The 115,343-nt window shown below is 72.7% G+C and carries 96 protein-coding genes, 1 pseudogene and 1 riboswitch (1 of these 98 running past the window's edge); of the genes and pseudogenes, 24 read left to right on the forward strand and 73 right to left on the reverse strand.

What is annotated here, in order from left to right; all coding sequences use genetic code 11:
• Nucleotides 1-303: 303 nt before the first annotated feature.
• The 3 genes from IE096_RS10340 to thyX all read right to left on the reverse strand — a co-directional run bounded on the left by IE096_RS10340 (nt 304) and on the right by thyX (nt 3,985).
• Nucleotides 304-1,989, reverse strand: a complete 1,686-nt coding sequence (locus IE096_RS10340) for a ribonuclease J (protein ID WP_189451003.1) — start codon at nt 1,987-1,989, stop codon at nt 304-306.
• Between the two features lie 139 nt (nt 1,990-2,128).
• On the reverse strand, nt 2,129-3,028 hold the full coding sequence (gene dapA, locus IE096_RS10345; RefSeq protein WP_189451004.1) for a 4-hydroxy-tetrahydrodipicolinate synthase: 900 nt from the start codon (nt 3,026-3,028) through the stop codon (nt 2,129-2,131).
• A gap of 216 nt (nt 3,029-3,244) precedes the next feature.
• Nucleotides 3,245-3,985, reverse strand: coding sequence for an FAD-dependent thymidylate synthase (gene thyX / locus IE096_RS10350; RefSeq protein ID WP_189451005.1), 741 nt, complete (start codon nt 3,983-3,985; stop codon nt 3,245-3,247).
• Between the two features lie 244 nt (nt 3,986-4,229).
• Here thyX and IE096_RS10355 point away from each other — a divergent pair, with 244 nt between their 5' ends.
• Both IE096_RS10355 and IE096_RS10360 read left to right on the forward strand, forming a co-directional pair.
• Nucleotides 4,230-4,472: a hypothetical protein gene (locus tag IE096_RS10355; protein WP_189451006.1), complete on the forward strand. Its 243-nt coding sequence runs from the start codon at nt 4,230-4,232 to the stop codon at nt 4,470-4,472.
• 76 nt (nt 4,473-4,548) lie between these two features.
• A complete protein-coding gene (locus IE096_RS10360) occupies nt 4,549-5,172 on the forward strand; it encodes an SCO5741 family PH domain-containing membrane protein (RefSeq protein ID WP_373298110.1) in 624 nt (207 codons plus the stop codon).
• 91 nt (nt 5,173-5,263) lie between these two features.
• On the opposite strand, the gene IE096_RS10365 is transcribed toward IE096_RS10360, so the two are convergent.
• The 6 genes from IE096_RS10365 to eccD all read right to left on the reverse strand — a co-directional run bounded on the left by IE096_RS10365 (nt 5,264) and on the right by eccD (nt 12,335).
• The gene (locus IE096_RS10365) at nt 5,264-5,725 is read right to left on the reverse strand and encodes a hypothetical protein (protein ID WP_189451007.1); all 462 of its coding nucleotides are present in this window, start codon (nt 5,723-5,725) and stop codon (nt 5,264-5,266) included.
• Nucleotides 5,726-5,730: 5 nt separating this feature from the next.
• Nucleotides 5,731-6,483 carry a 4-hydroxy-tetrahydrodipicolinate reductase gene (gene dapB, locus IE096_RS10370; protein ID WP_126916373.1) on the reverse strand — a complete coding sequence of 251 codons (753 nt, stop codon included), beginning with the start codon at nt 6,481-6,483 and terminating at the stop codon, nt 5,731-5,733.
• Nucleotides 6,484-6,536: 53 nt separating this feature from the next.
• Nucleotides 6,537-7,916, reverse strand: coding sequence for a M16 family metallopeptidase (locus IE096_RS10375; RefSeq protein WP_189451008.1), 1,380 nt, complete (start codon nt 7,914-7,916; stop codon nt 6,537-6,539).
• Nucleotides 7,913-10,132 (reverse strand): polyribonucleotide nucleotidyltransferase, encoded by a 2,220-nt coding sequence (locus IE096_RS10380; protein ID WP_189451009.1) that lies wholly within the window; start codon nt 10,130-10,132, stop codon nt 7,913-7,915. The genes IE096_RS10375 and IE096_RS10380 overlap by 4 nt, the downstream gene beginning before the upstream one ends.
• A 256-nt stretch (nt 10,133-10,388) precedes the next feature.
• Nucleotides 10,389-10,676: a 30S ribosomal protein S15 gene (gene rpsO / locus IE096_RS10385; RefSeq protein ID WP_126916370.1), complete on the reverse strand. Its 288-nt coding sequence runs from the start codon at nt 10,674-10,676 to the stop codon at nt 10,389-10,391.
• Between the two features lie 216 nt (nt 10,677-10,892).
• A complete protein-coding gene (gene eccD, locus IE096_RS10390) occupies nt 10,893-12,335 on the reverse strand; it encodes a type VII secretion integral membrane protein EccD (RefSeq protein WP_189451010.1) in 1,443 nt (480 codons plus the stop codon).
• Nucleotides 12,336-12,530: 195 nt separating this feature from the next.
• On the opposite strand from eccD, the gene eccCa reads away from it, so the two are divergent.
• On the forward strand, nt 12,531-16,511 hold the full coding sequence (gene eccCa, locus IE096_RS10395; protein WP_189451011.1) for a type VII secretion protein EccCa: 3,981 nt from the start codon (nt 12,531-12,533) through the stop codon (nt 16,509-16,511).
• A gap of 63 nt (nt 16,512-16,574) precedes the next feature.
• On the opposite strand, the gene IE096_RS10400 is transcribed toward eccCa, so the two are convergent.
• Entirely contained in the window at nt 16,575-16,883 is a 309-nt protein-coding gene (locus tag IE096_RS10400) for a WXG100 family type VII secretion target (protein WP_189451012.1), read from the reverse strand.
• A gap of 60 nt (nt 16,884-16,943) precedes the next feature.
• On the reverse strand, nt 16,944-17,258 hold the full coding sequence (locus tag IE096_RS10405; protein ID WP_189451013.1) for a WXG100 family type VII secretion target: 315 nt from the start codon (nt 17,256-17,258) through the stop codon (nt 16,944-16,946).
• 251 nt (nt 17,259-17,509) lie between these two features.
• Here IE096_RS10405 and IE096_RS10410 point away from each other — a divergent pair, with 251 nt between their 5' ends.
• On the forward strand, nt 17,510-17,773 hold the full coding sequence (locus IE096_RS10410; RefSeq protein WP_189451014.1) for a DUF397 domain-containing protein: 264 nt from the start codon (nt 17,510-17,512) through the stop codon (nt 17,771-17,773).
• Nucleotides 17,774-17,817: 44 nt separating this feature from the next.
• Here the strand turns inward: IE096_RS10410 and IE096_RS10415 are convergent, their stop codons facing one another.
• From IE096_RS10415 to eccB, 4 genes are all read right to left on the reverse strand, one after another.
• Nucleotides 17,818-19,104: an outer membrane protein assembly factor BamB family protein gene (locus IE096_RS10415; RefSeq protein WP_189451016.1), complete on the reverse strand. Its 1,287-nt coding sequence runs from the start codon at nt 19,102-19,104 to the stop codon at nt 17,818-17,820.
• Nucleotides 19,105-19,347: 243 nt separating this feature from the next.
• Nucleotides 19,348-20,703 carry an outer membrane protein assembly factor BamB family protein gene (locus IE096_RS10420; protein ID WP_189451018.1) on the reverse strand — a complete coding sequence of 452 codons (1,356 nt, stop codon included), beginning with the start codon at nt 20,701-20,703 and terminating at the stop codon, nt 19,348-19,350.
• A 432-nt stretch (nt 20,704-21,135) separates the two neighbouring features.
• Nucleotides 21,136-22,401: a type VII secretion-associated serine protease mycosin gene (gene mycP, locus IE096_RS10425; protein ID WP_189451745.1), complete on the reverse strand. Its 1,266-nt coding sequence runs from the start codon at nt 22,399-22,401 to the stop codon at nt 21,136-21,138.
• A gap of 96 nt (nt 22,402-22,497) precedes the next feature.
• On the reverse strand, nt 22,498-24,060 hold the full coding sequence (gene eccB, locus IE096_RS10430) for a type VII secretion protein EccB (RefSeq protein WP_189451020.1): 1,563 nt from the start codon (nt 24,058-24,060) through the stop codon (nt 22,498-22,500).
• Between the two features lie 202 nt (nt 24,061-24,262).
• Between eccB and eccE the strand changes: the two genes are divergently transcribed.
• From eccE to IE096_RS10445, 3 genes are all read left to right on the forward strand, one after another.
• Nucleotides 24,263-25,570, forward strand: coding sequence for a type VII secretion protein EccE (gene eccE, locus IE096_RS10435; protein WP_189451746.1), 1,308 nt, complete (start codon nt 24,263-24,265; stop codon nt 25,568-25,570).
• The gene (locus IE096_RS10440) at nt 25,570-26,346 is read left to right on the forward strand and encodes a hypothetical protein (protein WP_373298075.1); all 777 of its coding nucleotides are present in this window, start codon (nt 25,570-25,572) and stop codon (nt 26,344-26,346) included. Before eccE ends, IE096_RS10440 begins: the two co-directional genes overlap by 1 nt.
• A gap of 275 nt (nt 26,347-26,621) precedes the next feature.
• The gene (locus IE096_RS10445; protein WP_189451022.1) at nt 26,622-29,402 is read left to right on the forward strand and encodes an SCO5717 family growth-regulating ATPase; all 2,781 of its coding nucleotides are present in this window, start codon (nt 26,622-26,624) and stop codon (nt 29,400-29,402) included.
• Between the two features lie 74 nt (nt 29,403-29,476).
• Here the strand turns inward: IE096_RS10445 and IE096_RS10450 are convergent, their stop codons facing one another.
• The 9 genes from IE096_RS10450 to rimP form a co-directional block, all read right to left on the reverse strand.
• Entirely contained in the window at nt 29,477-30,442 is a 966-nt protein-coding gene (locus IE096_RS10450) for a bifunctional riboflavin kinase/FAD synthetase (protein WP_189451024.1), read from the reverse strand.
• 52 nt (nt 30,443-30,494) lie between these two features.
• Nucleotides 30,495-35,537: a hypothetical protein gene (locus IE096_RS10455; RefSeq protein WP_189451026.1), complete on the reverse strand. Its 5,043-nt coding sequence runs from the start codon at nt 35,535-35,537 to the stop codon at nt 30,495-30,497.
• A 243-nt stretch (nt 35,538-35,780) separates the two neighbouring features.
• Nucleotides 35,781-36,683 carry a tRNA pseudouridine(55) synthase TruB gene (truB, locus tag IE096_RS10460; RefSeq protein WP_189451028.1) on the reverse strand — a complete coding sequence of 301 codons (903 nt, stop codon included), beginning with the start codon at nt 36,681-36,683 and terminating at the stop codon, nt 35,781-35,783.
• Nucleotides 36,683-37,147, reverse strand: a complete 465-nt coding sequence (gene rbfA / locus IE096_RS10465) for a 30S ribosome-binding factor RbfA (RefSeq protein WP_189451030.1) — start codon at nt 37,145-37,147, stop codon at nt 36,683-36,685. Before rbfA ends, truB begins: the two co-directional genes overlap by 1 nt.
• Before the next feature lie 54 nt (nt 37,148-37,201).
• The gene (locus tag IE096_RS10470) at nt 37,202-37,498 is read right to left on the reverse strand and encodes a DUF503 domain-containing protein (protein WP_126916345.1); all 297 of its coding nucleotides are present in this window, start codon (nt 37,496-37,498) and stop codon (nt 37,202-37,204) included.
• Between the two features lie 138 nt (nt 37,499-37,636).
• Complete coding sequence (gene infB / locus IE096_RS10475; RefSeq protein WP_189451032.1) at nt 37,637-40,702, reverse strand: translation initiation factor IF-2; 3,066 nt, start codon at nt 40,700-40,702, stop codon at nt 37,637-37,639.
• A 125-nt stretch (nt 40,703-40,827) separates the two neighbouring features.
• Complete coding sequence (locus tag IE096_RS10480) at nt 40,828-41,136, reverse strand: YlxR family protein (RefSeq protein WP_189451034.1); 309 nt, start codon at nt 41,134-41,136, stop codon at nt 40,828-40,830.
• Between the two features lie 211 nt (nt 41,137-41,347).
• Nucleotides 41,348-42,340 (reverse strand): transcription termination factor NusA, encoded by a 993-nt coding sequence (gene nusA / locus IE096_RS10485; protein ID WP_189451036.1) that lies wholly within the window; start codon nt 42,338-42,340, stop codon nt 41,348-41,350.
• Between the two features lie 2 nt (nt 42,341-42,342).
• Nucleotides 42,343-42,882 carry a ribosome maturation factor RimP gene (rimP, locus tag IE096_RS10490; RefSeq protein WP_189451038.1) on the reverse strand — a complete coding sequence of 180 codons (540 nt, stop codon included), beginning with the start codon at nt 42,880-42,882 and terminating at the stop codon, nt 42,343-42,345.
• 242 nt (nt 42,883-43,124) lie between these two features.
• Here rimP and IE096_RS10495 point away from each other — a divergent pair, with 242 nt between their 5' ends.
• The 3 genes from IE096_RS10495 to IE096_RS10505 all read left to right on the forward strand — a co-directional run bounded on the left by IE096_RS10495 (nt 43,125) and on the right by IE096_RS10505 (nt 45,146).
• Nucleotides 43,125-43,685 carry a hypothetical protein gene (locus tag IE096_RS10495; RefSeq protein WP_189451040.1) on the forward strand — a complete coding sequence of 187 codons (561 nt, stop codon included), beginning with the start codon at nt 43,125-43,127 and terminating at the stop codon, nt 43,683-43,685.
• Nucleotides 43,682-44,137: a DUF4439 domain-containing protein gene (locus tag IE096_RS10500; protein ID WP_189451042.1), complete on the forward strand. Its 456-nt coding sequence runs from the start codon at nt 43,682-43,684 to the stop codon at nt 44,135-44,137. Before IE096_RS10495 ends, IE096_RS10500 begins: the two co-directional genes overlap by 4 nt.
• A 70-nt stretch (nt 44,138-44,207) precedes the next feature.
• The gene (locus tag IE096_RS10505; RefSeq protein ID WP_189451044.1) at nt 44,208-45,146 is read left to right on the forward strand and encodes an aminoglycoside phosphotransferase family protein; all 939 of its coding nucleotides are present in this window, start codon (nt 44,208-44,210) and stop codon (nt 45,144-45,146) included.
• A gap of 121 nt (nt 45,147-45,267) precedes the next feature.
• Here IE096_RS10505 and IE096_RS10510 read toward each other — a convergent pair whose 3' ends face one another.
• From IE096_RS10510 to IE096_RS10550, 9 genes are all read right to left on the reverse strand, one after another.
• Nucleotides 45,268-45,801 (reverse strand): GNAT family N-acetyltransferase, encoded by a 534-nt coding sequence (locus tag IE096_RS10510; protein ID WP_126916339.1) that lies wholly within the window; start codon nt 45,799-45,801, stop codon nt 45,268-45,270.
• Between the two features lie 35 nt (nt 45,802-45,836).
• Nucleotides 45,837-46,682, reverse strand: coding sequence for a GNAT family N-acetyltransferase (locus tag IE096_RS10515; protein WP_189451045.1), 846 nt, complete (start codon nt 46,680-46,682; stop codon nt 45,837-45,839).
• 153 nt (nt 46,683-46,835) lie between these two features.
• Complete coding sequence (ispG, locus tag IE096_RS10520; protein WP_126916338.1) at nt 46,836-47,993, reverse strand: flavodoxin-dependent (E)-4-hydroxy-3-methylbut-2-enyl-diphosphate synthase; 1,158 nt, start codon at nt 47,991-47,993, stop codon at nt 46,836-46,838.
• Between the two features lie 125 nt (nt 47,994-48,118).
• Nucleotides 48,119-49,420: a M50 family metallopeptidase gene (locus tag IE096_RS10525; protein WP_189451048.1), complete on the reverse strand. Its 1,302-nt coding sequence runs from the start codon at nt 49,418-49,420 to the stop codon at nt 48,119-48,121.
• Nucleotides 49,417-50,691, reverse strand: a complete 1,275-nt coding sequence (gene dxr, locus IE096_RS10530; RefSeq protein ID WP_189451050.1) for a 1-deoxy-D-xylulose-5-phosphate reductoisomerase — start codon at nt 50,689-50,691, stop codon at nt 49,417-49,419. Before dxr ends, IE096_RS10525 begins: the two co-directional genes overlap by 4 nt.
• Before the next feature lie 76 nt (nt 50,692-50,767).
• Nucleotides 50,768-52,702 carry an acyl-CoA dehydrogenase family protein gene (locus IE096_RS10535; protein ID WP_189451052.1) on the reverse strand — a complete coding sequence of 645 codons (1,935 nt, stop codon included), beginning with the start codon at nt 52,700-52,702 and terminating at the stop codon, nt 50,768-50,770.
• A 164-nt stretch (nt 52,703-52,866) separates the two neighbouring features.
• Entirely contained in the window at nt 52,867-54,312 is a 1,446-nt protein-coding gene (locus tag IE096_RS10540) for an aldehyde dehydrogenase family protein (protein ID WP_189451054.1), read from the reverse strand.
• A 126-nt stretch (nt 54,313-54,438) separates the two neighbouring features.
• Complete coding sequence (locus IE096_RS10545) at nt 54,439-56,040, reverse strand: PucR family transcriptional regulator (RefSeq protein WP_189451056.1); 1,602 nt, start codon at nt 56,038-56,040, stop codon at nt 54,439-54,441.
• Nucleotides 56,041-56,142: 102 nt separating this feature from the next.
• Nucleotides 56,143-58,383: a type IV secretory system conjugative DNA transfer family protein gene (locus IE096_RS10550; RefSeq protein WP_189451057.1), complete on the reverse strand. Its 2,241-nt coding sequence runs from the start codon at nt 58,381-58,383 to the stop codon at nt 56,143-56,145.
• A 188-nt stretch (nt 58,384-58,571) separates the two neighbouring features.
• Here IE096_RS10550 and gabT point away from each other — a divergent pair, with 188 nt between their 5' ends.
• Together gabT and IE096_RS10560 are read left to right on the forward strand one after the other, a co-directional pair.
• On the forward strand, nt 58,572-59,924 hold the full coding sequence (gene gabT, locus IE096_RS10555; RefSeq protein WP_189451059.1) for a 4-aminobutyrate--2-oxoglutarate transaminase: 1,353 nt from the start codon (nt 58,572-58,574) through the stop codon (nt 59,922-59,924).
• Nucleotides 59,925-60,283: 359 nt separating this feature from the next.
• Nucleotides 60,284-60,859, forward strand: a complete 576-nt coding sequence (locus tag IE096_RS10560) for a phosphatase PAP2 family protein (protein ID WP_229820105.1) — start codon at nt 60,284-60,286, stop codon at nt 60,857-60,859.
• Between the two features lie 33 nt (nt 60,860-60,892).
• Here IE096_RS10560 and IE096_RS10565 read toward each other — a convergent pair whose 3' ends face one another.
• Genes IE096_RS10565 through IE096_RS10580 form a run of 4 tightly spaced genes read right to left on the reverse strand, consistent with a single transcriptional unit; the run spans nt 60,893 to nt 65,230 of the window.
• On the reverse strand, nt 60,893-62,287 hold the full coding sequence (locus IE096_RS10565) for an NAD(P)/FAD-dependent oxidoreductase (protein WP_189451748.1): 1,395 nt from the start codon (nt 62,285-62,287) through the stop codon (nt 60,893-60,895).
• A gap of 20 nt (nt 62,288-62,307) precedes the next feature.
• Complete coding sequence (locus IE096_RS10570; RefSeq protein WP_126916328.1) at nt 62,308-63,114, reverse strand: ABC transporter permease; 807 nt, start codon at nt 63,112-63,114, stop codon at nt 62,308-62,310.
• Nucleotides 63,114-64,043, reverse strand: a complete 930-nt coding sequence (locus IE096_RS10575) for an ABC transporter permease (RefSeq protein WP_189451749.1) — start codon at nt 64,041-64,043, stop codon at nt 63,114-63,116. The genes IE096_RS10570 and IE096_RS10575 overlap by 1 nt, the downstream gene beginning before the upstream one ends.
• Before the next feature lie 2 nt (nt 64,044-64,045).
• Nucleotides 64,046-65,230: an ABC transporter ATP-binding protein gene (locus IE096_RS10580; RefSeq protein WP_189451063.1), complete on the reverse strand. Its 1,185-nt coding sequence runs from the start codon at nt 65,228-65,230 to the stop codon at nt 64,046-64,048.
• Nucleotides 65,231-65,588: 358 nt separating this feature from the next.
• Between IE096_RS10580 and ybiA the strand changes: the two genes are divergently transcribed.
• Nucleotides 65,589-66,206 carry a riboflavin biosynthesis intermediates N-glycosidase gene (gene ybiA / locus IE096_RS10585; RefSeq protein ID WP_189451065.1) on the forward strand — a complete coding sequence of 206 codons (618 nt, stop codon included), beginning with the start codon at nt 65,589-65,591 and terminating at the stop codon, nt 66,204-66,206.
• Here ybiA and IE096_RS10590 read toward each other — a convergent pair.
• Nucleotides 66,149-67,009, reverse strand: coding sequence for a DUF4190 domain-containing protein (locus tag IE096_RS10590; RefSeq protein ID WP_189451067.1), 861 nt, complete (start codon nt 67,007-67,009; stop codon nt 66,149-66,151). The two genes, ybiA and IE096_RS10590, sit on opposite strands and share 58 nt — an antisense overlap.
• 128 nt (nt 67,010-67,137) lie before the next feature.
• On the opposite strand from IE096_RS10590, the gene IE096_RS10595 reads away from it, so the two are divergent.
• Nucleotides 67,138-68,160: an adenosine deaminase gene (locus tag IE096_RS10595; RefSeq protein ID WP_189451069.1), complete on the forward strand. Its 1,023-nt coding sequence runs from the start codon at nt 67,138-67,140 to the stop codon at nt 68,158-68,160.
• Between the two features lie 19 nt (nt 68,161-68,179).
• A complete protein-coding gene (locus IE096_RS10600) occupies nt 68,180-68,911 on the forward strand; it encodes a glycerophosphodiester phosphodiesterase (RefSeq protein ID WP_373298078.1) in 732 nt (243 codons plus the stop codon).
• Nucleotides 68,912-68,931: 20 nt separating this feature from the next.
• Here IE096_RS10600 and IE096_RS10605 read toward each other — a convergent pair whose 3' ends face one another.
• A complete protein-coding gene (locus IE096_RS10605; protein WP_189451750.1) occupies nt 68,932-70,095 on the reverse strand; it encodes a polyamine ABC transporter substrate-binding protein in 1,164 nt (387 codons plus the stop codon).
• A gap of 130 nt (nt 70,096-70,225) precedes the next feature.
• Nucleotides 70,226-71,677 carry a gamma-aminobutyraldehyde dehydrogenase gene (locus IE096_RS10610; protein WP_189451073.1) on the reverse strand — a complete coding sequence of 484 codons (1,452 nt, stop codon included), beginning with the start codon at nt 71,675-71,677 and terminating at the stop codon, nt 70,226-70,228.
• 166 nt (nt 71,678-71,843) lie between these two features.
• Between IE096_RS10610 and IE096_RS10615 the strand changes: the two genes are divergently transcribed.
• From IE096_RS10615 to IE096_RS10635, 5 genes are all read left to right on the forward strand, one after another.
• Nucleotides 71,844-72,347 carry an Lrp/AsnC family transcriptional regulator gene (locus tag IE096_RS10615; protein WP_126916321.1) on the forward strand — a complete coding sequence of 168 codons (504 nt, stop codon included), beginning with the start codon at nt 71,844-71,846 and terminating at the stop codon, nt 72,345-72,347.
• The gene (locus IE096_RS10620) at nt 72,332-73,711 is read left to right on the forward strand and encodes an aspartate aminotransferase family protein (RefSeq protein WP_189451075.1); all 1,380 of its coding nucleotides are present in this window, start codon (nt 72,332-72,334) and stop codon (nt 73,709-73,711) included. The genes IE096_RS10615 and IE096_RS10620 overlap by 16 nt, the downstream gene beginning before the upstream one ends.
• Before the next feature lie 222 nt (nt 73,712-73,933).
• Nucleotides 73,934-74,671, forward strand: a complete 738-nt coding sequence (locus IE096_RS10625) for an ABC transporter ATP-binding protein (protein WP_189451077.1) — start codon at nt 73,934-73,936, stop codon at nt 74,669-74,671.
• A complete protein-coding gene (locus IE096_RS10630) occupies nt 74,653-75,864 on the forward strand; it encodes a hypothetical protein (protein ID WP_189451079.1) in 1,212 nt (403 codons plus the stop codon). Before IE096_RS10625 ends, IE096_RS10630 begins: the two co-directional genes overlap by 19 nt.
• A 102-nt stretch (nt 75,865-75,966) precedes the next feature.
• A complete protein-coding gene (locus tag IE096_RS10635; protein ID WP_189451081.1) occupies nt 75,967-76,887 on the forward strand; it encodes a DMT family transporter in 921 nt (306 codons plus the stop codon).
• 75 nt (nt 76,888-76,962) lie between these two features.
• Here the strand turns inward: IE096_RS10635 and IE096_RS10640 are convergent, their stop codons facing one another.
• The 9 genes from IE096_RS10640 to rpsB all read right to left on the reverse strand — a co-directional run bounded on the left by IE096_RS10640 (nt 76,963) and on the right by rpsB (nt 86,834).
• Nucleotides 76,963-77,997: an ABC transporter ATP-binding protein gene (locus IE096_RS10640; protein WP_189451084.1), complete on the reverse strand. Its 1,035-nt coding sequence runs from the start codon at nt 77,995-77,997 to the stop codon at nt 76,963-76,965.
• Nucleotides 77,997-79,610 (reverse strand): ABC transporter permease, encoded by a 1,614-nt coding sequence (locus IE096_RS10645; protein WP_229820151.1) that lies wholly within the window; start codon nt 79,608-79,610, stop codon nt 77,997-77,999. Before IE096_RS10645 ends, IE096_RS10640 begins: the two co-directional genes overlap by 1 nt.
• A 107-nt stretch (nt 79,611-79,717) precedes the next feature.
• Entirely contained in the window at nt 79,718-80,809 is a 1,092-nt protein-coding gene (locus tag IE096_RS10650; protein WP_189451088.1) for a thiamine ABC transporter substrate-binding protein, read from the reverse strand.
• Nucleotides 80,805-80,910: riboswitch (TPP riboswitch) on the reverse strand. Its footprint overlaps the gene before it by 5 nt.
• Before the next feature lie 62 nt (nt 80,911-80,972).
• A complete protein-coding gene (gene rlmN / locus IE096_RS10655; protein WP_126916313.1) occupies nt 80,973-82,079 on the reverse strand; it encodes a dual-specificity RNA methyltransferase RlmN in 1,107 nt (368 codons plus the stop codon).
• A gap of 108 nt (nt 82,080-82,187) precedes the next feature.
• Complete coding sequence (locus IE096_RS10660) at nt 82,188-83,297, reverse strand: phosphatidate cytidylyltransferase (RefSeq protein WP_189451089.1); 1,110 nt, start codon at nt 83,295-83,297, stop codon at nt 82,188-82,190.
• A complete protein-coding gene (frr, locus tag IE096_RS10665) occupies nt 83,297-83,854 on the reverse strand; it encodes a ribosome recycling factor (protein ID WP_189451090.1) in 558 nt (185 codons plus the stop codon). Before frr ends, IE096_RS10660 begins: the two co-directional genes overlap by 1 nt.
• A 185-nt stretch (nt 83,855-84,039) precedes the next feature.
• Nucleotides 84,040-84,819: a UMP kinase gene (gene pyrH / locus IE096_RS10670; RefSeq protein ID WP_189451091.1), complete on the reverse strand. Its 780-nt coding sequence runs from the start codon at nt 84,817-84,819 to the stop codon at nt 84,040-84,042.
• Nucleotides 84,820-84,981: 162 nt separating this feature from the next.
• Nucleotides 84,982-85,818, reverse strand: coding sequence for a translation elongation factor Ts (gene tsf / locus IE096_RS10675; protein WP_189451092.1), 837 nt, complete (start codon nt 85,816-85,818; stop codon nt 84,982-84,984).
• 173 nt (nt 85,819-85,991) lie between these two features.
• Nucleotides 85,992-86,834 (reverse strand): 30S ribosomal protein S2, encoded by an 843-nt coding sequence (rpsB, locus tag IE096_RS10680; RefSeq protein WP_189451093.1) that lies wholly within the window; start codon nt 86,832-86,834, stop codon nt 85,992-85,994.
• A gap of 314 nt (nt 86,835-87,148) precedes the next feature.
• Here rpsB and IE096_RS10685 point away from each other — a divergent pair.
• A pseudogene (locus IE096_RS10685) lies at nt 87,149-87,592 on the forward strand (M23 family metallopeptidase); the annotation flags it as partial.
• A 138-nt stretch (nt 87,593-87,730) separates the two neighbouring features.
• On the opposite strand, the gene IE096_RS10690 reads toward IE096_RS10685, so the two are convergent.
• The 18 genes from IE096_RS10690 to proS form a co-directional block, all read right to left on the reverse strand.
• Nucleotides 87,731-88,288, reverse strand: coding sequence for a TetR/AcrR family transcriptional regulator (locus tag IE096_RS10690; RefSeq protein ID WP_189451751.1), 558 nt, complete (start codon nt 88,286-88,288; stop codon nt 87,731-87,733).
• 74 nt (nt 88,289-88,362) lie between these two features.
• On the reverse strand, nt 88,363-89,199 hold the full coding sequence (gene whiG / locus IE096_RS10695; protein WP_126916307.1) for an RNA polymerase sigma factor WhiG: 837 nt from the start codon (nt 89,197-89,199) through the stop codon (nt 88,363-88,365).
• 247 nt (nt 89,200-89,446) lie between these two features.
• A complete protein-coding gene (dprA, locus tag IE096_RS10700; RefSeq protein ID WP_189451095.1) occupies nt 89,447-90,628 on the reverse strand; it encodes a DNA-processing protein DprA in 1,182 nt (393 codons plus the stop codon).
• Entirely contained in the window at nt 90,625-92,232 is a 1,608-nt protein-coding gene (locus IE096_RS10705) for a YifB family Mg chelatase-like AAA ATPase (RefSeq protein ID WP_189451752.1), read from the reverse strand. The genes dprA and IE096_RS10705 overlap by 4 nt, the downstream gene beginning before the upstream one ends.
• On the reverse strand, nt 92,232-92,591 hold the full coding sequence (locus tag IE096_RS10710) for a YraN family protein (protein WP_189451097.1): 360 nt from the start codon (nt 92,589-92,591) through the stop codon (nt 92,232-92,234). The genes IE096_RS10705 and IE096_RS10710 overlap by 1 nt, the downstream gene beginning before the upstream one ends.
• Nucleotides 92,592-92,724: 133 nt before the next feature.
• On the reverse strand, nt 92,725-93,033 hold the full coding sequence (locus IE096_RS10715) for a DUF2469 domain-containing protein (protein ID WP_126916304.1): 309 nt from the start codon (nt 93,031-93,033) through the stop codon (nt 92,725-92,727).
• A 39-nt stretch (nt 93,034-93,072) separates the two neighbouring features.
• The gene (locus tag IE096_RS10720) at nt 93,073-93,600 is read right to left on the reverse strand and encodes an NUDIX hydrolase (RefSeq protein WP_189451099.1); all 528 of its coding nucleotides are present in this window, start codon (nt 93,598-93,600) and stop codon (nt 93,073-93,075) included.
• A complete protein-coding gene (gene lepB / locus IE096_RS10725; RefSeq protein ID WP_189451101.1) occupies nt 93,593-94,336 on the reverse strand; it encodes a signal peptidase I in 744 nt (247 codons plus the stop codon). Before lepB (IE096_RS10725) ends, IE096_RS10720 begins: the two co-directional genes overlap by 8 nt.
• A 111-nt stretch (nt 94,337-94,447) precedes the next feature.
• Nucleotides 94,448-95,506, reverse strand: a complete 1,059-nt coding sequence (gene lepB, locus IE096_RS10730; protein ID WP_189451753.1) for a signal peptidase I — start codon at nt 95,504-95,506, stop codon at nt 94,448-94,450.
• Entirely contained in the window at nt 95,445-96,494 is a 1,050-nt protein-coding gene (gene lepB, locus IE096_RS10735) for a signal peptidase I (protein ID WP_189451104.1), read from the reverse strand. Before lepB (IE096_RS10735) ends, lepB (IE096_RS10730) begins: the two co-directional genes overlap by 62 nt.
• The gene (lepB, locus tag IE096_RS10740; RefSeq protein WP_189451106.1) at nt 96,487-97,305 is read right to left on the reverse strand and encodes a signal peptidase I; all 819 of its coding nucleotides are present in this window, start codon (nt 97,303-97,305) and stop codon (nt 96,487-96,489) included. Before lepB (IE096_RS10740) ends, lepB (IE096_RS10735) begins: the two co-directional genes overlap by 8 nt.
• Before the next feature lie 45 nt (nt 97,306-97,350).
• A complete protein-coding gene (gene rplS, locus IE096_RS10745; RefSeq protein ID WP_189451107.1) occupies nt 97,351-97,701 on the reverse strand; it encodes a 50S ribosomal protein L19 in 351 nt (116 codons plus the stop codon).
• A 130-nt stretch (nt 97,702-97,831) separates the two neighbouring features.
• Nucleotides 97,832-98,647 carry a tRNA (guanosine(37)-N1)-methyltransferase TrmD gene (trmD, locus tag IE096_RS10750; protein WP_189451108.1) on the reverse strand — a complete coding sequence of 272 codons (816 nt, stop codon included), beginning with the start codon at nt 98,645-98,647 and terminating at the stop codon, nt 97,832-97,834.
• Nucleotides 98,647-99,204 (reverse strand): ribosome maturation factor RimM, encoded by a 558-nt coding sequence (gene rimM, locus IE096_RS10755; protein ID WP_189451109.1) that lies wholly within the window; start codon nt 99,202-99,204, stop codon nt 98,647-98,649. Before rimM ends, trmD begins: the two co-directional genes overlap by 1 nt.
• A gap of 90 nt (nt 99,205-99,294) precedes the next feature.
• Complete coding sequence (locus IE096_RS10760) at nt 99,295-99,534, reverse strand: RNA-binding protein (protein WP_189451110.1); 240 nt, start codon at nt 99,532-99,534, stop codon at nt 99,295-99,297.
• A gap of 2 nt (nt 99,535-99,536) precedes the next feature.
• A complete protein-coding gene (gene rpsP / locus IE096_RS10765; protein ID WP_126916296.1) occupies nt 99,537-99,974 on the reverse strand; it encodes a 30S ribosomal protein S16 in 438 nt (145 codons plus the stop codon).
• 174 nt (nt 99,975-100,148) lie between these two features.
• The gene (locus IE096_RS10770; RefSeq protein WP_189451111.1) at nt 100,149-100,742 is read right to left on the reverse strand and encodes a hypothetical protein; all 594 of its coding nucleotides are present in this window, start codon (nt 100,740-100,742) and stop codon (nt 100,149-100,151) included.
• Between the two features lie 265 nt (nt 100,743-101,007).
• Entirely contained in the window at nt 101,008-102,423 is a 1,416-nt protein-coding gene (proS, locus tag IE096_RS10775) for a proline--tRNA ligase (protein ID WP_189451113.1), read from the reverse strand.
• 318 nt (nt 102,424-102,741) lie between these two features.
• On the opposite strand from proS, the gene IE096_RS10780 reads away from it, so the two are divergent.
• Nucleotides 102,742-103,569, forward strand: a complete 828-nt coding sequence (locus tag IE096_RS10780; RefSeq protein ID WP_189451115.1) for a class I SAM-dependent methyltransferase — start codon at nt 102,742-102,744, stop codon at nt 103,567-103,569.
• A 63-nt stretch (nt 103,570-103,632) separates the two neighbouring features.
• Here IE096_RS10780 and ffh read toward each other — a convergent pair whose 3' ends face one another.
• From ffh to nsdA, 5 genes are all read right to left on the reverse strand, one after another.
• Nucleotides 103,633-105,177 carry a signal recognition particle protein gene (gene ffh, locus IE096_RS10785; RefSeq protein ID WP_189451116.1) on the reverse strand — a complete coding sequence of 515 codons (1,545 nt, stop codon included), beginning with the start codon at nt 105,175-105,177 and terminating at the stop codon, nt 103,633-103,635.
• Nucleotides 105,178-105,253: 76 nt separating this feature from the next.
• Nucleotides 105,254-107,686 carry a [protein-PII] uridylyltransferase gene (locus IE096_RS10790; RefSeq protein ID WP_189451118.1) on the reverse strand — a complete coding sequence of 811 codons (2,433 nt, stop codon included), beginning with the start codon at nt 107,684-107,686 and terminating at the stop codon, nt 105,254-105,256.
• A 33-nt stretch (nt 107,687-107,719) separates the two neighbouring features.
• On the reverse strand, nt 107,720-108,058 hold the full coding sequence (locus IE096_RS10795; RefSeq protein ID WP_126916290.1) for a P-II family nitrogen regulator: 339 nt from the start codon (nt 108,056-108,058) through the stop codon (nt 107,720-107,722).
• On the reverse strand, nt 108,055-109,344 hold the full coding sequence (locus tag IE096_RS10800; RefSeq protein WP_189451120.1) for an ammonium transporter: 1,290 nt from the start codon (nt 109,342-109,344) through the stop codon (nt 108,055-108,057). Before IE096_RS10800 ends, IE096_RS10795 begins: the two co-directional genes overlap by 4 nt.
• A gap of 327 nt (nt 109,345-109,671) precedes the next feature.
• Nucleotides 109,672-111,189 (reverse strand): transcriptional repressor NsdA, encoded by a 1,518-nt coding sequence (gene nsdA / locus IE096_RS10805; RefSeq protein ID WP_373298079.1) that lies wholly within the window; start codon nt 111,187-111,189, stop codon nt 109,672-109,674.
• A gap of 471 nt (nt 111,190-111,660) precedes the next feature.
• Between nsdA and IE096_RS10810 the strand changes: the two genes are divergently transcribed.
• A complete protein-coding gene (locus IE096_RS10810; protein WP_189451122.1) occupies nt 111,661-112,329 on the forward strand; it encodes a bifunctional DNA primase/polymerase in 669 nt (222 codons plus the stop codon).
• A 130-nt stretch (nt 112,330-112,459) separates the two neighbouring features.
• Here IE096_RS10810 and ftsY read toward each other — a convergent pair whose 3' ends face one another.
• The gene (ftsY, locus tag IE096_RS10815) at nt 112,460-113,707 is read right to left on the reverse strand and encodes a signal recognition particle-docking protein FtsY (protein WP_189451124.1); all 1,248 of its coding nucleotides are present in this window, start codon (nt 113,705-113,707) and stop codon (nt 112,460-112,462) included.
• A gap of 222 nt (nt 113,708-113,929) precedes the next feature.
• Between ftsY and IE096_RS10820 the strand changes: the two genes are divergently transcribed.
• Nucleotides 113,930-115,343 carry the 5' portion of a purine-cytosine permease family protein gene (locus IE096_RS10820; protein WP_189451126.1) on the forward strand. 71 nt of this gene lie beyond the right edge of the window, so 1,414 of the gene's 1,485 nt are visible here — the first part of the coding sequence; the start codon lies at nt 113,930-113,932; its stop codon lies beyond the right edge, outside the window.

The raw sequence follows: 115,343 nt of genomic DNA on the forward strand, positions 1-115,343 counted from the left end.
CCTCCGGGCTTCCCTTCGGTGTTTCCAACCTTACCAGATCCGTTTTCCGTTCCGTTCCCGGTCGGAATTCGTTTCCAGCGCCCTGTTGGAGCGGGCTTCCCGACTTTATCAGATTTCTCTGAGCCGGATTTCCACTCGCTTTCCGGGAGCCCCGCCCCGCACTCGAAGTGCTGCGGTGTTCCCTCTGCGGTGGAGCCGTAAACGTACTGGACGGCCGCGCCCGATGCAAATCGGCAGCGGGGGCGGCCGTCCATACGGCTGATGCCGCGTCAGGCCCCAGGCGGGCCAGACAGGTCAGACGGGTCAGACCTCGACGACGACCGGGAGGATCATCGGCCGGCGGCGGTAGCTGTCGGAGACCCACTTGCCCACCGAGCGGCGGACGAGCTGCTGGAGCTGGTGGGGCTCGGCGACGCCGTCCGCGGCGGCCCTGGCGATGGCCTCCTCGATCTTCGGGACGACGGCGTTGAACGCCGCGTCCTCGATGCCGGAACCGCGGGCCTGGATCTGCGGGCCGCTGACGACCTTGCCGGTCGTGCTGTCGACGACCACGAAGACGGAGATGATGCCCTCGTCCCCGAGGATGCGGCGGTCCTTCAGCGAGGCCTCGGTGACGTCGCCGACCGAGAGGCCGTCCACGTACACATAGCCGGCCTGCACCTTGCCGACGATCTTCGCCTGGCCGTCGACCAGGTCGACCACCACTCCGTCCTCGGCGATGACGATGTGGTTCTTGGGAATACCCGTCAGAGCGCCCAGTTCGGCGTTGGCACGCAGGTGGCGCCATTCGCCGTGGACCGGCATCAGGTTCTTCGGCTTGCAGATGTTGTAGAAGTACAGCAGCTCGCCGGCGGAGGCGTGGCCCGAGACGTGCACGCGGGCGTTGCCCTTGTGGACGACGTTGGCACCCCAGCGGGTGAGGCCGTTGATCACGCGGTAGACCGCGTTCTCGTTGCCCGGGATCAGGGACGACGCGAGGATCACGGTGTCGCCGCGGACGATCCGGATCTGGTGGTCGCGGTTGGCCATGCGCGAGAGCGCGGCCATCGGCTCGCCCTGGGAACCGGTGCAGACGAGCACGACCTCGTCGTCCGGCAGGTCGTCGAGGGTCTTGACGTCGACGACGAGACCGGCCGGGACCCGCAGATAGCCCAGGTCACGGGCGATGCCCATGTTGCGGACCATCGAGCGGCCGACGAAGGCGACCCGGCGCCCGTACTCGTGGGCGGCGTCGAGGATCTGCTGGATGCGGTGGACGTGGCTGGCGAAGCTGGCCACGATGATCCGCTTCTGCGCGCCCGCGAAGACCTGGCGCAGCACGCCCGAGATGTCGCGCTCGGGCGGGACGAAGCCGGGGACCTCCGCGTTGGTGGAGTCCACCAGCAGCAGGTCGATGCCCTCCTCGCCGAGCTTGGCGAAGGCCGGGAGGTCGGTGAGGCGGCCGTCCAGCGGGAGCTGGTCCATCTTGAAGTCGCCGGTGTGCACGGCCATGCCCGCGGGGGTGCGGATGGCGACGGCCAGGGCGTCCGGGATGGAGTGGTTGACCGCGACGAACTCGCAGTCGAAGGGGCCCAGGCGCTCGCGGTCGCCCTCGGCGACCTCGAGGGTGTACGGGCGGATGCGGTGCTCCTGGAGCTTCGCCTCGATCAGGGCGAGGGTCAGCTTGGAGCCGATCAGGGGAATGTCCGGCTTCTCGCGGAGCAGGAAGGGGACGCCGCCGATGTGGTCCTCGTGGCCGTGCGTGAGCACGATGCCCTCGACGTCGTCGAGGCGGTCCCGGATGGACGAGAAGTCGGGCAGGATCAGATCGACTCCGGGCTGCTCCTCCTCGGGGAAAAGCACTCCGCAGTCGACGATCAGCAGGCGGCCGTCGTACTCGAAGACCGTCATGTTGCGGCCGATCTCACCGAGACCGCCGAGCGGGGTGACGCGCAGGCCGCCCTTGGGAAGCTTCGGCGGCGCGCCGAGTTCAGGGTGCGGGTGGCTCAAAAGACTCTCCTCACCACGCGCGCCACATGCCCCTCCGGGCACATGGCGCGCATGACATTCGTGCACTTGCAATTGTTTTCGATCTTCAGTTTTGCTCGATCTTCAGTTGTTCTCGGTATTCGGTTGTGAAGTCTGGGTGCTAGAGCTGTACCCCGCCGGCGGCGAGATCGCTCTTGAGCTGCTCGGTCTGCTCGTCCGTGAGGCCGATGAGGGGCAGCCGCACCGGGCCCGCGGGCAGGCCCTGGAGCGCCAGGGCGGCCTTGGTGGTGATCAAGCCCTGGGTGCGGAACATACCGGTGTACACGGGCAGCAGGCGCCGGTGGATCTCGGCCGCCTTGTCGACGTCGCCGGATCGGTGTGCCTCGAGCATCGCGCGGAGCTCGGTGGTGACGAGGTGGCTGACGACGGAGACGTAACCCACGGCGCCGATGGACAGCAGCGGCAGGTTGAGCATGTCGTCGCCGGAGTACCAGGCGAGGCCCGAGCGGGCCATGGCCCAGCTCGCCGCGCCGAGGTCGCCCTTGGCGTCCTTGTTGGCGACGACGCGCGGGTGCTCGGCGATGCGGACCATCGTCTCGGTCTCGATCTCGACGCCGCTGCGGCCGGGGATGTCGTAGATCATCACGGGCAGGCCCGTGGCGTCGGCGATCGCCGTGAAGTGGCGGCGCAGGCCCTCCTGCGGGGGCTTGCTGTAGTAGGGCGTGACCGCGAGGAGGCCGTGGGCGCCCGCCTGCTCGGCGGCGCGGGCCAGCTCGATGCTGTGGTGGGTGTCGTTGGTGCCGGCTCCGGCGACGACGTGGGCGCGGTCGCCGACCGCTTCGACCACGGCGCGTACGAGCTGGGTTTTCTCCGCATCGCTGGTGGTCGGGGACTCACCGGTGGTGCCATTGACGACAAGGCCGTCGTTGCCTGCGTCCACGAGGTGGGCGGCGAGGCGCTGAGCGCCGTCGAGATCGAGGGCGCCGTCGGCGGTGAAGGGCGTGACCATGGCGGTCAGGACCCGCCCGAAGGGCGTCTGCGGTGTGGAGGTCGGAGCCATAGGGGCCACGCTACTCGTTGCTCACCGTGAGGTACCCCCTCGGGGAGTGCCTAAAGGGATCCCGGCACTGCCTGCTCGGGGGTTCAAGCAGTGCCGGGTCCGTTTTTTCAGCGTAGATGAAGGTGACGAAACGCCGCAATACGGACACCTCGCCCGCTGGTCCCGTAGCAGCGCGTCACCGCTGGTCGACGCGCCCTGCGGGGCGGGCGACGCGACCTACGGGGCGACGCGGCCGTTCTTGTTGAAGGCCTCGTAGGTGAGCGGCATGAGCTCGGCCCACGCCGCCTCCATCTTCTCGCCCACCATCTCGATCTCCCGCTGCGGGAACGAGGGGACCTTCGCCAGCTCGTGCTGGGTGCGCAGCCCCAGGAAGTGCATCAGGGAGCGGGCGTTGCACGTGGCGTACATCGAGGAGAAGAGGCCGACGGGAAGGACCGATCGGGCGACCTCTCGGGCGACACCGGCGGCCAGCATCTCCTGGTACGCCTCGTACGCCTGGCGGTAGCTGTCCTCCATGGCGCGGCCGGTCAGCTCGTGCTGCGCCTGGGTGCCCTCGACGAAGACGTACTTGCCCGGGCGGCCCTCCTGGACCAGCTTGCGGGACTCGCCCGGCACGTAGAAGACGGGCTCCAGCTCGCGGTAGCGGCCGGACTCCTCGTTGTACGACCAGCCGACGCGGTGCCGCATGAACTCGCGGAAGACGAAGATCGGGGCGCTGATGAAGAAGGTCATCGAGTTGTGCTCGAAGGGGCTGCCGTGGCGGTCGCGCATCAGGTAATTGATGAGCCCCTTGGACCGCTCGGGGTCCTTGGTGATCTCTTCGAGGGACTGCTCGCCGGCCGTGGAGACCCGGGCCGCCCACAGCACGTCCGAGTCGGCCGCGCTGTGCTTGACCAGCTCGACGGTCACATCGCTGCGGAACCTGGGCTTCAAGTCCTCGGTGGGGGTGTCGCTCACCGGCGGGGTCCTTCCTTGTGCTGTTGTGCTTGGCCGCCGCCAAGCCTAAGCGCCACCACTGACACCCGGCCGACACCGGCCCGCGGGCGGCCCCCGGTGGCCGCCCGGTTCCCGCTGCCACAGGAAGGCCCGGCACGCCAGTTGATATTTTTCACAGAAGTTATGGAGAATCGGGCACCTCTTGCCCGGTTCGCGCGTCTTCAGGTGTGACAGCACACTTTCGAGGTTCCTAGGAGAGCCCACCATGTTCCGCCGGCGAGAGCCCGTGCCGTTCGCCTTCGTCGCCGAGGCCGAGCGCTACCGCAGCAACGTCACCCCGCCGCCCCGAGGCGGTGCCAGTCGTTCGGAGATACTCGGCCGGACGCTGGTGGGGCTGACGGTGGCGGCAGGACTGATAGGCGCGCTGCTGTTCGGAATGCCGTCGCTGGAGACGGGTCAGCAGAACCCGGGCCACAGCCAGAAGTCCGAGGCCAACGCGGGCCGCTGATCATTGGCCCGGGGGCACCGGATACCCTCACCGCGCACAGTCGTTCGACTGTGGGTATGTGAGTGAGGAACCCGTCGTGCCCCTGCCCTTTCCGACAGCCGAACGCGACGGCGACATCGCGACCACGACCGACACGACCACGACCGTCGACCCGAACACGACCGTCAAGAAGAGCGCGACCGACACCATCGCCGCGCTCCTCGCCTCAGAGGACCTGTACGAGGACCACCGCCGTTGGCGGCGCCCGTACCACCCCGGTCCGCTGCGGGTGGGGGGCGCGGCGATGCTGCTCCTGCTGGCCGCGTACCTCCTGGTGTCCGGCGTGATCATCGCCGCGGCGGGGGCACTGCCCGGTGCGGGCGTCTGCTTCGCGATCGCCGCCGTGCTGATCACGATCGCGGTGCGGACGGTGCGCACGGGCATCTGGGTGAGCCCCCAGGGGCTGCGTCAGCAGCGGCTGCTGCGCGCCGTGACGCTGTCGTGGGCCGAGGTGGCCGAGGTGCGGACCGTGCAGCAGCCGGTGCGAGTGGTGGGGACGCCGCGGACCGCACAGGGGCAGGCGCTCGTGGTGCGGCGTACCGACGGCGGGACGCTGCCCGTGCTGGTGACCGACCGCAACGCCGATTTCGTGGGGCGGCCGCAGGCCTTCGCGGCGGCGGCGGACGCCCTCGAGGACCGGGTGGCCGAGTTCACGGCGTAGCCGGAGCGGATGACGAGCGGATGGCGGAAGGGCCGGGGCTTCGCGCCCCGGCCCTTCGTCGTCTCGTCGTCTCAGGCGTCGTCTCGTCGTCTCAGGCGCTCAGGGCGCTGATCTGCTTGCCGTCGTGGAGGGCGATCGCCCGCTGCATCGCCTTGCGGGCCCTGGGGGTGTCACGGGCGTCGTGGTAGGCGACCGCGAGGCGGAACCAGCAGCGCCAGTCGCCCGGGGCCTCTTCCGTCTCGGCCTTGCGGCGGGCGAAGACCTCGTCCGCCGAATCCCGGTCGATCCGGCCGCCGGGCGTCCGTACGAGCTCGTCGACCGGGAGGCCGCCCTCGGCCTCCAGCTCGCGGGCCAGCCGGTTGGCGTCGCGGGCGAACTTGGTGGTCCGGTAGAGGAACCAGGCCCCGATGAACGGCAGGATCATCACCGCCAGCCCGAAGGCGACGGTGACGACGGTGCCCTGCTGGATGAGCATCACGCCGCGGCTGCCGACCAGGACGAAGTAGACGACCAGGACGGCGGCCAGGGCGAAATAGACGATCTTGGCGCGCACGGTACTCAGCCCAGGTCCAGGAAGTTTTCCAGGCCGAACGTCAGGCCCGGCGTGGAGACGACGCGGCGGGCGCCCAGCAGGATGCCCGGCATGAAGCAGCTGTGGTGCAGCGAGTCGTGGCGGATGGTGAGGGTCTCACCGGTGTCGCCGAGCAGCACCTCCTGGTGGGCCAGGAGGCCGCGCAGCCGGACCGAGTGGACGGGCACGCCGTCGACGTCGGCGCCACGCGCGCCCTCCAGGGCCGTGGTGGTGGCGTCGGGCTGCGGGGCGCAGCCGGCCTCGCGCCGCGCGGCGGCGATGAGCTGCGCGGTGCGGGTGGCGGTGCCGGAGGGGGCGTCCGCCTTGTTGGGGTGGTGGAGCTCGACGACCTCGACGGACTCGAAGAAGCGGGCGGCCTGCTGGGCGAAGGCCATGGTGAGGACCGCGCCGATGGAGAAGTTCGGGGCGATGAGCACGCCGGTCCCGGGCGACGCCTCCAGCCAGGAGGTGAGCTTCGCGAGGCGGTCCTCGGTCCAGCCGGTGGTGCCGACGACGCCGTGGATGCCGTTGCGGACGCAGAACTCGAGGTTCTCCATCACCGAGTCCGGGTGCGTCAGCTCGACCACGACCTGGGCGCCGGCCTCGGTCAGGGTCTCCAGACGGTCGCCCCGGCCGAGCGCGGCCACCAGCTCCATGTCGTCGGCGGCTTCCACGGCCCGTACGGCTTCGGAGCCGATCCGGCCCTTGGCGCCGACGACCGCCACGCGCAGCTTGCTCATCGTCCCTGCTTCCCCTTGTGTGCCCGTCGGCGGTGCCGTCGGCGGGCGCGGTTTTACGAAACGGCCTCGTGCAGGCGGGCGGCCTGCTTGTCCTTCAGCGGGCCGATCACGGACAGCGAAGGACGCTGTCCCAGTACATCGCGGGCCACTTCGCGGATCTCGTCCGGGGTGACGGCGGCGATGCGGGCCAGCATGTCGGAGACCGACATCTGGTCGCCCCAGCACAGCTCGCTCTTGCCGATGCGGTTCATCAGCGCGCCCGTGTCCTCCAGGCCGAGCACCGTGGAGCCGGAGAGCTGACCGATGGCGCGGCCGATCTCCTCGTCCGTCAGGCCCTCGGTGGCGACCTTGTGGAGCTCGTCGCGGCAGATCCGCAGCACGTCGTGGACCTGGCTGGGGCGGCAGCCGGCGTAGACGCCGAAGAGGCCGCAGTCGGCGAAGCCCGAGGTGTAGGAGTAGACGGAGTATGCGAGGCCGCGCTTCTCCCGGACCTCCTGGAAGAGCCGCGAGCTCATGCCGCCGCCGAGGGCGGTGTTGAGCACGCCGAGGGCCCAGCGGCGCTCGTCGGTGCGGGAGAGGCCGGGCATACCGAGGACGACGTGCGCCTGCTCGGTCCGGCGGCCCAGCACCTCGACCCGGCCGGCGGTGCGGATCGCCTTGGTGCCGGTGCGGGGGGCCATCGGGACGGCGTCCGTGCGGCCCAGGGCGCCGGCCTTCTCGAAGGCGGCGCGGACCTGGCGGACGACCTTGGCGTGGTCGACGTTGCCCGCGGCGGCCACGACCAGGTGGGTCGGGTCGTAGTGCTTCTTGTAGAAGCGGCTGATCTGGTCCCTGGTCAGGGCGTTGATCGTGTCGACGGTGCCGAGGACCGGGCGGCCGAGGGGGGTGTCGCCCAGCATGGTGTGGGCGAACAGGTCGTGGACGCAGTCGCCGGGGTCGTCCTCGGTCATGGCGATCTCTTCGAGGATCACCCCGCGCTCGGCGTCGACGTCGGCCGGGTCGATCAGCGAGCCGGTGAGCATGTCGCAGACGACGTCTATGGCCAGCGGCAGATCGGTGTCGAGCACCCGCGCGTAGTAGCAGGTGTACTCCTTGGCCGTGAAGGCGTTCATCTCGCCGCCGACCGCGTCGATGGCGGCGGAGATGTCGAGGGCGCTGCGCTTGGCCGTGCCCTTGAAGAGGAGGTGCTCGAGGTAGTGGGTGGCGCCGTTGAGGGCCGGGGTCTCGTCGCGGGAGCCGACGTTGGCCCAGATGCCGAAGGTCGCGGAGCGGACGGACGGCAGGGTCTCGGTGACCACGCGCAGACCGCCCGGGAGGGTGGTCCGGCGGACGGTACCGATGCCGTTCTCGCCCTTGAGAAGCGTTTGGGTACGGGCGACGGCCCGCCCCTCCGAGGAGGGGCGGGCCGTCTTCCGTGTACTACGGGACGTCACTTGGCGGACTCGTCCTTAGCAGCCTCGTCGCCGTCCTCGCCCTCGATCACGGGGATCAGGGAGAGCTTGCCGCGCTGGTCGATCTCGGCGATCTCGACCTGGACCTTGGCACCGACGCCGAGGACGTCCTCGACGTTCTCCACGCGCTTGCCGCCGGCGAGCTTGCGGATCTGCGAGATGTGCAGCAGGCCGTCCTTGCCCGGGAGCAGGGAGACGAACGCGCCGAAGGTCGTGGTCTTGACGACCGTGCCCAGGTAGCGCTCGCCGACCTCCGGCATGGTCGGGTTGGCGATGCCGTTGATCGTGGCGCGGGCGGCCTCGGCGGCCGGGCCGTCGGCGGCACCGATGTAGATGGTGCCGTCGTCCTCGATCGTGATCTCGGCGCCGGTGTCCTCCTGGATCTGGTTGATCATCTTGCCCTTGGGGCCGATGACCTCACCGATCTTGTCCACGGGGATCTTGACGGTGATGATCCGCGGGGCGTTCGGGGACATCTCGTCCGGCGTGTCGATCGCTTCCATCATCACGTCGAGGATGTGGAGGCGGGCGTCGCGGGCCTGCTTGAGGGCCGCGGCCAGGACGGAGGCCGGGATGCCGTCCAGCTTGGTGTCGAGCTGGAGGGCGGTCACGAACTCCTTGGTGCCGGCGACCTTGAAGTCCATGTCGCCGAAGGCGTCCTCCGCACCGAGGATGTCGGTGAGGGCGACGTAGTGGATCTTGCCGTCGATCTCCTGGGAGATCAGGCCCATGGCGATGCCGGCGACGGGGGCCTTCAGCGGCACACCGGCGTTCAGCAGCGACATGGTGGAGGCGCAGACCGAGCCCATGGAGGTGGAGCCGTTGGAGCCGAGGGCCTCGGACACCTGGCGGATCGCGTAGGGGAACTCCTCGCGCGTCGGCAGGACCGGCACGATCGCGCGCTCGGCGAGCGCGCCGTGGCCGATCTCGCGGCGCTTGGGGGAGCCGACGCGGCCCGTCTCACCGACGGAGTACGGCGGGAAGTTGTAGTTGTGCATGTAGCGCTTGCGGGTCACCGGGGAGAGGGTGTCCAGCTGCTGCTCCATGCGGAGCATGTTGAGGGTGGTGACGCCCAGGATCTGGGTCTCGCCACGCTCGAACAGGGCGGAGCCGTGCACGCGCGGGATCGCCTCGACCTCGGCGGCCAGCGTACGGATGTCCGTGATGCCACGGCCGTCGATGCGGACCTTGTCCTTGATGACGCGCTCGCGCACCAGCGACTTGGTCAGCGAGCGGTACGCGGCGGAGATCTCCTTCTCGCGGCCCTCGAACTGCGGGAGCAGCTTCTCGGCGGCGAGCTCCTTGACGCGGTCCAGCTCGGCCTCGCGCTCCTGCTTGCCGGCGATGGTGAGCGCCTGGGACAGCTCGGTGCGGACGGCGGCGGTCAGGGCCTCCAGGACGTCGTCCTGGTAGTCGAGGAAGACCGGGAAGTCGGCGGTCGGCTTGGCGGCCTTCGAGGCGAGCTCGGCCTGGGCCTTGCAGAGCACCTTGATGAAGGGCTTCGCGGCCTCGAGACCGGCGGCGACGATCTCCTCGGTCGGGGCCTCGGCGCCGTCCTTGACGAGCTGGATGGTCTTCTCGGTGGCCTCGGCCTCGACCATCATGATCGCGACGTCGCCGTCCTCCAGGGTGCGGCCCGCGACCACCATGTCGAAGACGGCGTCCTCGAGCTCGGTGTGGGTCGGGAAGGCCACCCACTGGCCCTTGATCAGCGCGACGCGGACGCCGCCGATCGGGCCGGAGAAGGGCAGGCCGGCCAGCTGCGTGGAGCAGGAGGCGGCGTTGATCGCGATGACGTCGTACAGGTGGTCCGGGTTGAGGGCCATGACCGTGGCGACGACCTGGATCTCGTTGCGCAGGCCCTTCTTGAAGGACGGGCGCAGCGGGCGGTCGATCAGACGGCAGGTGAGGATCGCGTCCTCGGAGGGGCGGCCCTCACGGCGGAAGAAGGAGCCGGGAATCTTGCCGGCCGAGTACATCCGCTCCTCGACGTCCACCGTGAGGGGGAAGAAGTCGAGCTGGTCCTTGGGCTTCTTCGACGCGGTCGTGGCCGAGAGCACCATGGTGTCGTCGTCCAGGTAGGCCACGGCGGAGCCGGCGGCCTGACGGGCCAGGCGGCCGGTCTCGAAGCGGATGGTGCGGGTGCCGAAGGCGCCGTTGTCGATGACGGCCTCGGCGTAGTGGGTCTCGTTCTCCACCAGGGATATCTCCTCTTCTGCGTCGCCGCCCGTGTGGCGGTGACGGTGGCGGAGGGGCGTCTCGGCTGGCCGGTCTTCGATCGAAGCACCCGGATTTCCCTGATCCGGGGGCCACTACCGAGGACCGGCGGCGAGCGGAGCGCTCCTCCTCATACGGTTTCGCGTTGTGGGGTCCAGACTACAAAGCTTCTGCTTCCCACGAGATACGCAAAGGGAGCGGCCCCCAGAACGTGGGAACCGCTCCCTTCATGGCGTCTTACTTGGCGCCCGCGGCACCGCGGCGGATGCCGAGGCGCTCGACCAGGGCGCGGAAGCGCGTGATGTCCTTCTTGGCCAGGTACTGCAGGAGGCGGCGACGCTGGCCGACCAGGATCAGCAGACCACGACGGGAGTGGTGGTCGTGCTTGTGCATCTTGAGGTGCTCGGTCAGGTCCGAGATGCGGCGGGTGAGCAGCGCGACCTGGACCTCGGGGGAGCCGGTGTCGCCCTCCTTGGTGGCGAACTCGGCCATGATGGACTTCTTCGTGGCGGCGTCGAGCGACACGCGTACTCCTTATGAGTCTCGTTTTGGCCACCGAGTGCCCCTGGTCTCTGTCTCAGGGGAGCTTCCGTTACTCGGGAGGCGGGGTCCGCTGGGCGCTGTCCCCAGACGCCCTGGCGGGCGGTCCGGAGGCGCGTACGCAAACGGCCACTGGACACAGTAGCAGCCCGGGGGCCGGTTTCCGGCCTCCGGGGCGCGGCGGTGGGCGGGCCGGCGGCCTCAGCTGCCCGCGAGGCCGCGTGCTGTCGCGTACACGTCGAGAACGGCGAGGCAGAGGGGGACGAGGGCGAGCAGGAAGACGCTCTCCACTATGTCGGAGGCTCTCCCCCAGAAGGGTGACAGCCCCTTGCGGGGGATGATCAGCGCGATCGCGGTGAGCAGGGCCGCCACGGCGGCGACGGCCACGGTGAGCCAGACCGTGCGGATGTCGGAGGCGCCGCCGTGGCCGCCGGGGTGCGGGTGCAGGGCCAGGCCGAGGACGAGCAGGGCGAGCGCGGCCAGCCCCGCGCCGAGGACGGTGGCGACCTGCGAGGTGTAGCGGAAGAGCCGGGCGCGCAGGGTCATGGCGAGCCCGGCGGTGAGCGCGAGGGCCGGGGCCCAGGGGCCCGCGGAGAAGGCGAGGACGGCGGCGGAGGCGACGACGACGGCCGAGCAGCCGCCCACGAGGCCGAGCAGCAGCTCGTGGCCCCGGCGGGCCCGCGCGGCGACGCGCTCGGCGTCGACGGGCGCGGTGTCGGCGCCGGCCCGGGGCGCGTCCAGGTCGTCGCCCGTGCCGTGGGGCGCCGCGTAGCCGATGGGCAGCCGGGCGGCGCGGGCCGAGAGACCGGGCAGGAAGGCGAGCGCGCCGATCGCGGCGACGGCGCAGACGGCGGCCGCGGCGGAGGGCGCGGCGCCGGTGAGGATCATCCCGAAGGTGGCCAGGACGCCGGTGGCGGAGGTGACGATGGTGGCGACGAAGGGGGCGTCGCCACCGGGGGTGACGGCGACGAGGACGACGGAGGCGATCAGTACGGTCGCGCAGCCGAGCAGGAACTGGAGGCGTCCGGCGCCCTCGACCGCGGCGGGGCCGATGACGCCGGAGCCGGCGATGAGCAGGTGCGGCACGGCCGCCAGGCCCAGGGCGACGGCGGAGCCGCGGTCCCGGTAGACCCGGGCCCGTACGCCCGCGTAGGCGGTCAGGAGGACGGCGACGGCACCGGCGACGATGCCGGGCAGGCCGTGCGCGTCGTGGCGGGCGGGGTCGGCGTTCCAGAGGACGAGGCCCAGGAGGACGAGCAGCAGGGCGGCGCCGGTCAGGCCCGCGGCGCGCAGCATGCGGGTGTTCCACAGGGCGCGGTCGCCGGTGACGGCCGCGGCGACGGCGTCGGCGACGTCGTCGTGGACGGCGGGCGGCAGGGACTCGGCGAACGGGCGCAGGGTGAGGATCTCGCCGTCGAGGACGCGCTGGGCCGCGAGGGTGCGGGCGCCGTCGAGGACGGTGCCGTCGCGGCGGACGAGGTGGTAGCCGGTGGGCGTGCCCACGGGCTGGGTGCCTCCGGTCAGCCGGAGGATCTCGGGGTGGACGTCGGCGACGGGGAGGTCCTCGGGGAGGGCGACGTCGACGCGGCTGTCCGGCGCGACGACGGTCACCCGACAGAAGCCGGTCGTGGCGGACGTACTCACCCGGATTGCTCCCTGATGCTGTGTTTTTGAGGTTTGGCCGACGGGTGGTCACCAACGGTGGCACTCGCGGCTGGTCACCCTACCGGGGGCGAACTCCCGTACGCCGATAGGATCACCGTCTCGCGAGGGGCGGCCGGGGCCACAGGGGCGCCGGGCGGGAAACGGACCCTCGGTGCAGAGGGGTTGAGCCGTTCCGTGACCCAGGTCGTCGTCAAGCGCCAGCCTCGGGCGCTGCCGCCCGAGCCGCCGAGCGGGGAACTGCGGCTGGAGGCTCCTCCGGAGCTGCCGCGCGGCCGTCAGGAGGGCTTCCTGATGCAGCTGCTGCCCACACTGGGCATGGCCTCGTCGATGGTCTACTTCTTCATGCCGGGCTCCAACCCCATGATGAAGATCATGGGCGCCCTGATGATGGTGTCGACGCTCGGGATGACCGTCGCCATGGTCGTGCGGCACCGGCAGGGCTCGCAGGGGCAGATGGCGGACGCGCGCCGCGACTACCTCAGGTACCTCGCGCAGACCCGGCGCACCGTGCGGCGCACCGCACGGGCGCAGCGCGACGCGCAGTTCTATCTCCACCCCTCCCCCGACCAGTTGTGGTCGGTGGTCGCCGAGGGCTCCCGCGTGTGGGAGCGGCGGCCCTCCGACGACGACTTCGCGCAGGTGCGCGTCGGGCTGGGCGCGCAGGGGCTCGCGACCCCGCTGGTGGCGCCGGAGACGGCGCCCATAGACCAGCTGGAGCCGCTCACGGCGGGCGCGATGCAGCGTTTCCTGGCCGTGCACGGCTCGCTGGACGGCCTGCCCATGGCGGTGTCGCTGCGCGCCTTCTACCACGTCACCCTCTCGGGAGAGCCGGAGACGGTGCACGGCTGCGCGCGGGCGCTCGTCGCCCAGCTGGCCACGCTCCACTCCCCCGAGGACCTGGTCGTCGCCGTGGTGGCCGGGCGCGCCGCGGCGGCCCGCTGGGAGTGGACGAAATGGCTGCCGCACGTGCAGCTGCCGGGCACCGTCGACGGGGCGGGCGCGCGCCGGCTGATCGGTGACGACCTCGGCGAGCTGGAGGAGCTGCTGGCGCCGCGGCTGGAGGGGCGTCCCCGCTTCGGCCGCGACACCCGCCCCCTGGTGGAGCAGCCGCACGTGGTGCTGTTCCTGGAGGGCGCCGCGGTGCCGCCGGACTCGCTCCTCGCCTCGCCGGAGGGCCTGCAGGGCGTCACCGTCGTGGAGGTCGTGCCGGGCGAGCTGGACGAGCTGCGCGGCGGGCTGGCCATCGACGTGGCGCCGGGCGCGCTGCGGCTGCGGTCGCAGGTGGCGGCGTACGACGGGGTGCCGGACACGCTGTCCCCGGAGGCCGCCGAGGCGCTCGCGCGGCAGCTCGCGCCGCTGCGTCCGGGCAGTGGCGAGGAGGACGAGCCGCTGCTGGCCAACTGGGACTTCACGGAGCTGCTGGGGCTGGGCGACGCCGGCGCCGTGGACGTCGCCCGCACCTGGCGGCCGCGCACGCCCGCCGAGCGGCTGCGCGTGCCGATCGGCGTCGGCGAGGACGGCGCGCCCGTGATGCTCGACCTGAAGGAGGCCGCGCAGGACGGCATGGGCCCGCACGGCCTGTGCGTGGGCGCCACCGGTTCGGGCAAGTCCGAGCTGCTGCGCACGCTGGTGCTGGGCCTCGCGGTCACCCACTCCTCGGAGACGCTGAACTTCGTCCTCGCGGACTTCAAGGGCGGCGCGACGTTCGCGGGGATGTCCGGTCTGCCGCACGTCGCGGCCGTCATCACCAACCTCGCCGACGACCTGACGCTAGTGGACCGCATGCGCGACTCCATCACGGGCGAGCTCCAGCGCCGCCAGGAGCTGCTGAAGTCGGCGGGCAACTACGCCAACGTCCACGACTACGAGAAGGCGCGGGCCGCGGGCGCCGCGCTGGAGCCCCTGGCTTCACTCGTCCTGGTGATCGATGAGTTCAGCGAGCTGTTGACGGCCAAGCCGGACTTCATCGACATGTTCATCCAGATCGGCCGGATCGGCCGCTCTCTGGGCGTCCATCTGCTGCTGGCCTCGCAGCGTCTGGAGGAGGGCCGGCTGCGCGGGCTGGAGACGTATCTGTCGTACCGCGTCGGCCTGCGCACGTTCTCGGCCGCCGAGTCGCGTACGGCGCTGGGCGTGCCGGACGCCTACCACCTGCCGACGGTGCCGGGCTCGGGCTATCTGAAGTTCGGCACGGACGAGATGACCCGGTTCAAGGCCGCGTACGTCTCCGGCCCGTACCGGGCGGGCGGGGCGGCCGGCGCGGACGGCGCGGCACTGCCCGTCGAACGGCGCCCGGTGCTCTTCACGGCGGCGCCGGTGCCGGTGACGTACGCGGCGCCGGTCGTCCCGGATCCGGCTTCGGGGGGCGACGGGCACGCGGGGGACGCCGGGGACGCGGGGGGTGACGCCTTCGCCGACACCGTCCTCGACGTGGTCGTCCGGCGGCTGGAGGGCCAGGGCCCGCCGGCCCACCAGGTGTGGCTGCCGCCGCTGGACCGGGCGCCGTCCCTCGACCAGTTGCTGCCGCCGCTGGCGGAGGTGCCGGGCCGGGGCCTGACGGCCTCCGACCCCTCGCGCCAGGGCCGGCTCGTGGTGCCGCTGGGCGTCGTCGACAAACCCTTCGAACAGCGCCGCGACGTCCTGTACCGGGACTTCTCGGGGGCGGCGGGCCACATGCTCGTCGTCGGCGGCCCGCAGTCGGGCAAGTCGACGCTGCTGCGCACGCTGGTGACCTCCTTCGCGCTCACCCACACCCCCGCCGAGGTGCAGTTCTACGGGCTCGACTTCGGTGGCGGCGGCATGAGCTCCGTCGACGGCCTGCCGCACGTCGGCGGCGTCGCCTCCCGCCTCGACCCGGAGCGCGTACGCCGCACGGTCGCCGAGGTCGCGGGCATCCTGGCCCGCCGCGAGGAGTTCTTCCGCGCGCGGGGAATCGACTCCATCGCCACCTACCGGCGGCGCAGGGCGGCCGGCGACTTCGCCGACGAGGCCTGGGGGGACGTCTTCCTCCTCGTCGACGGATGGGGCAGCTTCAAGCAGGAGTACGAGCTGCTGGAAGGCGTCGTCACGGACATCGCGGCACGCGGCCTCGGCTACGGCGTGCACGTCGTGGTGACCGCCTCCCGCAACATGGAGGTCCGCCCGGCGCTCAAGGACCAGCTCCTCACCCGCCTGGAGCTGCGCCTCGGCGACACGATGGACTCGGAGTTCGACCGCAAGGTCGCCGCCAACGTCCCGGCCGGCGTCCCCGGGCGCGGCCAGCTCCCGGAGAAGCTCCACTTCATGGCCGGCCAGCCCCGGATCGACGGCGGCAGCGACCCGGCGACCATGACGGACGCGACGGCCGACCTGCTCACGGCGGTCGGCGCCGCCTGGTCCGGGCCGGGCGCCCCGCGCGTCCGGCTGCTGCCGCGCGCGCTGCGGGCGGACGAGCTGCCGAAGGGCACGGAGTTCCCGGAACGCGGCGTGGCCATCGGCCTCGACGAGACGAACCTGGAGCCCGTCTTCGTCGACTTCGAGACCGACCCCTTCTTCCTCGTCTTCGGCGAGAGCGAATCCGGCAAGACGGCGCTGCTCCGGCTGATCGCCAAGCAGCTCACCGAGCGCTACGGCCCGGACGAGGCGAAGATCGTCGTCGGCGACTACCGGCGCTCCCTGCTGGACGTCATCCCGGACACCCACCTCCTGGAGTACGCCCCGGTCGCCTCGTCCCTCACCGTCCACGCGAACGCCCTCAACGGCCTGATGGAACGCCGCGCGCCCCAGCCCGGCGTCACCCCGCGACAGCTCCGGGAGCGGAGCTGGTGGTCGGGCCCGCGCTTCTTCCTCATCGTCGACGACTACGAGCTCGTCGCGACGGGAGGCGGCGGGAACCCGCTGGCGGTGCTCACGGAGAACCTGCCGTTCGCGCGGGACGTGGGCGTCCACTTCATCGTCGCGCGGAACTCCGCGGGGGCGTCGCGCTCCATGTTCGAGCCCTTTATGCAGCGGGTGAAGGAGCTGGGCGCGCAGGGCGTGGTCCTGTCCGGCGACCCGGGCGAGGGCGACATCCTCGGCGGCGTCCGCCCGCGCCCGATGCCGCCGGGCCGCGGCTTCTTCGTCTCCCGGCGGCGGGGGACGCCGCTGGTGCAGGTGGGGTGGCTGCCGGAGGAGTAGGCACACGGAAGGGTGGGCGGCCGCCACGCGGCACGCCCACCCCGGTGCGCCACGGCTCGGCGCTCAGTAGCCCTCGGTGAAGAGCTGCGACGCCTTCACATCGGTGACGCGGTAGTGATCGGCGCCCTCCCGGATCTTCTTCGAGACCCGGTCGAGGATCTCCCCGATCGCGTTGGCCTTCTCCTGAAGCCGGTTCTGGGCGTCGACCATCGCCGCCTTGGCCTCGCCCTCCCAGCCCGCCGAGACATTGGCGACGGCCGACTTCATGGCCGAGATCTCGTTCTGGATCACGCCCGCCGCGCTGCCGATCTGCCCTGCGGTCTCGTGCAACGAGGCATACGTGACAAGGAGTTCGCCACCGTTTGTTGCCATTTTCCCACTCCCCATGTCGTATTCGGGCGCTCGGGCCCGGATGCTCTGAACCAGTTCCCGCTAGTACATGTCGATCGCGCTGGCGCTCTTGACGCTCGACGCGATCTCCTGGTCGGTGGCCCCGGTGAGAGTGTGCGTCTTCGCCACCGCCTCACGAACGTGGTCGATGAGGCGCCGCACGGCGTCGTGCTCCCTGTTCAGCTCCTCCTGAGCGGCCTTGAACACGGTGCTCGCCTCGCCCTTCCACGCGCCGTCGACGGTCGCGATGGCATTGGACAGCGTGCGCAGGTTGGCCGTGAACGCCTGGCTCGACTGGTCCATGGCGTTCTTGAAAGCGTTGAACGCGTCGTCATTGACTTTCTGCGTGCTCGACATGTTTCACCATCCCCCATGAGTTGATTGCGCCGTCACTGTAGTCACACCCTCCGACACTCCTCCAGCCGGATGAACGCCCGTCAGACAGGCATCAGGGCACGTCGCTCCGGCAGGTCTCCACGTTTTCGGGCAGGAAATCGATCGATGGACAGGTGGCCGAACTCCCGTCACCGCGACCCCTCCGGTTGCTAGCGTCGGCGGCGGTGCCTCGCACCCATACCGTCGGTTGATCGGAAGAGGAGTCCCGCGCAGTGGCCACTGAAGAAGAGAAGGAAGCGCTGTACGCCATGGACATCTCGGGCGCCGAGTGGCTCAGCGCCCCGGGTGACACTTCCGAGGTGCGTGTGGAGATCGCGTATCTGGAGGGAGGCGCTGTCGGCATGCGGGCCTCCAACGACCCCGACACAGTGCTGCGTTACACCGCGAGCGAGTGGGAGGCGTTCGTGCTCGGCGTGCGGGACGGAGAGTTCGACATCGACGTCGAGGACGGCGGCGGGGCCGACGGCAAGGAGTGAGCGGTGGTGGGGCGTGACGTGCGCGGCACGCCCCACCCGCGCGGTCACGCGTCCGGCGCGCTGATCGCGAGGATCACTCCGTCCTCGTCGCTCGCGACCCCTCCGTCGACGACCAGCAGGAGGCGCCCGTTCACCAGGCGGGGGAACGTCACCTTGGCCATCTTCGACTCGTTCTTGCGGTCCTCGTCGCGGTCGGAGTGTTCGACCACGCGCGCGACCTTGCCGTCGGTGGTGGACACGTAGTCGAGCCGGCCGCGGCGTTCGGCGGTCGCGGGGACGTACGTGGCCAGTTTGCCGTCGCGTACGGCTGTCGGCACGGTGACGCGGTTGGCGTCGCTCTTGTAGGTCCAGCGTTCCTTGCCGGTGGTGAGGTCGTAGGCCATGGTCACGCCTTGACCGGCGACGTACAGGCTGTTGCTGTCCTTGTCGGCCAGCGCTCCCGTGCAGCCCGAGGTGGAGAGGAAGCACGCGCCCAGTCGCCAGTAGCTGTTGTAGGCGACGCGCGTCTTCTCCTTGCCGGTCTCCGGGTCCAGTACGACGAAGTCGTACCGGTTGTCCTGCCCGCCCTTTCCGGGGGACTGGGAGAGGACCAGCGGGTCCGTCGAGATGACGGAGACGAAGCCGTCATTGCGCTTGAGGGACGAGCTCCACTTCGGCTTGTCCAGCTTCTTGGGGTCGAGGGAACGAAGCTTGATCTCGCTCTCCCCGCAATAGGTGATGGAGATCAGCCGCTTGCCGCCCGTCGTGTCGGCCCATTCGCAGGCGTCCTGCTTCCGCTGGTCCACGCGCTTTCCGTCGGAGAGGCGGCGGGTCTGCTCGCCGTCCTTCCACGTGGTGTAGACATGGCCGTCGTAAAGGGCGAGATGGGGGCCGGACTTGCCCCATTTCTTGGGGTCGAGATTGTCGCCCGCCTCCTTCTCCTCCATGAGGAGCTCGTCCCAGACGCGGTGGCCGTCGCGCAGGTCGATGGCCTTGAGGTTCATGCAGTGGCTACCGAACATGGCGGCGATGACCGCCACGTCCCCCTCGGATTCCCGGGAGGCGGCGCAGAGCGTGCCGGTGAGGAGAAAGGACCATTTCTTCTCGCCGGACTTGATGTCGTAGGCCGTGACGACATCCGGCTCGGCCTTCACCACGAGCGTCGAGGTGAACCAGGTGCCCAGGGCCTCCCGCATCCCCTCGTCGGGCTTCACGCGCGCCGCCGCCTGCCAGGCGACCGTACCCGCCGCGGAGGCGTGGGCGGCGTCGCCCGGCCCCTTCGGCTTCGACGAGCCGGCGCCCAGGAACGACCACAGTGCCCAGCCTCCCGCGGCGAGCAGAAGGGCGACCACCAGGCCGATGAGTACGGCCGGTCTGCGCCATGGGGGCCGGCGGGGGGTGAAGTTTCCGCCGAGGCTGGACACAGGTCGCGGGGCCGCGGGGGCGGACGGGACGGTCGGGGCGGGCACGGGTGATGGTGTCACCGGGGGAAGCGGTGCCGATGGCGGCTGCTGCGGATAGCCGTAGGAAGGTGGCTGCGTCACTGACTTGGCTCCTGGATTCCGTTTCTCGTTCTGGCACGCACTCGTCAGTGGTCAGTGGAACGACATCATCATCGTGCTGTGCATCAGGCCCTCGTTCACGACCAGGTAGAAGCGGCCGTCGTGGAAATAGGCGCTTCCACTGCGGGCGAGGCTGAATTCCTGTTCGTTGGATTCCTGGGGAAGCCGCATGAAGTCGGCGGCCTTGCCGTCGGCCGGGTCGAGGGAGAGCAGCTTTCCGCTCTCGTCCTTCGTCGCCTGCTGGTAGACGAGCAGGCGCCCCTCGTGCATGGCCACAGGGCGGTTGCCCCGGTTGCCGCCGAGGGGGGCGGTCCAGCGCTTCTTGCCCGTGGTCAGGTCGATCGCGACGATGGCGTTGACGTTGACGCCGTCGACGTTCATGTCGGCGCTCTTCGTGGGCAGGTAGACGGTGTCGCCGTCGACCACCGCGCCGCGGCAGCTCGTCAGGTCGGTCTTCCAGCAGTCGCTGAAGTCGTACGGTCCCGCCGAGATGGATATCAGGCTCCGAAGCCGGCCCTTCTCGTCCAGGCTCACGAGGTCCGAGGGGTCGGAGTCGTTCTCCCTGCCCACGACCAGCAGCGCGGGTTCGACGGAGAGGACGTTCTGCACGGTGAGCCCGTCCGGGACCTTCCAGATCCACTTCTCCAGGTCGGACTTGGGCTGCGTGGTCATGACGAATGTCCGCCCGAAGGGCTGGCACTGGGCGAGGACGAGCTGCCGCGAGCGGTCGGCGACCGCGCCGTACTCCCGGCATCCGTAGTTCGGGGGCTTCTTCCTCTCGCCGTTCGCGACGGCGAAGACCTTGGGATCACCACCGGTGTCCGCCACCGAGATCAGGCCCCGGTCGATGCTGATGCTGGACCCGTCGGAGGGGCTGCTGAGGCCCCTGTCGTTGGTGAGCTCCTTCGACCAGAGGGCCCGGCCGTGCTCCACGTCGACGGCCATCAGCATGTTGCAGTCGAACTGCTCCTTCCCATGGATGATCGCGACGATGCCGTCGACGACCTTCGGGGAGGTCTTGCAGGCGGAGCCGGGGATCGGGACGCTCCAGGCGGGCTTGCCCGTCTCGGCGTTGTACGCCGTCACCGCCTTGCTGGTGGTCATGACGGCGTTGCCCTTGGCGAACCACAGCGGGGCCATCTGCTTCAGCCCGTGCTCCTTGTCGGCGTCCGGCACCGGCGCCATCCAGTCGAGCTTGGCGTCGACGGCCTGGGCCGGGCCCTTCGACTTCTGGGCAGGATCGTTTCCGCCCCGGCCCCACAGGAGCCAGCCACCCGTCCCGGCACCGGCGACCAGCAGCAGCCCCAGCCCGATGGCCAGGGCCTTGCGGCGCTTGCCGCCCCCGTCACGGCCGGGCGGGCGGGCCGCGACCGTGTCCGCCGACGCCACGGCCGAGGCGGCCGCCGCAGCGGGCCCGAACGGCTGCGGCGCCGGCCCGAAGCCGGACGCGCCTGCCGGACCGCCGGTCGGTCCGCCTGCCGGACCAGCGGGCAGACCGGCTGCCGGACCTGCGGACGGACCAGCGGGCGGACCGCCCGGGGCACCACCCGTCGGCCCGGCCGACGGTACGGCTCCCCGTGGCGTCGGCGGAGTGCCCGGCGGGTCGACGCGGGTGTCCCAGACCTGTGGCAGGCGCTGCCCCGCCGGGTGCGGAGCGGGCTCCCCGCCCTGTGGCGGCAGCCCTCCGTCGTGCGGTGGAAGAGGAGGTGGTGGCTGAGTCATGGATTCCTATCTGCGGTGCACCGCCGGCCCCGCGCGGGGCGGACGGCATCGGGTGACCGGCCTCTGAGGCGGTGCCGCCCCCGGAGGCCGGGGCGGTGGTCAGGGTCCCGTACGGACGCGGCGGCGGTTGCGGTCCCGTACGACGACGGCGGAGCCGGCGATCGCGGCGACCAGCGCGGCGGTGCCGCCCAGGGCGTAGGTGGCCAGGCGGGCCTGTCGCTCCCGCGCGCTCTCGCCGAGGGAGAGGGCCGCGGGTTCGGGGGCGGCGACGGGGTGGGCCGGGCCGCCCGGGGCGGTGACGCGGTCGAGGGGGTGGTCGTCCTCGGTGAGGGCGCGCGCGGGGTCGACGACGCCCCAGCCGATGTAGCGGTCGCGGCCGGCGGACGGGCGTTCCGCTGTCTGCTCGATCTGGGCGACCACCTGGTGCTGTTTCCAGTCGGGGTGCTTGGCGCGGATGAGCGCGGCGACCCCGGCGACGTAGGGGGCGGAGAAGCTGGTGCCGTGGTCGACGCACTGTCCGCCGCCGGGGACGGTGGAGACCATGTCGACGCCGGGCGCGGCCACGCCGACGAAGTCGCCGGCCTGGGAGAAGTAGGCCCGTTCGTTGTTGCGGTCGGAGGCGCCGACGGCGAGGACGCCGGGGTAGGCGGCCGGGTACGTGGCCTTGGCCTGGCCGTCGGCGCCGTCGTTGCCGGCCGAGGCGATCACGACCACGTCGTGGGCGAGGGCGTACTGGACGGCCTGTTCCAGGTCGGAGTCGGGGCGCAGCGGGGTGGCGGTGTCCTGGGAGATGTTGATGACGCGGGCGCCGGCGTCGACGGCCTGCCGGATGCCGGTGGCGAGGGTGCGGGAGGTACCGGTGCCCTTCTCGTCGTTCTGCCGGATCGGGATGATGACCGATTCCGGGGCGATGCCGACGAACCCGCTCGCCGGGGAGGGGCGGGCGGCGATGATGCCGGCGACCTTGGTGCCATGGCCGACGGGGTCGACGGTGGGGCCCGCGGGTCCGGAGGCTCCGGCCGCGGGGGGCCGGCCCGGGTCCGTGGCGCCGGTAAGCAGGTCGGTGCCGCTCCTGGCGTCGACGGCGTCCTTGAGCTGCGGGTTGAGGTTGTCGACGCCGGTGTCGATGACGGCGACGCGGACGGGGTTGCCGTGGCCGTCCTTGCCGCGGGTGTCCTGCCAGAGCTGGTCGAGCAGGACGCGCTGGAGCGACCAGGGGGTGCCCTTGATGGGTTTGGCGGGGTAGGTGCACTGGCCGCTGCCGTCGAGGGCGACCGGTGCCGACGCCGGTGCCGGGGTGGCGGGGGCGGGTGCCGCCCCGGTGGTGAGGGCGGTCAGCAGGGTCGCGGAGAGGATGACCGGCATGCGCTTGCGGGCGGGCGTGTGCTGACGGGCGTCCGTGCGCTCATGGGCTTGGGGGCGGTGGGCGTGGGTGCGGTTCTGGGCGTTCACGGGTGTTCCTCACGAACCCTGTGGCTGCTTGGCGCTGTTGGTGTCCAGCCGTGGCCCGGTCGGCAGGAACTGGGACCAGTTCGCGGGGACGGGCACGGGGTTGACGTCCTTGTAGCCGAGCCGGACGCGTGCCTGGTCGGCCTCGGGCACGGCGGGCGGCTCACCGGGCCGGGCCTCGGCGGGCTCCTCGCCGATCCTCGACTTGCCGGTGGCGCTGTCGTTGTTGGACTGGACGGCGTAGCGCAGCCCGGTGTCGGTGACGAGGAAGACCGCGCCGCTGTCGGTCTGGCGCCCGGTGACCTGGCGGTAGAGGAGACCGGAGCCGGGGGTGACGTAGGCGCTGGTGGCGCCGTCGGGGATGGTCGCGGGGTAGTCCTTGCCCGTCCACACGCCGAGGTCGGGGGTGCCGGAGGCGTCGAGGCCGCCGAAGACGCTGCACACGGTGCCGCCGCCGGCGAGGGGGTCGCCGGCGGCCGCGAGGCGGGGCACCTGGGCGGGCCAGTGGTCGCCGCCGTGGAACTCCTCGGCGTCGGGGGTGAAGTCGGCGGCGCTCACCCGCTCGGGGGCGCCGGCCTGGCCGAGGGGGGCGAGGTCGCGGCTGCTGAGGAGGAGCTTGGCGACGAACTCCGAGACGCGGGCGACCTTGCCGGGCAGCACGACGTAGTGCTGGGTGGTGGCGCCCGTGGGGGCCTGGAGGATCGTGCCGACGCGGTTGGCCTTGGGCTTGAGGGTGGGGACGCCCGCGGGTTCGCCGACGCGGCCGCCGACGGCGGGGACGGTGATGGGCGTGCCCTCGCCGAGGGTGCCCAGCCACTCCTTGGTGACGCGCTGGGGCTGGGCGCCGTCGGGGAAGAGGGCGCGGAGGAGGACGCTGCGGTCGGCGGGGTCCTGGCGCTGCCAGTCGGGGCCGCCGATGAGGTAGCGGGTGCCCTTGGGGTCGACGAGGTAACGGGCGTCGTCGGGCCCCTGGACGTAGAGGGCCTGGGGGCCGCGCAGCCGTCCGGCGCCGGTGAGCGTCCTGGCCTTGGGGTCGTTCGCGGAGAAAAGGAAGACCGCTTTTTGCGTGGTTTTCCCGTTGCCGCCGGGTTGTTGGCAGACAGCCCACTGTTTCGGTTTGCCCGCTTGGGCCGCCGTGGGCATTCGGTCCGGTGCGTACGGAATGCCGAGAGTGGGGCCGCGCGGAATATGTCCGTCGTCGAGCTCGGATTCCCGGACCTTGATCACGCCGCCCTTGCCGGGGGCGAGGAGCAGCCGGGCGGAGGCGAGATTGAGGACGGGGTGGAGCTGCTTCCTGCCGTCCGTCTTGAGCACGACGTAGCGGGTGGTGGAGTCACTGCCGACGATGACGTGGGCGGCCACGTCGTCCCATCCCTTGGGCGCCACGGGCCGGAACACGCCCCAGGCGCCGAAGCCGGCGACGAGCAGGGCGCCGATGACGACGCCGGGCAGGACCGTGCGCAGCGGGCGCGGGGCGCCTTCTTCGGAACCGGTGGGCGAGGGCTGCAGAAAAGCGGCAACCGTCCGTTTCTTCGCGAAGGTGTAGGCGTTGAGTTCGTCCCGCCGTGATGCCATCTCGAGCTGTTTCTCCCCCGTTTTCGCCGCGGCTTCCCTCGGCCGCCCGGCGCTGCCCTATCGGACCCGGTGTCGTACCGAGCCTCTACTATGCCCGTAAGTGATCGACACCTGTCGCCGGGGGAGGGTTCCCGAGGCGGCATCCGATTTCCCGGCGGGGTATTCCGGGTTGTGCGAGGGGGCTTGACGGGTCGTGGCTGCCATGGCGCGCGTACGGGCCGGGCGGGGTCCGGAGTCCGGTGCGCGGAGGGCCGGTGCGCGGACCGCCGGCGCCGGGGGTGTCGTGCTCCGGCCGGCGCCGGGGCACGGGGCGCTGGGGCCGGTCCGGCTGCCGCAGTTGGTGCTGCTGGAGCTCGCGGCGGCCGTGGTGCTCGCCGGGTGGGCGGGCGGCCGGGTGGCGCTCGTCCCGGCCGTGGTGGTCGCGGCGGTGCTGGTGGCCCTGGCGTTCGTACGGCTCGGGCGGCGGCCCGTCGTGGAGTGGCTGACCGCCGTGGCGGCGCTGCGACGGCGGGCCCGGCGGACGGCGGCGCAGCCTGTGCCGCCGGGTACGGATCCGCGCCTGGCTCCCCTGGTGGAGTGCGAACCGGCGCTGTGGACGGAGTCGTTCACCGATCGCGACCGGCAGCCGGTCGGGCTGGTCGGCGACGGCACGTTCCTGACGGCGGTGCTGCGCGTGGACGCCGTGGACCGGCCGCTGCGGGCCGCGCGGACCGAGCGGGCGCTGCCGCTGGACCTGCTGCGGGACGCGATGGACGTGGACGGTGTCCTGCTGGAGTCGGTGCAGGTGGTGCAGAACACCCTGCCCGCCCCCGCCCCTCATCTGCCCGGCCAGGCGCTGCCCGCGCGGAACTACGCGCCGCTGCACGAGATGAGCGGCGCCCCCGCGGTGCGGCAGACCTGGGTGGCGCTGAAGTTCGACCCGGAGCTGTGCCCGGAGGCCGTGGCGGCGCGCGGCGGCGGCGCCGAGGGGGCGCGGCGCTGTGTGCTGCGCGCGGCGCGGCAGCTGGCCAGCCGGCTGCCGGGCGCCGGGTTCACGGCGACGCCGCTGTCCGAGGAGGAGCTGACGGCCGCCCTCGCGGCGGCGGCCGACCTCAATCCGGTGGCCACCGCGCGGGCGGGCCGCGCCGACGCGCCCGCGCGGCGCACGGCGGAGACCTCGCGCGCCTGGCGGTGCGACGACCGCTGGCACTCGGTGTACTGGGTGAGCCGATGGCCCCGGCTGGGGGCGGGCGGCGCCGGTCTGCCGCAACTGGCCGCGCTGCTCACGTCGCTGCCCGCGCTGTCGACGACGCTGAGCCTGACGCTCGGCCGGGGGCGGACGCTCGAAGGACGGCACGTGCCGACCCTGACGGGACATGTCCGTATATGCGGGCGCAGTGCGGATGAATTGGGCGGGGTGCGACGCGAGTTGGAGCGGGCGGCCCGGGCGGTGAAGGTCGGGCTGGTCCGGCTGGACCACGAGCAGGTGCCGGGCGTGCTCGCCACGCTGCCGCTGGGAGGGACGCGTTGATGGACACGTCGGTGACTTCGGTGGCTTCGGTGACTTCAGTGGTTTCGGTGACTCCTGTGACAGCGCCGGCCCGCCGGGCGCGGTTCGGCTTCGGGCTGCTCGGGCCACGCCGGGGGCGGCACGAGCTGTCGCACGAGGAGTTCGCGTCGCTGGCCCTGCCCGTGGGTGACGACGGGGTCGTCATCGGCTCCGACGAGCAGGGCGCGCCCGCCGTCCTGGGCCTCGGCCGGCCCGTTCCCTACGAGGTGGTCCTGGTCGGCGGCGCGTGGACGGCCCAGGTCGTCGCGCTCCGCGCGGTCGGCACGGGGGCGCGGGTCGCCGTCGAGACCGGACGGCGGCAGCTGTGGACGGCGCTCGCGCAGTCGGCGAACAGCGGGCAGCAGTGCGTCACGCTCCACGACGTCGGCCGGATGCCGCCGCAGGGGCCGTCCACGCACAGCCCCGTGCTCGTCGTCCGCGACTGCGGGGCGCGCCCGCCGCGCGGCCGGACGGGTCCGGCGCCCTGGCAGTCGGTGCTCACCCTGCTCCCCTACCCGAGCCCCACCACGCCGCGGCTGATGGCCCAGGCGGACCTGGTGGGCGTCCAGCGGGTCGCGCCCGACGAGGCGCGGCAGATCGGCCGGACGATGAACCTGCCGCCGGAGGACGTCGACAAACTGTCCACGCTCCCCGACGGGGTCACGCTTTGGTGCACGCGTTCGTCACGAATGTATGTCACCACCCGTCCGACGGAGCCCGAGACGGGCCTGCTGGGCGCGGCCCGGCGCGTGGAGTGACGCCCGGCTCCACCGGCGCGGGAGCGGTGTCGCCGCCTCCGCGCGGGGAAGCCTTGCCGCACCGAGGGGCGGACGGTGGGGCGGGGGCGGACCTGCCCCGGAGATGCGGATGACGATTAGTCTGTAAGAACGTACGCACGCACTGGAGAACCCGACGCCGGTCCTGTCCTGCGACAGATGGGGAAATCCGGGCGGTCGGGGCGACAGTAACGGTCGGCCCCGCCAGCTGAGTCCACCGAATCCATGGGCAGCCGACCACACCAGCAGGAGGCATTGTGAGCAGCGATCGGGACGAGATCCGAGCGGCCGGGAAGACAGCCGGCGAGGACCGGCCCGACGCCGAGCACCGGCCGGGGTTCGAACACGAGCCCGAGCACACGGGTGAGTTCACCATCGACTACACGCCGCCCGCGTGGTACACGCAGGGCGCTTCGGCGGCGCCGGCCACTCCGAGCGCCCCGGTCACTCCGGCCGCGCCGAGCGCTCCGATCGCACCGAGTGCGCCGGTCGCGCCCGTTCCGTCCGCTTCGGGCGGCGGGAGCGACGAGGCGCGGGCCGCGACGGCTCCGGCGCCCACGCCCGCCCCGGCACCGACACCTGCGCCCGCACCGGCCGAGGCTCCGGCGTCCGCCTGGACCCCGCCTTCCGCGCCCCAGACCTCCCTGCCGCCGCTGCCGCCCAACTTCCCGCCGGCGGCCCAGCAGACCCCTCCCCCGGCCGCCTGGCCGCCGCCCCCGCAGGCGCCGTACCCCGCCGTGCCCGGCCACGGGATGCCGCACCCCGAGGCGGACGCGCCGGCCGCGCCGCCGCAGGACGCCGCCCGCGCCGAGGCCCCGGCGGACGCCCCGGCGGCGGAGAGCGCCGCGCCCGCCGACGAGCAGCCCGCGCCGTCCGGCGCCCCGACCGGCCCTGACAGCGCGTCGGCCGCCGCTTCCACCGGTGACGGCGCTCCCGCTGCCCCCGCCACCCCGAGCGCGCCCACCGGGCTCGACGGCACGCCGGCCACGCCTCCGACCGAGGACGGCACCTCTTCTGCCGTCCCCGCCCCGACCGGCCTCGACGTCGCGCCCGCCGCCGCTCCGGCCGGCGATGGCGCCCCTGCCTTCCCGGGCGCCCCGGCCGTCCCCGGTGTCCCCGGCATGCCGAGCGCGCCCGCCGCCGCCCCGACGGGCGACGGCGCCCCTGACGCCCCCGCCGTCCCGGGCACTCCGCCCGCACCTACCGCCCCCGCGCCGACGGGCCTCGACGCCCCGTCCGCCGTCGCCCCGACCGGTGACGGCGCCCCGGTCGTCCCCGGCGCCCCCAGCACGTCGAGCACGCCCGGCGCCCCCGCGCCCTGGGGCGCGCCCGCCGCTCCCGCCCCGCACGGAGCACCGGGCGTGCCGCCCGTGCCCGTGGCGGAGGGGCCCGGCGCGGCCCTGCCGCAGCCGGTGCCGGGCGTGCCCGGCATGCCGGGTGCGTCCGTACCGCCCGGGATGCCCGTTCCCAACGCGGCTCCGTCGCAGGGCGGTTACGGCTACCCGCGTCCCGAGGGGGCGCCCGTGCCGCCGTCGTACGACGGATACGGCTACCCCCGCCCCGACGGCGCGGCCATGCCGCCCGCGACCGCCCCCCAGGCCGGCTACGGCTACCCGCAGCCGCCCGCGCCCGCGGAGCCCAACGGATACCCGGGCGCGCTGCCGCCCGCCGCCGCGCCCGGCGGCGCACCCGGGGCGTACGCACAACCCGGCGCGCCCCTGCCCGGTGCCCTCCCGCCGGCCATGGACCCGGCGGCACAGCCGGGCGCGCACCCGGGCGCGTACCCCGCCCAGGCGCCCGGCCAGGCCCCGGGTCAGGCCCCCGGCCACCCCGGTGTCCCCGAGGCCCCCCTCGACCCCCGGGCCGGTGGCTGGCCGACCGTGACGCCGGAGCAGCGGCAGCGGTCCGTGCACGGCGCTCCGCTCGGTTTCACGGCGGCGGTCGAGCTGTCCTCGGAGCGGCTGCTGAAGGCGAAGCAGAAGCCGAAGAAGCAGAACCCGGCGGCCCGCTTCAAGTTCGGTGCCAAGAAGGAGGAGGCCGAGCGGCAGCGCAAGCTGGAGCTGATCCGTACGCCCGTCCTGTCCTGCTACCGCATCGCCGTCATCAGCCTCAAGGGCGGCGTCGGCAAGACGACGACCACCACCGCCCTCGGGGCGACGCTGGCCACCGAGCGCCAGGACAAGATCCTCGCGATCGACGCCAACCCCGACGCCGGTACGCTCGGCCGCCGGGTGCGCCGGGAGACGGGCGCGACCATCCGCGACCTCGTCCAGGCCATCCCGCACCTCAACAGCTACATGGACATCCGCCGTTACACGTCGCAGGCGCCCTCCGGACTGGAGATCATCGCCAATGACGTGGACCCGGCCGTCTCCACGACCTTCAACGACGAGGACTACCGGCGCGCCATAGACGTGCTGGGCAAGCAGTACCCGATCATCCTCACCGACTCGGGCACCGGCCTCCTCTACAGCGCCATGCGCGGGGTCCTCGACCTCGCCGACCAGCTGATCATCATCTCCACGCCGTCCGTGGACGGCGCGAGCAGCGCCAGCACCACCCTCGACTGGCTCGCCGCGCACGGCTACGGCGAGCTGGTGTCGCGGAGCATCACCGTGATCTCCGGGGTCCGGGAGACCGGCAAGATGATCAAGGTCGAGGACATCGTGTCGCACTTCGAGACGCGCTGCCGGGGCGTCGTGGTCGTGCCGTTCGACGAGCACCTGGCCACCGGTGCCGAGGTCGACCTGGAGATGATGCGGCCGAAGACGCGGGAGGCGTACTTCCACCTGTCCGCCATGGTCGCCGAGGACTTCGTCCGCGCCCAGCAGCAACAGGGCCTGTACGCGGCGCCCCACCAGGCCCCGCCGATGCCGGGCGGCTACGCTCCCCAGCCCGCGCCCGAGGCGCAGTACAACCCCTACGGGCAGGGCATGCCCCAGGCCCAGCCGGGGAGCCCGTACGCCCAGCCCCAGCACCAGCCCCAGCAGCCGCAGCCGCCCCAGCAGGACGGCTGGGCCCTGCCGCCGCAGCAGTAAGCGGTAATACGGGACAGCGGAGGGCCCCGGGCACGAGGTACGTGCCCGGGGCCCTCCGCTGTCCCGTGTCCCGGCTAGCCCGCGACGACCGCGGCCTCGTGCGCGGCGACCAGGTCGCGCGCCTGCTTCACGTCCTCGGCCATGCGGTCCAGCAGCGCGTCGATGGACGCGAACTTCTCCATGCCGCGCAGATACGCGAGGAAGTCCACGGCCGCGTGCATCCCGTACAGGTCGAGGCCGACGCGGTCGATGGCGTAGGCCTCGACCGTCCGCTCGGTCGCGTCGAACTGCACGTTCGTGCCGACCGAGATGGCGGCGGGCATGGCCTCGCCCTCGACGGTCAGCCAGCCCGCGTACACGCCGTCGGCCGGGATCGCGGTGTGCGGCAGCGTCTCCACGTTGGCCGTGGGGAAGCCGAGCTCGCGGCCGCGCTGGGCACCGCGCACGACGACGCCCTCCACACGGTGCGGCCGGCCGAGGATCTCCATGGCGCCCGCCACGTCGCCCTCGGCGACCAGGCGCCGGGTCAGCGTCGAGGAGAACGGCAGCCCGCCTCCCGCCTCGCCCGAGACGTGGAGGTCGATGACCTCGACGTCGAAGTCGTAGGTGCCGCCGAGCTCCTGGAGGAAGTCGACGTTGCCCGCCGCCCGGTGGCCGAAGCGGAAGTTGGGGCCCTCGACGACGAGCTTGGCGTGCAGCTTGTCGACCAGCACCTTGACCACGAACTCGGCGGGCGACAGCTTCGAGAACTCCGCCGTGAACGGCAGGACCAGCACCGCGTCCACGCCCAGCTCGGCGATCAGCTCCGCGCGCCGGTGGTGGGGCGCCAGCAGCGGCGGGTGGCTGCCGGGGCGCACGACCTCGCTGGGGTGCGGGTCGAAGGTGACCACGACCGAGGGAACGCCCAGCGCCCTCGCCCGCTCCACCGCACGACCGATGATCAACTGGTGCCCGCGGTGCACGCCGTCGTACGAGCCGATGGTGACGACGCTGCGCCCCCAGTCCTGGGGGATGTCCTCCAAGCCACGCCAGCGCTGCACTGTCCCCGCTCCTCGCCCGAACCCGAACCTTTGTCTGTCTGATGACGCAGGTCTAAGAGTGCCATGCCGGTTGGCGGCGTCCCGCATCGGCCGGTGCGGTGCCGGTCACGTCGGCTGGGTGCGTGGGATCCGACGCGCCCCCCTGACCCCCTCCACCCCCCTTCTCACGCCCCGCGGTCAGGCGGATACGGGCGCTCGGGCCCACGACCACGGCCCATTGGGCCGGCGCGGATTTCAGCCAACCGCGAACCTGGGCGCCGAAGACCGGGATCTCCCGGGCGAGCTGGGTCAGTCTCCGGTCGAAGCAGGCGGCGCCCTCGGGCGTGCGGGCCATCAGCAGGCCGGTGCGGTGCACGAGGTCGCGCGTGCGGGCCTCGGTGCGCTCGGCCGCGCCCGCGGCCACCGCGCGCAGCAGGGTGTCGAGGACGGTCGCGTCGCGCTCGTACGGCCCGTACTCCTCGCGCTCCATCAGCACCTCCAGCAGCTCCTGGCGCAGCGGGCGCGACACGGGCGTGCCGGGGTCGGCGAGCACGGGCGCGAGGGCGCGGCGCACCTGGGGCGTCCCGGTGCGCAGCAGGTCCACGACGAGCGGGAAGAGCACGGAACGGGTGGCGGGGCCGCACTCCAGGCGGCGGTCGACGAATTCGGCGGCGTTGGCCGCGCCCTCGGGGCGGTGGTCGACGTGCTCGCGCACCAGCGTGGTGATCCGGCGGGCCAGGGTGGCGGGGGCGGAGATCCCGGCGAGGGTGCGCAGCACGGCCGCGGGCCGCTCCCCCGGCTCGTAGAGGCGTGCCCGGAAGACGTCGAGCACCTGGTCGGGATGGGTGTCGAGGGCGGGGGCGAGCAGGTCGGGCGGGAGGTCGGGGTCGCCCGTGGCGAAGGCCGCGAGGGCCTGCGGGAGGTGCTTGGCGCGGGTGTCGGGGTCGCGGACGAGCAGGGCGAGCGCGGTGCCGTGGAGGGTGCCCTCGTCGGGCCGCTCCAGGAGGGCGAGCGCGGCGTAGCGCAGCAGCTGCCGGTCGGCGGGCGTGACGACGTGCGGGGCGGTGCGCAGCGCGTACGCGGCGGCGGCGACGTGGCGTTCGACGCGGTCGTCGTGGGCCCAGCGGTCGACGGCTCGGCACAGCGCGGACGGCTCGTCCTCGGCCAGGGCGGCCAGCAGTTCGTCGGCCCGGGGGTGGGCGGCCTCCACCAGTGCCTCGGTCAGGTCGTCCACGGCCCGGCGGCGGTGGGTGTGGAGGAGGGCCTGGGCGGCGGTGGCGACGGTGAGGCGGACCCTGGCCCCGGCGGGGGTGATCTGCAGGGGGCGCTCGTCGGCGAACCAGCGGCACAGCAGGGGCTGCGCGGCGCAGGGGTCGGCGGTGAAGAGGGTGACGACGGCGGTCAGGAACCGGTCGGCGAGCGCCGCGTGGGCGTCGCCGCCGGACGCGCGCCGCCGGGCGGGCGGAGCGGCGCCCGCGCCGTCGCCCTGCCGGACGGGCTCCTCCGGCTCCGTCCTCGCCTCGGGGGCGACGGGTTCGGCCGTCTCGACCATCTCGGCCGTCTCGACGGGCCCGTCGGGGCCGTCGGGCTCCTGCGCGTCGGCGGAGCGGGTCCGGGCCCACGCGTCGGACCATCCCTCGCTGTACGGCACCCCGGGCTCATGGGGTTCATGGGGCTGATGGGGTTCGACGGACTCCGGGCGGGCGGAGGTGAAGGAGATGACGCGCTCGTCCTCCGGGACGACCTTCCGGGGTCGCCCCAGCACCGGGGGGCGCCCGGCGCCGTTCCGCGCCTCCCCCGCGCCCCTCCCCTGCCCGGGGACGTGTCCGGCCCCACCACCCCAGGGGGCGCGCGCGGTGGCGCCCGCGCCCTGCGCCGCGCCGCCACGGGCCCGGGCGCCGCCGGAGGCGCGGTCTCCCCGCCCGTCGGCCCAGTCGGACGCCTCCGGCTCGCCCCCGCCGCTCCCCGCGGCGTGCCACGCCGCACCGGCACAGGCCGCCGCCGGCCCCCCGCCCCGGCTTCCGGAACGGGACGCCGCCCCGGCGCCCCGGGGCGCTCCCGCCTCTTCGGCGGCCCGAGCCGCGGCGGCCCGAGCCGCGTCCGCGCCGCCGCGGTCGGCGGCACCGGCCGCCGTCGCGCCGACCCCTGTCCCGGACGCCCCACGAGCCTCGCCCGACTCACCGAGCCCGGCCCCGGCCCCGGTGGCCGCTCCGGCGTGCCCGGCACCACGGCCCCTGCCCGACGCCGCCGGGCCCCCCTGCCCGGGGACCCGCCGGGCCCCGTCGGCGCTGCCCGTCCCCCCGGGGGACCCGCTCCACGCGCCACCGGCCCCATGGGGCCCGTTCGCACCCTCCCGCTGTGCACCGGACCCGGGAGCGGCGGCGCGCGCCCCCGCGCCCCCCGCTCCGGCCCGCGCCTCACCACGCCCGTGCCCGCGCCCGCCGGAAGCGCGCGCCCCCTCCGCGTCCCCGCGCGACTGCGTCGGCACCGACGCCCGCGCCGGCCCGGCCGCCTGATCGTCCCCCGACCCGGCCGCCGAACCGGCCCCCGACCCGGCCGCCGATCCATCCGCCGAGCCGGCCGTCAAACCCTCCGCCGACGGAGAAGCCGACAACGCCGCCGCCTCCTGGGTCGCTCCCGGAGGCGGCCCGTCGGCCGGGATCAGGACGCGGAGGAGCTCCAGGCGGTCGGCCAGGCCGAGCGGCAGCCGGAGCCAGAACCAGGGGCCGAACTCCGCGAGGCCGCCCAGCGTGCGTCCGGCCTCGCTGTCGAAACCGCCGACGGCCAGGGAACGGGCCGTGACGCGCTCGGCGAGGAGGCGGAGCACGCCCAGGTACGGCGTGGCGTCGGGGACGCGCAGCAGGGTCTCGCCGAGGAGGTGGGCGGCCCACCAGGCGGGATCGCCGAGGCGGCGCCCGGCGCCCTCCTCCTTGGCCTCGGCCTCCGCCGCCCGCTGCCCGAGGGTCTCGATGGCGTGGACGAGGGCGCTGAGGCGGCGGGAGAGCTCCGTCGGGCCCGAGCGCCGGGCGAGCAGGAGCATGGCCGCCAGGACGGGCCCGATCCGGTGGCGCGGGACCGGCAGCGGGCGCGGCGGCTCGGCCGGGCCCCCGCCGCGTTTGCGGCGGCCCTTCGCGCCGCCCCGGGCGGCGCCGGAGCCGGGCGGCGGCGGCACGTGGCCGCCCGGCGTGGGCAGCGGGCCCTTGCCGCCCGAGCGGGAGGGCAGCCGCACGGCGGCCTCGGCGGGCGGGCCCGCCGGCTCGTACCAGCGGTGGACCAGCGCGTAGAGCGCGGCGTCGAGGTCCAGGTGGGAGCCCTGCACCCAGTCGGCGAACTCCTCGTGGGCGAAGCGGTAGCCGGAGCCGGCCGGGACGAGCAGGCCCTCCGTGAGGACGGCGGAGGCCCAGCCCGTGCGCCAGGGGAACAGCTCCTCGAACGCCTCCCGTTCCAGCTCCCCCTGCCCCGGGCCGAGGCAGCGCCGGGCGGCCTCGTGGACCTGCCCGGCCACCCTGGCCGCGAGGCGGCGGACGGCGGGTCCACGCAGCGGCGGGCGGCGGGACGCGGCGAGGCGCACGGCGATGCGCAGGCAGATCAGGTCCAGATAGGCGGAGAACACGCCCCACCGGTCGGGGGCGGCCTCCCCCGTGCCGCCGGCGCCGACCGTCCCGTCGGGCAGCGCCGCGCGGACCTCGGCGAGCAGTCGCAGGGCGAGGGGGTGGGCGGCGTCGGCGGGGTCGACGGCGCCCGGCGGGATGCCGTAGGACGCGCGGACCTCGGCGGCCTGCGCGGGGGTGAGCCCGGGCAGCCGGGAGCAGGGCGGCAGGGCCCGGGGGCCCGACGGCGGGGGCAGGGCGCAGGGGCCGCCGCCCGGGCGGTGGAGGACGCCGGACGGGAAGAGGGCGCCGGCGGTCTCCCAGTGCTCGGGGCGGCAGGCCACGATCAGCCGGGAGGAGGTCTCCTCCAGCCAGCGGACCGTCGCGGTGGTCCAGGCGGGCAGGGCGTGGGCGAGGACGGGCGGCATCTCCTCGGGCCCGTCCAGGAGGACGAGCAGGGGGTGCCCGACCCGGCGGGCGAGCCCGGCGACGGCCTCGGGCGTGGCGGCGGTGGTGTCCCCGATGGTGCCGGCGGGGCCCGCCGAGGCGGTGACGATGCGCCCGGCGGCCTTGAGAGCCCGGGCGATCGCGTCCCGGAGGCTCTCGTCGCCCACGCGCAGGTCCGCGCCGCGCAGCCAGAGGGTGGGCGCGGGCTGGGCGCCGCGCGCCCGGCGGCCGGCGAGCGCGCCGAGCTCGGTGGTCCGGCCCGTGCCGGGGTCGCCCACGAGGCCGAGCACCAGGGCGTGGCTCTCCGCGCCGGGCTCGCCGTCCAGGAAGCGGGCGAACTCCCGCTCGGTCTCCGGGCGCTCCACGGGGTCGCGCCAGACGCGGGGGGTGACGACCGAGCCCAGGGCGGTGGCGGTGAGCTGGAGGGCGCCGGCCAGGTTGAGGTCGGGGCCGAAGGCGGGGACGGTGGCGGAGTTGCGGTCGAGGAGCTCCGCGAGCGCCCCGCCCGGGCAGGACGCCGCGGCGGCCCGCAGCGGGATGGCGAATCCGGCGGCCCGGCGGTCGGCCTGGAGCGCGGTACCGAGGACGGCGACGACCGCCCCCGTGCGGGCGTCGAAGACGGGCCCTCCGGTGGCCTCCTCGCCGAGCCGCAGCCCGGAGCGGCCGGACAGGGACAGCTCCAGCGCGGCGCCGAGGAGGTGGAAGCGGTCGGTGGCGGTGTAGGTGACCGGGACGTCGCCGATGATCCGCGCGTCGTGCCAGCGCCCGGCGCGCAGCCGGACGTCCTTGCCGCCCTCGAAGCTCACGGCCGCGGCGACCGGCAGCGGGGGGACGCACAGGCCCTCGGTGCGCACGAGCGCCAGGTCGTACTCGGGCAGCGGCGTGACGTTCTCCGCGCCGACGACGCAGGTCAGATCGCCCGAGGCGTGGAGCACCAGCCGGGCCAGGCCGTCGACGGCCTCATGGCTGGTGATCAGGGTGCCGCGGTCGTCGGCGAGGAATCCCGTGCCGCGTTCGCGCCCCGCGAGGTCGCGAATGCGTACGAGCGAATCCTCGGCATCGGTCCGCCGACCGTTCATCTCCGTCGAACCTCCCCGGCGTGCTTGGTCCTCACGACGGTAGGCAGCGGATGATCGGCGAAACCAGATCACATCCTGAACGCGCCCCCTTCCACCCCCCTGGTTCACTCCGAGCGCCTGCCCGTTGGGGTGAATCACCCGTCTCGGATGGATAGAGACCAGTGGGAGGGGGATCGTGGGGCGGGGAAGGCGTCGGAACGACGCGCTCCCCGCCCCACGGTGGTGTCCGTGGGGACGGGCCCGCTAGGCGAAGACCGCCAGGCTCTTGGCCCGGCCGCCCTGGTTCTCCACGAGCACGAGGAAGCGGCCGTCCGGTCCGAAGACCGCGATCGGGCCGGTGGTGTCGAACAGCGGCACCTTGATCCGGACGCCGTTGCCCAGCAGCCGGGCCTGCTCCTCGTTCACGTCCCAGCGCTGGAAGGCGGCGGACGCGGCCTCGGCGACGGGCATCACGGTCAGCTCCTCCTGGAGCTGATCGAGCGTGCGGGCGTCGCCGATCCCGTAGGGGCCGACGCGGGTGCGCCGCAGTGCCGTGAGGTGGCCGCCGACGCCCGTGTCGGCGCCCAGGTCACGGGCGAGCGCCCGGACGTAGGTGCCGGAGGAGCAGACGACGGACACCAGCAGGTCCTGCACCGGGGTGCCGTCCTCCGCCTGCGCCGGGATCACGGCGTGGAGGGTGAACGACGAGACGGTCACCGGCCGGGCGGGGATCTCGAAGTCCTCGCCCTCGCGCGCCCGCTTGTACGAGCGCACGCCGTCTATCTTGATCGCGCTGACCTTGGACGGGACCTGCATGATCGCGCCGGTGAGCTTGGCGATGCCCGCGTCGATGGCCTCCCGGGTGACCCCGGAGGCGTCGGTGGTGGAGGTGATCTCCCCCTCCGCGTCGTCGGTCACCGTGTTCTGCCCGAGGCGGATGGTGGCCACGTACTCCTTCTCGGTCAGCGCGAGGTGACCGAGGAGCTTGGTGGCCCGCTCGACGCCGAGGACGAGCACACCGGTCGCCATCGGGTCGAGCGTCCCCGCGTGGCCGACGCGCCGGGTGCGGGCGATGCCCCGCATCTTGGCGACGACGTCGTGCGAGGTGAAGCCGGCCGGCTTGTCGACGATGATCAAACCGTCCGGACCGCTGTACTTCTCCTTCATCAGGCGCCGGCGCCCTTTTCGTCGGTCGTGTCCTCGTCGTCCTCGCCCGGCTTGCGGTACGGGTCCGCGTCACCGGCGTAGGTGGCGCCCGAGGACGCCTGGCGCACCTGGGCGTCCGAGGCACGGGCGCGGTCGAGGAGGTCCTCGATGGTCCGGGCGTTCTCGGGCAGGGCGTCCGCGACGAAGGTCAGCGTCGGCGTGAACTTGGTGCCCGCGGCCCGGCCGACCTCGGAGCGCAGGATGCCCTTGGCGCTCTCCAGTCCGGCCGCCGCGCTGGCACGCTCCTCGTCGTCGCCGTAGACCGTGTAGAAGACCGTAGCCTCCCGCAGGTCACCGGTGACCCGGGTGTCCGTGATGGTCACGTGCGAGCCGAGCCGCGGGTCCTTGATTCCGCGCTGCAGCTTCTGGGCGATGACCTCGCGGATGAGGTCCGCCAGCCTCTTCGCCCGCGCGTTGTCGGCCACTGGTCCGTCTCCTTCTCGTCTTCCTGCATTGTGCTCTCGGCGCCGCCGACGCGCTCAGTCGTCGTGCTCGCCGTGGAACCGCCGCCGTACCGACAGCAGCTCCACTTCGGGCCGTGCGGCGACCATGCGCTCGCAGCGGTCCAGTAGGTCCGTGAGGTGCCCCGGGTCCCCCGAGACCGCCGCCACACCGATGGTGGCCCTGCGGTGGAGGTCCTGGTCGCCGACCTCCGCCACGCTCACCGCGTACTTGCGGTGGAGCTCGGCGACGATCGGGCGGACGACGGAGCGCTTCTCCTTCAGCGACCGGACGTCACCGAGGAGGATGTCGAAGGACAGAGTCCCTACATACATGTGGTGCGGGTGAAGCCCACCCGGGAGGCGTGAGGTGTTCCCGTACACGGTGTACGGACTCTTCGAACCGTACACGCAACGGCCGGGGCCGATCGACGGATATTCTCCGCCGACCGGCCCCGGTGGACGCTACTGCGATCAGCCGCGCGGCTTCTCGCGCATCTCGTACGTCGCGATGACGTCGTCGACCTTGATGTCGTTGAAGTTTCCGAGGTTGATACCACCCTCGAAGCCTTCGCGGATCTCGGTGACGTCGTCCTTGAAGCGACGCAGACCGACGATGTTGAGCTCCTCCGCGATGACCTTGCCGTCGCGGATGAGGCGCGCCTTGGTGTTGCGCTTGACCTCGCCGGAGCGGATGAGAACACCCGCGATGTTGCCCAGCTTGGACGAGCGGAAGATCTCGCGGATCTCCGCCGTACCGAGCTCGACCTCTTCGTACTCCGGCTTCAGCATGCCCTTGAGGGCCGCCTCGATCTCCTCGATCGCCTGGTAGATGACCGAGTAGTACCGGACGTCGACGCCCTCGCGCTCGGCCATCTGCGTGGCACGGCCCTCGGCGCGGACGTTGAAGCCGATGACGATCGCGTCGGAGCCGGACGCCAGGTTGATGTCGGACTCGGTGACCGCACCCACGCCGCGGTGCAGCACGCGGATGTCGACCTCCTCGCCCACATCGAGCTGGAGCAGCGAGGACTCGAGAGCCTCGACCGAACCGGACGCGTCGCCCTTGATGATGAGGTTGAGCTGCTGGATCTCGCCGGCCTTGAGCACCTTGTCGAGGTCCTCGAGGGACACCCGGCGGGTGCGCTTGGCGAAGGCGGCGTTGCGCTCGCGCGCGGCGCGCTTCTCGGCGATCTGGCGGGCCGTACGGTCCTCGTCGACGACGAGGAAGTTGTCGCCGGCGCCCGGGACGTTGGTCAGACCCAGGACGAGGACCGGGGTCGACGGACCCGCCTCGTCCACGTTCTGGCCCTTGTCGTCGAGCATCGCGCGGACACGACCGTAGGCGTCACCGGCGACCATCGTGTCGCCGACGCGGAGGGTACCGCGCTGGACGAGGACGGTGGCCACGGCGCCGCGACCGCGGTCGAGGTGGGCCTCGATCGCGATGCCCTGCGCGTCCTGCTCCGCGTTGGCGCGCAGGTCGAGCGCGGCGTCGGCGGTGAGGACGACGGCCTCGAGCAGCTTGTCGATGTTCAGACCCTGCTTGGCGGAGATGTCGACGAACATCGTGTCGCCGCCGTACTCCTCGGCCACCAGACCGAACTCGGTCAGCTGACCGCGGACCTTGGTCGGGTCGGCACCCTCGACGTCGATCTTGTTGACCGCGACCACGATCGGCACGTCGGCCGCCTTGGCGTGGTTCAGGGCCTCGATCGTCTGCGGCATGACACCGTCGTTGGCCGCCACCACGAGGATCGCGATGTCGGTCGACTTCGCACCACGGGCACGCATGGCGGTGAACGCCTCGTGACCCGGGGTGTCGATGAAGGTGATCTTGCGCTCTTCGTCGTTGACCTCGGTCGCGACCTGGTAGGCACCGATGTGCTGGGTGATGCCACCGGCCTCGCCCGCGACCACGTTGGTCTTGCGGATCGCGTCGAGGAGTCGGGTCTTACCGTGGTCGACGTGACCCATGACGGTCACGACCGGCGGACGCGCGACGAGCATCTCCTCGCCGCCCTCGTTCTCACCGAACTCGATGTCGAACGACTCGAGGAGCTCACGGTCCTCCTCCTCGGGGCTGACGATCTGAACCGTGTAGTTCATCTCGCCGCCGAGGAGCTGCAGCGTCTCGTCGGAGACGGACTGCGTGGCCGTGACCATCTCGCCGAGGTTCATCATCACGGCGACGAGCGACGCCGGGTTGGCGCCGATCTTCTCCGCGAAGTCGGTGAGGGAGGCACCACGCGACAGGCGAATGGTGTCGCCGTTGCCGCGCGGCAGCATCACGCCGCCCACGGACGGGGCCTGCATGGCCTCGTACTCCTGGCGACGCTGGCGCTTGGACTTGCGGCCACGACGGGCCGGACCACCGGGACGGCCGAAGGCGCCCTGCGTGCCACCACGGGCACCCGGACCACCGGGACGACCGCCGAAGCCGCCACCCGGACGACCGCCGAAGCCGCCGCCACCGCCGCCGGGGCCACCGCCACCGGGACGACCGGCGAAGCCGCCGCCGCCACCGGGACGACCGCCGCCGCCGGGACCGGCCGGACGACCGGCGAAGCCGGGACGACCGGCACCGCCGCCGGGACGACCGGCACCGCCGCCGGGACCGCGACCGCCGCCACCGGGGCCCGGACGCGGGCCGGCAGCCGGACGCTGCGGCATCATGCCCGGGTTCGGGCGGTTACCGGCCGGAGCGCCACCGGGACGCGGGGCGCCACCGGGAGCCTGCGGACGGGGCATGCCACCCGGGGTCGGACGCGGAGCGCCGCCCTGGGGACGCGGGGCACCGCCGGGACCGCCCTGCGGGCGCGGGGCACCGGGGCCGCCGGCACCCGGACGCGGGGCGCCACCCGGACGGGGGGCCTGCGGACGGGCCATACCGGTGGAGCCACCGGAGGTGAAGGGGTTGTTGCCCGGACGGGGACCGGCCGGACGGGCGCCACCGGGACGCGGGGCACGCTCGCCGGGACCGCCCTGCGGGCGCGGGGCGCGCTCGGGACGGCCGCCGTCACGCTGGCCGGCGGGACCACCCGGACGGGCGCCGGGGCGCGGGCCGGGAGCACCGGGACGCGGCGCGGCGGGACGCTCGGACGGCGTGGCCGGGGCCGGCGCGGAGAACTCCGCGGCGGGCACCGGGGTGACCGGCTTGGCCGGGGCGGCCGGGGCCGGCTTGGGGCCCGGACGCGGACCCGGCGTCGGCGCGGGGCCGGCGGCCGGCGTCGCCGGGGCGGGCTTGGGGGCCGCGGCCGGCTTCGGGGCCGGGGCGGCGGGACGGGGGGCCTGCGCACCCGGAGTGGGGGCAGCAGGCTTCGCGGGCGCGGCCTTGCGCGGCGCCGCGGGCTTCGCAGCGGACTTGCCGGCGCTGCCGCCGGGCCCCTGCAATGCGTCAGTCAACTTACGGACGACCGGCGCCTCGATGGTCGAGGACGCCGAACGGACGAATTCACCAAGTTCTTGGAGCTTGGCCATGACGACCTTGCTCTCCACTCCGAACTCCTTGGCGAGTTCGTATACCCGGACCTTAGCCACTTCGCTCCTTCTAGGTCCGGGTGTCCGCCGGACCGTCGCTACTTCATGGGCGTACTCATCGCGTACTCATCGAGTGCTCATCGCAATCTCGACCTACTTCCAACTCGCGAGGTACCTGACGTGGGTCATCCCCGCGTGACCGCGGGGCCGATCTCCTGCTGATCGGTCTGTTCGACGTACCGGCGGAGCTCCACCGTGTCGAGCGGCCCCGGGACCTTGAAGGCCCGGGGAAACGCCCGGCGGCGCACCGCCAGATCGAGGCAGACCAGTGTGGGATGCACGGAGGCACCCCGGCCGGGCAGCGTACCGCGAGGGTCGGGGACGCACGATCCCTCGATCATCACGATCCGCAGCAGTTCACCCTTGGCCGCTCGCTCCCGGCACCCCACACAGGTGCGCTCAGGGCATGCGCGGGCATGCGTCCGGCCAGACACTGGTTAAGTCTACCTCCCCGCGCGGACCTCACCCCTTCGGGGCACTGGTCGCGCACGTATGCGTTTCAGCCATGATCTGCTGGTTCAACGGGCCGCTTTCCAGCTCCGCCAAGGGCGGAAGCGGCCCGGCACGGTCGCTTTACGGACCATTCCGGGCCGCTCGGGGCGCCGTACGCGCGCCCCCCGTCGCTTCAGGGCGCCGGTGCGCGCCTCAGTCGCGCTCGGACGGCTGCTCGGTGTCCGGCCGGATGTCGATCCGCCAGCCGGTCAGCCGGGCCGCGAGCCGGGCGTTCTGCCCCTCCTTGCCGATGGCGAGGGAGAGCTGGTAGTCCGGGACGGTCACCCGGGCGGAGCGGGCGGCGAGGTCGACGACCTCCACCTTGCTCACCCGAGCGGGGGACAGCGCGTGCGCCACCAGCTCGGCCGGGTCGTCCGACCAGTCCACGATGTCGATCTTCTCGCCGTGCAGCTCGGCCATGACCGCGCGCACCCGGCCGCCCATCGGGCCGATGCAGGCGCCCTTGGCGTTGAGTCCGGAGCGGGTCGAGCGCACCGCGATCTTGGTGCGGTGACCGGCCTCGCGGGCGATGGCGGCGATCTCCACCGAGCCGTCCGCGATCTCCGGGACCTCCATGGCGAAGAGCTTCTTCACCAGGTTGGGGTGGGTGCGCGAGAGGGTCACGGACGGGCCGCGGACGCCCTTGGCCACGCGGACGACATACGTCCGCAGGCGGGTGCCGTGCTTGTACTCCTCGCCCGGGACCTGCTCCTGGACCGGCAGGATGGCTTCCAGCTTGCCGATGTCGACCAGGACGTTCTTGGGGTCCTTGCCCTGCTGCACGACGCCCGCGACGACGTCGCCCTCACGGCCGGCGAACTCACCGAAAGTGATCTCGTCCTCGGCGTCGCGCAGACGCTGGAGGATGACCTGCTTCGCGGTGGTCGCGGCGATCCGGCCGAAGCCGGAGGGGGTGTCGTCGAACTCGCGGGGCTCCTCGCCCTCGGCGAGGTCCTGCGGGTCCTCCTTGGCCCAGACCGTCACGTGCCCGGTCGACCGGTCCAGCTCCACGCGGGCGCGGCGGCGGCTTCCCTCGGTGCGGTGGTAGGCGATGAGGAGGGCCGACTCGATCGCCTCGACCAGCAGGTCGAAGGAGATCTCCTTCTCTCGCACCAGACCCCGCAGGGCACTCATGTCGATGTCCACGGCTACGCCTCCTCTTGAATCTCGTCGGATTCGTCTGCTTCTGCCGCGGCGTCGTCGCCCGCGGCCGACTTACGGTTGAACTCGATCTCCACACGCGCCTTCGCGATCTCGGCGAAGGTCAGGCGGCGGGCGGTGGGCTTGCGGCCCTTGACGCCCGGCACCTCCAGGTCGAGCCCCTCGTCGTCCACGGCGACGATCCGCGCGACGAGCTCGCCGCCCTCGACGAGCTGCGCCTTGATCAGCCGGCCCGTGGCCCGGACGTAGTGCCGGTGCTGGCTCAGGGGACGGTCGGCACCCGGAGAGGTGACCTCGAGAACGTAGGGGGCTCCGCCCATCACATCGGTCTCGTCGAGCTTCGCGGAGATGTCGCGGCTCAGGTCCGCGCACGCGTCCAGCTGGACGCCCTCGTCGGAATCGACCACGATGCGCAGCACACGCCGCTTTCCGGCCGGCGTCACCTCGACCTCTTCCAGCTCCAGCTCCCGCGCGCTGACGAGAGGGGCCAGCAGCTCGCGCAGCCGCTCGCTCTGGGTGGTGCTCATCCGGGTGACTCCTCGGCCGCGTGTGCTGTTGTGGGAAAGACGCGTGTCAGGTCAAAGCCTATCTGTTCCGGCAGCCGACTGACGATTCGGTGCCCGGTCCACGGTCACCGGGTGCCGCGCCGGTACGCTCGCGTGCGGCGATCACTCGGGGCCGGACCCCTTCGAACGCCCGCCCCACCAGGACCCCGACGGGCCGGCACGCCCGGCGCGCCGCACCGAGCCCACAAGGCGGAAAGAGGATCGTGCCGCTCACGACGACGACGCGGGGCGCGAACGGCCCGCGCAGACGCAGGGTACTGGCGGGCGGTGCCGCCGCCCTGCTGGCCGGTGGCGCCGGCGCGCTGCTCTCCGCTTGTTCCTCCGCTTCCTCCGGCGACCCGGACGCCGCCGAACGCTCCCCCGGCGCGGCGCGGCTGAGGGAGCGTGCGGCGCGGGACACCGCCGTGCTGCTGGAGCGGTACGACGCCACGCTCGCCGCGCACACCGCCCTGGCGGGCCGGCTGCGGCCGCTGCGGGCCGAAGTCGCCCGGCACGCCGAGGCGTTCGCCGCCCCCGGGCCGAAGTCCCCGTCGGCTTCCGCTTCCGCTTCTGCTTCCGCGCCGCCCGCCGCGCCGGCGGCGCGCGTCGAGGTGCCCGAGGAGGAGAAGGCGGCGCTGGCCGCGCTCGCGGACGCCGAGCGGCGCACCGCCGATGCCCGGACCGCCACCCTCGGCTCCGCGCCGCCCGAGCTCGCCCGGCTCCTCGCCTCGGTGGCGGCGGCGGGCGCGGCACACGCCTACCTGCTGACGGAGGGCGGCTCATGACGGCGCCTCGGACCGGGCGCGCCCGGCGGGAGACGGTGGCCGCGACACAGGCGGCGCAGGCGGCACTCGCGGCCGAGCACGCGGCGGTCTACGGCTACGGGATCGTCGGCGGCCGCGTCGACGACACGAGGGCGGGCGAGGCCCGTGAGGCCCACGACGCCCACCGGGCCCGTCGGGACGCGATGAGCCGCGCGGTACGGGCGCTGGGCGCCGAGCCGGAGGCGGCCGCCGCCGCGTACGCCCTGCCCTTCCCCGTGGCGGACGGCGAGGCGGCGGTGCGGCTCGCGGCGGAGCTGGAGCGGCGGCTGACGGCGGTCTACGCCGATCTCGTCCGGGCCGCCACGGGGAGCCTGCGCGCCGAGGCGGCGGCCGGGCTGCGGGAGGCGGCGGTCCGCGCGGTGCGCTGGAGCGGCGGCAGCGTAGCCTTCCCTGGGCTCGCCGATCGGGTCTGATCGGGGGAAAAGGTCCGGTCAGGGACCGCGTCAGGCCCGGAAGAGAAGCCAGGAAAGGGAACGCTCAGGGATGGCCATCACCAACGACCGCCTCGAACCGCCGCAGCGGCTGGTTCGGACCCTGAGCGCGGACCCCGCCGCCGACGAGGCCGCCCGCCGGTGGCTCATGGACCTCCCGGACATCGCCCGGGAGTGGCTGACGCGCTGGGAGCTGACACCCGAACGGGTGCAGTGTCCCGGCGGGCGCACCAGCATGGTGGTCCTCGTCCGGCAGGCCGACGGCACCCCCGCCGCGCTCAAGCTCTCCCCGCCCGGCGGCACGACCGCCGCCGAGCACACCGCGCTCGCTCACTGGGACGGCCGCTCGGCCGTCCGCCCGCTGCGCGTGGACGCCGAGGGCGGGGCGCTGCTCCTGGAGCGGCTGCACGCCGACGTCAGCCTGCGCTCGCTGGCGGAGCAGAAGGCGCAGCTGGAGGCGGCGGCGACGCTCCAGCGGCTGTGGGTGGCACCGCCCGCCGAGGGGCACCCCCTCCCCACCGTGACCGACCACTCGGCGGCGCTGGCCGAGGGGCTGCGCGCGTGGCGCGAGCTGCCGTGGGCGGCGGACGCCCGGGAGCTGCTCGACGAGGCCGTCGGGCTGCGGGACGGCCTGACGGCCGACGCCCCGGCGGAGCCGCCGGTGCTGCTGCACGGCGAGTTCCACCAGGGCAACGTCCTGGCCGCCGACCGCGTGCCGTGGCTGGCGATCGCGCCCCGCCCGCTGGTGGGCGAGCGGGCGTACGACCTGGCGTGGCTGGTGCGCGACCGGCTCGACACGCTGCTGGCGGCGCCGGGCGCGGCGGCCGCGGCGCGGCGGCGGGTGACGAAGCTGGCGGATTCCCTGGAGGTCGACGCGGACCGGCTGCGCGGGTGGACGGTGTTCCGGGCGACGGCCGCCGGGATGCGGGAGCTGTCGCTGGGCGCGCGGGGGCAGGGCGAACTCCTCCTGGAGTTCGCGGACTTGCTGTAACCCGGCCGGCCCGTCGCTACCCCAGCAACGGCAGCGGCGCCCCCATCACCGCGTAAGGGCTCGCCGCGCTCGGACTGTGCCCACCCGGGGGCAACCCCCGGACCCCCGGCCGGTTCCGTCGCTACCCCAACAGGGGCAATGGAGCCCCCATCACCGCGTACGGACTCGCCGCGCTGGGGAAGGCCACGTGGCGGGCCAGGTCGCGGTAGCCGAGCTTGCGGTAGAGGGCCCGGGCGGGGCTCTCCTTGTCGATGGCGGAGAGGATGGAGCGGGGCTCCTCCGCGTCGGCCGTGATCGCCGTGATCAGCGTCCGGCCGATCCGCCGGTTCTGGTAGGCGGGGTGGACGTGCAGCTCGGTGATGACGAAGGCGTCGTCCAGCCAGCCGTCCAGTCCGTTGGCACGCAGATACGGCTCCACGACCGTGGACCACCAGTGCGTCCGGTCGTTGGGCATGCCGTAGACGAAGCCCACCAGCCGGTCCTCGGGGGTGGTGGCGCCCAGGGCGCGGGCGCCGGGGCAGGTGAGGTGCCGGAGCACGATGTGGCGCCGGACGTCGACCTCCTCGGGCGTCAGCCCGAAGGCGAGGGCCTGGACGGCCAGCGCCTCGTCCACCCGGGAGGCCAGGTCGAGCGGGCCGACCACGATGTCATCCATGCCCGGAGGCTACCCGTACGGGGTTCCGCCGCTCATCAGAACAGCACGCTCATGAACGCGCCGACTTCCTCGAAGCCCACGCGGCGGTAGGTGGCGCGCGCGGCGGTGTTGTAGTCGTTGACGTAGAGGCTCACCACGGGGGCGACCTCGCGCAGCGCGTAGCCGAGCACGGCGGCCATGCCGGTCACGGAGAGCCCCTTGCCGCGGTGTTCGGGGGCGACCCAGACGCCCTGGATCTGGCAGGCGAGGTCCGTGGCGGCGCCGATCTCGGCCTTGAAGACGACGCGGCCGTTCTCCACGCGGGCGAAGGAGCGCCCGGAGCCGACGAGCTCGGCGACGCGTGCCTGGTAGAGCAGGCCGCCGTCGCCGGCGAGCGGGGAGACGCCGACCTCCTCGGTGAACATGGCCACGCACGCGGGCATGATCGTCTCCATCTCGTCCTTGCGGACGCGGCGGACGAGGGGGTCGGGCGTGATCCCGGCGGGCATGGACCGGGTGACCATGAGCGGCTGGTGGGAGCGGACCTCGCGGGCGGGGCCCCAGTGGGGCTCCAGCAGGCTCCACAGCTCGGCCGTGGCCGGGGCGGGGCCGACGATGGAGGAGCAACGGCGGCCGGACCGGCGGGCGCGGTCGGCGAAGGCCCGTACGGCCTCCGGGCCAGCGCCGATGGGGACGAGGTTGGCGCCCGCGTAGCAGAGGGACGCGAGGCGGCCGTCCGCGTACCAGCCCCACATCTCGCCGCCGAGCCGCCAGGGGTCGAGCCCGGCGACCTTGACGCGGGCGGCGACGAAGGCGTTGGCGACGGGGTCGCGGTCGAGGACGGCGAGGGCGGCGGCGAGGTCGCCGGGCTCCAGGACCCTGGTGGTGGTCGTCGTCAGCACGTGTCGCAATGCCTCACCGTCGCGGGCACGGGGCCGGGGGAATCAGGTCCTGGCACTGTACCTCCCGGTCCCGCCGCGTACCCGCCATGCCGCCGATATGGCGCCGCCCCGCCCGGTGTGCGGGCGGGGCGGGGCGGGGCGGAACGCGGGCGGTCAGCCCGCGACGCTGATGGTGGGCTCGCCGGAGGCGACGCCGTCCTTCTCCATCTGCTCGGCGATCTTCATCGCCTCCTCGATGAGGGTCTCCACGATCTTCGACTCGGGGACGGTCTTGATGACCTCGCCCTTCACGAAGATCTGGCCCTTGCCGTTGCCGGAGGCGACGCCGAGGTCGGCCTCGCGGGCCTCGCCGGGGCCGTTGACGACGCAGCCCATGACGGCGACGCGCAGGGGCACCTCCATGCCCTCCAGGCCCGCGGTGACCTCCTCGGCCAGCTTGTAGACGTCGACCTGGGCGCGGCCGCAGGACGGGCAGGAGACGATCTCCAGGCGGCGCTGGCGGAGGTTGAGGGACTCCAGGATCTGGATGCCGACCTTGATCTCCTCGGCCGGCGGGGCGGAGAGGGAGACGCGGATGGTGTCGCCGATGCCCTCGGAGAGCAGGGCGCCGAAGGCGACGGCGGACTTGATCGTGCCCTGGAACGCCGGGCCGGCCTCGGTGACGCCCAGGTGCAGCGGGTAGTCGCACTGGGCGGCCAGCTGGCGGTAGGCGTTGACCATGACGACCGGGTCGTTGTGCTTGACCGAGATCTTGATGTCACGGAAGCCGTGCTCCTCGAAGAGGGACGCCTCCCAGAGGGCGGACTCGACCAGCGCCTCGGGGGTGGCCTTGCCGTACTTCTGGAGCAGGCGGCGGTCCAGCGAGCCGGCGTTCACGCCGATGCGGATCGGGGTCCCGGCGTCGCCGGCGGCCTTGGCGATCTCCTTGACCTTGTCGTCGAACTGCTTGATGTTGCCGGGGTTGACGCGGACGGCGGCGCAGCCGGCGTCGATGGCGGCGAAGACGTACTTCGGCTGGAAATGGATGTCCGCGATGACCGGGATCTGCGACTTCTTCGCGATGACGGCGAGCGCGTCGGCGTCGTCCTGGGTCGGGCAGGCGACGCGGACGATCTGGCAGCCGGAGGCGGTCAGCTCGGCGATCTGCTGGAGGGTGGCGCCGATGTCGGAGGTGCGGGTCGTCGTCATGGACTGGACCGAGACGGGGGCGTCGCCGCCGACGGCCACGGAGCCGACCTGGATCTTGCGGCTGACCCGGCGGTCGGCGAGCTTGGTCGGAACGGACGGCATTCCAAGCGAAATCGCTGTCATCTGGCGAGCAACCCCAAGTTTTGAATCACGGTCCCGAGATCGGCGGGCTCCGCCTCCGAGATTACGGCACGCGATCCCTTCGGGGCACATCACCGGGGCCCGGGGCGACGCCCCGGGCCCGGTGCCTAGGTCAGCCGAACCGGATTCACCACGTCCGCGATCAGCACCAGCAGCGTGAAGCAGACGAAGATGCCCGCCACCACGTACGCCACCGGCATCAGCTTCGCCACGTCGAACGGGCCCGGGTCGGGGCGCCGGAAGACCTTGGCGACGTTCCGCCGGACCGACTCCCACAGCGCGCCCGCGATGTGCCCGCCGTCCAGCGGGAGCAGCGGCAGCATGTTGAAGAGGAACAGGGAGAGGTTGAAGCCGGCGACCAGGAAGAGCATGGTCGCGATCTGCTGCGACGGCGGGATGTCGAGGTTGAACACCTCGCCGCCCACCCGTGCGGCGCCCACCACGCCCATCGGCGAGTCCGCCTTGCGCTCGCCGCCGTCGAAGGCCGCGTTCCACAGGTCCGGGATCTTGCCGGGCAGGGCGATCAGCGACTCCACGCCGGACTGGACCATGTCGCCCATGCGGTCGACGGACTGGCCGAAGGACTGCTGGACGACGCCCGTGGCCGGGGTGAAGCCGAGGAAGCCGGCGGTGACGTACTCGCCCTTGACGGGCGCGCCCTTGCCGTCGTACTTCTGCACCTGGTTGGAGATGAGGTTCGCGCTGAGGGTCTTCTCGGCGCCGTCGCGGACGACGGTGATCGTGGCCGGTCCGGTGGTCTTGCGGATCTCCTTCTGGAGGGTGGTCCAGTCACCGATCCGGTGGCCGTCGAAGGCGACGATCCGGTCCTTGGGCTGGAGGCCGGCCGCCTTGGCCGGGGAGTCCTTGGCGCCCTTGGGGCACTTGTCGGTGGCGGCGCTGGCGGAGACCACGCAGTCCGAGACGGCCGAGACGGTGGTCGTCTGGGTGTTGACGCCGAAGGACATCATCACGCCGAGGAAGATCGCGACGGCCAGGACCAGGTTCATGAACGGTCCGGCGAACATCACGATCACGCGCTTCCAGGGCTTGCGCGTGTAGAACATCCGGGTCTCGTCGCCCGGCTGGAGCTCCTCGTACGCCGCCGAGCGGGCGTCCTCGATCATGCCGCGCCACGGGGAGGTGGAGCGGGCGCTGATCCGGCCGTCCTCGCCGGGCGGGAACATGCCGATCATGCGGATGTAGCCGCCGAGCGGGATGGCCTTGACCCCGTACTCGGTCTCGCCCTTCTTCCGCGACCACAGCGTCGGCCCGAAGCCGACCATGTACTGCGGCACCCGGATGCCGAACATCTTCGCCGTGGACAGGTGCCCCAGCTCGTGCCAGGCGATGGAGAAGAGCAGACCCACCACGAAGACGACTATCCCGAGGATCGTCATCAGTGTCGTCATGCGCGGGCCTCCGAGGTCGCTTTCGCCGTACGGCCGCCCGTGCGGGCCGCCAGTTCACGGGCCCGGGCGCGGGCCCAGGTCTCCGCCTCCAGGACGTCCGAGAGGGTCAGGCGAGTTCCCACGGCGGGGGTGCCGTGCTCGGCGACCACCTCGGCGACGGTGTCCACGATCCCATTGAACGGCAGATGTCCGCTCAGGAACGCGTCGACGCACTCCTCGTTCGCGGCGTTGAAGACGGCCGGGGCCGTCCCGCCGAGCGTCCCCACGTGCCGGGCCAGGCCCACGGACGGGAAGGCCTCGTCGTCGAGCGGGAAGAACTCCCAGGTGGAGGCCTTGGACCAGTCGAAGGCGGGGGCCGCGTCGGGCACCCGTTCGGGCCAGCCCAGGCCGATGGCGATGGGGCCGCGCATGTCCGGCGGGGTCGCCTGGGCGAGGGTGGAGCCGTCGGTGAACTCCACCATCGAGTGGACGTACGACTGCGGGTGGACGACGACCTCGATGCGCTCGAACGGGATGTCGTAGAGCAGGTGCGCCTCGATGACCTCCAGGCCCTTGTTGACCAGGGTGGCGGAGTTGATCGTGATCACCGGGCCCATGGACCAGGTGGGGTGGGCCAGGGCGTCCTTCGGGGTGACGGCGGCCAGCTCGGCCTTCGTCCGGCCGCGGAAGGGGCCGCCGGAGGCCGTGACGACCAGCTTGCGGACCTCGGCGCGGGTGCCGCCGAGGAGGGCCTGGAAGAGCGCGGCGTGCTCGGAGTCGACCGGGATGATCTGGCCGGGCTTGGCGAGGGCCTTCACCAGCGGGCCGCCGACGATCAGCGACTCCTTGTTGGCCAGGGCCAGGGTGCGGCCCGCCTCCAGGGCGGCGAGGGTGGGGGCCAGGCCGATGGAGCCGGTGATGCCGTTGAGGACCGTGTGGCACTCGCTCCGGGCCACCTCGGTGGCCGCGTCCGGGCCCGCCAGGATCTCCGGCAGCGGCTCGGTGCCGTAGCGGGCGGCCAGCGCCTCGCGCAGCGCGGGCGCCTTGTCCGCCCGTGCGACGGCCACCGTGCGGACCCGCAGTCTGTGCGCCTGCTCCGCCAGGAGGTCCACCCGCCCGCCGGCGGCGGACAGCGCGGTCACGGTGAACCGCTCGGGGTTGCGCAGCACCAGGTCGATGGCCTGGGTGCCGATCGAGCCGGTCGAGCCGAGGATCACGATCTCGCGCGGGCCGTCGTGATCGCGGCCGGGGGCGGAGTAACGCAGGTGGGGGTCAGCGAGGCAGTCCGTCATCCCCCCATTGTGGCCGTACCGCCGGTGCGCTCCGACAGGGGCGTCCGGCGGTACGGCGTAATCGGCCCGGTGCCCGTCAGCGGATCGGGCGGTGGACGTTCTCCGCCTTGGAGGGGCCGGGGGTGGCGTCGGCGATCCAGGGGCCCTCGCCGCTGGGGTCGACGATGCCGCTCTCCAGCCACTCGTACGAGCCCGCCAGCACCCCGGAGACGACCTTGCGGTCGAGGTCGTCGGTGTTGGTCCACAGCCGCCGGAAGAGCTCCTCCACACGGATGCGGGACTGCCGGCAGAAGGCGTCGGCGAGCTGGTACGCCTCGCCGCCGTGCTCGCCGCGCAGCCGCAGGTGCTCGGCGCGGACGCAGGCGGCGCTCATCGCGAAGAGCTCGGCGCCGATGTCGACGATCCGGCCGAGGAAGCCCTGCTTGGTCTCCATGCGGCCCTGCCAGCGGGACATGGCGTAGAAGGTGGAGCGGGCGAGCTTGCGCGAGGACCGCTCGACGTACCGCAGATGGCCCGAGAGGTCGCGGTGGCCGGCCGGGTGGAACTCGGAGTACGTGCGCGGCAGCGCTCCCGGGCCCGCGACGAGCTTGGGCAGCCAGCGGGCGTAGAAGCCGCCGGCGCGGGCGCCGGCCCGGGCCTTGTCGCCCAGGGACTTGTCCGGGTCGATGAGGTCGCCGGCCACGGACAGGTGGGCGTCGACGGCCTCGCGGGCGATCAGCAGGTGCATGATCTCCGTGGAGCCCTCGAAGATCCGGTTGATGCGCGAGTCGCGCAGCATCTGCTCGGCGGGGACGGCGCGCTCGCCCCGGGCGGCGAGCGAATCGGCGCTCTCGTAGCCCCGGCCGCCGCGGATCTGGACCAGCTCGTCCGTCATCAGCCAGGCCATCTCGCTGGCGTAGAGCTTGGCGAGGGCGGCCTCGATACGGATGTCGTTGCGCTCCTCGTCGGCCATCTGGCCGGACAGGTCGACGATCGCCTCCAGGGCGAAGGTGGTCGCCGCGATGAAGGAGATCTTCGAGCCGACGGCCTCGTGCTTGGCGATGGGCTTGCCCCACTGCTCCCGGGCCGAGGACCACTCGCGGGCGATCTTCAGCGCCCACTTGCCGCTGGACGCGCACATGGCCGGGATGGACAGCCGGCCCGTGTTGAGGGTGGTCAGCGCGATCTTCAGGCCGGCGCCCTCGGGGCCGATCCGGTTCGCGGCGGGCACCCGCACCTGGTGGAAGCGGGTGACGCCGTTCTCGATGCCGCGCAGGCCCATGAAGGCGTTGCGGTTCTCCACGGTGACGCCCTCGGCGGCCGCCTCGACGACGAAGGCGGTGATGCCGCCCCGGTGGCCCTCGCTCTTCGGCACCCGCGCCATCACGACGAGCAGGTCGGCGACGACGCCATTGGTCGTCCACAGCTTCACGCCGTCGAGGACGTAGTCGTCGCCGTCGGGCACGGCGCTCGTGGCCAGCCGGGCCGGGTCGGAGCCCACGTCCGGCTCGGTCAGCAGGAAGGCGGTGATGTCCGTGCGCGCGCAGCGCGGCAGGAACTTCTCCTTCTGCTCCTGCGTGCCGAACAGCTTCAGCGGCTGGGGCACGCCGATCGACTGGTGCGCGGAGAGCAGCGCGCCGACGACGGGGCTCGCGGAGCCCACGAGGGCCAGGGCCTTGTTGTAGTAGACGTGGTTGAGCCCGAGGCCGCCGTACTTGACGTCGATCTTCATGCCGAAGGCGCCGAGCTCCTTGAGCCCGCCCACCGTCTCGTCGGGGATCTTCGCCTCGCGCTCGATGCGCGCGCCGTCGATCCGCGTCTCGCAGAATTCCCGGAGCTTGCCGAGGAACTCCTCGCCCCGCCGGACGTCGTCCGGCGCGGGGGTGGGATGCGGATGGATCAGATCGAGCCGGAACCGGCCGAGGAAGAGCTCCTTGGCGAAGCTGGGCTTCTTCCAGTCCTGCTCGCGCGCCGCTTCGGCGACCTGGCGCGCCTCGCGCTCGGAGACCGGTCGTACGGATGGTGCGGTCATCTGGCACCTCACCGCGTGAGTCGGGTCGAAAAGTCCGGTCGACTACCGACCGGTGCTACTCGTCCGTATGTACCTACCCGATCCGGCCCCGCTCTACCAGCCCCCGCGCAAGACGGTGGGCCGTCCCCCGGACGGGGGACGGCCCACCTGTTCTTCTCAGGGCCTCAGAGGTCGAGACCGGTGAGCACGAGGACCCGCTCGTAGGTGTAGTCGTCCATCGCGTACCGCACGCCCTCGCGGCCGACGCCGGACTGCTTGGCGCCGCCGTACGGCATCTGGTCGGCGCGGTAGGACGGCACGTCGCCGATGACCACACCGCCGACCTCCAGCGCGCGGTGGGCGCGGAAGGCGGTCTGCAGGTCGTGGGTGAACACACCGGCCTGGAGGCCGTACGGCGAGTCGTTGACGGCCGCGAAGGCCGCGTCCTCGCCCTCGGCCTTCGAGATGGTCAGGACCGGGCCGAAGACCTCCTCGCAGGCGATCGTGACGCCGGCGGGGACGTCGGCGAGCACGGTCGGGGCGTAGGTCGCGCCGTCGCGCTTGCCACCGGTGAGCAGCGTGGCGCCCGCCGCGACGGCCTCGTCCACCCAGGACTCGACGCGCTTGGCGGCGTCCTCGCTGACCAGCGGGCCGACGTCGGTGGACGCGTCGGACGGGTCGCCCGTCACCTGCGCCTCGACGGCCGCGACGACCTTCGGCAGCAGCCGCTCGTACAGCGAGGCGTCGGCGATGACGCGCTGCACGGAGATGCAGGACTGGCCGCCCTGGTAGTTGGAGAAGGTGGCGACGCGCTGCGCCGCCCAGTCCAGGTCGGCCTCGGACGACCAGTCGGCGAGGACGACGGCCGCGCCGTTGCCGCCCAGCTCCAGGGTGACGTGCTTGCGGGGCACGGAGTCGAGGATCGACCAGCCGACCGGGCCGGAGCCGGTGAAGGAGATGACGGGCAGGCGCTCGTCCTTCACGAGGGCGGGCATCCGGTCGTTCGGGACCGGCAGGACGCTCCAGGAGCCGGCGGGGAGGTCCGTCTCGGCCAGGATCTCGCCCAGGACGAGGGAGGAGATCGGGGTGGCCGGGGCGGGCTTGAGGATGATCGGGGCGCCGACGGCGATGGCCGGGGCGACCTTGTGGGCGCTCAGGTTGAGCGGGAAGTTGAAGGGCGCGATGCCGAGGACCGTGCCGCGCGGGACGCGGCGGGTCAGGGCGAGGCGGCCGGTGCCGCCGGCGTCGGTGTCCAGGCGCTGGGCCTCGCCGGCGTTGAAGCGGCGGGCCTCCTCGGCGGCCCAGCGGAACACGGAGACGGCACGGCCGACCTCGCCGCGGGCCCACTTGATGGGCTTGCCGTTCTCGGCGGAGATCAGCTGGGCGATCTCCTCGGTGCGCTCGGCGAGCCGCTTGGCGACGTGGTCGAGGGCGGCGGTGCGGACGTGCGCGGGCGTGGCCGCGAACTCGTCGCGCACGGCGTGCGCGGCGGCCACGGCCTCCTCGACCTGCGCCTCGGTCGGCACGCTCACGGTGCCGACGAGACGGCCGTCCCAGGAGTTCGTGACGTCGAAGGTCTCCTCGCCGGTGGCCTCACGGCCGGCCAGCCAGAACGCGATGGGAGCGGTCACGGGTTTCCTCCGGGGGTGCGGATGACTTGGGGCTCCCTCACCGTAGGCGCGCGGCACGCGCTGGTCGTTTGTCCGTGGTGGAGCGCGGGGGGATGGCGGTGCGCCACTGTGGCGGGGTGGGTTCGGCTAGTGCGACGGCCCCGTCGTCGCCTTCAGCGCCAGCCAGAGCTCCATCCGCACGTCCGGATCGTCCAGCGACCGCCCCAGGATCTCCTCCACCCGCCGCATCCGGTAGCGCAGCGTGTGCCGGTGGACGCCCAGGTCGGCGGCGGCCGCGTCCCACTGGCCGTGGCGGGCGAGCCAGGCGCGCAGGGAGGCGACCAGGTCGCCGCGTCCCGTGGCGTCGTGCTCGTGGAGGGCGCGCAGCAGCCCGTCCGCGAAGGCCCGCACCGCGTCGTCGGCGAGCAGTGGCACGACCGAGCCGGTCGCGACCTCCTCGTGCTCGACGAGGGCGCGACCCCGGCGGCGGGCGACGGACAGGGCCTGTTCCGCCTGGTGGAAGGCGGTCCCGGCGCCCGTCGGCCCGGTGGGCGCCGAGAGGCCGACGGCCACGCCGGGCTCCGCGCCCCCCTCCCGCTCCGCGGCGGCTCCCCGCCGCGCCTCGACCGTCCGCGCGTACGCGACGCACGCCGCCACGGCCGCCCCGCCGTCCCGGGCGAGGACGACGACGCGCTCGCCCTCCGGTACGACGAGCACCGGCTCGGCCGCCCGGCTCGCCGCGGTCTCGGCGGTGTCGGCGAGCGCGCCGAGCTCGCCCTCCGGGCCGGTGTCGGCGGCCTCCGCCACCAGCATTCGGAAGGGCTCGTCCAGCAGCGCCCCGTACAGCTCCCCCGCGACCGCCCGCGCGTGGCCCGGCTCGTCGGCGAGCAGCATCCGCAGCACCGCCGCGCCCAGCCGCGCCTCCGCGTCCTGCAGGGCGCGCGAGCGCTCGGTGGTCAGGGTGAGGAGGGCGACGGCGGAGTTGACGGCGTAGCGCCCGGCGGTGCCCAGCGGCGCGTCGGTGCCCACGGCGAGGACGCCGCGCGTGCGGCGGCCGGAGCCGAGGGACTGGAGCTCGACGCGGTCGCCGCCCTCCGCCCCGGCGGCGTCCGGGCCGAGGACGGCGCTGGCGGGCGCGGGCCGCTCCCGCAGCCGTTTCACATCGGGGCCGAGCCGGGCCGCGCGGCGGGCCGCCCAGGGGGGCGCGGCGGCGACGACGGCGCCGGAGGCGTCATAGAGCGCGGCCCACCCGCCGAGGTGGGCGGCGAGCCGGGCGAGGAGGGCGGCGGGGCCCTCGGGGGCGAGGGCGGCGCGGGTCAGCTCGCGCTGGGCCTCGAAGCCCGCCGTGACCGCGTGGTACTGGTCGGCGGCGGCGGCCGCGGAGACGGCCTTGGTGATGGCGAGGAAGGGGGTGCGGCGGGGCACCTCCAGCAGTGGCAGGCCCTCCTCGGCGGCCGCCTCGACGAGGGCGCCGGGCACCTCGTCGTAGTTCACCCCGACGGCGAAGCCGAGCCCCACGACCCCGGCGCGGACCAGGCGGCGCACGTACCGCCGCATCTCCTCCCGGTCCGCCGCGTCGATCTTCATCGCCGTGATCAGCAGCAGTTCCCCGCCGTCCATCCACGGCACGGGGTCCGCGAGCTCGCTGACGTGCGCCCAGCGGACGGGCGTGTCCAGCCGCTCCGCCCCGGCGAGCACGGTGAGCCTGAGTGCGGAGTGGTTGACCAGAGAGGCGAGCGTGAGGGGCATGGAACCTTCGGACGGGCGGTGCGGGCAGGTGCCGTCCCGTATGAACGGCCCTGACCGATTCTGCCTCAGTGGAGCATTGCGCAGAAAGCGGGAAGCCGCCGGTCAGCGCTCCAGGTCGATCAGGACGGGGGGCGCGCTGCCGCCCCGCACCGACGTCACGGACAGCACCGCGTGCCCGGCGGGCACGCCGTGGGCCAGCTCGGAGGCGGACCAGCGCTCCCGCTCCACCTTGCGGACGGTCACGGACTGGGCGGTGACGGCCCGGCCCGTGATCACCCGGCGGACGAGATGGGTGACGCGCGTGAGCGGCTCGTGGGCGATGACCTGCCGGTCGGTGATGTCGCGGGTCTCCACCCACTCCTTGCCCCAGACCTCCGCGAAACGCGCCCCGTCCCAGGTGGTCACCCCGGAGAAGGCCATCCGGCAGCCGACGGAGCCCAGCAGGGCGCTGCGCAGCGCCTCGGGGACGTCGTCGAGGGTGCGCAGGGTGAGCACGGCCCCGGCGTGGGCGGAGCGCAGCCGCGCCAGGCCGCGCACGGACTCGGGGGTGACGGTGTGGGTGGCGTCGTCGAGGACGAGGCAGGCGAACAGCGAGCGGTCGGCGCGGCCGGTGGCGCACTCGGTGAACTGGGCCAGGATCAGCCGGGCGAGCATCCGGGACGCCTCGGCGTGGCCGCGCTCGGGCAGGTCGATCCGGACGCGCAGCGGGTGTTCGAGCGTCCGCAGGGAGAAGGCCCGCCCGCTGCGGGTGGTGTCGAAGAAGCCGGCGAAGGCGGGCCGGTCGAGGAGGGCCAGCCGGTCGGAGAGGAGCGGTCCGGGGTCGCCGGGCCGTCCCGCCTGGCGCTCGCGGGCGTCCAGTTCGCGGGCGAGCGCGTCCTGTCCGCGTGCCGTGAGGGCGGTGCGCAGCGCGCCGGTCGCGGCGGCGGAGCCGTCGAGGAGGTCGCGCAGTTCGGGGACGGCCGGGAAGCGGCCGTGGGCGGCCCGGAACGGGCCGAGGAGCTGGGCGAGGGCGGTGGCGGCCCGGCGGCCGTCGCCGCCGGGGAGACCGGCGACGATGTCGCCGACGAGGCCCTCGGCGAGGACGGCGGCGGCCTCGTCGGGGTCGTCCGTGCCGCCGTACAGGTCGAGGTCGTAGGCGGAGTCGGGGCGGCCGATCCGGACCACGACGTCGAAGGCGTCGTCGGGGGCGAGCCCGGCTCCCGCCGCCGCGACGGCGACGACCGCCGTGCGCCCGGCGAGCGCCTGGAGGCACAGCGATTCGAGGACGGGCCGCACGAGCCGCGCGGACTTGCCGCAGCCGGGCGGCCCGACGGCGAGCAGGGAGGTGCCCAGCAGCGTGGGGTCGAGGGCCGCGCCGGCGCCCCGGTGGTCGTAGGGGTTGCGCTCGTCGTCGGTGGCGGCGCCGACGCGGACCTGGCGGGTGACGAGGTCGTGGACGGCGGCGCGTGCGGGCAGGTCGCGGGCCCCGGAGGGGTGGGCGCAGGCGGCGGCGCCGTGCTTGACGACGGCGTCGGTGAAGGCGGCCAGCCGGTCGGGCCGGGCGCGCGAGGTCTCCCAGGCGCGCCCGATGCGGGCGTGGTCGACGTCGTTCATCAGCCCGGCCCTGGCCTCCGCCGCGAGCCGGTCGGCGGCGGCGCCCGCCCCCGAGGCGCGCAGCCGGGGCCATTCGGCGGGGTCCTCGCCCGGCGCGGCGGGAGCGGTGGGCGCCGCGTCGCCGGAGTCGTCCCACAGGCGGCGCAGGGCGGGCACGGCCCAGCGGCGCCACACCTGGGGCCAGCGGCCGAGGCGGCCGAAGACCACGAGGAGGACGAGACCGACCAGCGTGTAGTAGCCGTAGACGACCCAGACGGCGAGCATGCCCTCCTCCCGCCAGGAGTCGGGCGTCAGCGCGAACAGCGGCCAGATCCAGTAGTGGCCGAGGTAGCCGTTCCACAGCAGGGACCACAGCAGCCAGCCGCACAGCAGGGAGATCACCGCGCTGCTGAGCAGCTGCCGGCCGGGAATCCGGTCGGGCTCCTCCGGCGGCCTGGGCCGGTGGCCGAACCTCCACACGCCGGGCGCGGCGTCCGGGCGCGGGGTGCGCAGCCAGGACAGGAACGGGGCGCCCGCGCCGCCGTCGGCCCGGGGCTCGGCGTCCGGTCGCGGCGGCACGGCCGACGGCGCGGGGGGCGGCCCGGCCGACTCGACGGGCGGCGGCACGGGCGGCCCGGCGGGCGGCGGCGCGTCCGCCCCCGGCGGCGGCGCCGGCGGTTGCCCGGGCGGGCCCGCCTGGCGTGGCGGACGGCCCCCCCGCGCGCCGGGCGTCCCGCGCCCGCCTCCCGTGGTCTCCTCGGTGTCCCTCACTGCCCCTCGCCCCCAGCCGGCCGTCGCGCCGCGCGTGCCTGAAGTCTCCGACCGGCCCAATCTAGTGGGACACCATGTCCGATACGGACAACCGGACGCGCGCACTTCTCCCGATCGGAACATGCCGCGCTCCGGCCGCCGCACCTAGCCTGCGACCAAAAGCCCGTACTTTCCCCCTGGAGCTCGTCATGACCGAACTGTCCGGAGGCGCCGCCCTCCCCCAGGAGCGCCGCGTCGTCACCGCGATCCCCGGCCCCAAGTCGCTCGAGCTCCAGGCCCGCCGCCTCGACGCGGTCGCGGGCGGTGTGGGCTCCGTCCTGCCGGTGTTCACCGCGCGCGCGGGCGGCGGCGTCATCGAGGACGTCGACGGCAACCGCCTGATCGACTTCGGCTCCGGCATCGCCGTGACCTCGGTCGGCGCCAGCGCCGAGGCCGTGGTGCGCCGCGCCGCCGCGCAGCTCGCCGACTTCACCCACACCTGTTTCATGGTGACCCCCTACGAGGGTTACGTGGAGGTCTGCGAGCAGCTCGCCGAGCTGACCCCGGGCGACCACGCCAAGAAGTCCGCGCTGTTCAACTCGGGGGCCGAGGCCGTCGAGAACGCCGTCAAGATCGCCCGTGCGTACACCAAGCGCCAGGCCGTCGTCGTCTTCGACCACGGCTACCACGGCCGCACCAACCTGACGATGGCGCTCACCGCCAAGAACATGCCGTACAAGCACGGCTTCGGCCCGTTCGCGCCCGAGGTCTACCGCGTGCCGGTGGCGTACGGCTACCGCTGGCCGACCGGCCCGGAGAACTGCGGCCCCGAGGCCGCCGCCCAGGCCATCGACCAGATCACCAAGCAGATCGGCGCCGAGAACGTCGCCGCGATCATCATCGAGCCGGTGCTGGGCGAGGGCGGCTTCATCGAGCCGGCCAAGGGCTTCCTCCCGGCGATCGTGAAGTTCGCCAACGACAACGGCATCGTCTTCGTCGCCGACGAGATCCAGTCCGGCTTCTGCCGCACCGGCCAGTGGTTCGCCTGTGAGGACGAGGGCATCGTCCCGGACCTGATCACCACCGCCAAGGGCATCGCGGGCGGTCTGCCGCTGGCCGCCGTCACCGGCCGCGCCGAGATCATGGACGCGCCGCACGCGGGCGGCCTGGGCGGCACCTACGGCGGCAACCCGGTGGCCTGCGCCGGTGCCCTGGGTGCCATCGAGACCATGCGCGAGCTGGACCTCAACGGGAAGGCCAAGCGCATCGAGGAGGTCATGAAGGGCCGCCTCACCGCCATGCAGGAGAAGTTCCCGGTCATCGGCGACATCCGCGGCCGCGGCGCGATGATCGCGATCGAGCTGGTCAAGGACCCGGCGACCAAGGAGCCGAACCCGGCGGCCGCCGGCGCGCTCGCCAAGGCCTGCCACGCCGAGGGCCTGCTGGTCCTCACCTGCGGCACCTACGGCAACGTGCTGCGCTTCCTGCCGCCGCTGGTCATCGGCGAGGACCTGCTCAACGAGGGCCTCGACATCATCGAGGGCGCGTTCGCGGGTCTGTGACCCGGCTGTGAGCCCGCCGTGGGCTCCCTGCGAGCCGGTTGTGAGCCGGTGAAGAACCTGTGCGGGGCGGGTGGTGGACGGGTGATCCGACTATCGGATCGCCCATCCCTGCCGTACGGTTTCTTCAGATGAGTGAAACACCCCGTTCGCAGGGGACTGCGGACGACGCCGTACCGTCGCTTCCCCAGCGTCGGCCCGGCCGTGCCTTCGCGCACAGCACCGGAGCCCTCGGCTCCGGACATCCTCACCGATCGGACGGTCGCCCGCCCCATACCCCCCGGGGCGCGCGGTCCACCGGACGGACCGGCGGCCCTGGAACTTCCCCCCCTGTTCCGGGGCCGTCGGCATACGCGCTCCCGGTGGTGTGCGTCCTCCTGTTCGCCCTCGTCACCTGGCAGGTCGCCGCGCACGGGCCGCTGCGCGTTCTCGACGAGCGGCTGGGGCACACGGTCGTGGGCGCCGGCGCCGTGCCGTCCGGGCTCGCCGAGTTGCTGGCCGATCTGGGCAACACGGTGGTGGCGGTGCCGATGCTCCTGGCAGCCGTCGTCTTCTCCGCCGTGCGCGGGCGGCGGTGGCGGCCGCCGGTGGCCGCCGCCCTGGCGATGGTGGCGGTGCCCGCTCTTGTCGTCCCCCTGAAGTGGTGGATCGGGCGGGCGGGACCGCCGGCGATGGGGGCCGGGCCGCACGACGGGTTCTTCCCGTCGGGGCACGCGGCGACGGCGGCGGTCGCCTATGGGGCGGCGGCGCTCCTTCTGTTCCGTACGTGGTGGTGGGTGGCGCCTTATGTGCTGCTCAACGTCGGGGTGGGCCTCGGGTTGGTGCGGCAGGGGTACCACTGGCCGCTGGACGTGGTCGGGGCGTGGTGCCTGGCCGGTGTCGTGCTGTGGGCGCAGGCGCCCCGAAGGGGCGCGGGGAACTGCGCGACCAGCCACTGACGGCCCGCAGTCGCATGACCGCGAGCAGAGCGCTCAGCTGTCGAAGCCCAGGCCCAGCCTGTCCATCGCCCGCAGCCAGACGTTGCGGCGGCCGTCGCGGTCGGCCCGCGTCATCGCCCACTGCGTGATGCCGATCCCCACCGACCGCACCGGCTCCGGCGGGAACGGCAGCGGTCTGCTGCGGACCATCTCCAGCTCCGTGCGCTCGGTGCGCGCCCCGGAGAGCAGGTCCAGCATGACGTCCGCGCCGAAGCGCGTCGCGCCGACGCCGAGGCCCGTGAACCCCAGCGCGTAGGCGACGCGACCACCGTGCGCGGTGCCGAAGAAGGCGGAGAAACGCGAGCACGTGTCGATGGCACCGCCCCAGGCGTGCGAGAAGCGCACCCCCTCCAGCTGCGGGAAGCAGCGGAAGAAGTGCTCGGCGAGGCGCCGGTAGGTGGCCGGGTGGTGGTCGTACTCGGCCCGCACGCCGCCGCCGTAGCGGTAGACGATGTCGTAGCCGCCCCACAGCACGCGGTTGTCCGCCGTCAGCCGGAAGTAGTGGAAGTGGTTGGCGCTGTCGCTGAGCCCCTGGCGGCGGCGCCAGCCGACGGAGGCCAGTTGCTCCTCGGTGAGCGGCTCGGTCATCAGCGCGTAGTCGTAGACGGGGGCGATGTACGGGCGGAGCCGTCTGACCAGCGAGGGGAAGGCGTTGGTGCCGAGCGCGGCGTGGCGGGCGAAGACCCGGCCGTAGGGGGTGCGGACGGCCAGGCCGGCGCGGCGGGAGGACAGCTCGGTGCCGGGGGTGTGCTCGTAGATCCGCACGCCGAGGCCGAGGCAGGCGCGCCGGAGGCCCCAGACGAGCCTGGCGGGGTGGAGCATGGCGACGCCGGTGCGGTTCCACAGGCCGGCGAGGAAGGTCGGGGAGTCGGCCTCGGCGCGCACGGCGTCACGGTCGAGGAAGGTGTGGCCGGTGACGCCGAGGGCCGCCGCCCGCCCGGCGGCCTCGCGGAGCTCCTGGACCTGGTGGGGTGCGGTGGCCACGTCGATCTCGCCGGTGCGCTCGAAGTCGCAGTCGATGCCGTGGCGGGCGAGGGTGGCCTCGATGCCGTCGAGGTTGCGGTGGCCGAGCTCCTCCAGCGTGCGGAGCTCGGCGGGCCAGCGGGCGTGGCCGTTGGCCCAGCCGTGGGTGAGGGAGGCGGCGCAGAAGCCGCCGTTGCGTCCGGAGGCGGCCCAGCCGGTCCGCTCGGCCTCGATGAGGACGACGTCCCGGCCGGGGTCGCGCTCCTTGGCCAGGAGCGCGGTCCACAGGCCGGAGTAGCCGCCGCCGACGACGAGCAGGTCGCAGTGCTCGTCGCCGACGAGCGCGGGGAGCGCCTCCGGCCGGGAGGGGTCGTCGAGCCAGTAGGGACGGGGGGTTGCGTCGGAGAGCGCTTTCGTGGGGTTCATGGCGGCGACGGCCACGGTTCTCAGCTCCTTCGCGGGCGTCTCCCGACGAGCTGGCCGACGAGGACGCACAGCACGGCGATGGCGAACATCGCCGTTCCGATGACATTGATCTGGACGGGTGTGCCCCGTTGTGCGGATCCCCAGACGTACATGGGGAAGGTGACGGTCGAACCGGCGTTGAAGTTGGTGATGATGAAGTCGTCGAACGAGAGCGCGAAGGAGAGCAGCGCTCCGGCGACGATGCCGGGGGCGGCGATGGGCAGGGTGACCTTGCGGAAGGTCTGCCAGGGGGTGGCGTAGAGGTCCTGGGCGGCCTGTTCGAGGCGCGGGTCCATGCTCATCACGCGGGCCTTGACGGCGGTGACCACGAAGCTCAGGCAGAACGTGATGTGGGCGATGAGGATGGTCCAGAAGCCGAAGCTGACGCCCATGTTGAGGAAGAGGGTCGCCAGGGAGGCGGCCATGACGACCTCGGGCATGGCCATCGGCAGGAAGACGAGGGTGCCGGCCGAGGAGCGGGCCCGGAAGCGGTAGCGGGCGAGCGCGAAGGCGATGGCGGTGCCCAGGAGGGTGGCGCCGACGGTGGCCCACAGGGCGATCCACAGGCTCAGCGAGAGCGAGCCGCAGAGGTCGGCGACGCCGCAGGGGTGGGTCCAGGCGTCGGTGGAGAAGTGCTGCCACTGGTAGTTGAAGCGGCCGTTCGGCTTGTTGAACGAGAAGACCGTCACCACGACGTTGGGCAGCATCAGGAAGGCGAGGGTGGCCAGCCCGGCGATCACGACCAGGTTGCGGCGCAGTCCGCGCGCGAGGCGGTTCAGAAGTGCCATCAGACCAGTTCCTCCGTCCCGGACTTGCGGATGTAGACGGTGACCATGGCGAGGATCACGGCCATGAGGAGGAACGACAGGGCGGCGGCCGTCGGGTAGTCGAGGACGCGCAGGAACTGGGACTGGATGACGTTGCCGATCATCTTCTGGTCGGTGGAGCCCAGCAGTTCGGCGTTGATGTAGTCGCCCGTGGCGGGGATGAACGTCAGCAGGGTGCCGGCGACGACGCCCGGCATGGACAGCGGGAGGGTCACCTTGCGGAAGGTGGTGAGCGGCCGGGCGTAGAGGTCGCCGGCGGCCTCGTGGAGGCGGCTGTCGATGCGTTCGAGCGAGGTGTAGAGCGGCAGGATCATGAACGGCAGGAAGTTGTAGGTCAGCCCGCAGACCACGGCGAGCGGGGTGGCGAGCACGCGGTGGCCCTCGGTCACGCCCAGCGCGTCGGTGACGGCGAGGACGTGCAGCGCGTCGAGGGCGCGGACGACGGGGCCACCGTCGGACAGGATCGTCTTCCAGGCGAGGGTGCGGATCAGGAAGCTGGTGAAGAACGGCGCGATGACGAGCACCATCAGGACGTGGCGCCAGCGGCCCGCGCGGAAGGCGATGAGGTAGGCGAGCGGGTAGCCCAGCAGGAGGCAGAGCGCGGTGGCGGTCGCGGAGTAGGCGACGGAGCGCAGGAACTGCGGGTAGTACTCGGTCAGCGCGTTCCAGTAGGTGGCGAAGTGCCAGGTGACCTTGAAGCCCTCTTCGAGGGAACCGGTCTGTACGGAGGTCGATGCCTGGTAGACCAGGGGGGCCGCGAAGAAGACGAGCAGCCAGAGGACTCCGGGGAGCAGCAGCCAGTAGGGGACGCGCTTCCTGCGGAGGACGGCCTTGTGGAGGGCGCCGTCGGCCGGGGGTGCGGGAGGGTGGTCGGTGGCGGTCGTCGTCATCGTCACGTGCCCGCCTCTCGCGCGTCGGTGCCGAGCTCGACGACGTCCGTGCCGGCGTCGATGCTCTGGGCGGCGTCCAGGCCGAAGCCGTGGTCGGGGTTCCAGTGCAGGACGACGTCGGCGCCGGGGACGAGGCGCGCGTCGCGCTCGATGTTCTGCTCGTAGACGGACAGGCCGGGCGCGGCCGGGCTGTCGACCAGGTACTGGGTGGAGACTCCGATGAAGCTGGACTGGGCGATGCGCCCGGTGAGGCGGTTACGGCCGTCGGGGATGGTGCCGGCGTCGTCGGCGTGGGTGAGCGTGATCTTCTCCGGCCGTATGCCGACCAGCAGCTTCCCGCCCACGCGGGCGTCGGCTGTACATCGTGTCCCCGGAAGGGTGAGTTTGGTATCGGAGACCCGCAGAAGGACGTCGTCGCTCGCGGTGCCGACGACGTCGGCGGTGATGAGGTTGGACGTGCCGAGGAAGTTGGCGACGAAGGTGGTGCGCGGGGTCTCGTAGAGCTCGGCGGGGGCGCCCATCTGCTCGACGCGTCCGGCGTTCATGACGGCGACCGTGTCGGCCATGGTCATGGCCTCCTCCTGGTCGTGCGTGACGTGGACGAACGTGATGCCGACCTCGGTCTGGATGCGCTTGAGCTCCAGCTGCATCTGGCGGCGCAGCTTGAGGTCGAGGGCGCCGAGGGGCTCGTCGAGGAGGAGGACGTCCGGGTGGTTGATCAGCGCGCGGGCGACGGCGACGCGCTGCTGCTGGCCACCGGAGAGCTGCTGGGGCTTGCGGCGGGCGTAGTCGCCGAGCTGGACGAGGTCGAGCATCTCGTCGACCTGTTTGCGGACGGACTTCACGCCGCGCCGGCGCAGGCCGAAGGCGACGTTCTCGTAGATGTCCAGGTGGGGGAAGAGCGCGTAGCTCTGGAAGACCGTGTTGACGGGCCGCTTGTACGGGGGCAGCGCGGTGACGTCCCGGCCGCCGAGCTCGACGGTGCCGGTGGTGGGCTCCTCCAGGCCGGCGATCATGCGCAGCGTGGTGGTCTTGCCGCAGCCGGAAGCACCGAGCAGGGCGAAGAAGGAGCCCGCGGGCACGGAGAGGTCGAGCGGGTGCACGGCGGTGACGTCGCCGTACGCCTTGCTGATGCCGGTGAGGCGGACGTCGGTGCCGTTGCTGCCTGTCGTGGCGAAAGCCGTCATGGTCGTGGGTCCAGGGGGGTCGTGGGGAGGACGCAGAACACGTAACAGTGACACACGATGCGGTGTGGTCTCATACGGGCCATGCCGTGCGCGGGCTCTCGACGGGCTCTCGCGGTGCCGGATCGTCGGTCCATCACGCACTCCTCACCGGGCCCGGACGCCGGGGCGGGTGTGGTTCCCACGGGATAGCTTGCCGATCCTGGCAGATCAATCGGCTTGCGACAAGGGATTCCGTCGCCATGATTTGACGGGACGACGGATTCGGTGCGGCCCTCGGAGTGGCCGCCCTGCCCCGCGCGGGGCCGTTGTCAGTGGCCGTCGCCACACTGGTACGGGCAAGGAACGGGGAGGAAACAACATGATCACGTCAGGTGCGGGGGTCGCCGACGGGCCGCGCTCGGTCGAGGAGCTGACGGCGGCCGTGGCTCGCGGTGAGCGGCCGAAGTACGTCTATTTCTGGGGGCACCGGCCGCGCCGGGACGGCTCGGTGGGGCCCGGCTGCTTCAGCCAGTGGTGGCCGTCGCCGTTCACGGTGGACGGGACGGTCTACGCGACGGCCGAGCACTGGATGATGGCCGGCAAGGCGCGGCTGTTCGGTGACGCGGAGGCCGAGGCCCGGGCGCTCGCGGCGGGCCATCCCAAGCAGGCCAAGGACGCGGGGCGGGCGGTGCGCGGCTTCGACGAGGAGGTGTGGCGCCGCCACCGCTTCGCCCTGGTCGTCGAGGGCAGCGTGCACAAGTTCGGGCAGCACCCGGAGCTGAGGGAGTATCTGCTGGGCACCAGGGGCCGGGTGCTGGTGGAGGCGAGCCCGCTCGACCGGGTGTGGGGCATCGGCCTGGCCGCCGACGACGAGCGGGCCGGGGATCCGGCCCGCTGGGACGGGCTCAACCTGCTGGGCTTCGCCCTGATGGAGGCGCGTCAGCGGCTGGCGGCGGGCACCAGCGGCCCCACCGGGCCGGGCGGCACCGGCATATAGGCGCCGTAGGTGGCGTCGTCGGGGTTGTCGTCCCCGGCCGGGTCGGTACCCCCGCGCACCCCGAGCGTGATGAAGACGACGAGCATCACCGCCGTCAACAGCAGCGCCACCCCGCCCAGGATCAGCCCGGCCAGGGCCTGGCCGCCGTTGTTCGCCTCACCGGTGTTGGCCTTGGCCCGGCCGATCGCCCCGAAGACGATCGCCATCACTCCGATGACGACGCCGAAGACGATGGTCCAGCACGTCAGTACGCCGAGGATGCCGAGCACGAGGGAGGCGACGCCGAGGCCGTTGTTGGGCACCCGCCCCGCGTGCGGCCAGCCCTGCCCGTAGCCCGGTGCGCCCCAGCCGTAGTGGCCGGTGCCGTAGGCGGTCTGCCCGTAGGGGCCCTGGACGTACGGCCCGGCCGCGCCCGGCACGCCATAGGGCGCCCCCGGCTGCGGCGGGACACCGCCCTGCGGGTAGCCGTACGGCCCCGGCGGATACGCCCCCGGTGTGCCCGGCCCGGTAGGCGCGAGCGGCACGGGCGGCACCCCCGCCTCCGGCGACGCGAACGGCCCGGAGCCCGGCTCCGGGGCGGCCGGTGCCACCGGCGGCATGGGCGACGCGACCGGTGCCGCGGGGAACCCGTCGGCAGGCTGGTCAACAGACGGGCCGGGAACGGTCTCTCCGGGAACGGGCCCCGCGGGCGGCGGCACCGGCGGGGTGCCGGGCTTGTCGAGCGGCACTCGCCGCTCCGGCGGAGCCCAGGGGTCACCCTCCCGGTGCTCCCGCTGCGCCTGCGCGTCGTCCTTCTCGGGCATGGCCCTCCCCACTCGATACCCCGTCATGCTAAGGCCTGAGCACAGCCGCGGCGGCATCCGTGCATACGATGATCGGCACGCCGTTGACCCGGACGGACCGAACGACCCGAGCAGCCCTGGAGGCCCGCATGTCCCCACTCGACTCGTTCATCGCAGGGCTCCCCAAAGCGGAGTTGCACGTCCACCACGTGGGGTCGGCCTCCCCGCGCATCGTCGCCGAGCTGGCGGCCCGGCACCCCGACTCCCCCGTGCCCACGGACCCCGAGGCGCTCGCCGACTTCTTCACCTTCCGTGACTTCGCACACTTCATCCAGGTCTACCTCTCCGTCGTCGACCTGATCCGCGACGCCGAGGACGTCCGGCTGCTGACCTTCGAGGTGGCCCGTGACATGGCCCGGCAGAACATCCGCTACGCCGAACTGACCGTCACCCCCTACAGCTCCACCAAGCGCGGCATCCCCGACGTCGCCTTCCTGGAGGCCATCGAGGACGCCCGCAAGGCCGCCGAGTCGGAGCTGGGCGTGGTGCTGCGCTGGTGCTTCGACATCCCCGGCGAGGCGGGCCTGGAGGCGGCCGAGGAGACCGCCCGGATCGCCTGCGACCTGGGCGCCGACGGCCTGGTCTCGTTCGGTCTCGGCGGGCCCGAGATCGGCGTGCCCCGGCCGCAGTTCAAGCCCTACTTCGACCGGGCGATCGCCGCCGGCCTCCACAGCGTGCCGCACGCCGGCGAGACCACCGGGCCCCAAACGATCTGGGACGCCCTCACCGAGCTGCGCGCCGAGCGCGTCGGCCACGGCACCAGCGCCACCCAGGACCCGAGGCTGCTGGCCCACCTGGCCGAGCACCGCATCCCGCTGGAGGTCTGCCCCACCTCCAACCTGGCCACCCGCGCGGTGACCGACCTGGAGCGGCACCCCGTCAAGGAGATGGTCGCGGCCGGCGTGCTGGTGACGATCAACAGCGACGACCCGCCCATGTTCGGCACGGACCTCAACACCGAGTACGCGGTCGCCGCCCGGCTGCTGGACCTGGACGCCCGGGGCGTCGCGGCGCTCGCCAGGAACGCCGTGGAGGCGTCCTTCATGGACCCGGCGGGCAAGGCCGCGCTGGCCGCCGAGATCGACGCGTACACCGCCGCCTGGCGCGGCTGACGCACCCGGCACCGGCACAATGAGGCCCATGGTCTCCACGGACTCCGCCGCCCCGCGCACCCCGGCCGCCTGCGTCGCCGTCGCCCACCGCGGCGATCCGTACGTCCACCGCGAGAACACCCTGCCCTCGATCCGCTCGGCGCTGGCGGCGGGCGCGGCCGCCGTGGAGATCGACGTCCGGCTGACCGCCGACGGGGTGCCGGTCCTGCTGCACGACGCGACGCTGGGCCGGCTGTGGGGCCGCGAGCGGGCGCTGGGCGCGCTGTCGGCGGCCGAGCTGCGCGGGCTGACCGGGGGCGGGGTGCCGACGCTCGCCGAGGCGCTCGACGCGACGGCGCGGGACCACGGGGCGCGGCTGTTCGTCGATCTGCCGGACCCGTCGGCCGCGGGCGCGGCCGTCGCCGAGGTCCGCTCCGCCGGCGCCCGGGACCGGGTCTACTACTGCGGTTCCCCCACCGCCATGCTCGCCGTGCGGCGGGCGGACGCGGACGCCGAGATCGCGATGACGTGGACCACGCTCGCCCCGCCGCGCCCGGCGCTGCTCGCCGAGGTGCGCCCGCACTGGCTCAACTACCGCTTCGGGCTGGTCAGCGAGGAGCTCGTGGCCCGCGACCACGCGGCGGGCTTCCGGGTCTCGGCCTGGACCGCCGACACCCGGTGGGCCATGCGCCGGCTGCTGCGCGCGGGCGTGGACTCGATCACCACCAACCGCGTGCGCGCCCTGCGCTCGCTGCTCCCGTCGCCGGCCTGAAGGCCCGGAAGCTCAGCGGCTCAGAGCCCGACGATCTCGTTCCACTCCTTGGTGAAGGCGGGGCGCTCCTTGGGCGCCATGTCGCGGGCGGTCGAGAGCCGCCCGCGCATGTCCTCGGTGGGGAAGACCAGCGGGTTCTCGGCGAGCTCGGCGAGCTCCTTCTCCTTGGAGGAGGCGAGGACCTCGCGTGCGGCGGGCACCGGGCAGACGTAGTTGACGGCGACGGCCAGCCGGGCCGCGACCTCGGGCTGGTAGTAGTAGTCGATGAGCCGTTCCGCGTTGCGCTTGTGGTCGGCGAGGTTGGGGATCATCAGGCTCTCGGCCCACAGCTCGGCGCCCTCCTGGGGGACGACGAACTCGATGTCGGGGTTGTCGGCCTTGAGCTGGATGATGTCGCCGGAGTAGGCCTGGCAGGCCAGGACGTCCCCGGAGGAGAGGTCCTTGATGTAGTCGTTGCCGGTGAAGCGGCGGATGTGGCGCTTGCGGACCAGGGTGCGCAGCTGGTCGGTCATCCGGTGGAAGTCGTCGGCGGTCCAGCGGGTGACGTCGGCGCCGTTGCCCAGCATCAGCAGCGCGAACGCCTCGTCCATGCCGGCGAGCAGGGTGACCTTGCCGCGCAGGTCGTCGGCCCACAGGTCGGAGGTGTGGCGGATCTCGCGGCCGAGCTTCTTGCGGTTGTAGGCGATGCCGGTGATCCCGGACTGCCAGGGGACGGTGTGCAGCCGGCCGGGGTCGAAGGAGGGCTTGCGCAGCAGCGGGTCGAGCTCGCGGGCGACGTGGGGCTGCGCCGCGCGGTCCATCGTCTGGACCCAGCCCAGGCGGACGTAGCGGGAGGCCATCCAGTCGCTGACGACGATGATGTCCCGCCCGGTCCGCTGGTGGTTCATCAGGGCCGGGCTGATCTTGCCGAAGAACTCGTCGTTGTCGTTGATCTCCTCGGTGTACTTCACCGAGATGCCGGTGCTCTTCTCGAAGTCGTCGAGGGTGGGACGCCGCTCCGGGCGCTTCTCGTCGGTGTCGATGTAGAGCGGCCAGTTGGCGAAGGAGAGCCGGTGGTCGCGCTCGGAGCGGTCCGGGGCGGACCGGTCGCGGGGGGCGACGTAGGCGGCGGGGACCCCGCATCCGGCGAGCGCTGCGGCCCCGGCGCCGGCGCCCAGCGCGCGCAGCAGGGTACGGCGGGACAGGGGCTTCACGGGCGTCTCGCATTCAAGGGACGTGCGGGGCGGGTGGGGGGCCGGTCGGCCGGGCGTCGATGATACGCGCACACGCGTACGGAACGTACGCGTGTGCGCGACCCCGCCCCGCGGGCCGGGCTCAGCCCAGCGACGTCATGACGTGCTTGATGCGGGTGTAGTCCTCGAAGCCGTAGGAGGAGAGGTCCTTGCCGTAGCCGGACTTCTTGAAGCCGCCGTGGGGCATCTCGGCGACCAGCGGGATGTGGGTGTTGATCCACACGCAGCCGAAGTCGAGGGCCTTGGACATCCGCATGGCGCGGCCGTGGTCCTTGGTCCACACCGAGGAGGCCAGGGCGTACTCGACGCCGTTGGCGTAGGAGACGGCCTGCTCCTCGTCCGTGAAGGACTGGACGGTGATCACGGGGCCGAAGACCTCGTGCTGGATGATCTCGTCGTCCTGCTTGAGGCCGGAGACGACGGTCGGGGCGTAGAAGTAGCCCTTCTCGCCGACCCGGTGGCCGCCGGCCTCGACCTTGGCGTGGGCGGGGAGCCGCTCGATGAAGCCGGTCACCTGCTTGAGCTGGTTGGCGTTGTTGAGCGGGCCGTAGAGGACGTCCTCGTCGTCGGGCTGCCCGGTCTTGGTGTCGGCGGCGGCCTTGGCGAGGGCGGTGACGAACTCGTCGTGGACGGACTCGTGGACCAGGACGCGGGTGGCGGCCGTACAGTCCTGGCCGGCGTTGAAGTAGCCGGCGACGGCGATCTCCTCGACGGCCTTGGCGATGTCGGCGTCCTCGAAGACCACGACGGGGGCCTTGCCGCCGAGCTCCAGGTGGACGCGCTTGAGGTCCTTGGAGGCGGACTCGGCGACCTGCATGCCCGCGCGGACGGAGCCGGTGATGGAGGCCATGGCGGGCACCTTGTGCTCGACCATCAGCCGGCCGGTCTCGCGGTCGCCGCAGATGACGTTGAAGACGCCCTTGGGGTGGCCCAGCTCCTCCAGGACCCCGCCGATGATCTCGGCCATCAGGACGGTGGAGGCGGGGGTGGTGTCGGAGGGCTTGAGGACGACGGTGTTGCCCGCGGCGAGCGCCGGGGCGAACTTCCACACGGCCATCATCATCGGGTAGTTCCACGGCGCGACCTGGGCGCAGACGCCGACGGGCTCGCGGCGGATGATGGAGGTCATCCCCTCCATGTACTCACCGGCGGAGCGGCCCTCCAGCATCCGCGCGGCGCCCGCGAAGAACCGGATCTGGTCGACCATCGGGGGGAGCTCTTCGCTGCGGGTGAGACCCAGCGGCTTGCCCGTGTTCTCGGACTCGGCGGCGATCAGCTCCTCGGCGCGCGCCTCGAAGGCGTCGGCGATCTTGAGCAGGACCTTCTGGCGCTCACCGGGCACCAGGTCGCGCCAGGCGGGGAAGGCCGCCTCGGCGGCGGCCATGGCGGCGTCGACGTCGGCCGCGCCGGACAGCGGGGCGGTGGCGTAGGCCTCTCCCGTGGCCGGATTGACGACCTCGGTGGTCCGCCCGTCGGCGGCGTCACGGAACTCGCCGGCGATGTAGTTGCGCAGGCGGCGCGGCTCGGTGGTCACGATGTGCCACCCCTTCTGTCGGATGTCCAGTCGCTGAGACGCCCAGCCTAGTCACTGAGGTGACGCTTTCGGCAGACCCATCACGCATGAACGACGGAATCAGTGTTTCCAGCGATCTCTGCCAACGGATTCCATCGTCCAGGGGTTGCCTCGCCACCGAGTCCTCATGCACAGTGGGGATGTGGCCACTCGTAACCCCGATTCCAAGAGCGCGGCCGGCGCACAGCCGGTCGACGCCGTCTCCCTGGCGATCATCGAGCAGCTCCAGGAGGACGGACGCCGCCCCTACGCCGCGATCGGCAAGGCGGTGGGGCTGTCCGAGGCGGCGGTCCGCCAGCGCGTGCAGAAGCTGCTCGACCAGGGCGTGATGCAGATCGTCGCCGTCACCGACCCGCTCACCGTGGGGCTCCGGCGCCAGGCCATGATCGGCATCAATGTCGAGGGGGACCTCGACCCGGTCGCGGACGCCCTGACCGCGATGGACGAAGTGGAGTACGTGGTCGTCACCGCGGGCTCCTTCGACCTCCTCATCGAGATCGTCTGCGAGGACGACGACCACCTCCTCGAAACGATCAACAAGCGGGTGCGGACCCTGCCCGGGGTCCGCTCCACGGAGAGCTTCGTCTATCTCAAGCTCCGCAAACAGACCTACACATGGGGAACCCGATAGCCGTGAGCAAGGACCTCAGCAGGACGGCGTACGACCACCTGTGGATGCACTTCACCCGCATGTCGTCGTACGAGAACGCCCCCGTGCCCACCATCGTGCGCGGCGAGGGCACCTACATCTACGACGACAAGGGCAAGCGCTACCTCGACGGTCTCGCCGGACTGTTCGTGGTCCAGGCCGGCCACGGCCGCGCCGAGCTCGCCGAGGCGGCGAGCAAGCAGGCGCAGGAGCTGGCCTTCTTCCCGGTGTGGAGCTACGCCCACCCCAAGGCGATCGAGCTGGCCGAGCGGCTCGCCCACCTGGCCCCCGGGGACCTCAACAAGGTCTTCTTCACCACCGGCGGCGGCGAGGCCGTGGAGACCGCCTGGAAGCTGGCGAAGCAGTACCACAAGCTCACCGGCAACCACGGCAAGTACAAGGTGATATCGCGGAACGTCGCCTACCACGGCACGCCGCAGGGCGCCCTGTCCATCACCGGGCTGCCCGCCCTGAAGGCGCCCTTCGAGCCGCTGGTGCCCGGCGCCCACAAGGTCCCCAACACCAACATCTACCGGGCGCCCGTCCACGGCGACGACCCGGAGGCCTTCGGCCGCTGGGCCGCCGGCCAGATCGAGCAGCAGATCCTCTTCGAGGGCCCGGAAACCGTCGCCGCCGTCTTCCTGGAGCCCGTGCAGAACGCGGGCGGCTGCTTCCCGCCCCCGCCCGGCTACTTCCGGCGGGTCCGCGAGATCTGCGACGAGTACGACGTGCTGCTCGTCTCCGACGAGGTCATCTGCGCCTTCGGCCGGCTGGGCACGATGTTCGGCTGCGAGAAGTTCGGCTACGTGCCGGACATCATCACCTGCGCCAAGGGCATGACGTCGGGCTACTCCCCCATCGGCGCGGCGATCGTCTCCGACCGGATCGCGGAGCCGTTCTTCAAGGGGTCCGACACCTTCCTCCACGGCTACACCTTCGGCGGCCACCCGGTCTCCGCGGCCGTGGCGCTGGCCAACCTCGACATCTTCGAACGCGAGGGCCTCAACCAGCACGTGCTGGACCACGAGAGCGCCTTCCACGGGACCCTGTCCAAGCTCCGGGACCTGCCGATCGTCGGCGACGTGCGCGGCAACGGCTTCTTCTACGGCATCGAGCTGGTGAAGGACAAGGCCACCAAGGAGACCTTCAGCGGCGAGGAGTGCGAGCGCCTGCTGTACGGCTTCGTCTCGAAGAAGCTCTTCGAGAACGGCCTGTACTGCCGGGCCGACGACCGCGGCGACCCGGTCGTCCAGCTGGCGCCGCCGCTGATCTCCGACCAGTCGACGTTCGACGAGATCGAGCAGATCCTGCGGGGCGTCCTCACGGAGGCATGGACGAAGATCTGACACCAACGCGCGGGGAGGCGGCCGGCCTCCCCGCGCGTTAACCGTGTTGCCGCCGCGCAAACCTCGTCGCATGAGCCCGATGGGAGGAAAGTGAGGCACTAAAGCGCCGAGCCTGGACGGAGGCTAGGATCCCGGTTCCGTACGGTGCCAGTGACCCAATGGCCTCCGGTTCGTTCACCCGGACAGGGGAACGGACCCTCTCAGCGACCCGAGGTGCTCGATATGGTGGCCCCGCCGGACAACGACGTGCTCTGGGCACGCGGCCTGCACTACTCCTACAGCGGTTCCCCCGCCCTCGCCGGGGTGTCCATCGGGGTCCGGGAGGGCGAGATCCTCGCCGTGACCGGGCCTCGCGGCTCCGGCAAGACCACGCTCCTCAAATGCCTGTCGGGCCAGCTCCTGGCCGACCCCGGCGAGGTGTGGTTCAACAGCGCCCCCGTGCACACCCTCTCCCGCTCCGCCCGCGAGCGGCTGCGCCGCGACCGCTTCGGCTGGATCGACAGCGAACCCCACCTGGTCCCGGAGCTGACGGGCTGGGAGAACGCCGCCCTGCCGCTGCTGGTGCGCGGCACCGGCCACCGCACCGCCAAGCAGACCGCCACGGAGTGGCTCGAACGCCTCGACGTGGGCGACTGCGCCCGCAAACGCCCCGGGGCGCTCACCCAGGCCCAGCGCCAGCGGATCGCCATCGCCCGCGCCCTGGCCGCCGAACCCACCGTGGTCTTCGCCGACGAGCCGACCGCCCCGCTGCACGCCACCGACCGTGCCCAGGTGCTGCGCACCCTCACCACGGCCGCCCGTTCCCACCAGATCACCGTCGTCCTGGCCACCCTCGACGACGAGAGCGCGGCCCTCGCCGACCGCACCGTCGTCCTCGCCGACGGCCGCCGGGGCGGCGCCATCCCGGCACCCGAGGCGACCGAAGGGGAGGGCAGGGCCGCGTGCTCAGTCTCCGCCTAGCGCGCGGCGCCCACCCGCTCGTCCTCCTGCGACGGCTGCTCGTCGCCGTCGCCTCCTCCGGCGCCGGTTTCCTGCTGCTGTGCTCCCTGGGCTACGCGGTGGCCCACCCCGACGCCACGGAACAGTCGCTGGTGCGGCTGCTGTGGTGCGCGGTGCCCGTGGCCGCCGTCACCCAGTTCGCCGTCACCGTGGCCCGCAGCGACCCGGCGACCCGCCCGCGCGACGGGCTCGACGCCATCGGTTTCGGCCCCGTCCGCCTCTCCCTGCTCGCCGCCACCTCGACGGCCCTGTCCTGCGGGCTCGGCAGCGCCGCCGCCCTGCTGGTCTACCTCGAACTCCGCGGCGACCTCGGCGGCACCCCGCTGAGCGGCACGGCCTCGGGACTGCTCGACGGGGACGCGGCCCTGCCCTGGGCCGCGACGCTCACGCTGCTCGGGCTGCTGCCCGCGCTGGCGGCGGGCGCGTGCGCCATCGCACTGCGCCCGCGCAAGGAGCGCGCCGGAGGCGCGTCCAAGACCGTTTCCAGGGCGACGCCGCCCGACACCGCCAAGGAGGACCGCCGGGGCTACGCGGGCCTCCCCTGGGGCGTGGCGGTCATCGCCTGCGGCCTCGCCCTGGAGGCGTACGTGGGCCACGCCCCGGCCCCCGCCCCGGACAGCCTGCTGACGCTGCCGGGCCAGGACGGCGGCACCTCCCCCGGGCTGATGGGCGGCTGGCTGCTCGCCTCCCTGGGCCTGGTGCTGGCCGGCCCCGGCCTCACCCACTGGAGCGGCACCCTGCTGTCGGCCGGGCGGCCCGGCCCGACGCGGCTGCTCGCCGGCCGCATACTGCAGGACACGGCGAACCGGCTCGGGCGGCCCCTCGGGGTGCTGTGCGCGGTGGCGGCGGGCGCGCTCGCGGCCGTCGAGCTGTACGGCGCGGCCTGGGAACGGTCGGGCCCCCGCCCGTTCGGGCCGCTCACGGGGCTGGGCGCGGCCGTGGTGATGGCCTGTGTGACGGCCACCGCCATCACCGCCGCCATCGACACCCGGCACTGCCGCGCCGAGACCACCGCCGCGCTGCTACGGCTGGGCATCCCCGCCTCCCTGCTGCGCGGTGCGGCGGCCGTCCGCACGGGCGTCCTGCTGATCGTGCTGGCCCCGCTGACCTGGGTCATCGCCGAACTCGCCGCACTGCCGCTCACCCGGTCTTGACCAATTCTTGACCGAAGGCAACTCCGACGCCGAAATCCACGTCTGCTCAGAAGTACGTCTGCTTCCTGAGCACGACGGCTTATCAGGCGAACGGAGCTACTGGTGATCATCGGCCTTGTCACGGCTGTCGCGGCCTCTGCGTGTTACGGCACAGGATCGGTCCTACAGGCCGTGGGGTCCCGGAAATCGGCCCAGCGGGAGGCCGCGACGGCGTCCTCCACGGCCACCACCCAGCATGGCGGGCCCAGCCTGTCCTCCACCGCGAAGGCCGCCGTGACCTGGGAGTTCATGGTCGGCACGGTTCTGGACTTCATAGGCTTCGCCCTCGGCGCCCTCGCCGCCCGGATGCTGCCGCTGTTCCTCTCCCAGACCGTCATCAGCGCCAACCTGATCGTCACCGCGCTGCTGAGCATCAAGCTCCTCGGCATCAAGCTCAACCGCAGGGAGTGGATGTCGATCGGCGTCGTCTGCTCCGCCCTGGTGCTGCTGGCGACCGCCGCGGGCCACGAGGGCAACGGCGACGCCGCGCGCTCCACGCACTGGTGGCTGCTGATCATCTCGGTCGTCCTGATGGGCGGCGGCTGGACCGCCGTCCACTTCCTGGGCTCCCGGGCCGCGATCCTCGCCGGCCTGCTCTCCGGCCTCGGCTTCGGCGCGATCGGCGTGGGCGTCCGCATCCTCGACGGCATCGACCCCTTCGACCTGCCCACCCTCCTCGCCGACCCGGCCCTCTACGCCATCCTCATCTCCGGCTCCGTCGGCATGTACCTCCACACCGTCGCCCTCCAGATCGGCTCCGTGAACGGCGCCACGGCCGCCCTCGTCGTCGGCGAGACGGTCCTCCCCGGCATCATCGGCGTCCTCTGGCTGGGCGACGCGTCCCGCGAGGGCTTCGCGTGGATGGCCGTCCTCGGCTTCCTCCTGGCCGTGGCGGGCGCGGTGGCGGTGGCCTGGTTCGGCGAACCCGACAGCCACGGGGCGGCGGCGCCGCAACCGGCGGAGAAGGAACCGACAGCCGTATAGCCGAACGCCGGACGGGCTGACAAAGTCAGCCCGTCCGGCGTTTGAGGACCGGGGTCCGGGGGCGGAGCCCCCCGGTTACGGGAAGGGGCGGGACTGGGGCAAAACCACGACGTCGTCCACCCGGAACGAGACCCCCACCCGCTCCCCCACCCCCGGCGCCGCGCCAAGCGGACACGACGCCTCAAGCTCCGGCCCGCCCTCGGGCAGCAGCCGCACCACCACCCGCTCTCCCCGGAACGTCCGGGAAACCACCTCGCACGCCAGCCCGCCCGGAACGGGGCCCAGCCGAACGCCCCCCGGCCGCACCAGCACCACGCACTCCCCCGGCTCCGTCCCCGACGGCACGGGGAGCGAACCCCACACCGTCTCCGCCCGCCCTCCCGTGACCGTCGCCGCAACGACGTTCTCGAAGCCCAGGAACCGGGCCACGAACTCCGACGCCGGCCGCCGCCAGACCTCCATCGGCGTGCCCACCTGCGCGATCCGCCCGTCGCGCATCACCACCACCCGGTCGGCGAGCGCGAACGCCTCGCCCTGGTCGTGGGTGACGGCCAGCACGGTCGTCCCCAGCCGCCCGAACAGCCCGCGGAGCTCCTCCACGAGCCGCTCGCGCAGGCCCCGGTCGAGCTGCCCCAGCGGCTCGTCGAGCATCAGCAGCCGCGGCTCGGGGGCCAGCGCCCGCGCCAGCGCGACGCGCTGCTGCTCACCGCCCGACAACGCCCCCACGGCCCGCTTCTGCGCGCCCGGCAGCCCCACCAGGTCGAGCAGCTCGGCCACCCGGCGCTCGATCTCGGCCCGCCCGGTCCCCCGGACGCGCAGCCCGAAGGAGACGTTCCCGGCGACGTCCCGCTGGGGGAAGAGCTGGTGGTCCTGGAACATCAGGCCCACCCCGCGCCGGTGCGGGGGCACCCCGCCCTGGTCGCGCCCGCCCAGCAGCACCCGTCCGGCGTGGGCCGGCTGGAGGCCGGCCACCACGCGCAGCAGCGTCGACTTGCCGCTGCCGCTCGGGCCGAGCACGCACACGGTCTCGTGGTCGGCGACGTCGAGGTCGACCGCGTCCAGCACGGCGCGCCCGCCGAAGCGGACGGTCACGCCTTCGAGGCGAAGCATCAGAACTCTCCCGTACGGTCGGTGCGCACACGCTCCAGCACCAGCAGCGCCGCCGCGCACACCAGCATCAGGATCGTGCTGAGGGCCATCGCCTGCCCGTAGTTGAGTTCGCCGGGGCGCCCCAGCAGCCGGGCCACGGCCACCGGCAGGGTGGGGTTGTCGGGGCGGGCGATGAAGACGGTCGCGCCGAACTCGCCCAGCGACACCGCGAACGCGAAGCCCGCCGCGATGCCCAGGGCCCGGCCCACCAGCGGCAGGTCCACTTCCCGCCAGGCCCGCAGCGGGGAGGCGCCGAGCACCGCGGCCGCCTCCCGCAGCCGGGTGTCCACCGCGCGCAGCACGGGCAGCACGGTGCGGACGACGAAGGGCACGCCCACCAGCGCCTGGGCCAGCGGCACCAGGATCCACGAGGTGCGCAGGTCCAGCGGCGGCTCGTCCAGGGCGATCAGGAAGCCGAAGCCGACGGTCACGGCGGAGGTGCCCAGCGGCAGCATCAGCAGCGCGTCGAAGCCGCGGACGAGCCGGCCCTCGCGCCGGGTGAGGGCCGCCGCCGCGAGGCCGCCGACGACGACCGCGATGGCGGTGGCGGCGAGCGCGTACGTCAGCGAGTTGCCGATGGTGTCGAGCGCGGCGACGGTGAACGTGCCGCCGCCCGCGCCCGCCGAGGCGAGGGCGCGGTAGGAGGCGAGGCCGTAGCCGTCGGGCCCCTCGAAGGAGCGCAGGACGAGGACCGCGAGCGGCAGCACCACCAGCAGCGCGACGACGGCGAGGACGGACGCCAGCAGCGCCCACTGGCCGGCGCCGCGCGGGCGGCGGGCGGTGCGGGAGGCGTCCACGAGCCGCAGCGTCGCCTCACGGCGCCGTACGGTCCGGGCGTGCACGGCCAGCAGCGCGGCCACGACGACGAACTGGAGCAGGGTGAGGACCGCGGCGGTGGGCAGGTCGAGGAGCTGCGCCGTCCGCTGGTAGATCTCCACCTCCAGCGTGGCGTAGCGGGGTCCGCCGAGGATCTGGACGACGCCGAAGGAGGTGAAGGTGAAGAGGAAGACCATGAGGGCGGCGGCGGCCACGGCGGGGCCGAGCGCGGGCAGGGTCACCCGGCGCCAGGCGGCGAGGCGGCCGGCGCCGAGGACGCGGGCCGCCTCCTCCTGGCGGGGGTCGAGCTGGGCCCACAGCCCGCCGACGGTGCGGACGACCACGGCGTAGTTGAAGAAGACGTGGGCGAGGAGGATCGCCCAGACCGTGGTGTCCAGGCGGACGCCCCACAGCTCGTCCAGCAGCCCGCCCCGGCCCACGAGCGCCAGGAACGCCGAGCCGGCGACGACGGTCGGCAGCACGAACGGGACCGTGACGACGGCTCTGAGCAGCCGTTTGCCGGGGAAGTCGAGGCGTGCGAAGACGTAGGCGCCGGGGAGGGCGAGCAGGAGGGTCAGGGCGGTGGAGGCGGCCGCCTGCCAGAGCGTGAACCACAGGACGTCGCGGATGCCCGGGTCGGTGAGCACCTCGCCCACGCGGGCGAGCTGCCACCGGCCGCCGTCCGTGAGGCCGCGGGTGACGATCGAGGCGACGGGGTAGGCGAAGAAGACGCCGAAGAAGGCGAGCGGCACGGCCATCAGGCCGAGTCGCGTCGCCGCCCGGCGGGCGCCCGGCGCCCGCTCGGCGGCCTGCCTTGCGGCGGGCGCGCCGGTCACGTCGGGCGCGCCGGCCGCCTCGGCTTCGGTTACTTCAGGACGAGCGAGGACCATTCCTTGACCCACTGGTCGCGGTTCTTGGCGATCTTCTCCGGGGCGAGCGTCTGCGGGTCGGTGACCTGCGCGCCGTACCGGGTGAAGACCTCGGGCAGCTTGGCGTCCTGGCTGACCGGCTTGACGTACATCTGGAGGGGCATGTCCTCCTGGAACGTCCTGCTCAGCATGAAGTCGACGAGGGCCTTGCCGCCCTCGGTGTTCTTCGCGCCCTTGAGCAGGCCGGCGAATTCGGTCTGCCGGAAGCAGGTGCCGGTCGCGACGCCGATCGGGCCCTCCTTCGGCAGCGGCTTGGCGCCGACGACCTCGGCGGGCGGGCTGGAGGCGTAGGAGACGACGAGGGGCTTGTCGCCCTTGGCCTTCTTCCCGCCGGCGGAGCCGGAGAAGCGCTCGTTGTAGGCCTGCTCCCAGCCGTCGACGACCTCGACGCCGTTGGCCTTGAGCTTGGTCCAGTAATCCTTCCAGCCGTCGTCGCCGTACTTGGCGGCGGTGGCGAGCTGGAAGGCGAGGCCGGGCGAGGAGGTGGCGGCGTTCTCGGTGACAAGGAGGCCCTTGTACTCCGGCTTGATCAGGTCGTCGAACGTCTTCGGCGGGTCCAGCTTGTGGTCGGCGAAGTACGCGCGGTCGTAGTTGACGCAGATCTCGCCGGTGTCGACGGGCGTGACGCGGTGCCCGGCCGCGTCGGCCTGGAACTCCTTGGGGACCCGGTCCAGGCCCTTGGCCTCGTAGGGGGTGAAGATGCCGTTGTCGAGGGCCCGGGAGAGCAGGGTGTTGTCGACGCCGAAGAAGACGTCGCCCTGCGGGTGGCTCTTGGAGAGGATCGCCTGGTTGACGGCCTGGCCGGCGTCGCCGCCCTTGACGACCTTGACCTTGTAGCCGGTCTGCCGGGTGAACTCCTGGAGCACGGAGTCCGAGGCGACGAACGAGTCGTGGGAGACGAGGGTGACGGTCTTGCCGCCCGACGCCTCACCGCCCTTGTCGCCGGAGCCGCCGCAGGCGGCGAGCGCCGGAAGGCCGAGGGTGGCGACGGCCGTCGCCACGACGGCACGCCGAAGGCTGGTGTTCATGGTGGTGCTGACTCCCTACGCCGGTACTAACCGGATCAGGTCCGAGGGTCTGCGGGCCGTGCCGCACTCTCAGCGCCCTGGGCGCTCCCCTGTCGGATTGTTCATTTGTACGAAAGGCACCGTATCAGTGCCGACCGGTCTCCCCGGCCGGCACCGATACGGCTCAGCGCTCGGTGGCGGCCAGCTGACCGCAGGCGCCGTCGATCTCCTGGCCGCGGGTGTCCCGTACGGTCACGGGCACGCCGTGGGCGGCGATGGCCTGGACGAAGGCGCGCTCGTCCTCCGGACGGGACGCCGTCCACTTGGAGCCGGGGGTGGGGTTGAGCGGGATCAGGTTGACGTGCACCCGCTTGCCCTTGAGGAGCCGGCCGAGCAGGTCGCCGCGCCAGGCCTGGTCGTTGATGTCGCGGATCAGGGCGTACTCGATGGAGATCCGGCGGCCGGACTTCTCCGCGTACTCCCAGGCGGCGTCGAGGACCTCACGGACCTTCCAGCGGGTGTTGACCGGCACCAGGGTGTCGCGCAGCTCGTCGTCGGGCGCGTGGAGCGAGACCGCGAGACGGCACTTGAAGCCCTCGTCGGCGAACCGGTGCATGGCCGGGACCAGGCCGACCGTGGAGACGGTGATGCCGCGCTGGGACAGGCCCAGGCCGTCCGGCTCGGGGTCGGTCAGCCGGCGGATGGCGCCGACGACGCGCTTGTAGTTGGCCAGCGGCTCGCCCATGCCCATGAAGACGATGTTGGACAGCCGCGCCGGACCGCCGGGCACCTCGCCGTCGCGCAGGGCGCGCATGCCGTCGACGATCTGGTGGACGATCTCGGCGGTGGACAGGTTGCGGTCCAGCCCGGCCTGGCCGGTGGCGCAGAACGGGCAGTTCATGCCGCAGCCCGCCTGGGAGCTGATGCACATGGTGACCCGGTCCGGGTAGCGCATCAGGACGGACTCGACGAGCTTGCCGTCGTGGAGCCGCCAGAGGGTCTTGCGGGTGGTGTCGTCGTCGCACGAGATGTGCCGCACCACGCTCATCAGGTCCGGCAGCAGCTCACCGGCGAGCTTCTCGCGGGCCGCCGCCGGGATGTCCGTCCACTGCGCCGGGTCGTGGGCGTAGCGGGCGAAGTAGTGCTGGGACAGCTGCTTGGCGCGGAACGGCTTCTCGCCGATCGCGGCGACGGCCTCGCGGCGCTCGGCGGGGCTGAGGTCGGCGAGGTGCCGCGGGGGCAGCTTGGCTCCGCGGGGGGCGACGAAAGTGAGTTCTCCGGGTGCAGGCATGGTCCCACCAGTGTCGCAGACATACGGAGGGGGCCCGCCGTCCTGTGGACGACGGACCCCTCACGTATCGAACACCTTCCGAAAAGCCCAGGTCAGGGCCGTTCGGCATCAGGAGCCGACGAAGGCCACCATCAGCAGCCACACCACCGGCGCGGTCGGCAGGAGCGAGTCCAGCCGGTCCATGATGCCGCCGTGGCCGGGGAGCAGGGCGCCCATGTCCTTGATCCCCAGATCCCGCTTGATCATGGATTCGCCGAGATCGCCGAGCGTGGCGCTGACCGCCACCGCGAGGCCCAGCAGCAGGCCCTGCCACCACACCCCGTCGTCGATCAGCAGCTGCATGCACAGCGCGCCCGCCACCATCGCGAACAGCACCGCGCCGATCAGGCCCTCGCGGGTCTTGCCGGGGCTGATGCGCGGCGCGAGCTTGTGCCGGCCGAACCGCCAGCCCACCGCGTACGCCCCGGTGTCGCTGACGACCGTCAGGATCAGGAACGTCAGCACCCGCCAGGCGCCGTCGTCGGCGGCCAGCATCAGCGCCACGAACGTGGCGAGGAAGGGCACGTAGAACGCCGCGAAGATGCCGGCCGTGACGTCCTTGAGGTAGTCGTCCGGCGGCTCCGTCATCCGCCAGACGAGCACGGCGAGCGCGGTGAAGGCCATGGCCACCCACGCGCCCTCGGCGCCGTTGACGTAACCGGCGACGGTCATGGCGGCGCCGCCGATGGCCAGCGGCACCAAGGGGGCCTTGATGTTCTTCCGCTCGGCGAGGCGGGAGGTCAGCTCCCACAGCCCGACCACCACGGCGATCACGATCACGCCGAGGAAGACGGGCTTGTAGACGAACAGGGAGGCGAGGATCACCGCACCGAGGCCGACCCCCACCCCTATCGCGGCACGCAGATCGCGACCCGCGCTCTTCTTCGCCGGAGGCCCCTGTGGGGCGGCGGGCTCCTGCGGCCGGATGTCGGGCTCCTGTTCATCGCGGAACAGGGGGCCACCGATGTGGGCGGCCCCCTGGTCACGGTCGGCTCCGTCGTCCTGGTATCCGCCTGATCCGGGCACAATGGGCATGGGCCGAGTCTGCGCCGCGTCGCCCGCGACGTGCAGAGGACCCGCCGAGAGGGGCACCTCCCGGCCGTAGCCGGGGCTGGTTCCCTGGCCGGTGGACCCCCAGTGACCGGCGTGCGGCGGGGCTCCCCAGGATGCGTCGTTCATCAGACCTCGAGCAGCTCGGCTTCCTTGTGCTTGAGCAGCTCGTCCACCTGCGCGACGTACTTCGCGGTGGTGTCGTCGAGCTCCTTCTCCGCGCGGCGCACGTCGTCCTCGCCGGATTCCTTGTCCTTGACCAGCTTGTCCAGGGAGTCCTTGGCCTTGCGGCGGATGGAACGGATCGAGACCTTGGCGTCCTCCGCCTTGGTCTTGGCGACCTTGACGAACTCGCGGCGGCGCTGCTCGGTCAGCTCGGGGAAGTTCACGCGGATGATGCTGCCGTCGTTGCTCGGGTTGACGCCCAGGTCCGAGTCGCGGATGGCCTGCTCGATGTTGCGCAGCGCGCTCTTGTCGAACGGGGTGACCACGGCCATGCGCGGCTCGGGCACCGAGAACGACGCCAGCTGATTGATGGGCGTCAGCGCGCCGTAGTAGTCGGCCACGATCTTGTTGAACATCGCCGGGTGCGCACGCCCGGTGCGGATCGCCGCGAAGTCCTCCTTGGCGACCACAACGGCCTTCTCCATCTTCTCCTCGGCCTCGAGGAGGATCTCTTCGATCACCACTTGCTCCTGGTGTTATCAGTAAGCAGAGCCTCGCCCCTGCGCGCGTCTTCTCCTGCACGGTGTCCGACCGGCAGGCAGTTGTCCATCCCCGTGCCGAGGTCTTCCCCCGGCGCGGTGTTGCCGTCCGTCGCGGGGGCGGCCGATTCCTCGGCCGCCCGGCGCGGGCGGCGTAACGGGCCTTGTCAGTCCCGAGTGCCCTGGTCGCTCACGAGCGTGCCGATCTTCTCACCCTTGACCGCACGGGCGATGTTGCCCGCCGCGAGCAGCTCGAAGACGAGGATCGGCAGCTTGTTGTCCATGCACAGGCTGATCGCGGTGGCGTCGGCGACCTTGAGGCCGCGGGCCAGCACCTCGCCGTACTCGAGGGCGTCGAACTTCACCGCGTCGGGGTTCTTCTTGGGGTCGGAGTCGTAGACCCCGTCGACGCCGTTCTTGCCCATGAGGATCGCCTCGGCGTGGATCTCCAGGGCGCGCTGGGCGGCGGTGGTGTCGGTGGAGAAGTAGGGCATGCCCATACCCGCGCCGAAGATCACGACGCGGCCCTTCTCCAGGTGGCGCACGGCGCGCAGCGGGATGAACGGCTCGGCGACCTGGCCCATGGTGATACCGGTCTGGACCCGGGTCTCGACGCCTTCCTTGGCCAGGAAGTCCTGGAGGGCGAGGCTGTTCATCACGGTGCCGAGCATGCCCATGTAGTCCGAGCGGGCGCGGTCCATGCCGCGCTGCTGGAGCTCGGCGCCGCGGAAGAAGTTCCCGCCGCCGATGACCACGGCGATCTCGTAGCCCTCGCGGACCACGGCCGCGATCTCGCGGGCGATGGCGTGCACGACATCGGGGTCGACGCCGAGTCCACCGCCGCCGGCGAAGGCCTCACCTGACAGTTTCAGCAGGAACCGACGGCGTTTGCCCTGGTCGGTGCCGGTGTCACCGGCGGCCTGCGTGGCGTCCGCGCCCTGATTCATTGGAGTTCTCCTCGTGCACATACGAAGAAGGCCACTGCCGGATGGATCCTTTCGGTTCCCTCTGCGGCAATGGCCTCCTCGTCACATCAGCGGCCGGCCGGTGAGCGGCCGACTGCGTACGACCCTAGCGGGTCGCGGGTCATTCGCTGCCCTGCGGGCGGCTCAGGCGCCGACGCGGATGCGGGCGAAGCGCTTCAGCGTGACGCCGGCCTCGTCCAGGATCTTCTGGACGGTCTTCTTGTTGTCCTTGGCGAAGGGCTGGTCCAGCAGGACCTGCTCCTTGAAGAAGCCGGTGACGCGACCCTCGACGATCTTCGGCAGGGCGGCCTCGGGCTTGCCCTCCTCGCGAGCGGTGGCCTCGGCGACGCGACGCTCGTTCTCCACGACCTCGGCCGGGATGGCGTCACGGTTGAGGAACTTCGGCGCGAAGGCGGCGATGTGCTGCGCGACGTCCTTGGCGACCTCGGCGTTGTCCTTGTCCAGCTCGACCAGGACACCGACCTGCGGGGGCAGGTCAGCGGCGGTGCGGTGCATGTAGGCGTAGACCTTGCCGTCGGCGAAGTGCGCGAAGCGGTCCACGACGATCTTCTCGCCGAGGGTGGCGTTGGCCTCGTCCACGAACGCCTGGACGGTCTTGCCGGCCTCGATCTCGGAGGCCATGAGGGCCTCGACGTCGGCCGGGGCGGCCTTGGCGATGTGGGCGGCCAGGGCGTCGGCGACGGTGATGAACTTCTCGCCCTTGGCGACGAAGTCCGTCTCGCACTTCAGCTCGACGATGACACCGGAGGTGTTGTCCTCGGCGATGAGGGAGGCGACGGCGCCGTTCTCGGTGGTGCGGCTCTCGCGCTTGGCCACACCCTTCAGGCCCTTGACGCGGACGATCTCGACGGCCTTCTCGAGGTTGCCCTCGGCCTCGTCGAGCGCCTTCTTGCAGTCCATCATGCCGGCGCCGGTCTGCTCACGGAGCTTCTTGACGTCAGCGGCGGTGTAGTTCGCCATCCTTCAATCCTTCTCGTCACTGCGCCCCGCCGTGCCACCCGGGCATCCGGCAGGGCTGGTCCGTCTTGAGGTCACCACACCTGTCGGCTCCCGTCCCGCTGACGGGGTCCGACAGTGGATCCGCCGGGCGACGGCGGGGGCACCGGGCCCCCGCCGTCGTCCGGTACGGGGCGTCAGGCCTGCTCGGCGTCCGCGGCCGGCTTCTCAGCCTCGGCCTCGGCGGCCGGAGCCTCGTCCTTCTTGTCGCCCTCGAGCAGGTCGCGCTCCCACTCGGCCAGCGGCTCGCCGGCGGCCTTGTCGGCCTTCACGTCACCGGTGGCGGCACCGGAACGGGCGATGAGGCCCTCGGCGACGGCGTCGGCGATCACGCGGGTGAGCAGGGTGACGGAGCGGATGGCGTCGTCGTTGCCCGGGATCTTGTAGTCGACCTCGTCGGGGTCGCAGTTGGTGTCGAGGATGGCGACGACCGGGATGCGGAGCTTGCGCGCCTCACCGACGGCGATGTGCTCCTTCTTGGTGTCCACGACCCAGACGGCGCTCGGCACCTTCTGCATCTCGCGGATACCACCGAGGGTCTTCTCCAGCTTGGCCTTCTCGCGGGAGAGGACCAGGAGCTCCTTCTTGGTGAGGCCGGAGGCGGCCACGTCCTCGAAGTCGATGAGCTCGAGCTCCTTCAGGCGCTGGAGGCGCTTGTAGACGGTCGAGAAGTTGGTGAGCATGCCGCCCAGCCAGCGCTGGTTGACGTAGGGCATGCCGACGCGCGTCGCCTGCTCGGCGATGGCCTCCTGGGCCTGCTTCTTCGTACCGACGAACATGATGGAACCGCCGTGCGCGACGGTCTCCTTCACGAACTCGTAGGCGCGGTCGATGTACGACAGCGACTGGAGCAGGTCGATGATGTAGATGCCGTTGCGCTCCGTGAAGATGAAACGCTTCATCTTCGGGTTCCAACGACGGGTCTGGTGACCGAAGTGGACGCCGCTCTCCAGCAGCTCCCGCATCGTGACGACGGCCATGGCCGCGCTCCTTGAAATACTCGGTTCCACGACGGCCGGGCGGCCGCCGCTCCTGACGCCCCGACGCGCCTGCCGCGAACGAATCCCTTGCGAGGAGCCGTTTCACGGACCGAGAGACACGGCCACCGTGCTGCCCGAGAGGGTCTGACGCGTCAGTGGCGGGGCGTGCGAAGTCGACCCGGTGACCCGGATCGCCATGAGAAGTGTACGGGACCGGAGAACCCCCGGGTGACGGCGTTGTCCACAACCCACGAGTAGTCCACAGATCCGGATCAAGATCCCCACGATTCACCGGCCCCGGCCATGGTTACTCCATGCGACGACTCCGCGCGCTCACGGCCCTGATCCTGTTCCTGACCTTGCTGTCCCTGACCTGCGCGAGGGCCGCCTCGGGCCCCGCTCCCCCGGCCCCCGGTCCACCCGGGGCATCGGGCGGCCCCGGCGGCGACCGGTCCTGGCCCGTCGCGGGCGCCCGGGGCGCCCGGCCCCTGGTCCTGCGGGCCTGGGAACCGCCCCCGGCCCGCTGGGCGGCGGGCCACCGGGGCGTCGACCTCGCGGCCGGCCCCGGCCGGCCGGTCCGGGCCGCCACCCCGGGCCGGATCTCCTTCGCGGGCCGGATCGCGGGGCGGGGCGTGGTGGCGGTGGAGCTCGCCCCCGCCCTGCGGACGACATACGAACCCGTACGGGCGACGGTGCGCGAGGGCGACCACGTCGACGCCGGTCAGATCATCGGCCTCCTGGAGGCCGACTCGGCCCACTGCCCGGGCCACGGTTGCCTCCACTGGGGCCTGCGCCGCGGGGAGGACTACCTCGACCCGCTGACGCTCCTGCCGCCGTGGATGCTGCGCCGCGCCCCCTCCCGGCTGTGGCCGGTGGGCCCGAGCGCTCGGGCGCCGCTAGCCGCAGACGCCTCGCAGGGCCATGGTGACGGCCGCCTCGGTGATCCGGTCCGGCTCCTCCGCCGCGCCGAGCTCGATGCGGCGTACCGCGGCGTCGACGACTCCCTGGAGGAGCATGGCCGCCAGGCGGGGCTGGTCGTGGCCGAGGGCGTCCAGCGCTTCGACGACCATGGCGACGAGGCCGCCGTGGGCGGCACGGATCTTCTCGCGGGCGCCGGAGTCGAGCTCGCCCGCGGAGATGGCGACGACGGCCCGGTGGCGGCGGTCGCCGACGAGCGACAGCTGCTGCCGCACATATGCCTCGATCTTCCCCCCTGGCGTGTCGGCGCGCTCCATGGCGGCCTCGACCTCGGCCGCCCAGACGGGGAAGTCCACGGCGCACAGTTCTTCGACGACGGCGGCGCGGGAGCGGAAGTACTCGTAGACCGAGGACCGCGCGAGCCCGGTGCGCTCGGCGAGGGCGGGGAAGGTCAGGGCCTCCGTTCCGCCTTCGGACAGCAAGGAGCGCGCGGCGTCCAGGAGGGCGCCGCGCTGCATCGTCCGGTGCTCGGCCACTGAGGCCGCTCGAATCCTGGGCACGGTCCCACTTTACGGACACACCGCGTCGGGGACGACGCTGGAGGGACGATTCAGCGTCCGACGTCCGCCAGCTTGGCCCGCAACTGGAGGACGGACTTGGTGTGGATCTGGCTGACCCTGCTCTCCGTGACCCCGAGCACGTGGCCGATCTCGGCGAGGGTGAGGCCCTCGTAGTAGTAGAGGGTGACCACGGTCTTCTCCCGCTCGGGGAGGGTGTTGATGGCCCGGGCCAGCAGCCGGCGCAGTTCGTGGTCCTCGGCCACCTCGACGGGGTCGTCGGCGGCGGTGTCCTCCAGGGTGTCCATCAGGCTGAGCCGGTCGCCGCCCTCGCCGCCGACGTGCAGCAGCTCTTCCAGGGCCACGACGTTGGCCAGCGACAACTGACTGAAGACGGAGTGGAGTTCCTCCAGGGAGATGTCCATCTCGGCCGCGACCTCCGCTTCGGAGGGGGTGCGGCGCAGGGCGGCTTCGAGGGTGGCGTAGGCGCGCTCGACGGCACGGGCCTTCTGCCGGACCGAACGGGGGATCCAGTCCAGGGCCCGCAGTTCGTCGATCATGGCGCCCCGGATGCGGGTGATGGCGTAGGTCTCGAACTTGATGGAGCGGGTGGGGTCGAACTTCTCGATGGCGTCGATCAGGCCGAAGATCCCGGAGGAGACGAAGTCGGCCTGCTCGACGTTGGGCGGCAGCCCGACGCTGACGCGGCCCGCCACGTACTTCACCAGGGGCGAGTAGTGGAGGATCAGTTGCTCCCGCAGCCGTTCGTCGCCCGAGGCCTTGTACGACCGCCACAGCTCGTCGAGCGTCGAGGGTGCGGGAGGGCGCACGGCGCCGCGCGCTGCGGGCGGTGCCGCCGCGCGGTCGGACCCGGAGGTGTGCTGGGGCATTCGTCGTTTTGAGCCGTTCTGCTGTGACTTGGACCGGGTGGTACGAATGGATGGATTCCGTGAGCGTAGCGTGACCGTGGCGCTGCGGTGAGCGATGAGGCCCCTTCGGTCTTCACGGAGGGGCGCGGATGTCCTCCGCAGGTCCGCGTTCCGCGGCGGCGGCCGTCGGGACGCCCGGGGCCGCGCAGAGCCCGCCGTATCGGCCGGCTCGGCCCACCCCTTAACCCTTTCACCCGATCACCCCAGGTCAAGCACCGCCTCGCCGCACACCGGGGCGCCGTCCGAGGGGCTTGGGGGTCCCGGACGTTGACGTCGCGTCAGCCAATTGCCACTGATCGCCCAGTCGTTCCACGAACCCCAGCGCCTGGAGTTCGTACAGGCTGCCGAGCGTCCGGTCCCGGCCCATCCCGGCGTTACGGGCGATGAGCGCGAGCTCGGCGCCGCCTTTGCCGGGGACGGCTTCCAGTGTTCTGGCGGCCGCTTCGGGCAGCAGATCCCTGGCCAGGACGGGGCCCCTGCGCTCGGGGGCCAGCTCGCCCATGTCGCCGATCAGCTCAGTGATCTCGTCGGCGTCGGTCACCAGACAGGCTCCTTCGCGCAGGAGTTCGTGGACCCCGGCGGAGAGCCCCGACGTCACCGGCCCGGGCACCCCCATGGTGTGCCGCCCCAGTTCCCGCGCGCGGCGCGCGGTGACCAGCGAGCCGCTGCGGTATTCGGCCTCCACCACCACGGTTCCCCGGGTGAGCGCGGCGATCACGCGGTTGCGCAGGACGAAGCGGCTGCGCGTGGGGTGTCCGCCGGGTGGTAACTCGGCCAGGACGAGACCCTGTTCCGCGATCCGGTCGAGCAACTCGGCGTGTCCGCGCGGGTAGGGCACGTCGATCCCCGAGGCCAGCACCGCCATGGTGGCCCCGCCGGCGGCCAGCGCGCCCCTGTGGGCGGCCCCGTCGACGCCGAAGGCGGCCCCGGAGACGACCACCCAGCCGCGCTCCGCGAGCCCCGAGCCGAGGATCGCCGCCACATAGGAGCCGTAGTCGGTGCAGGCGCGGGCCCCGACGACGGCGACCGACCGCAGCGCCCACAGTCGTACGTTCGGACTGCCGTGGACCCAGAGGCCGATGGGGCGGGCGTCGCCCAGATCGTCGAGCTGTCCGGGCCATTCGGCATCCCCCGGGCAGATGAAGCGTCCGCCCATCCGTTCGGCGGTGGCCAGGTCGCGGGCCGGGTCGCGGTGCGCGGCGCGGGCTCGGCAGCCTTCCAGCCGGTCCGGGCGGACTCCCTTCGGTGGCGGCCCCTTGCCGGTCAGGCCGTGCACCAGGGTCTCGGGGCCCAGCTCCCTGAGCCAGCGGCCCACGAGTTCGTCCCCCGGTTCCGTCAGGCCGGTGAGCGCGGCCCGTGCCAGCCGCTCCCCCGGCCCGGGCCCGCTCATGCCCAGCCCCCGGCGGTCACCGCGCCGCGCCGCACGCCCGTGCGCAGCTCCAGCGCCTGGGCCACGTCCCCGACGTCCGGCCGGGCGTGGCCGGCGAGGTCCGCGATCGTCCAGGCGACCCGGAGGACCCGGTCCAGCCCTCGCGCCGTCAGCAGGCCGCGCTCCATGTCCCGTTCGGCCTCGGCGAGGGCGCCCGGGGGCACACACCAGCGGGTGCGCAGCTCATGGCCCGGCACTTCACTGTTGGTGCGCCAGGGTGTGCCGGTGTACCGGGCGGCGGCCCGTTCGCGGGCGAGGCGGACGCGCGCGGCGACGTCGGCCGTGGACTCCGCCGGGGGGCCGGTGAGCTCCGAGCGGGCCACGGGCTCGACGGCCACTCTGAGATCCACCCGGTCCATCAGCGGCCCGGACAGCCGCCCCAGATAGCGTTTGACCGCCCGGGGCGGGCAGTCGCAGCCGTCGCCGGTCATGCCACGCCGGCCGCAGGGGCAGGGGTTGGCCGCGAGGACGAGCAGGAAGGCGGCGGGGAGACGCATCACTCCGCCGGTGCGGGCGACGACGACGTGTCCGGACTCGAGTGGCTGCCGCAGGGCGTCGAGCACCCTGCCCGAGAATTCAGGGGATTCGTCGAGAAAAAGTACGCCGTTGTGTGCGAGGGAGACGGCTCCCGGCCGGGGCAGTCCCGAACCGCCGCCGATCAGCGCGGGCATGGACGCCGAGTGGTGGGGCGCGCAGTAGGGGGCCCGGTCGATCAGGGGCTGTCCGGCAGGCAGGGTCCCGGCGACGGAGTGGACCGCCGTGACTTCGAGCGACTCCTGCGGGGTGAGGGGCGGGAGCAGCCCGGGCAGGCGTTCGGCCAGCATGGTCTTGCCGGCGCCCGGGCTGCCCACGAAGAGGAGATGGTGCCGCCCGGCGGCGGCCACCTCCAGCGCCCGGCGGGCCCTGGCCTGCCCCGCGACCTCGGCGAGGTCGGGCGGACGCTCGCCGGGCCGCGCCCCGAGCGCGCCGCCGGCGCCCGGTACGACCAGCCCCGCGAGCATGGGGTCGGGCCGGCCCTCCCCCGGCGGCTCCTCGTCCTCCTCGGGGACGGGCTCGTCGGCCAGCACCGCGATCAGCTGGCGCAGGCTGCGGACGCCCAGCACTGCCACTCCGGGCACCAGGGCGGCCTCGGTCGCCGTCCGTTCGGGGACGACGACCTGCCGGTATCCGGCGTCGGCGGCGGCCAGGACGGCGGGGAGGATGCCCCGCACGGGGCGGACCCGGCCGTCGAGGCCCAGCTCGCCGATCATCATGAGGTCGGCGATCGCCCGGGGATCGATCCGCTCGGCCGCGCCCAGTACCGCACACGCGACGGCGAGATCGAAACCGCTGCCGCCCTTGGGCACGGAGGCCGGGCTGAGCCCGACGGTGAGCTTCTTCTGCGGCCAGTCCGCGCCCGAGTTCACCACGGCGGCCCTGACCCTGTCGCGGCTCTCGCTGAGGGATTTGTCCGGCAGGCCGACGAGGGTGAAGGCGGCCACTCCCGGCTCCAGGTCGGCCTGGACCTCGACCACCACGCCGTCCACCCCGGCCAGGGCGACCGAGCACGTCCGCGCGAAGCCCATCACGCCACCCCCTTGGCGTGCTCGACGAGCGGCGCGCCCCGGTCCGGGACGACCACGCCCACGAGATCGATGCGCACCCCGCCCGGCGGGGCTCCGCCGTGCCCGGCCAGCCATCGCTCGGCGAGCTCGCGCAGCCGCCCGGCCTTGGTGGCCGTGACGGCGGCCATCGGGTGTTCGAACCGGCCCACGCGGCGGGCCTTCACCTCGCAGACCACCAGCACGTCGCCGTCCAGCGCCACGATGTCCAGCTCACCGGCGCGACACCGCCAGTTGCGATCCAGCACCGTCATCCCGGCCTCGGTCAGCCGGCGCGCCGCCAGATCCTCCCCGTACCTGCCGAGCCCCCCTCGGGCGTTCATCAGCACCACCTCCGGTGCCGACTATGCCGCCCGAGCCCCCAAGTCTTGGATCTTGGTGGATAACCCCGCGATTGTGGAAAACCCCGTCACCCGATCAGGGGAAGGCACCCCAGAGGACCCCCAAACGCCCAGGTCACGTCCCCGGCAGGTCCAGATCCGTCTTGTTGAGCTCCTCGATGTTCACGTCCTTGAACGTGAGCACCCGCACCTGCTTCACGAAGCGCGCCGGCCGGTACATGTCCCACACCCACGCGTCCGCCATCGAGACCTCGAAGAAGACCTCGCCCTGCACCGAGTGCACCTGCATCTCGTAGTCGTTCGTCAGGTAGAAGCGGCGCTCGGTCTCGATCACGTATTTGAACAGCCCGACGACGTCGCGGTACTCCCGGTAGAGCTTCAGCTCCATCTCGGTCTCGTACTTCTCGAGGTCCTCGGCGCTCATGGCATGTTCCCCTTCAGCCGTGCGTCCCCCCATTGTGCGTCAGGCGCGCTCGGTCTCCAGGAGCACCGGCGTACTCGGGGGTCCCTCGTCGAGCAGCGCCCGCAGCAGCCCGGCGAGTCTGGTCGGGTACACCGTCTCATGCGTCGCGAGCAGTTCTTCGCAGGTCCACCAGCGCAGCCCCGACAGGCTGCGCCGCTCCAGCTCCGTCCCGCCGCCGGACCAGGTGGGCCGCTGCGCGGTACGGGCCAGGTAGTAGCGCTCGTCCTGTTCCCAGCGGCGGCCGGCGAAGGGGAACGAGCACCTGCGCGTCCAGAGCACCGGGCCGAGTTCGATCTCGGTGATCCCCGTCTCCTCGGCCAGCTCACGGCGCGCGGCCTCCTCCCAGCCCTCGTCGCCCTCCAGTCCACCGCCGGGGGTGAACCACCAGGTGGTGGCGGGGTCGTCCGGTTCGTAGCCGTGGAGCAGCAGGATCCGGTCGTCCGGGTCCAGCAGGACGACACGGGCGGCCCGGCGCGGGCCGTCGCCCACAGCACCGTCCGCCTCCGGGCCACCGCCCGTCTCACCCATGGGTCGCCACCGCCGCCTTCCCGCCGCGTGCCGCCCGCTGTGCGAGCGCGCCGACCGCCGCACCTCCCAGGATGAGCACCGCGCCCACCACCACGCACGTCGTGATCAGCGGCAGCGGCCCCGGCCGGGAGGTGCCGCCGGGCAGGGCGGCGAAGGCGCCGGGGCGCTCGATCATGCCCCAGCCGGACACCGGCCAGGCCGTGGCGTCCACCCGGGCCCGGACGGCCTCCCGCGGCACCGTGCCCTGGCCCGCGTCGGTCATATGGCTGCGGGAGTCCAGCGAGTCGGAGCGGTGGTCGCCCAGGAGGAACAGCCGGCCCTCGGGGACGGTGGCCGAGAAACCGGTGGGCGAAGCCGGGCCGGAGCCCTCCAGATAGGGCTCCTCCACGGGCTTGCCGTTGATCATCAGGCGGCCCTGTTTGTCACAGCACTCGATGTGGTCGCCGCCGACGCCGACGACCCGTTTGACCATCGGGACGTTGGCCCAGACCTCGTCCTCGAAGACGACGACGTCCCCGCGCCGCACCTCGCCGCCGTCGATCCGCTGGGCGAGGATCCGGTCGCCGCGCCCGATCGTGGGCGCCATCGAGTCCGTGGGGACGGTGTACGGCCGGTACACCAGGGCGGCCCAGCCGAAGCCGCCGAGGAAGAGCAGACAGCCGACGGCCACGGCCAGCCCGGACAGCACCCTGCCCGTGCGGCCGTGGCCGTCGACGCCACGTTCCACTGCGCTCATCGCGTCCCATCCCCCGTCCGCCGGTCCGACGGAACCGCACCCTACCCGGGGGTATGGGCTCCGGTCAGCCCCTGGCGAGGGCCGATGTCAGCCGGTTCGGGGGGCGACGCCTCACCCCTTCGCGGCGGGGACCACCACGACGGACCGCTTGGACCCCTCGGCCTTGCGCAGGTTCCGGCGGCGGCGCCACAGCACCAGCGGCACCGCGCCCGCGAGCCCGAACGCCGGCGGCGCGACGGCGGCCGCGGCGCTCAGCCCCGGCTGGTCGAACGTGCCGGGGACCGGCAGCGTGGACCACCGGTTCACCGGCCAGGCCACGACGATCGCGCGGCCCACGACCTCGTCCTCCGAGACCGTGCCCTGGAACCTGTCGAGCTCCTGGTGGTAGCGGGAGTCGAGGGAGTCCTGGCGGTGGTCGCCCATCACCCAGATCCGGCCCTGGGGCACCTTGATCGGGCCGAAGGGCTTGTCGCCGCAGGGCGTGTTCCCGGGGAAGATGTACGGCTCGTCGAGCGCCTTGCCGTTGACCGTCACCGGCTCGTTGTTGCCCTTGCACTCGACGGTGTCGCCGCCGACCGCGATGACCCGCTTGATCAGGTCCTTCTCCTCGGCCGAGGGCATCAGGCCGATGAAGCTGAGCACCTTCTGGAGCCCGCTCGCCACCGGTCCGTTGTCGGCGGCCGGGCTCTCGCCCAGCCAGCCGCCCGGATCGTGGAAGACGACGACCTCGCCGCGCTCGGGTTTGGAGCCGAACCACGGCGTGAGCTTGTCCACCAGCACCCGGTCGCCGCGCTGGAGGGTGTTCTGCATCGACTCGGAGGGAATCGAGAACGCCTGCACCAGGAAGGTCTTGATGAGCAGCGCGAGCACCAGCGCGATACCGATGAGGAGCGGCAGCTCCTTCCAGAAGGATCGTTGCTTCTTCGGCTCGTCGCGGCGCGCCCCGCGGCCCTCGCCGCCGCTGCCGCCGTGCCCCGCGCCGCCTTCGGACGCGGGGGTCTCCGAGGACGTCACCGTCGTGGCGTCCTGGCCGGGACCGGCCGCCTGGGACCTGGCCTCCCGCGGCGTGTCACCGCCGGACGGCTCCCCGGACAGCTCCCCGGACGGCTCATCCGTCCGCCCGGGCCGCCTTTCGGGCTCTCCGTGACCGGAACGCGCGCCGACCGCCACATCCCCCACATCCACTCCTCACTCCACGCTGCCGCCCGCGATACGTACGACGCAGGCCCATCACTCCCATAACGAGCGGGAGTTCCGCAGGGGTCGGGAGCAGGATCAATCCTTCATGATCCGTGGGGGACAGACTATGCGGCGAACCGCCCGCCCGCGCATCCGCGCGCGGCGCGTCCCGCACCGAAGCGTACGTGTCCGGTTCGGTCAGCCGCCGCCAGTGGTCCAGCGGCCAGGCGATCAGCACCGCACGCCCCACCACCAGGTCCTCCGGGACGGTTCCCTGCCCCGGCTGGTCCAGGTGGTAGCGCGAGTCGGCCGAGTCGGAGCGGTGGTCGCCCATGACGAAGAGCCGGCCCGCCGGGACCTTCACGTCGAACGTCATCTGGGAAGGAGGGTTCCCCGGGTGGACGTAGGGCTCTTCGAGCGGCGTTCCGTTGACCGTGATTTTGCCGTCCTTGTCGCAGCACTTGACCCTGTCGCCGCCGACGCCCACCACGCGCTTGATGAGGTCCTGCTCGTCGGCCGAGGGAAGCAGGCCGATGAAGGTGAGCGCTTCCTTCCCCTGTTTGATCCCCACCGGGTCGTGGCGGGACTTCCACTCGTCGCCGAGCCATCCGCCGGGGTCCTTGAAGACCACCACGTCGCCGCGCTGCGGCCGGGTCCCGAACCAGGGCGTCAGCTTGTCGACCAGCACCCGGTCGCCGATCCGGATGGTCTCCTCCATCGAGCCGGACGGGATCACGAAGGCCTGGACGAGGAACGTCTTCAGCACCAGGGCGATGAGCACCGCGACGCCTATGAGGATGGGCACTTCCTTGAGCACCGAGCGCTGCCGCCGGCGCCGCTGCTTCCTGGCGGTCCGTTTCGCGGCCCTGCGCCGCTCCGCCCGTCCCCCGGTGCCCGGGGGCGGCCGGTCGCCGGGCGCCGTCGCCGGGCGGGCGGCCGGCGCGGCCGTACGGACGCCGGTGCGGCCCCTGCTACCCATGCGGGCCGCCTCCCCCGTGTCCCGGGCCGGGGTCGGGGACGTCCGCGAAGGCGCCGGTCCGGCCGAGGGAGGTCGTCCGGCCCAGCGGCCAGCCGATCCAGTCGGCGCGCCCGATGACGCGGTTCACCGGAACCATGCCGCCGCCCGGCTCGCCCAGATGGTCCCGCGAGTCACGGGAGTCGCTGCGATGGTCACCCATGACCCATAGCTTGCCCTCCGGCACCACCACATCGAACGGCACTTGGGAGGGAACGTCCCCCGGGTAGAGGTATTCCTCCAGCACCGGACGGCCGTTGATCTCCAGCCGGCCCCACTTGTCGCAGCAGCGGACGCGATCGCCGCCGACGCCGACGACCCGTTTGACGTAGTCGGTCTCGGAGGGCCGCATCAGCCCGACGGCCGCCGCGCCCTTGCGGATGATCGTGGTCACCGCGTTCTCCGAGGGCCCGTCGTCCTGGACGAAGGAGTCGGTGCCGTCGAAGACGATCACATCGCCCCGGCGCGGCTCGTCCCCGAAGCGGTAGGCGAGCTTGTTGACGAGCACCCGGTCGCCGACCTGGAGGGTCTTCTCCATCGATCCGCTGGGGATCAGGAACGGCTGCACCAGATAGGCGCTGACCAGCAGCAGCGAGACCAGGCAGACGAGGAGCAGCACCCCGGCGCGCCGCAGCGGCCCGCCGTCGGTACACCATCGCCAAGCGGCGGAGAGCCCGGAAAAACGCGCGGAGCGCGACCCCTGCTCCTCCCCCTGTGCGGGTTCGGGAGAGCGGTCGCGCTCCGGAAGCGATGCGAGCTGTGCGTCGGTGTCCATCGGGCCGAAAGCCTATCCGGCCCGTTCCGGACTCCGGCGAGGAGCTCAGCGGTCGCGCTTCTCCTTGATCTTCGCGGCCTTGCCGCGGAGCTCACGGAGGTAGTACAGCTTGGCGCGACGGACGTCACCGCGGGTGACGAGCTCGACCTTCTCGAAGATCGGGCTGTGCACCGGGAAGGTGCGCTCGACGCCGACGGAGAAGGAGACCTTGCGGACGGTGAAGGTCTCGGAGACGCCCGCGCCCTGGCGGCGGATGACGACACCCTTGAACTGCTGGATGCGGGAGCGGTTGCCCTCGATGACGCGAACGTGGACGTTCACGGTGTCACCGGGACGGAAGGCCGGGACGTCGGTGCGCAGCGAAGCGGCGTTGACGCCGTCGAGCAGGGAAGACATATTCGTCTGCTTCCTCGCCGATGCCACAGGTCATCGGCGGAATCGTTCGGAAAAGTGAAGGGTGCCCCGCACACCGGGCGGGCGTCGGTCCCCCTGTGGCAGGGGCGCACGCCGGACGCAAGGCAACGGCTCATTCTTCCACGAGGGGGTCCACTCGCCCAAATCGGCCGTCCGGGCCGGGGGCCCAGCCCAGGATCGAGAGCATCTCGCGGTCCTTCTTGTCGAAGGCGGCGGGGTCGGTGCGCTCGATGAGGTCGGGCCGGTTGGCGGTGGTGCGCCGGAACGCCTCGTCACGGCGCCAGCGGGCGATCTTGCCGTGGTGGCCGCTGAGCAGGACGTCGGGGATGCCCCGGCCGCGCCACTCCGGCGGCTTGGTATAGACGGGGCCTTCCAGGAGGTCGGCCATGGCGCCGGGGGCGAAGGAGTCGTCGCGGTGGGACTCGGCGTTGCCGAGGACGCCGGGGAGCAGCCGGGCGACGGCCTCGACCATCACGAGGACGGGGGCCTCGCCGCCGGCCAGGACGTAGTCGCCGATGGAGAGCTCGCGGACGTCGTAGTGGTCGCCGTACTCCTCGATGACGCGGCGGTCGATGCCCTCGTAGCGGGCGGGGGTGAAGACCAGCCACGGCTTCTCGGCGAGCTCGACGGCGATCTCCTGGGTGAAGGGCTCACCGCTGGGGGTGGGGACGACGATCGTGGGGCGCGCGTCGTCCGCGCCGGACTCGATGACCGCGTCCAGCGCCTCGCCCCACGGCTCGGGCTTCATCACCATGCCGGGGCCGCCGCCGTAGGGGGTGTCGTCGACGGTGTTGTGCTTGTCGTGCGTCCACTCCCGCAGGTCGTGGATGCGTACGTCCAGCTGGCCGCGGGCGCGGGCCTTGCCGACGAGCGAGACGTTCAGCGGCTCGAGGTACTCGGGGAAGATCGTGACGACGTCGAGGCGCATTACTCCTGCTCCTCCTCGGCGTCGCGGCTGCTCGCGACCTCGGCCTCGCCCATGTCGAGGAGACCGCGCGGCGGGTCGACGACGGCGCGCTGCCCCTCCAGGTCGATCTCGGTGACGATCTCGGAGACGAAGGGGATCATCACCTCGCTGCCGTCGGGCCGCTCGACGATGAAGAGGTCCTGGGAGGGCAGGTGGGAGATCTCGGCGATCCGGCCGACGACGGTGCCGTCGACGGTGACGACGTCGAGGTCCATCAGCTGGTGGTCGTAGAACTCCTCGGGGTCCTCGGGAGTCTCGTCCGGGTCGACGTCGGCGATCAGCAGGGTGTTGCGCAGGGCCTCGGCGGCGGTGCGGTCGGTGACGCCGGCGAAGCGCAGGAGCAGCCGGCCGCTGTGCACCCGGCCGGTCTCGACGGTCAGCGGGCCGGTGCCCGCGGGGTCCGTGGCCAGTACGGCGCCGGGTCCGAGCCGCAGCTCGGGCTCGTCCGTACGCACCTCTACGGTGACCTCGCCCTTGATGCCGTGGGCACGGCCGATCCTGCCGACTACCAGCTGCACAGTCTCAATCCTTCTCGCATGGTCTTACGAACGCGACAACGGGCCGGGAAGGGAAACCCTTCCCGGCCCGTGCCGGTGCTCTGTCGCTTCTCAGCGGACCTGGTCCACGTCGACGAGGTCGACACGGATGCCACGGCCGCCGATGGCGCCCACGACGGTACGCAGGGCGCGGGCGGTGCGGCCGTTGCGGCCGATCACCTTGCCGAGGTCCTCGGGGTGGACCCGGACCTCCAGCACGCGCCCCCGGCGCAGCTCGCGCGAGGCGACCTGCACGTCGTCGGGGTTGTCGACGATGCCCTTCACGAGGTGCTCAAGGGCCTCCTCGAGCATCCTCAGGCCTCGGTCGACTCAGCGGACTCGGCCTCGGCGGCCTCGTCCTTCTTCTCCGACTTCTTGGCCTTCGGGGTGATGGCCTCACCCTTCGCCTCGCCCGCGGCGTTCACACGAGCCTCGAAGAGGTCGCTGAAGTCGCGCTTCTTCTCCTCGGCGACCAGCATCGGGGCCGGGGCCGGCAGACCCTTGAACTTCTGCCAGTCACCGGTGACCTTGAGGATGGCCAGCACGGGCTCGGTCGGCTGGGCGCCGACGCTCAGCCAGTACTGGGCGCGCTCGCTGTCGACCTCGATGCGGGAGGGGTTCTGCACCGGGTGGTACAGGCCGATCTCCTCGATCGCACGGCCGTCACGGCGGGTGCGGGAGTCGGCGACGACGATGCGGTAGTGAGGCGAACGGATCTTGCCCAGACGCTTCAGCTTGATCTTGACTGCCACTGGAGTGGTGTCTCCTGGTCTTGACGTGGTTGGGCACAACGAGATGCCACGTGGGGTTTGCGGTACTCGGGTGCCCGATGGACGCGTCAGCCGGAGGAGAGAGGGGTCCTATGCGACTGTCGAGTACAGCGACCCATTGTGCCATATCGATCGCGGGGCGCCGAACGGCCGGGGTCAGCCGACCGGGACGGCGGGCTCCGGGATCCGGAAGGGCTGGCCGCAGCCGCCGCACATGATCGGCGCCTGGGCGAGCACGGACGGCACGACGCGCACGTTGCGCCCGCAGTCGCACACGGCCTTCACCCGCACCCCGCCGCCGGAGGAGCCGTGGCGCGCGGCCGGGCCCCGGAAGGTGCGCGAGGTGTCGGCGGCGGTGGCGACGGTGTGCGCCTTGAGCGCCCGCTGGAGTCTCTCGATCGTGGGCCGGTAGCGCTTGCGCGCCTCCGAGTTGAGCACGACGAGCGAGAAGCCGCTGCTGGGATGCGGCTCATCACTGTGGTCGAGCCCCAGCTCCTCGGCGATCGCCAGGAATCGCCGGTTGTGGTAGCGGCCGGCACGAGAGGTGTCCCGGACACCGCGGGCGGCCGCGATGCCGTGCACTGCCTCGTGCAGCAGCCTTTCGAAGGAGAGCTCGGCGCCGCAGGCGGACGACGACTCCCCGATCAACGATTCGGGCGCGGCTAGATCCGGCAGCTCGGGGTGGAACCGCTGAATGTCGGCCCACGCCTGTGCCAGCTCTGCGGCGAGAACAGGTGGTGTCGTGCTCACGTCGTGACAACGAGCGGGTGCGGCCCGGTGTTCCGATACCGGGCCATCCCAAATAATTTGCACGTACCAGTCAGTTTCCCGCCCCATTCGTCCTGAGGAGGGCGGGTGCGCAGAACTGCGGAGAAGGAGGGATGAGACGCTCAGCTGTTCGCAAGGTGGGACGTACTGACTCATCAGTAAGCAGCAGTAGGCGCCCCTCCCGCGCCCGTACAAGCGCGAACCCCCGGACGCGCGCCGTATGTGCGCGCGCCCGGGGGCGGGTGGATCAGTAGGCGCGCGCGACGATCGCGAGGGCGCCCTCGGCGTCGTCGGTCTCCGGCACCGAACCGTCGGGCATCACCAGGCAGCGCACGGTCACGGCCTGCTCGGCCAGCTTGGCCTCGCCCTCCGCGCCCAGCGTCGCCCACGGGATGCGGGCCCAGCCGCCGGCGAGGGCGGCCTCGGCGGCCTCCTCGATGGTCGCCACGTCCGTGGTGCGGGACAGGCGGCGCTCGCGCGACTGGCGCAGCAGCGTCTCCTGGTCCTCCTCCAGGACCTTCGGCAGCAGCGCGGCCAGCTCCTCGATGCGCACCGGCTCCTTGCCGCCCGGGATGCGGCGGGCCAGCATCGCGGTGCCGTTCTCCAGGTCGCGGGGGCCGATCTCGATGCGGACCGGGACGCCCTTGAGCTCCCAGTCGACGGCGCGCCGGCCGAAGGGGGTGTCGGTGCGGTCGTCGACCTGCACCCGCACGCCCGCCGCCTTGAGGACGTCGCCGAGCTCGCGGACCTTGGCGAGGACGGCCTCGTCGCCCTTGATCGCCAGGACCACGGCCTGGACGGGCGCCAGGCGCGGCGGCACGCGCAGGCCGCTGTCGTCACCGTGGGACATGATCAGGCCGCCGACCATGCGGGTGGAGACGCCCCACGAGGTCTGCCAGACCAGCTCCTGCTGTCCGCCCTTGGACAGGTAGGAGGTGTTGAAGGCCTTGGCGAAGTTCTGGCCGAGCTCGTGGCTCGTGCCCATCTGGAGGGCCTTGCCGTCGCCCATCATGCCCTCGAGGGTGAGGGTGTTGATGGCGCCCGCGAAACGCTCCTTGGGCGTCTTGCGGCCGAGCACCACGTCGATGCCGAGGACGTTCACCATGAAGTCGTAGTAGACGTCCTGGTGGATACGGGCCGCGTAGTCGCGGGCGTCCTCGTACGTGGCGTGGGCGGTGTGGCCCTCCTGCCAGAGGAATTCACTCGTGCGGAGAAAGACGCGGGGACGCATCTCCCAACGGACGACATTGGCCCACTGGTTGATGAGCAGGGGCAGGTCGCGGTAGCTCTGCACCCACTTGGAGAAGTACTCGTTGATGATCGTCTCGGAGGTGGGCCGGACGACGACCGGCTCCTCCAGCTCCTTGCCGCCGCCGTGGGTGACGACCGCGAGCTCGGGGGCGAAGCCCTCGACGTGCTCCGCCTCCCGCGTCAGGTAGGACTGCGGGATGAAGAGGGGGAAGTACGCGTTGGAGGCGCCCGCGTCCTTGATCCGGGCGTCCATCTCCTGCTGCATGCGCTCCCAGAGCCCGTACCCGTACGGGCGGATGACCATGGTGCCGCGCACCGGGCCGTTGTCGGCCAGCTCGGCCTTGTTGATCAGGTCCTGGTACCAGCGCGGGAAGTCTTCCGCCTGGGGGGTGAGAATGGGAGCCTTTGCCATGCTGCGAATGGTACGGGGCCCGTCAGGCGGAGTGTGAATCCGTCCGCCGGCGACCGTCCCTTCCCGGCCGTTCGCGCCGCCGCCCGTACATCCGGCACATGCCATCGTGACGGCGGGGCAAAGCCTCGCCGTCACCCCCTGGACTCGGCGGCCGAAGCGGAGTTCTCTGGCATCGGGGGGTTTCTTCGCCGCGGCCGGAAGAAAACGGATACGCGGCGCCGGATACCGAGCACCAGGCACCTCGGCACGGACAAGCGGCACTCATGGGGGCGGGACAACGGATCAGAAGACGTGAACCGGCGGATTGGGGCGCATTCGATGACACCAACGCTCGTGCGGCGGCACCAGCCGTCCCCGACCTCGCCCGAATCCCGGGCCCGCGACTGGGCGGAAATCCAGGAACGGATGCTGGTGCCGCTCTACGAGGCGGTGTACGAGCGCCTGGAGACCGGCCCCGGCACCCGGCTGCTGAGCATCGGCTGCGGCTCGGGGCTGGCCCTGCTGATGGCGGCGTCCCGCGGGGCCGTCGTCTGCGGTGTCGACACCGACGGCCGCAGGCTCGCGCTGGCCCGTGAGCGGCTGCTGCCGGAGGGCGCCCGGCCGGACGGCCCGCGGCTGGGCCTCGGCGGGCCCGAGGCCGTGAGCGAGCCGGACGGCCCGCTCTTCACCCTCGTCACCGCCTTCGACCCGCTCTTCTGCGCGGGCTCCGGCCCCCAGGGGCTCGCGCGAGGGCTCGCCCGCGCCGCCGCGTACGCCGCGCCGGGCTCGCCCGTCGTCCTGGCCGGCTGGGGCCCGCAGGAGCGCTGCGCGGCGTCCAGCGCGCTACGGGTGGCCGCGCGCCTGGCCGATCCGATGTGCGCCCCCGCCCGCTGGCGTCCCAGCGGGCGTGACGACCTGGAGAACCTGGCTCGCCACGCCGGGCTCACCCCGGACGGCTCGGGCCGGGTCTCCTGCCCGTACGGCTACGCCGACATGGGCAGCGCGGTGCGGGGCCTGCTGTCGACGGGCACCTTCGACGCGGCGGTGCGGGCGACGGACGAGGAGCAGGTCGCCAAGGAGCTCGCCGAGGCCCTCCACCCGTATCTGCGGGGCGACGGGACGGTGTGGATGCCGAACGTGTTCCGGTATCTGATCGCCCGGGTGTAGGCGTACGGACGACGACAGCCCCCGGCGTGCCGGGGGCTGTCGTCGGTGTGCCGAGGGCCGGGGTCAGCCCATGAACTTCTTGAACTCGTCGGGCAGTTCGAACTTGCCGTCGGCGCCCGTCGGGAGGCCCGGCATGCCGTCGGCCTGCGCCTGCTCACGGCGCGCGGCCGCGGCCTCCGCGTCGGCCTTGCGCTTCATCGGGTTGCCCGACTGACGCTTGCCCTTGCCCTGCTTGAGCTGCTTCTTCTTGCGGGCCGCGCCGCCGCCCATGCCCGGAAGGCCCGGCATGCCCGGCATCCCGCCGCCCTGGGCCATGCGGGACATCATCTTGCGGGCCTCGAAGAAGCGCTCCACGAGGTTCTTCACCGCGCTGACCTCCACACCGGAACCCTTGGCGATACGGGCCCGGCGGGAGCCGTTGATGATCGTCGGGTCCTGGCGCTCGGCCGGGGTCATCGACTTGATGATCGCGGCGGTGCGGTCGACGTCGCGCTCGTCGAGGTTGTTGATCTGGTCCTTGATCTGGCCCATGCCCGGGAGCATGCCGAGGAGCTTGGAGATGGAGCCCATCTTGCGGACCTGCTCCATCTGCGACAGGAAGTCGTCGAGCGTGAACTCCTTGGGGCCCTTCGCCAGCTTGGCCGCCATCTTCTCGGCCTCGGCCTGGCTGAAGGTCTGCTCGGCCTTCTCGATGAGGCTGAGCATGTCGCCCATGCCGAGGATGCGGGACGCCATGCGGTCCGGGTGGAACGCGTCGAAGTCGTCCAGCTTCTCGCCGTTGGAGGCGAAGATGATCTGCTTGCCGGTCACGTGCGCGACCGACAGGGCGGCACCACCGCGCGCGTCGCCGTCGAGCTTGGAGAGCACGACGCCGTCGAAGCCGACGCCGTCGCGGAAGGCCTCGGCGGTGTTGACCGCGTCCTGACCGATCATCGCGTCGAGGACGAAGAGGATCTCCTGCGGCTGCACCGCGTCACGGATGTCCGCGGCCTGCTGCATCAGCTCCGCGTCGATGCCCAGACGGCCGGCGGTGTCGACGATCACGACGTCGTACTGCTTGGCGCGGGCGTGCTCGACGGAGTCCTTGGCGACCTGGACCGGGTCGCCCACGCCGTTGCCCGGCTCCGGCGCGAAGATCGCGACACCGGCGCGCTCGGCGACGACGCCGAGCTGGTTGACGGCGTTGGGGCGCTGGAGGTCACAGGCGACGAGCAGCGGGGCGTGGCCCTGGCCCTTGAGCCAGTGGCCGAGCTTTCCGGCGAGGGTCGTCTTACCGGCACCCTGGAGACCGGCGAGCATGATGACCGTCGGGCCGCTCTTGGCGAAGCGCAGCCGGCGGGTCTCGCCACCGAGGATGGTGATGAGCTCCTCGTTGACGATCTTGATGACCTGCTGGGCCGGGTTCAGGGCCTGGGAGACCTCGGAGCCGGTGGCGCGCTCCTTGACCTGCTTGATGAAGGCGCGCACGACGGGCAGAGCCACATCGGCCTCGAGCAGGGCGATGCGGATCTCGCGTGCCGTGGCGTCGATGTCGGCCTCGGAGAGGCGGCCCTTGCCCCGGAGGTTCTTGAACGTCGCTGCGAGGCGGTCGGAGAGGGTATCGAACACGGTGGTCGCGGATCCTTCTTGTCGTAAGTCAAGGCGGCGGCTGACCCCCAAGGGTATCCGGCCCTCCCCGGTGCGGTCAGCCGCCCAGTGACTCCTGGACGTCGCGGGCCGTCCGGGCGGCCTCCTCGGGCGGCAGCGGGCCGCCCCCGGGGCCGGTCACGTAGAAGGCGTCCACGGCGCTCGCGCCCAGGGTGCCGACGTGCGCGCTGCGCACCCACAGCCCGGCGTCCTCCAGGGCGAGGCCGATGCGGTGGAGCAGTCCGGGGGCGTCCTGGGCCCGCACCTCCAGGACCGTCGCGGCCCGGGAGCCGCCGGGGGCCACGCTCACCCGGGGCGGCGCGTGGGGGACGCCCCGGCGCCGGCCGCGGTAGGCGGCCTCGCGCTCGGCCAGCCGCCCGGCGACGTCGAGGGAGCCGTCCAGGGCGCGCGTCAGGTCCTCTCGCAGCCGCGCGGCCCCCGGCGGGGAGCCGTACTCGGCGGCGACGCGCCAGGTCAGCAGGAGAACGGGGCGCTCCTCGCCCGCCGGGCCGTCCACGGCGCGGATCTCGGCCGTGCGGACGCGCAGCCGGTGGAGGGCGAGCACCCCGGCGGCGGCGGGCAGGACGCCCGGCCGGTCGGGGAGCGCGATCAGCAGTTCGACGCCGACGGGCCCGTCGCTCCCGGCGCCCTCGGGGCGGGCCCGCATCACGACGACGGGGGCGCCCGTGCGCCGGGCCTCGTCCGCCGCGCCCGTCTGCTCGGCGGTGGGGGCGCTCCGCTCGGGGCCGGGCGGGACGGGCCGGCCGTCGAGGGCGGCCGCCGCCCGGCGGACCAGATCGGCCACCAGCGAGGCCCGCCAGGCGGTCCAGGCCGTCGGGCCGGTGGCGAGGGCGTCGGCCTCGGTGAGGGCGTGGAGGAGCTCCAGGACGGCGGCGGAGCCGACCGCGTCGGTGACCGCGCGGACCGTGGCCGGGTCGCCGAGGTCGCGCCGCGTGGCGGTGTCGGCCAGCAGCAGGTGGTGGCGGACGAGCGTGGCGAGGACCTCCGTGTCCTTTGGGCCGTAGCCGAGCCGGGCCGCCACCCGGCGGGCGGTCTCCGCGCCCGTCTCGGAGTGGTCGCCCGGCCTGCCCTTGCCGATGTCGTGGAGGAGCGCGGCGAGGAGCAGCAGGTCGGGGCGGCCGACGCGGCGGGTGAGGGCGGCGGCGCGCACCGCCGTCTCGACGAGGTGGCGGTCGACGGTCCAGCGGTGGAGGGCGTTGCGCTGCGGGCGGCAGCGCACGTCCTCCCATTCGGGCAGCAGCCGGGAGACGATCCCCTCGGTCTCCAGCGCCTCCCAGACGGCCACGGCGGGCTCTCCGGCGCCGAGGAGGGTGAGGAGCTGTTCGCGGGCCTCGGCGGGCCAGGGGACGGGCAGCGCCGGGGCGCCGGTCAGGCGGCGCACCGCGTGCCGGGACAGCGGGAGGCCCGCCTGGGCGGCGGCCGCCGCGGCGCGCAGCGGGAGCACGGGGTCGTGCTCGGGGCGGGCGGTACGGGCGAGGCCGGCCTCGCCGTCCTGTTCGACGACGCCTTCCGCCAGCGGGATCCGCTCGGGCGCGACGAAGCCGCCGCGCCCGCCGCGTCCACCGATGATCCGGCGCAGCCGGGGCCGTCCGGAGCGGGCGCGCAGGACGCGGCCGACCTCGCGCCAGGTGACCTCGGCGGCGTAGGAGACGGTGTGGGCGGCCCGGTAGACGTCGCGCAGGAGCGCGTCGGCGTCGGGGAGGCCGAGGGCGGCGGCGACCTGGTCCTGTTCCTGGAGGGCGAGCCGGTCGGTGGCGCGGCCGGTGGCGAGGTGGAGGGCGTCGCGGGTGTCGAGGAGGCGGGTGCGGGCGGCTTCGAGGCCCTCGCGGGGGGCGTCGGCGAGCCAGGAGGCGGCGACGGCCCGCAGGGCGGTGGCGTCGCGGAGGCCGCCGCGGGCCTCCTTCAGGTCGGGTTCCAGCAGGAAGCGCAGCTCGCCGTGGCGGCGGGCGCGTTCCTCGCACAGCTCGCGCAGTTCGGGCAGCCGGGCGGGGGCCTGGGCGCGCCAGTCCTCGTAGGCGGTGGTGCGGAGGGCGGCGGTGAGGGCGGGGTCGCCGGCGAGGTGGCGGGCGTCGAGGAGGCCGAGGTGGACCTTGAGGTCGCCGGTGGCGGCCTTGCGGGCCTCGGCCGGGGTGCGGACGGAGTGGTCGAGGGCGAGGCCCATGTCCCAGACGGGGTACCAGACGCGGTCGGCGAGGGCCGCGAGGCCGGGGGCGTCGGTGGTGCCGTCGTGGAGGAGGAGGACGTCGAGGTCGCTGCGGGGGGAGAGCTCGCCGCGCCCGTAGCCGCCGACGGCGACGAGGGCGACGCCCGGGGCGGGCCCGAGGAGCTCGCCCAGCCAGCTGTCGGTGGCCCGGGCGAGCCCGGTGCGCAGGGGCGGGCCGGTGAGCCGTTCCTCGGTCAGGAGGCGCAGCCGGGCGGCCGCGTAGCCGCCCTGCCGCCCCGGGTGCGTCTCGGTGTCGTGCTCCGTCAACGGGGGCTCCTGGTCAACCGGTGCTGGAGGCGGTCACAGCGCGTCGGGGCCGCGCTCGTCGGTGCGGACGCGGGCGACGGTGTCGAGGGGGACGACCCAGACCTTGCCGTCGCCGATCTTTCCGGTGCGGGCGCTGCGGACGATGACGTCGACGATGTCGTCGGCGTCGCCGTCCTCCGCGAGGACCTCTATGCGGACCTTGGGGACGAGGTCGATCCGGTACTCGGCGCCCCGGTAGACCTCGGTGTGGCCGCGCTGGCGGCCGTATCCGGTGGCCTCGGTGACGGTCAGGCCGTGGACGCCGAACTCCTGCAGGGCGGCCTTGACGTCCTCGAGCTTGTAGGGCTTGACGATCGCGGTGACGAGCTTCACGCGTCCACCTTCTTGTCGTACGTGTCGTTCGGGTGCTGCTGCTGTGCGGGGGCGTGGTGGACGGCGCGGGAGGCGGCGGCTCCGCCGACGGCGGTGAAGTCGTAGGCGCTCTCGGCGTGGAAGGCCTGGTCGACGCCGCTGATCTCGTCCTCCTCGCCGGCCCGGAAGCCGACGAGCTTGTCGACGAGCTTGGCGAGGAGCCAGGAGACGGTGAAGGAGTAGGCCATCACCGAGAACGCTCCGGCGGCCTGGCGGCCGAGCTGGGTGAGGCCGCCGACGCCGTCGGTGGCGAGGAGGCCGACGAGGAGGGTGCCGATGACGCCGCCGACGAGGTGGACGCCGACCACGTCGAGGGAGTCGTCGAAGCCGAACTTGAACTTCCAGCTGACGGCCCAGGAGCAGACGGCGCCGGCGACGAGGCCGATGAGGATCGCCCCGAAGGCGTTGACGGCGGCGCCGGAGGGGGTGATGGCGACGAGGCCGGCGACGGCTCCGGAGGCGGCGCCGAGGGTGGTGAACGCGCCGTGCCGGATCCGCTCGTAGGCGAGCCAGCCGAGCATGGCGGCGCCGGTGGCGATCTGGGTGTTCATGGCCATGTTGGCGGCGGTGCCGTTGGCGGCGAGCGCCGAGCCGGCGTTGAAGCCGAACCAGCCGAACCAGAGGAGCCCGGCGCCGAGCATCACCAGGGGCAGGCTGTGGGGGCGCATCGGGTCCTTCTTGAAGCCGACGCGCTTGCCGACGACGAGGACGGCGGCCAGGGCGCCGATGCCCGCGTTGATGTGGACGGCGGTGCCGCCCGCGAAGTCGATCACCTTGAGCTTGAACAGCCAGCCGTCGGCCTGCCAGACCCAGTGGGCGACGGGGAAGTAGACGACGCTCACCCACAGGGCGATGAACAGCGTCCAGGCGCTGAACTTCACGCGGTCGGCGAGGGCGCCGCTCATCAGGGCGGGGGTGATGACGGCGAACATCATCTGGAAGAGGGCGAACGCGAGGACGGGGATGCCCTCCTTGCCGCCGGTGAGGGTGTCGGGGTGGATGCCGCTCAGGCCGAGGTGGCCCAGGCCGCCCAGCAGCCCGGCGCCGATGTCGTCACCGAAGGCCAGGGAGTAGCCGTAGAGCACCCACAGGACGCTGACGACGCCCAGCGAGATGAACGACATCATCAGCATGTTGAGCGCGCTCTTGACCCGGACCATGCCGCCGTAGAAGAAGGCCAGGGCGGGTGTCATCAGCATCACGAGCGCGGCACTGATCAGTACGAACGCGGTGTCTGCGCCATTCAATGTCGGTGTCTCCTCGCCGCCGCGGCCCGCGCCCCCGTGCGGGCGGTGTTTCTTCGGTGGGCCGATGTCGCCTTGAGGCTGTCGCAGCGCGGTTTCAGCCGGTGCCGTGGGCTGTTTCACGCCGGTGACGATGGGGCCGGGCGTGTTACGCCCCGGTGAACGGCGGGACGGACGCGGCGGGTCTCCCCTACCCTTCGGCCCGCCCGGCCGCGCTCCCGCGCGCGGACACGGACCGGCCGCGGCGACCGTCCGGGGTGACCTGGCGTGGGGGAGGCCGAGTCGGGCTGTACGGGAGGGTCGCCACGGCCGGGCAGAGGGGCCGGAGGATCAGACCGCGTGGGCGGCCTCCAGGGATTCCGGCAGGTGAACGGCGAGGTGGTCGGTCAGGTCGACGACTTCGGCGACGTCCCCGAAGTCGCGCAGGGCGTTGTCCACGGTCTTGCGCAGCCGGTTGTTGACCCGCTCGGAGCGCACCTGCTTGGCGATCCGCAGCGCCTTCTTCACGGGCTCGGCGCAGGCCTCCGGCTCGCGCTGGAGGAGGTGGACGGTGGCCATGCCGATCAGGTTGAGCGCATACGAACGCTGGTGCTCGTCGTCCTGGGAGAACAGCTCGACGGCGCGCTCCATCTTGGGCCGCGCGAGCTGGGCGTAGGTGGGGCTGCAGCCGGCCACATAGGCCAGGTCGCGGAAGGAGTGGGCGTTCTCGGCGTTGAGCTCGGCCTCGGAGAAGAAGCGGATCCAGTCGGGGTCGCGGTCGCTCTTGGAGCAGTCCGCGAAGCAGTCCTCGGCCATGGCGACCGCGCGCTTGACCTTGGCGGGCTGGCCCATGTTGGCGTAGGCCCGGGCCTCCATGGCGTGGAGCATGGCCTGGGTGCGGGGGGTGGCCGTCTCCCGGGAGCCGTACTGGCCGAGGTGGATCAGCTCCAGGGCGTCGTCGGGCCGGCCGAGGTGGATCATCTGGCGGCTCATCATGGAGAGCACGAACGAGCCCAGGGGGCGGTTGCCGGCCTCCTTGGCGGCGTGGAGGGCGAGGACGAAGTACTTCTGGGCGGTGGGGTGGAGGCCGATGTCGTAGCTCATCCAGCCGGCCAGCTCGGCCAGCTCGGCGGCGACGTGGAACAGCCGCCGGGTGGTCTCGTCGGGCTGGGGCTCCTGGAGGAGGTCGGTGACCTCGTGGAGCTGGCCCACGACGGCCTTGCGGCGCAGCCCGCCGCCGCACTGGGCGTCCCACTGGCGGAACATCACCGTCGTCGACTCCAGCAGCTCCAGCTCCGGCTCGGAGAGCCGGGACCTGCGGGAGCGGTCGCGCTCGGCGGAGCGCGCGGCGTCCCGGCCGGTGGGGCCGGGCACCAGCCAGCGCTGCATGGGCTCGATGAGGGCGGGCCCGGCGGTGAGGGCGAGCGAGGTGCCGAGGAAGCCCCGGCGCGCGAGCATCAGATCGCTGCGGGAGAACTCGCTGAGCAGCTCCACGGTCTGGGGGGCGGCCCAGGGCAGGTCGACCCCGCCGACGGAGGGCGACTGATGGGCGACGCGCAGGCCGATGTCCTCGACGCCGACGACGCAGCCGAAGCGCTCGGAGAACAGCTCGGAGAGGATCTTGGGGATGGGCTCGCGGGGCTGCTCGCCGTCCAGCCAGCGGCGCACCCGGGAGGTGTCCGTGCTGATGTGGTGGGCACCGAGCTGCCGGGCCCTTCGGTTCACCTGGCGGGCGAGCTCGCCCTTGGACCACCCGCTGCGCAGGAACCAGGAGTTCAGCTGTTCGTTCGGGCGTTTCTCACCCTTGTCGGCCCGGTCGGCCTTCTCGGCCCGATCGGTGCCGTCGGCACCACTGACATTGCCGCTCACGGGAACGCCCCCATCCACAATCCGCAATTCCGCGACCAAACGCGTCCGCGTCCACACAGCGGCCCGCTTCCGCACCTTGCCGTGACCACGCCCATACGTGTCCACACGTGCGTTCACCACGTCTGCGCGTGAACCGCCAACAGCTTGCCGCCTGTTGCGGCCGCCTGTCCGGCGCTGTCCATGCACCGAAAGTAATCCTACGATCACCGTTCAGGCGAGAGTGGTCCAGTAAACGCCACCATTCGCCACCCCAAGGAATGAACGAGTCCTCCGCAGTTCGCGATTGACTTGACGCGGAACGAGCACGGGAAAACCGGGCAGCGGGTGGATCGTCGCGCGCCACGGCGCGCGCCCTCCGGCGCACCACCTGTCGCACACCGTCGCGCCGCCCCGGAGCACACGTCCGCGACCGTACGTGTCCGAGACACTCCGACACGTAACCAACCGCGAACACGACCCGTTGGAGGGGGCATGGGCTTCACAATCGGCGGCATCCGGGACCTGCGCTCGAGCTCTCGGCGCCGAGGCCGCGCGTCCGAATACGCGACGACGGTCGCGGAGTACACCGGCCTGTGGGGCTGGGACGTGGTCCCGGGCGCCCGGGCCTCGCGCGGGGGCCGGGTGATCTGCTCCTGCGGAGCCGCCGACTGCCCCTCCCCCGGCGCCCACCCGCTCCCCTTCGCCCCACCCGTCCCCGCGGGCTCCACGCTGGACGAGGCCGCTGCCGCCTGGGCGGAGGTGCCGGGCGCGGCCGTGCTGCTGCCGGTGGGGCGCTCCTTCGACGTGCTGGAGGTCGCCGAGGCGGCCGGGCGGCACGCCCTGGCCCGGCTGGAGCGGATGGGGGTGCCGCTGGGCCCGGTGGCCCTCACCCCCGACGGGCGCGCGCTGTTCCTCGTCGCCCCCGGCGCGGCCGCGGAGCTCCCCCAGCTGCTCTACCGCATGGGGTGGGACGACGCCCGGCTCGATCTGCGCGGCCTGGGGCGCGGCGATCACATCACGGCCCCGCCGTCGGACTACGCGGGTCTGGGCCCGATGCGCTGGCTGCTGCCGCCCGCCCTCGACACGGCGGGCTGCCCCCCGGAGGCCCGTCTCCTGCTGGGGACGCTGGCGTATGTGTGCCACCGTTCCGCCGGCGCCTGAGCGCTTCGCCGGAATCGCCGCCATTCGACCGCGGGCCGTCGGTGGCCGGTCGCGCGGTTCCGGGTACGGGCGAGCCCCGTCGCGATGTACTGCGCGACGGGGCTCGTGCGGATCGTGACGCGGCCTGCGGCTAGTCGCCGATCAGCGCGTCGACGAACGCCTCCGGCTCGAACGGCGCGAGGTCGTCCGCGCCCTCGCCGAGACCGACGAGCTTGACCGGAACGCCCAGCTCGCGCTGGACCTGGACGATGATGCCGCCCTTGGCCGTGCCGTCGAGCTTGGTGAGGACGACACCGGTGATGTCGACGACCTCGGCGAAGACCCGCGCCTGGACCAGGCCGTTCTGGCCGGTGGTGGCATCGAGGACGAGCAGCACCTCGTCGACCGAGCCGTGCTTCTCCACGACGCGCTTGACCTTGCCGAGCTCGTCCATCAGACCGGTCTTGGTGTGCAGCCGGCCGGCGGTGTCGATGAGCACGACGTCCGCCTTCTCGGCGATGCCCTCCTTGACCGCGTCGAAGGCGATCGACGCCGGGTCGCCGGCCTCGGGGCCGCGGACCGTGCGCGCGCCCACGCGCTCGCCCCAGGTCTGGAGCTGATCGGCGGCGGCGGCACGGAAAGTGTCGGCCGCGCCCAGGACGACGGACTTCCCGTCGGCGACGAGCACCCGGGCGAGCTTGCCGGTGGTGGTGGTCTTGCCGACGCCGTTGACGCCGACGACCATCACGACACCGGGCTTCTCCTCGCCGTTCGTCCCCACACCGGGCTCGGTGTGGACACTGCGGTCGGCCTCGGTGCCGATCAGGGTGAGCAGTTCCTCGCGCAGCAGGGCGCGCAGCTCGTCGGGGGTACGGGTGCCGAGGACCTTGACGCGCTCGCGCAGGCGCTCGACGAGCTCCTGGGTGGGCGCGACGCCCACATCGGCGGTGAGGAGGGTGTCCTCGATCTCCTCCCAGGTGTCCTCGTCGAGGTGCTCACGGGACAGCAGGGTCAGCAGACCCTTGCCGAGGGAGTTCTGGGAACGGGAGAGCCGGGCCCGCAGCCGCACCAGCCGGCCGGCGGTGGGCTCGGGAACCTCGATCTCGGGCTCGGCCGGCGCGGCGGCCTCGGCCGCGGGCTCCGGTTCGACGACGGGAGCGGTCTCCTCCGGGGCGGGGGCGGCCTCGGGGAGCTCCACTTCCTCAACGGTGCGGCGGGGTTCCGGCCGCGGGGTCTCGGCCTCCTCGCCGACGTGCGGTTCGGCGGGCGGCGCGGTGACGGTCGGGCTGCTCGGCGGAGCGGGCGGCAGCGCTTTCTTCTTGCGGCTGCTGACCACGAGCCCGCTGATCGCGCCCAGCGCGACCACGGCGATGACTACAGCAAGGATGACGATGTCCATAACGCCCCCCAGTATCGGGCACCTGCGCGCGGAGGGGCCGCGCCGCCTTCGAACAGGGCGTGTTCGTGCTTTTCCACAAGGACCAATGGCACTAACCGGCCAAAGTTAGATCAAAGTACGATGGCGTGGGCTCACGCGACGCGCGTAGAGTCCCAACGTCCCTTTCTGCCCAGGCCCCGCCCTGCAATTCCCCCACACGGAGCCCCCGATATGGCCCCCACCATGGACAACGCTGCCGAAGGCGCCAACGTGTCCAGCACCGACAGCGCCGTGAGCGCCGTCGAGACCCGCGGTATCGAGCCGGTACCCGACAACGAACGCCACGGCCGGGTCCGGGAGCTCTTCCCGACCTGGGTGGCCGCCAACATCAGCGTGCTGCTGCTCACCATGGGCGCGGCGCTGGTGGTCTTCAACAAGCTGAACTTCTGGCAGGTCATGATCGTCGCGGCGTGCGCCGCGCTCGTGTCGTTCGGCCTGGTCGGCGTGGTCTCCGTGTCGGGCAAGTGGGGCGGCGCGCCCGGCGCGATGCTCTCCCGGGCCACCTTCGGTGTGCGCGGCAACCTCTTCCCGGGCGCGATCCTGTGGGTCGCCCGCTTCGGCTGGGAGACGATCAACGCGGTCACCGGCGCCTACGCGGTGCTGACCGTGCTCGATCTGGTCTTCGGCGTGAAGAGCAACAACGTGCTGATCGTCATCACGCTGTTCGTCTTCGTCGCCTGCACCTTCCTGGTGAGCGGCATGGGCCGCAAGGCGCTCAACGTCTGCAACACCTGGTCGACGTACCTCTTCGGCGTCTTCAGCGTGCTGGTGCTCGGCTACCTGATCGCCAACATCAAGTGGGACGACGTCTTCTCCAAGCCCGCCGGTACGACGGCGATGGTCGTCGCCGGTGTCGGCACGATCGCGGCCGGCGGCATCAGCTGGGTGCCCACCGGTCCCGACTTCGCGCGCTACCTGCCGCACGCGGCTTCCGGCAAGAAGATCGCCGGCGTCACGGTCTCCGGCGCGGGCCTCGTGATGGTCCCCATGGTGATGATGGGCGCGGTCATGGCCGTGGCCACGCCGGGTCTCGCCGACGCTCCGGACCCGGTCTCCTTCCTCGGTGACATCCTCCCGACGTGGCTCGCCGTGCCGTACCTGATCACCGCGATCGTCGGCATGCTGCTGATCAACTCCCTGTCGATGTACTCGGCCGGCTTCACCGCCCAGACGATGGGCGTCAAGCTGCCGCGTGCGCTGGCCGTGAGCATCAACGCCGCGATCTCGCTGGTCGGCGGTCTGCTGCTGATGCTGGTCGCGAAGAGCTTCCTGAGCTCGTTCATCACCTTCCTGATCCTGCTGGCCGTCTCCTTCTCGGCCTGGATCGGCGTCTACGTCGTCGACATGAACCGCCGCCGCAAGCGCGCGGTGCGCTACGACGCCGAGGCCCTCATGGACACCGGCCGCACCAGCCGGTACTGGTACGTCGGCGGCTTCTGCTGGCAGGCGATGACGGCGTGGGCCGTCGCCCTGATCGCGGGCATCGCCTTCACCAAGTGCGACTGGTTCGCCGGCCCGCTGTCGGGCACGTTCGTCGGCAAGTACGGGCTCGGTTGGGCGGCGACGATCGTGATCTCGGCGGTCGTCATGGCGGCGC

The sequence above is a fragment of the Streptomyces abikoensis genome (assembly GCF_014648775.1).
Lineage (GTDB): Bacteria > Actinomycetota > Actinomycetes > Streptomycetales > Streptomycetaceae > Streptomyces > Streptomyces abikoensis.

What these genes read in the sequence shown, in the direction of transcription:
- IE096_RS10580 (WP_189451063.1), bottom strand. Translation starts at nt 65,230, where the DNA reads ATGACGGCTTTCGCCACGACAGGCAGCAACGGCACCGACGTCCGCCTC.
- proS (WP_189451113.1), bottom strand. Translation starts at nt 102,423, where the DNA reads ATGGCAAAGGCTCCCATTCTCACCCCCCAGGCGGAAGACTTCCCGCGC.
- whiG (WP_126916307.1), bottom strand. Translation starts at nt 89,199, where the DNA reads ATGCCCCAGCACACCTCCGGGTCCGACCGCGCGGCGGCACCGCCCGCA.
- trmD (WP_189451108.1), bottom strand. Translation starts at nt 98,647, where the DNA reads ATGCGCCTCGACGTCGTCACGATCTTCCCCGAGTACCTCGAGCCGCTG.
- eccE (WP_189451746.1), top strand. Translation starts at nt 24,263, where the DNA reads ATGGCGCGCGTACGGGCCGGGCGGGGTCCGGAGTCCGGTGCGCGGAGG.
- IE096_RS10535 (WP_189451052.1), bottom strand. Translation starts at nt 52,702, where the DNA reads ATGACCGCACCATCCGTACGACCGGTCTCCGAGCGCGAGGCGCGCCAG.
- lepB (WP_189451104.1), bottom strand. Translation starts at nt 96,494, where the DNA reads ATGGGTAGCAGGGGCCGCACCGGCGTCCGTACGGCCGCGCCGGCCGCC.
- IE096_RS10760 (WP_189451110.1), bottom strand. Translation starts at nt 99,534, where the DNA reads ATGCTCGAGGAGGCCCTTGAGCACCTCGTGAAGGGCATCGTCGACAAC.
- IE096_RS10405 (WP_189451013.1), bottom strand. Translation starts at nt 17,258, where the DNA reads ATGTCGAGCACGCAGAAAGTCAATGACGACGCGTTCAACGCTTTCAAG.
- lepB (WP_189451101.1), bottom strand. Translation starts at nt 94,336, where the DNA reads ATGAGCGCAGTGGAACGTGGCGTCGACGGCCACGGCCGCACGGGCAGG.
- rplS (WP_189451107.1), bottom strand. Translation starts at nt 97,701, where the DNA reads ATGTCTTCCCTGCTCGACGGCGTCAACGCCGCTTCGCTGCGCACCGAC.
- IE096_RS10600 (WP_373298078.1), top strand. Translation starts at nt 68,180, where the DNA reads ATGAGGCCCATGGTCTCCACGGACTCCGCCGCCCCGCGCACCCCGGCC.
- pyrH (WP_189451091.1), bottom strand. Translation starts at nt 84,819, where the DNA reads ATGAATCAGGGCGCGGACGCCACGCAGGCCGCCGGTGACACCGGCACC.
- IE096_RS10650 (WP_189451088.1), bottom strand. Translation starts at nt 80,809, where the DNA reads ATGAACACCAGCCTTCGGCGTGCCGTCGTGGCGACGGCCGTCGCCACC.
- IE096_RS10440 (WP_373298075.1), top strand. Translation starts at nt 25,570, where the DNA reads ATGGACACGTCGGTGACTTCGGTGGCTTCGGTGACTTCAGTGGTTTCG.
- IE096_RS10810 (WP_189451122.1), top strand. Translation starts at nt 111,661, where the DNA reads ATGGGCTTCACAATCGGCGGCATCCGGGACCTGCGCTCGAGCTCTCGG.
- IE096_RS10525 (WP_189451048.1), bottom strand. Translation starts at nt 49,420, where the DNA reads ATGACGACACTGATGACGATCCTCGGGATAGTCGTCTTCGTGGTGGGT.
- IE096_RS10660 (WP_189451089.1), bottom strand. Translation starts at nt 83,297, where the DNA reads ATGAACGACGCATCCTGGGGAGCCCCGCCGCACGCCGGTCACTGGGGG.
- IE096_RS10595 (WP_189451069.1), top strand. Translation starts at nt 67,138, where the DNA reads ATGTCCCCACTCGACTCGTTCATCGCAGGGCTCCCCAAAGCGGAGTTG.
- IE096_RS10575 (WP_189451749.1), bottom strand. Translation starts at nt 64,043, where the DNA reads ATGACGACGACCGCCACCGACCACCCTCCCGCACCCCCGGCCGACGGC.
- IE096_RS10570 (WP_126916328.1), bottom strand. Translation starts at nt 63,114, where the DNA reads ATGGCACTTCTGAACCGCCTCGCGCGCGGACTGCGCCGCAACCTGGTC.
- IE096_RS10645 (WP_229820151.1), bottom strand. Translation starts at nt 79,610, where the DNA reads ATGGCCGTGCCGCTCGCCTTCTTCGGCGTCTTCTTCGCCTACCCCGTC.
- ispG (WP_126916338.1), bottom strand. Translation starts at nt 47,993, where the DNA reads ATGACAGCGATTTCGCTTGGAATGCCGTCCGTTCCGACCAAGCTCGCC.
- IE096_RS10470 (WP_126916345.1), bottom strand. Translation starts at nt 37,498, where the DNA reads ATGTATGTAGGGACTCTGTCCTTCGACATCCTCCTCGGTGACGTCCGG.
- tsf (WP_189451092.1), bottom strand. Translation starts at nt 85,818, where the DNA reads ATGGCGAACTACACCGCCGCTGACGTCAAGAAGCTCCGTGAGCAGACC.
- rimP (WP_189451038.1), bottom strand. Translation starts at nt 42,882, where the DNA reads ATGAGCACCACCCAGAGCGAGCGGCTGCGCGAGCTGCTGGCCCCTCTC.
- dapB (WP_126916373.1), bottom strand. Translation starts at nt 6,483, where the DNA reads ATGAGCAAGCTGCGCGTGGCGGTCGTCGGCGCCAAGGGCCGGATCGGC.
- dprA (WP_189451095.1), bottom strand. Translation starts at nt 90,628, where the DNA reads ATGAGCGGGCCCGGGCCGGGGGAGCGGCTGGCACGGGCCGCGCTCACC.
- IE096_RS10710 (WP_189451097.1), bottom strand. Translation starts at nt 92,591, where the DNA reads ATGAACGCCCGAGGGGGGCTCGGCAGGTACGGGGAGGATCTGGCGGCG.
- IE096_RS10500 (WP_189451042.1), top strand. Translation starts at nt 43,682, where the DNA reads ATGACGGCGCCTCGGACCGGGCGCGCCCGGCGGGAGACGGTGGCCGCG.
- IE096_RS10590 (WP_189451067.1), bottom strand. Translation starts at nt 67,009, where the DNA reads ATGCCCGAGAAGGACGACGCGCAGGCGCAGCGGGAGCACCGGGAGGGT.
- IE096_RS10780 (WP_189451115.1), top strand. Translation starts at nt 102,742, where the DNA reads ATGACACCAACGCTCGTGCGGCGGCACCAGCCGTCCCCGACCTCGCCC.
- gabT (WP_189451059.1), top strand. Translation starts at nt 58,572, where the DNA reads ATGACCGAACTGTCCGGAGGCGCCGCCCTCCCCCAGGAGCGCCGCGTC.
- ybiA (WP_189451065.1), top strand. Translation starts at nt 65,589, where the DNA reads ATGATCACGTCAGGTGCGGGGGTCGCCGACGGGCCGCGCTCGGTCGAG.
- IE096_RS10620 (WP_189451075.1), top strand. Translation starts at nt 72,332, where the DNA reads ATGGGGAACCCGATAGCCGTGAGCAAGGACCTCAGCAGGACGGCGTAC.
- IE096_RS10720 (WP_189451099.1), bottom strand. Translation starts at nt 93,600, where the DNA reads ATGGGTGAGACGGGCGGTGGCCCGGAGGCGGACGGTGCTGTGGGCGAC.
- IE096_RS10355 (WP_189451006.1), top strand. Translation starts at nt 4,230, where the DNA reads ATGTTCCGCCGGCGAGAGCCCGTGCCGTTCGCCTTCGTCGCCGAGGCC.
- rlmN (WP_126916313.1), bottom strand. Translation starts at nt 82,079, where the DNA reads ATGCCTGCACCCGGAGAACTCACTTTCGTCGCCCCCCGCGGAGCCAAG.
- dxr (WP_189451050.1), bottom strand. Translation starts at nt 50,691, where the DNA reads ATGACGGACTGCCTCGCTGACCCCCACCTGCGTTACTCCGCCCCCGGC.
- dapA (WP_189451004.1), bottom strand. Translation starts at nt 3,028, where the DNA reads ATGGCTCCGACCTCCACACCGCAGACGCCCTTCGGGCGGGTCCTGACC.
- truB (WP_189451028.1), bottom strand. Translation starts at nt 36,683, where the DNA reads ATGAAGGAGAAGTACAGCGGTCCGGACGGTTTGATCATCGTCGACAAG.
- IE096_RS10545 (WP_189451056.1), bottom strand. Translation starts at nt 56,040, where the DNA reads ATGCCCCTCACGCTCGCCTCTCTGGTCAACCACTCCGCACTCAGGCTC.
- IE096_RS10640 (WP_189451084.1), bottom strand. Translation starts at nt 77,997, where the DNA reads ATGCTTCGCCTCGAAGGCGTGACCGTCCGCTTCGGCGGGCGCGCCGTG.
- IE096_RS10400 (WP_189451012.1), bottom strand. Translation starts at nt 16,883, where the DNA reads ATGGCAACAAACGGTGGCGAACTCCTTGTCACGTATGCCTCGTTGCAC.
- IE096_RS10705 (WP_189451752.1), bottom strand. Translation starts at nt 92,232, where the DNA reads ATGGGCTTCGCGCGGACGTGCTCGGTCGCCCTGGCCGGGGTGGACGGC.
- eccB (WP_189451020.1), bottom strand. Translation starts at nt 24,060, where the DNA reads ATGGCATCACGGCGGGACGAACTCAACGCCTACACCTTCGCGAAGAAA.
- IE096_RS10615 (WP_126916321.1), top strand. Translation starts at nt 71,844, where the DNA reads ATGCACAGTGGGGATGTGGCCACTCGTAACCCCGATTCCAAGAGCGCG.
- IE096_RS10455 (WP_189451026.1), bottom strand. Translation starts at nt 35,537, where the DNA reads ATGAACGGTCGGCGGACCGATGCCGAGGATTCGCTCGTACGCATTCGC.
- ftsY (WP_189451124.1), bottom strand. Translation starts at nt 113,707, where the DNA reads ATGGACATCGTCATCCTTGCTGTAGTCATCGCCGTGGTCGCGCTGGGC.
- IE096_RS10505 (WP_189451044.1), top strand. Translation starts at nt 44,208, where the DNA reads ATGGCCATCACCAACGACCGCCTCGAACCGCCGCAGCGGCTGGTTCGG.
- IE096_RS10625 (WP_189451077.1), top strand. Translation starts at nt 73,934, where the DNA reads ATGGTGGCCCCGCCGGACAACGACGTGCTCTGGGCACGCGGCCTGCAC.
- rpsB (WP_189451093.1), bottom strand. Translation starts at nt 86,834, where the DNA reads ATGGCCGTCGTCACGATGCGGGAGCTGCTGGAGAGCGGCGTCCACTTC.
- mycP (WP_189451745.1), bottom strand. Translation starts at nt 22,401, where the DNA reads ATGCCGGTCATCCTCTCCGCGACCCTGCTGACCGCCCTCACCACCGGG.
- IE096_RS10715 (WP_126916304.1), bottom strand. Translation starts at nt 93,033, where the DNA reads ATGAGCGCCGAGGACCTCGAGAAGTACGAGACCGAGATGGAGCTGAAG.
- lepB (WP_189451106.1), bottom strand. Translation starts at nt 97,305, where the DNA reads ATGGACACCGACGCACAGCTCGCATCGCTTCCGGAGCGCGACCGCTCT.
- IE096_RS10565 (WP_189451748.1), bottom strand. Translation starts at nt 62,287, where the DNA reads ATGAACCCCACGAAAGCGCTCTCCGACGCAACCCCCCGTCCCTACTGG.
- IE096_RS10510 (WP_126916339.1), bottom strand. Translation starts at nt 45,801, where the DNA reads ATGGATGACATCGTGGTCGGCCCGCTCGACCTGGCCTCCCGGGTGGAC.